Below are 115,343 nucleotides of genomic sequence, written 5' to 3'. Positions count from 1 at the left end.
GCCTGGTGGTGAGCTCTTCCAGCTGATGCTCAAGCTCAAGCCCGGTGAGCCCGCTGAGATGACCTCGGATGCGCTCACGAGGGCCGTCCGCGCTCGCCCGGGCACCCGCTCGGTGGAGATCGCGGAGGTCCGATGGTCGTCCGTGTGGCGGCCCAACGTCCGGCTGGCCCAGCGCTACCGCAGTGAGCGGGTCTTCCTGATCGGCGACGCCGCCCACGTCCATCCGCCCACCGGGGCTCAGGGCCTCAACACGGGGGTGCAGGACGCCTACAACCTCGGCTGGAAGCTCGCGCAGGTCATTGCCGGTGCGCCTGATGGTCTGCTCGACAGCTACGAGGCTGAGCGGCAGCCGGTGGCGGCCGGCGTGCTCGGGCTGGCCGTCAGGCTCTACGACGACACGCGCGCGCGCCCGGCGGCGGCATTGAAGCGAGGCGACGAGGAACGGCAGCTCTCCCTCACCTACCGTGGTGGACCGCTCGCGCTGGACGTGAGCACCGACAGCCCCGGCGTGCGACCGGGCGACCGAGCGCCGAATGTCAGCTGGGTCGATCCGAGCGACGGCCCCCAGCGTCTCATCGATCACCTGCGCGGTCCGCACTTCACCCTCCTCGCGCTCGGCGGGGCGGCGGTCGAGGCGGTCGGGCAAGTCGCCTGGCCGGACGCTGGCGCGCGACTGCACACCATCTCGCTCACTGGTGCTTCGGCTCAGCATGTGGCCACTGCCTACGGAGTCACCTTGCCGACCCAGGTGCTGATCAGGCCGGACGGCTACGTCGCACAGGTGGCCCACGAGAACTTTGCTGATGCAGTGAACCGATTCATCTCGCTGAGCGCGCCCCGATGATGCGCCCAGCGGCCCAGCAGCTGGGTAGGGGGCAGGCGGTGGCCGGCGCGGCACGTCGACGCAAGCCGAGTGCTCAGACGTAGCACCTCCGCCGCGTCAGATGCTTGAGGCATCGGGGCGGGGCGTCCTGACACACTGTGGTCCGTGAGTGAGGAAGCCCCTTCGCGCAAACGCGGGCACAAGCTTGAGGCGGCCATCCTCGAGGCGGCCTGGGCCGAGCTGTCCGAGTCGGGCTGGCGGGGGTTCACGATCGAGGGCGTCGCCAAGCGGGCGCGGACCGGCAAGGCCTCGATATATGCCCGCTGGCCGACCAAGGCCCTTCTGGTCCATGCGTCCGCGCAGATGGTCGGATCACGGCTGCCCCGCCCAATCCCTTCGACGGGACACCTCGCCGAGGATCTCGCGGCGACTCTGACAGCGGCTGCCGAATACCTGAGCGGCCCGTTCGCTGAAGCACTCCATGCCATCACCGAGGCCCTTCGGGTGGACCCCACGGCCCCCGCGATCGACGCGGCCACCGAGGAGATCCGCATCGTTGCCGACATCATCCGCGCTGCTCAGGCCGCTGGCGAGCTGGGTTCGGGCGCCGTCCCACGATCAGTGGCTCACTGCGGTTTCGCGCTGTTGAACTACCACCTGATGACTCGTCGAACCCCGCCGGACCCCGATGAGATCGAGTCGATCGCACGCGACGTCTGGGCTCCGGCGATCCGCGCCAGCCTGCCCTGTGCTGACTGACGGCGGCCTGGGTGGCCGGGCTGCTCTGGCTGCACCCCAATAGAGGTCGCCGCGTTCTCTATTGACGTCGTGTGACCCCCGTCATACAGTGCTGCCCACCCGCTGAAAGGTTTCAATATCTGGGGCGGGCCCGCGTGGACCGAGCCCTGTCCACGACTTCGCCTCCGGTCCATCGACCGCCGCTTGCCAGGGAGTCGCGTGATGCACTCATTCCCCCTCAGAACCAGACTTCGAGCCACGCTCGCTGCTGCAACCATGGCGTCCGTCGTCATGGGGCTGGCCCCGATCGCCCCGAGCCTCGCGACAGAGCCACAGGAGCAACCTGCCCGAGCAGCAGGTTCGACGGTGGACTGGCGCGAGTACGTCCTGGGGCCAGACCACAAGCTCGTTGCACCGGTAGCGGTCACCTTGCTCTCCGGTGATGTCACCAACCTCCCCGCACTGACCGGCGCGGGCGGAGCAGCCACCTTCACTGTCGAGGAGGGGGGCGAGCCGGCCTCGGTCCTCATCGACTACGGGAAGGAAATTGCCGGCACGCCTTTCCTTGATTTCGCTGAAGGTGACGACAGCGCCGCGCCGGACATCTACACGGCCTTCAGCGAGACCCGCGACAACTTCTACGGACAGGCGCTGAGCAAGACGTCGGCGCCGGCAAGTAGCGGCGATTCTGTGATCGAGGTGACTGGCCCGGCTCTCTTCCGCGTTGGCGACACCATCCACTTCTACCCTGCGGGTGGCCAGAACGTCGTCACGGCCATCGACGGGGACGTGCTGACCCTCGAGAATCCGCTGGCGGCCGATCTCGGCACCGGGGTCTACGTCGTGGCGCTGACGAGTCGCCTGTCCGGTGACAGCACCACGTCGGCCGGCTACCCCAGAGTGCTCAGAATGGCCGTCTCGAGCGGAGCTCGGGCATTCGGATCGTTCGAGGGTGGCCAGCGCTATCAGGTCATTGAGCTGCAGGACCCGGGCTCGGTGAGCATCACTGGTGTCGGGACCAGGTTCGAGGCCTATCGCGCCACGGCTGCCAAGTACGAGGGCTACTTCCTGTCGAGCTCTCGGAAGCTCAACAAGATCTGGTACAGCGGGGCCTACACCCTGCAGACCAGCATGCAGCCGGCCGGGAAGGGGGCCCACCCGGAAACCGTGCCGGTCGTGCTGGACGGAGCCAAGCGCGACCGCGCACTCTGGGCAGGTGACCTGGCGATCGAAGGTCCTGGCATCCTCGCCACCCTCGGTTCCAACGGCCAGGAGTATGTGCGACAGACACTCCTGAAATTTCTGCGCACGACCAGCGCAGGCGCGGGCATCAATGGCCAGAACGCCCGCTCCGGGGCGATGGAGCCGTACTCGAACAGCTACTCCCATTGGGCAGCCATCGCCGCGGTGGACTACGTCAAGAGGTCCGGGGACATGCGCTTCGCCCGTCGGTTCCTTCCGGTTCTTCAGGGTCAGCTCGCGTTCGACCAGACCCTCACCCGCAAGAATGGCCTCGTCGCCACGAGCGACGACTCGTGGGATGTGGCCGGCGGATACGACTGGAATCCCTACGACGGTGCGAAAAGTGGGGTGGTGACGTCCTTCAACCTGTTGTACTTCGAGGCATTGCGGCAGACCGCCTATCTGGAGCAGCGGCTTGGTGACGTTGCGGCGGCCGAAGCCCACCTGGCCACGGCCTCGAAGGTCAAGCGCTCGATCAACCGAAGCCTCTTCAACACGTCCACGGGCGTGTACGACAATTCCGCGAGCGATCGGGGCACCGTCGCTCAGGACGCCAACTCGCTCGCAGTCCTCTTCGGAGTCGTGCCTCCGACGAAGCTCGCAGGGGTGCTCGCCTCGCTGAAGGGATTGTGGGGTCCCTATGGATCTGCGCCCTACTCGGACGCCGCCCACAGCACGTTGATCAGCCCCTTCATCAGCGCCTTCACCTCTGCGGCCCTGTTCGAGCAGGGCGATGTCGCCGCGGCCAAGGACTTGGTGAAGCGCACCTGGGGGCCGATGACTGAGGCTCGCAATCCGAGCTACACCGGCACGTTCTGGGAGAACGTGGCGTCGGACGGCACGGTTGCCGACGCCTCGACAAGTCTGTCCCATGGGTGGTCGGCGGGTGCCACGGCAGTCCTGAGCGACTACGTGCTCGGGGTCAAGGCGATCGAGCCCGGCTACCGCACGTTCGAGGTCGATCCCGCGTTCGAGACCGTGCAGTGGGCGCGAGGCGCGGTGCCGACGCCGCGTGGTGCGATCACGGTTCGGTGGCAAGCCGTCGGGGCCGGCCACGAGCTCCGAGTCCGGGTGCCTGCGCACAGCACGGCAAGGGTCAGGACCGATGGCCGACGATGGGTCACCGTCAAGGGCGGACCCGCCGGCGTGAGCCGGGTGTTCGTCATCAACTGAGCGACGTCGTGCAAGACCTGTTCGGCCGGCCGACGAAAATGGACGGTCGGGACAGGGCACGCACGCTGCCGACAAGCAAGACAGACCCACCCAGGCAGAGTCGCAAACGATCCCGGGCTGGGACGCCGCACCGCGTCGAGTGCAGCGTCTCGGCCCGGGATCACCTGCGTCAGACGAGTCATGCGACAGGAAGATCCCAGCGTCTCGGCGCGTGCCGACGACGTTCGGGTCGAGGCCGATGCCTCCTCACGCCAGACTTCGGGTCAGACCGCGACGGGGCGCCGTGGGTGTGTCCATCGCACGGCCAGCAGCGCGGCGGCGCCGAGTGCGAGCAGGAGTGCGACGCGCTCGGGGCTGGCGAGCAGGACAGCGACGACGGGCTCGAGCGGATTCCCGGTCGTGAGGCCACGTTCGATGGCCCAGGACGCGGCGACGACACCGATGCACCCGGCGAGCACGGTCGTGGCCACGCGGGAGCGGGCCAGCACCAGGAGAGGTGCGAGCACGAGGACGAGGGCGAGGACCTGGGCGGCCTCGAGACCGAGGTTGAACCCGAGGAGCGGCAGGACGAGGTCGGAACCCCGCAGCGACAGCTCACCGAGCGCGCCGGCGAACCCGAGGCCGTGGACGAGGCCGAAGACGGCCGTGAGGCCGAGCTCCCAGCGCCACGACAGCCGCGGGCGAGCCGCGTGCACGGCGGTGACGAGGATGGTCAGCGCGATCGCTGTCTCGACCCACCGGCTCGGCAGGTCGACGAGACCGGTGGCGGCCAGGGCAAGGCTGATCGAGTGGCCGACGGTGAAGGTCGCCGTGAGCAGGACGAGGCGTCGGACGGTCGTTCGCCATCCTGCCTTCACGGCTCCGGTTCCTGCGTCCGAGGCCTGGACCGACAGCGACCGTCGGGCCACGCCCAGGGCCAGCAGGCACAGGAGGAGCAGGTGGTCGGCACCGGAGCGGAAGTGCTCGAACCCGATCGCGAGCATCTCGCGGACCGTGCTGAGCGACGAGGCGGTGGGCTCCGCGGCCCCGGACGGGAGAGTGACGGTGAGGGACGTGCTCGGCTCGGCCTGGGTGAGGGTGGCGACCAGGGAGGTCTCGCCGTCGGTGCCCACGGCGCCGACGTAGACCTGGTGCGTCACGATGACGTCGGTGACCAGGCCCCACGTCAGTGCGAGGTCCGTGAGCTCGGTGCCGGTCGCGGTGTTCGCGGGCACGGCGCGCAGGACGACGCGGGCAGCGTCCACGCCCTCGACGGAGCCGGCGGTGACCCGCTGCACCGAGAGGGTCCATGCGGTGCCATCGGCGGCGGTGAGGGAGACCTTGCTCAGCAGCAGGTCGGTGATGGAGTCGGCGTCGGCGGTGACCGCGGCGTCGACTCCGTCGTCGGCAGCGTCCTGGGCGAAGGAGGTGCCATAGGCAAGGTCGAGACGGTCGAGCGGGACGCGGGCCACGAGGGTGACGACGGGGGACTCCGCGGTGGCGTCGGCGCCGAGCCGGGTGACCACGAGCGTAGGGGAGGCGCCGTGCGCGCTCGCCGGGACGGCCAGACCGACCAGCGCGAGCGCGGCGGCCGCGAGGCCGGCGGCCATCAAGGCCACCGACCTCGCGCACCGCTCCAGAGCCCCGGTGTCGGGAATGGTCACGACGACGTGCCCGTCCCGTAGTCGAGCTCCTTGTCGCGGTAGATCGTGTGCAGGTGGATGCCGGACTCGCCGGGGTTGTCCACGTTGGCCCACTCGATCCAGACCCGGGGACCGTCGATGCGCAGGTAGGAGCCGGTGGTGTCCTGGTCGACCTGGCCCGACCACGACACGTAGGTGTCCTCCAGCTGGGACTCGTAGAGGTCCAGCAGCGGCTGCGCGAGATCCTCGTCGTAGTCGTCCACGTAGCCCTCGATGACCGACCAGACGAGCTCCTGCTCCTCCTCGGTCAGGTCGCCGTAGGCCACGCCCTCGGTGTCGGGGTAGTCGGTGTCCGACTGCGGGCCCATGACCAGCTGGTCGTAGGTGCCACTGAGCTCGGCGGCCGCCAGGGTGTCGTCGTCCATCGAGGTGAACAGGGCGAAGAAGTCGTCCGCGAGGTCGCCCATCGCCTCGACGCTCTCGCCGTCCTCGTTGGTGTACTCGATCGGCTGGACGCCCTTGAAGTACGGCGTCACCGAGAGGGCGCCGTCGCCGACAGTGACCATGATGCCGAGGTGGTGGCCGCCGAACTGGATGGCCCAGGCGTCGTCGGTGGACGGGTCGCCGTAGAAGGCGATGTGGTAATTGGCGGTGCCGTAGGTGGTGTCGTCCTCGCCGGAGGACAGCGTCTCCTCGGAGCCCTGCTGGGCGGTGAAGTACTCCAGGCCCTGGTCGGAGAGCACGGTCTCGAGGATCGCCATCACGGCTTCCTGCTGGGCGTCGGAGAGGTCGCCCATCCGCAGGCCCACGCGCCCGCTGAAGAGGCCGTCGGGGAAGTTGGACCAGCTGCACTCCTTGGTGGAGAGGTCGGCGAAGTCCTGGGTGACCTCGGTGACCTGGTCGTCGTCCAGCAGAGCGATCAGCGCGTTGGCGGCATCGACCGCCTCGGCGGTGACCTCGGTGGTGTCGGCGTCCGGGGTGGAGGCGGAGATGGTGTCGGTGTCGTCGGCCTCGCAGGTGGTGCTGCCACCCATGCCGCCGCCGTCACCGGGAGCCTCGCCGTCGCCCGGGCCGCCCGAGGGCATGCCATCAGCCGAGGCCGAGGTCGAGTCGCTCGCGGTGCTGTCGTCGTCCGACCCGCAAGCGGTGAGGCCGGCGAGGCCCAGGGTGGTGACGGTCGCGCCGACGGCGAGCCGCACGGCGAGGCTTGCACGCCGGGTGCGGCGCGCCGGCGCGATGAACGTGTTGGCCATGGAAGGGGTCTCCTGGTCAGAGTGGGTCGAGGCCCGGACGTGCCGGGTCGACGGCCCCGCGTTCTGGGGATGGCGCGACGGTGACGGACGTTCTTGTGCGAATCCTGTGGGCCCTCCGTGCGAGGCTCATGACGCCAGCTGGCCGCAGGCCTGCCACAGGCTGGTTCTCGCAGCGGGGCACGGTCGGGTCCCACGTCCGCCCGAGCGAGGCACGCGCCTCCGGCTCAGTGCCGTGGACGGCTGCCTCAGGTCCGGAGGAGTGCGGAGTGGAGCTGGTAGCGGCTGGCTGCGTAGAGGTGGTGGCCGACCTCGATGGCGCGTCCGCGGTCGTCGTAGGTGACCTGGTCGACCGTGAGCAGTGCGCTGCTGGGCTCCTGCAGGGTGTCGGCTTCCTCGGGTGTGGCTCGGCGTGCGCCGACGGTCTGGTTGGCGATGTGGGGGTTGACCGCCTTGGCGCGCAGGAGCCGGTAGAGGCTGGTCGTCTCGATCTCGGTGCTGGTGATCGGAGCCAGCTCTTCGGGTAGGTGGTTCGTCATCAGAGCGATGGGGACGTCGTCGGCGAGTCGGAGGCGGACGATGCGCAGGACGGGGCTTGCCGGGCGGACCTCGAGCAGGTCGGCCACCCGGTCGGTGGCGGGGGTCAGGCCGAGGTCGAGGACCTGTGTGGTCGGGTGGAGCCCGGCGCGCTCGAGGTCCTCGTGCAGGCTGGCGAGCTCGATGGAGCGGGACACGCGTGGGGGCAGGACCCGGGTGCCGATGCCTCGGCGTCGGACGACAAGCGCGGTGTCGACCAGCCGCTGCATGGCGCGTCGGATGGTCGGTCGGGAGACCCCGAGCATCTCTACCAGGGTCGGCTCGCTGGGCAGCAGGGTTCCTGGCGCGAGGTCACCGGAGGCGATGGCCTGCTGCAGGTGGGTGGCGAGCTGGTGGTGGATGGGGACGGGTGTGAGCCGATCGGGTACGAAGCCGGTGAGCACCGTCCGGGCTGGGCCGTCGGTCTCAGTGCTCGGTTCGGCCGGCCTGGCTCGGGGCATCTGTCTCGTCTTCGTCGCACTCGTGCAGCTTCGCCGCCTTGCCCCTGCATCAGCGGGTCGCTGGTGCTGAGGTTGTTCGATCGGGGCGAGGCTACGTCACTGCGCGCTGCCCGAGCCTGACGAACGAGCGCCCGACACCCGCTCTCGGTCGAGGCTCGGGGTGTGTGGACGCTCGATCGTTGTCTGCGACCAGGAGATCCGCTTGCGCGGTCGCGGTGGTCATCGGGTCGTCCTCACCTTCCGGCCGGCCGGGCCTCGAAAGGACCCCCTGCGTCGCGGGCTGCTCGAGACATCTTGGAGAGGAGCTCGATCAAGGTGGCTCGCTCGGTGGGGGAGAGGCAGTCCAGGAACGCGGCTGCGTGCAGGCCGTCACGCATCGCGGTCCACAGGTCCTGGCCTCTTTCGGTGAGGACGAGCACGCGCTTGCGGCCGTCGCTCGGGTGGAGCTCGCGCGCCACAAGCCCGGCTTCCTGGAGTCGGTCGGCCACCAGCGTGGCGGTCGACGGGTCTCGGTCGAGTCGTCGTGCCAGGTCTCGTGGCGTCACGGGGTCGGTCGACGTGGCCAGGAGTCGGATGGTCGGCCCTGCGGAGGCGGGGGCCCCGAACGCCTGAAGGGTCTCGGCCACCAGGGTGCCGCCCCGCTCGGCCAGGTCCGTCAGGAGTGCGAAGACCTGTGCCTTCTCGTGGGTCTCTAGTGGGGTCACGGTCGGGATGCTACGTTGTTCAAGTCAATGATACGACTCAATGAGATTGGTGAATGATGTGATGCAAGGAACGGACGGGCCGGTGTTGGTCACCGGTGGAACGGGCTACTTGGCCGGCTGGGTCATCGTTGAGCTGCTCGGACGAGGGTTCGCCGTCCGCGCGACAGTCCGCGACGTGCTCCGGGCGGAGCGCGCACGCGAGGCGTTGCTCGCCCACGGGCCCGCTGATGCGTCGCTGGAGCTCGTGGAGGCCGACCTGATGGCGGACGAGGGGTGGAGCGAGGCTCTCAGCGGCGTGAGCGCGGTCGTGCACACGGCTTCCCCGATGCCGTTCGACAGCAGTGTCGATCTTGTCGCGGCAGCGACGCAGGGCACCTCGCGCGTGCTGCGGCATGCGGCAGCGGCGGGAGTGACTCGGGTCGTGGTGACGTCGTCAGGGGTCGCGGCGTACCCGCCGGACGCGTCGCAGGTGATGAGCGAGCGCGAGTGGACGGCGCCGTCCGGCGACCCCCTCCAGGCCTATCCCGACTCCAAGATCCACGCGGAGAGGCTGGCGTGGGACCTGGCGGACGAGCTCGGGTTGGAGCTGACCACCGTCCTGCCGTCCTTCATGCTCGGTCCGCCGGCAGGTGATGCCGACCGCTCGGGCACCATCGGCGTGGTGCGTCGGCTGGTCTCGGGAGGGATGCCGGCTGTCCCCCGTCTGGGCTGGAACGTCGTCGACGTGCGGGACGAGGCGGTGCTGCACGTGCTGGCACTGCTCGACCCCGCCGCTGTCGGGCAGCGGTACCTGGGGGCCGGGGACTTCGTCTGGTACCGCGAGCTCGCCGCCACGCTGAGAGGAGGACTCCCGGACGTGCAAACTCGCATCCCCACCCGGCAGCTGCCCGACGTCCTGGTGCGCCTCATGGCGCGGCGCGACAGGCAGCTGCGGATGATCGTCGGAGAGCTCGGAGTGCAACGCCGTGCCGACTGCTCCAAGGCCGTCCGTGAGCTCGGCTGGCACCGAAGGCCGGTCGAGGTCACCATCCTCGACACCGGACACGCCGTGACCCAGGATGCGGGCCCCGCTGCGTGACCGGCAGGCGAGGTCGCCGGGGTGGGGGATGTCGCCACCGTCGCCGGCCGGTCATCGCCGCGAGAACGTCCCCACGTATTCCGCACAGACTCCCGCTACTCGCCGAGCTCAGCCGTTGCGAGCCGGACAGCGCGGATGGGGCCCGGGGTGGCGGAACCCGCAGGTCAGACCAGCTTTCACACCTCTGACCTGCGCAGACGTGGTTGCGGGCATCTGCGCCCGAGCTGGATAGAGCAGCCGCCTCCTAAGCGAAAGGTCGTAGGTTCGACTCCTACCTGGGGCACCCGGAGAAATTCCCTCTGTCCTGGGCGGATGGTGTGCGGGTGTGGCGCCTGCGACTCCGGTGACGTGGCTCGATCGGGTTTCTGGCCAAGACTTCCGCACGAACCGATCGTCGACGACGCCACGGCCGCTGGCTCACCAGCCCCCACACAGTCCGAGCGCGCTTGGGTTCCGCCACCCCGCGCACCGCGCCTGACTGGTTCGGCTGGCCGCTCTGGTGGTAGGTCCGTCTGATCGCGCCATCATATGCTTGACATCGGCAATCAATGCTGCCAACTTTGTCCTGACATTGTCTCGGGAAGGAGGTGGCTCGTGATGAACCCCCGCACATTGATCCCTGCGGTGATAGGTGCCGTTGCGTTCTTGATGCCGGCTGCTGCGATCGCTGGTGGAGGAAATGCGGGGAGCTTTGCGCATCCCTTCTACAACAGCGACTCGTCCGCCAAGCTCGCGCAGGGAACTTGGCGCTTCGACTGCTGGGCCGAGGCAAACTGTGACTCGCCCAAGATTCCCGGCTTCTACTACTACGGGAAGCTGAAGGACAGTGCCGCGGACGGTGACTGGGTCTACACAGACGGGAAGATCGACGGGTACGGGTGGGCCCACTCTGCGTCGGCTGAGAATCACAAAGGCAGCGACTCTCCTGCCATCTCGATCGCTCAGAAGGTCTCGTACTCGGACCCGCCCGGCAAGGGAAAGATTCAGGTCTGCCGGCACCGCACTGGCCTGATCCCGAACGTGTGCACGGCTTCCAACTGGAAGTACGCAGACTAACGCCGTGGTCGTGGCGCTCGACCTGGAAGACGTCTCGTTCTCCTTCGACGAGAAGGTGCACGTCGTCTCAGGTGTCAGCTTCAGGGTCGATAGTGGTGAGCGACGGGCCATCGTCGGGCACAGCGGCAGCGGCAAGAGCACGCTGCTGGCGTTGACGGCAGGAATACTCGCGCCCTCCTCCGGCGAGGTGATGTGGTTCGGACGTTCGCTGAGGGCGATGGATGACGATCAGCGGGCCGCCCTGAGGTTGGCCGAGATGGGGCTGGTCTTCCAGGGCGCGGAGCTGCTCCCCGAGCTGACCCTCCGACAGAACGTCGAGCTACCGCTTCGTCTGCTGGCGAGGCCGTGGCGTGGTGTCGCTCTGCCGCTGCTCGAGCGGCTGGGGCTGGACGAGGTGGCTGAACGCCTTCCGTCCCAGGTGTCAGGTGGTCAGCGGCAGCGTGCAGCCGTGGCGAGAGCAGTCGTCCACGGCCCGCGGATGGTGCTCGCAGACGAACCCACGGGGGCCCTGGACTCGGAGGCGGGGGCAACGGTGATGCGGTTGCTACGGGAGCTGACCAGTGAGCAAGGAACCACGCTGATGGTGGTCACCCACGACATGGCCATAGCCGGTGAGTGCGACGTCATCACGCGTCTGGCCGACGGGCGGGTCGCTTGAGCCCTCGCTTTCTTGCCCTCAGGCAGCGTTATGAGGGCATGGGCCTGGGATGGGCCTGGTTCTGTCGCCCGGACGCGAGTACCCGGTACCTGCGCCGCCAACGTGTTGTCGCCGCCGCCGTGGCTTCCTTCGTGGCGCTGCTGGCGGTGGCCATGTGGGTGGGCAGCCGAGACCGAGATGACCGGGGGCTTGCGCAGGAACCTCACCCAGCAGGTGCAGCGCAGACGACCTTCCACGTCGCGCAGACTGACGTTCCGTACGACGGCGACGTCTGGACGACCATCTACGTCGCTGCGAGCGGAGACCCGACGGCTCCACCTGGGCTCGATCACTTTCCACAACCTGGGGAGGTCTGGGTCTCGCCCGCCGTGCGTGATGCTCTCGACACGGACACGTCGTCGGCGTCTCGGGTCCCGGGGTCGATCACCGGAACGATATCGGCCGCCGGCCTCCAGTCGCCCGACCAGCTTCTTGTCTACGTCGCTCGGACATCAGCTGGACGAACCTGGTACAGCGCGGACGGGTGGGGGGAGAACGCGGACGTGGCCGGCAGGCCGACGGTCCCTTCGTTCGTGGTTCTGGCCTTGATCCTGGGACTGGCGGGCATGCCCGCGTTGCTCCTGCAACGTGCTGTGGCACGTGGTGCGGTCCTCGCTCGCGGTCTCTCCATGCGCAGGCTCTTTCGACTCGGCGTCTCCCGAAGGACGTTGAGCTGGGCGGCCGCGACTGATGCAGTGTGGTGCGGGTTGACGGGCTTTGTGGTGGCCCTGCCGGTGGCTGCCGCGGCGGTGTTGCTGTCACAGCCGGATGCAGTGCTGGGGCTCTCCTGGTTTCCGCCGCCCACCGTCTTGCCGCTGATTCCTAGTGCGGTGGTGGCGGCATGCCTTCTTGGTGGCGTGGCCATCGTTGCAGCGCGTGGGTCGGCTGAGCGCGTCGCCGCCATTGCCGGCGACGACCGCGGGCCCCTCCCGCTGAGGGCCTGGAGAAGGGTCCCCTTCGTGGCGGGCACAGCTTTGCTGCTCGGGATAGTGGTCCCTGGCGCCCTCACCGGACACGGGCACGCCTCGGGGGCCGTGTGGGCGCTGTACCTGGGAGCCCCGCTCGCCCTGGTGGGGGGCGTGCTGATCCTCCCAGAGGTCGTCGGCCGCCTGGGGGACACCCTGGGGTCGCGTGCTCGCGGCGTCGGCGCTCATCTGGCCCTGAAGCGAGTGGGCTGGGACCGGGATGCGTTGGCTGCCGCGGGCGCCGGCCTCCTCGTGGCAGTGACCTGTGCGTGGCTGGCAGCGGGCGTGGTCACGGATCTGGGAGCGACGTCCACTGCAGGACCGTTGGGGTATCAGTACTCGGTGACGTTCCCGGTGGCGGAGGACGACTCCGTTCGAGCCGTTGCCTCCATCCCGGCCGTCACCCGGGTGCTGCTCAACGGTCCGCCGCGGCATCGAACTGCCACTGGAACCTGCGAGGACCTGTCGCGCAGCCTGGGCGCTGTCGACGCGGGCGCGGGCGACGCGCTGGCCGCCGTGTGCGTGCCCAACTCCGTCTTCAAGGTCGTACCGCTCGGACGACCCGAGACCGCTGACCGGATCGCCATCGGTGGTAGCGACACGTGGAGGCTGGTGGGCACCCGCATCGTGGCTGCGGACCCGAGTACCGTCGAGGAGCCCCTGCGCGACCCGGAGCTGCTGGTCCATCCAGCGGACGATCTTGATGGGTACTTCTCAGCGGTCATGGGGCAGGCTCCGCTGGCCACCGTGGCAAACATCGAGGCGAGCACCTACCTGCCGATGATCGCGCCCACTCAGCGTCTACTGGTTGCCACGAGTGCCATGGGTGCAGCCGCCGGCCTGGTGCTGTGGTGGCTGTCCACTGCTGGTGAGGGTGACCGGTTCTCTCGCTATCACATGCGGCTCTCGGCCGTTGGCCACACGAGGGCGCCAGCCCTGCACTTCTGGGGCCAAGCGTTCGCGGGGGCGGTGACGCTCGTGTTCGCTACCTGGGTCGGTTGGCTCGTCGCGGAGGCCTACACAGTGATCGGTGGTCTCGGTCGAAGTCCGTGGCACTTGGGGCTGGTGGTGACCGCGACCGCCGCCTCGGCCCTGATGATGGCGCTGGCAGGCGGTCTCGTAGCGGCCAGACGGAGATCGCATGAGCCGCCGCGCTACCCCACCGCCGACTAGCCACGAACACGGCTCGCCGAGCACGCAGCACACGGATGCGCCGGACCTACGTCGGGCGCTGCGGGTCACGTCCAAGGCGCACGGCATCCTCACCCCCCCCGGCGCACGGGCCAGGAGGTCGAGAGGCGGTGAGGCGGAGAAGGGTGGTGGGCAGGTGATGCTCGCTCTCGTCCTGGCCATCGCGCAGGCTGGCATTGGTGCGGACCTGGGGTGAGGTCTCATCAGCGGTGGTGAGAGCGGTGGTGAGTGGTGAGGGCCCTGATGGAGGGGTTCACTACCCCATCCATCGGAGGCCCCGATGCCCCTCGCTCCGACGGCCCGCAAGGGCCACGCACTCTCCGCAGACGCCAGCAGCCGTCTGACCCACCTCCTCGCCTCGGTCGGCGAGCACGTCAACGCCGAGCTCGGCGACGGTATCCTGTGGCACCAGTGGCGGATGGCCGACGAGCGGCTGGCTTGTTTCGGTGGCCTGCACGGCGTCGTCATGGCCTGGCACAGCACCGACGTTCCGGTCCGGCCGGCGATTGCCGGGCTCACTGCCATCGGTTGTCAGCGAGGTGGAGACCAGCAGCCGGCCGCCCTGGCGGTGCTGACCTTGCTCGCCGGCGGGATCTGCCGGACGGCACACGACCTTGCGGAGGTGTGCCAACCCGAGGACGTGGTCTCGGCGATGTGGCAGGAGATCCGCGCGGCCGCGCCACAAATCGGCGATCGTGCCGCCCGTCACCTCGTCATGCGGACCCGTCGCGAGTCCATTCGCCAGGTGAGGACAGCCACGACTCGAACAGGGAACATCCGCGACAGATCCACAGACCCCGACTCCAGCAAAAACACCCGGATTCCCGAGCCGTGGGGCACAGATGAGGCACGAGAACGGTGTGCACGTCGACCGCCCCCAGGCGGCGCGCCAAGCCATGTCACCAATCCGTACAGCAGACCCGCTCGTCCATGAGCTGGTCATGGACGGCATGCCCGGCACGATGGTGCCGGGGTCCTCAGGATCGCGCGCCAGCCCTGCTGGCCGCCGGCTGGCCGACCCGGGTGACGTGACCCCATATTTCCTTGGAGAAAAAGTTTCAGTGTGCAAACATGTTGGGCATGAGCTATCACGAGCACACTGACCCGAAGTTCGCCGCGAAGATCCGCGCGGGGGCTCCTGCTGCCTTCGACGCGTGGATGAAGTTCAACCAGGCGTCGCTGCGCAATGAGGATGGCGTGCTGTCGCGCAAGACGGTGGAGCTGCTGGCGGTCGCGGTCGCACTCACCACGCAGTGCCCCTACTGCCTCGAGGACCACAGCAACGCTGCCCGGGAGGCAGGGGTGACTGAGGAGGAGCTGGCCGAGACCATCATGGTGGCCGCGACCCTGCGGGCTGGTGCCGGCCTCGCCCACGGGTTCGTGGCGGAGAAGTTCTCCCACGGTGCGGAGAAGGCTGCTGACTGACACGCGTCACCGGCGGGCGCCCCTGGGTCGCACTGGCCGCGTCCCGGGGGTGCCTGTTCTCGCGCTGGGCACCCTGTTGTCGCTGAGCGTGTGGTTCTCCGGCGCTGCGGTCGGATCGCAGCTGCGCAGCGAGTGGGGCCTGAGCGCCCTCCAGGTCTCGCTCCTCACTGTCGCCGTGCAGCTGGGCTTCGCGACCGGCGCGCTCGCACTCACGGCCACCGGCGTGGCCGACGGCGTGGACGCTCGCCTGCTCCTGGCCGGTGGGGCCGGACTGGCCGCGGTGGTCAACCTGGGTCTTCTGGTCGCTGACGGTCCTGCGTTCGCGGTCCTCACCCGGTTCGTGACCGGGATGGGCCTGGGTGCGGTCTACCCGACGGCCACGAAGCAGGTGACGACGTGGTCGCGCGAGCGACGCGGGCAGCTCCTGGCCTGGATGATCGCGGCGATGACGACGGGGTCGGCGCTGCCGTACCTCGTCGCGGGGCTCGGCGCTCCGGGTTGGCGGCAGGTGGTCGTGGGCACCTCGGCCCTCGCCGCGTCGGGGGCGGCCGTGCTCGCCCTCGGCGGTCGGCCGGGACCCTTCCCACACCCCCGCGGCGCCCGCGTGGTGGGCGCCGAGCTGCGGGCGGCCCTGTCGAACCGTCCCGTGGTCCTGGCGATCGCCGCGTACTCGGGTCACATGTGGGAGCTCTACGCCATGTGGGGCACTCTCCCCGTCTTCCTGGCCGGGGCTGCGGGCTCGAGGGGGTCGGCGCAGGTCTCCCTCGCCGTCTTCGCGGTCGTCGCGACCGGTGCCCTGGGCTGCCTGGCCGGAGGGGCGATCGGTGGTCGCCTGGGGCACCTGCGGGCGGCTCGACTCGCGCTGGTGTGCAGCGCGCCCGCGGCACTTGCGGCCGGCCTGCTGCACCAGGCGCCCGCCTGGGCCCTGCTGCCCGTGTGCCTGTGGTGGGGCTTCTGGGTGATCGCGGACTCGGCACAGCTGTCGGCCCTGCTGGTCGACAGGGCCGACCCGAGGCTGGTCGGTGCCGCTGCGGCCACGCAGCTCGCCGTCGGGTTCGTGACCACCGCCGTCGCCCTGCTGGTCGTCCCGCAGGTCGCGCGGGTCGCCGGCTGGGGGTGGGCGTACGGGCTGCTGGCGGTCGGTGCGCTTGCAGGCGTCCTGGCGCTGCAGTCGCTGGGCCGCCCGGCTGCGACCCCGTCAGGCGGCCCTGCAGGGGAGTGAGTGGGGGAGTGAGTGGAGGAGTGACGGGCGTCAAGTCTCAGGAAATTGCTTTCAGTCTGAAACCTTTCTACGCTGAAAATGATCTTTCCCCTCACGCTCATCAGGAGAACTCATGCCGCTCGGACTCGTCGCGCTGGCCGTGGCTGCGTTCGGTATCGGCCTCACGGAGTTCGCGATCATGGGGCTGCTCCCCGAGATCGCGACCGACCTGGCCATCAGCGAGACCACGGCGGGATGGCTGGTCACCGGCTACGCGCTCGGCGTGGTCATCGGTGCCCTCTTCCTCTCGTCCCTGCTCGAGCGCGTGCCGCCCAAGACGGCACTGCTGGGCTCCATGGCGCTCTACCTCGTCGGCAACGTGGTCTCGGCGACGTCGGACGACTTCAGCATCATGCTCGGCAGCCGGGTCGTCGCCGCACTCTGCCAGGGCGTCTTCTTCAGCATCGGCTCCGTGGTGGCGGCCAACATGGTCGACGCGAGCAGGCGGACCAAGGCCGTGGCCATCATGTTCCTCGGCATCACGGCGGCCAACGTCTTCGGCGTGCCCCTGGGCACCTTCGTGGGCCAGACGTGGGGCTGGCGCACTGCATTCTGGGTGATCGTGGTCGTCGGCGTCGTCGCCGCCCTGGGCATCATGGCCCTGGTGCGACCGACCGCCGTGTCCTCGCAGGTCGTCCCCCGTCGGCAGCAGCTCGCGATCTTCCGCCACCCCCAGGTCGTCTCGTCCCTGGCGATCAGCGTCCTCGGCTTCGGCGGGATGTTCGGCGGCTTCACCTACATCGCCTTCACGCTCACCGAGGTCACGGGCTACTCCAGCGGAGCGGTTCCGTGGTTGCTCGTCGTCTTCGGCCTCGGGCTCGTCGTCGGCAACACCGTGGCCAGCCGGTTCGGTGACCGTGACCTCGACGGCACCATCCTCGTGCTGCTGTCCGGCCTCGTGGTCACCCTCGTCGTCTTCGCGCTCACCGTGCAGAGCCAGGTGGCGAGCGCGATCTGCCTGTTCGCGATGGGCGGCTTCGCCTTCGGACTCATCCCGACGATGCAGGTGCGCATCGTGCGCTGGGCCCCGTCCGCGCCCACCCTGGCGTCGGGGGCGAACATCGCGGCCTTCAACTTCGGCAACGCGGTCGGTGCCTGGATCGCCGGCATCGCCATCGCCGTCGGGCTCGGCTACACCTCGACGCTCTGGGTCGGTGTCGTGCTCAGTGGAGCCGCGCTGCTGATCATGCTCACGCAGCGAGGACGGACGACCTCGCCCGACGATCGTGCTCGGGTCGAGGGCGACGAGGTGGTCAACGCCGCAGGCTGAGACCGGCGGTCGGCGACGGGAACAGGCCGACCAGTGCTGCACCGAGGTCCCGGAGGTCGGTGGTCGAGAAATCGGCCACCGACTTCTGCGTTGCTGCGGAGACGGCCACGTCCAGGTCCTCCAGGACCTGCTGGCCGGTCGGGGTCAGGCCTGTGAGCACGGCCCGCCGGTCGTCGTCGCAGACCTGCCTGCTGACCAGACCGCGCTCGGAGAGCCGGGAGACGAGCCGGGTGGCGCCGCTGTTGGAGAGGCGAGCGGCCTCGGCCACCGCGCTCATCCTCAGCTGCGAGCAGCCCCGGGCCGCCAGCAGGCGCATCACCGAGTACTCCTCCAGGGTCACCGGACCCGTGGCCGACAACGCGTCCGCCACGGCAGCGGAGACCGTGCAGTGCAGCGCATCGAGGGCTGCCCACGTCACGGCGTGGTCCTGCGGCTGCTCGGTCACGTGACCACCTCTCGGTTCCGTCCTTGTCCTGTCTCTCACGGTAACGCGCTCGGGCCGCTCGTGCTTCCCTCGCCGGCCCGGCCGCGGCGCAGTGTCGAACACTCTCCGGCTCTTGGTTCGCCGAGCGTGCCGGCGTCACCGCTGCCCTCTGGCGCAGACCCCTCGCAGGTCCGAGGCTCGTGACCGACAGTCTTGAATCGACCCACTCCAGGGCGTGCTGCACGAACAGGTGACAGCTTTGATCTGCCCCTACGGGTGGTTCCCGGATCGGGTGATGGCGGGCGTCAGTACCAGCGAGTCCGCCGAGCTCCGCGCAGCACGCGAGCGGATCAGGGGGCTCGAGACGAGTTCGCGATCGTCCGGCGCCCTGTCCGCGGCGCCGTCGAGACCGGCCGTGCCAGGTCGGTGGCCGTCAGGGTCCACGCGAGAACGAGGTCGGCGCTTCGCGTTGGAACTGGTACGGCTAGGTGTGCTGGAGGTCACAGTGAGGCACAATGGGCCGCGATTGTGAAACCTTTCAGTCGGCCTGGAGTCGTCTGTGCGGCAGCGGAGGTGTGCGACGTGGCCATAGTGGACCGCTGGACCTCGGTCCACCGGGGGACCGGCTGGATCGCCGACTCGCGCGACGCCCGCGCGTCACGGAGAAAGCGGTCGCCTCAGCAGACCGGTTTCGGTGTCGACTCTGCTGCCTGGACGTTCTTGGTCGCCGGTCTGGTGGCCTGGTCGACTCTGGTGGCGCCGTCGCCGGAGGACGAGGTCCTCGTGCGAGGGCCCGCCGGTCTCGAGGGTGCCGTACTCGTCATCGTGTTCCTCGGCCTGGTGCTCAGGCATCTGGACGCTCGAGCGGCGCTCCTCGTCTGTGCCTGTGCCGAGGGCGCCTCCGTGCTGTGGGAGCTGCCTGGCGGCGGCTACCACTACGCCACCCTCTACCTCGCCTTCGTCGTGACGGCGGAGCGTGGCCTGAGGAGGGCGGGGTCGTGGGTGGCGGCGGCCGTGCTCGGGGTCTACCTGGGTGAGGTCTGGGTGTCCGGCTGGCGCCCGTTCGCCTTCGCCCCTGTCTGGGTGCTGGTCTCCGGGCTCCTGGCGCTGGCGCTGGGTAACGGGAGGCACCTCCACGAGCGGCTGCGTCGGAGCCTTGAGAGACAAGTGAGCAGCAGCGCTGCCGCCGTGGCTGCGGTGGCCCAGGCCCGGGTGGCGGAGGACCGGCTCCGCATCGCCCGCGATCTGCACGACGCCGTCGGGCATCACCTCGCCGTCGTCCACCTGAGTGCGGCAGCGGCTCGTCGTGCTCTCCTCGAGGACGAGGGTGGGTCGCATCGGCGCGGCGCCCCCGGCCGGACGGAGCCCGCGGAGGTGCTGGCAGGCATCGACCAGGCGGCAGCTGCCGCACTGACCGAGATCGACTCCCTCTTGCGAAGGCTGCGCGACGAGGGCGGCGTCCAGGCACCTGTGGGCGCCGACGTCGCCGAGGTCGTGGCTGAGTTCAGGCGGTGCGGCCTCGATGTCCGCGCGGAGGGGATCGAGGAGCTGGGCAGCATCGGTGAGCACATGGCCCTGGCAGCGGGCCGATCGTTGCAGGAGCTGCTCACGAACGCGCTCAAGCATGGCAAGCCGGAGGTGCCCGTCCGAGTGATGGTGGCCCGCTCTCAGCAGGAGCTGCGCATGTGCGTCAGCAACGCCGCAGCCCCGACGGCCGGCCCGGGCACCGGCCACGGCTTGCAGGGCCTTCGCGAGCGGTTGACGGAAGAGGGCGGGCACTTGGAGATCTCGAGGGGCCGGAACTTCGAGGTGTCCGTCGTCCTGCCGGAGCGAGGGGAGGATTCATGAGCGAGCTCGCTCAGGTCGTGGTCCGGGTGCTGGTCGTGGACGACCATCACCTGATCCGCGCGGCGGTCCGGCAGATCGTGGACGCGGAGCCGGACCTGGAGGTGGTGGGGGAAGCCGGCGATGGTGAGGGCGCGGAGCGGCAGGCCATGGAGCTCCTCCCCGACGTCGTCCTGATGGACGTGAACATGCCCCGGGGTGACGGCATCCGTACGACGGCGAGACTCTCGGCCAACCCAGCCCTGGCTGAGATGAAGGTCCTGCTCCTCACCACGTTCGAGCAGGACGAGAACGTGCTGCGCGGGGTGCGCGCAGGTGCAGCGGGCTTCTTGGGCAAGAGCGCCTCCGCGGCCGAGATCGCCGCGTCGATCCGCGCGGTGCACGAGGGCGGCTCGGCGTTGTCGACTGCGGCTCAGAGCGCCCTCGTCCGCCACGTCGGAGGCCGAGGTGAGAATGCTCCGTTGCCGGGCGCGGTCGCCCGGCTGACCGAGCGCGAGCGCGAGGTGCTCGAGCTCGTGGGCCGAGGTGCTGACAACCAGACCGTCGCGGACGTGCTGGGTATGTCTCCCGCCACGGCACGCACGCACGTGAGTCGAATGCTGGCGAAGCTGCAGGTCGGGAGTCGGGCGGCCCTGGTGATCGTGGCCTACGAGAGCGGACTGGTGGTGCCGGGCGCTGGTCCGGTCGACGAAAGCAGCCCCCGCGGTCACGTACGTCGTCGGACGTAGCTCAACTGCCGCCCAGTGCAGGATGTGGCGTGCGCCACATCGACCCCAGGATGGTCCACGGCCGCCGTGTGAATCGATTCAGTCGCGGCCACCGACGAGAAGGGGCCACGATGACACGTACCGATCACCAGCCAGGGGCGCCGAGACGAAGGCGAGCACGCCGACTCTCCGGCCGCGCAGCAGCGGTGACGATCGCAGGGGGACTCGCGGCCACCGTGCTCCCGCTCACCACGCCGGTGGGTGCCGTCGCCGCGCCCCCGACCTCGAGCCGGGTGTCCACCGCGGAGACGACGGGCACGGGTGTGGTCGACGCCTTCCGCTCTCCGGACCTGGACAGTCGCCCGATGGCCCGGATGTGGTTCGGGGATGCGGGGGCCGGTACCTCCGAGGAAGGGCTCGCCCTGGTCGACAAGCAGGTGAGAGACATGGCTGCCGGTGGGTTCGGCGGGGTGGAGGTCGCCTTCATCGCTGACAACACCAGCTACAGCAACGACGAGGCGGAGACGGTCGGGTTCGCCAGCGAGGCCTGGCAGGCCGTGGTCCAGCAGCTGCTCGAGACCGCCAACAGCATCGATGGGGGGTTCAAGATCGACCTGACCATCACGTCGCACTGGCCGGCGATCACGAACAACATCGACCCCAACGACGAGCAGGCTTCCCAGGAAGCGTCCCAGGCGTGGTCGAAGATCACCGACGCAGATCTCGAGGCAGGGTCCAAGGCGGTTCCGCTGCCTGAGCAGCGTGTCGAGGACGAGCAGGGCGCCCCGTTCGTCTTCACCGACACGCTCGACGCCACCAGCATCGCGAAGGTCGTCGCCGTCGACGAGGAGGGGGAACCGACGCTCGCGTACGCGTCGCTGCGTGACGTCAGCCGTGCCACGTCCCCGATCACGGTCAGTGCGGCGGACGCTGCGGGCGGTACCCCCTTCATCACCCAGGACGGAGTCCGGTACGCCGGGACGCCGGCGGGGGTGCCGGACGAGGACTGGGCCGAGGCTCAGGGCGTCGACTACCAGGAGGTGCTGGACGCGTTCGGTCCCGAGCCCTCCGGAGAGGTGTCGGGCAAGCAGGACGCCGCCGGCAACCGCGTGCGCATGGCCGACTGGCAGTACACCGAGGTCACCGACCTGAGCGACGTCGCCGCGTTGCAGGACCTGGAGCCCAGTGCCGGCGACGACCTGGCTGTCGGCGACTACGTCCTCGTCGGGACCTACCACCGTGGCACCGGGCAGACGATGTCCGCCCAGGCGCAGTCGACGAACACGCAGCACAACCGCAGCTACGCGGTGAACTACTTCTCTGCCGGAGGCGCCCGCCGTGTGTTCAAGCTGTGGCGCGACGACATCCTGACCCCGCACATCAGGGCGCTCATGCGGGAGAACGGGACCTACGGGTCGAGCATCTTCGAGGACTCCATCGAGCTCTCGCACGAGACGCCGTTCTGGACCGCAGACCTCCTCAGCGAGTTCGAGGACGCGAACGACTACGACCCCACGAGGTTCGCGGCTGCACTGGCCTCGGAGGCCACCGAGCTGTTCGACGACACGGAGGCCGTCGAGCGACTTCGGGAGGACTACAACCTCACCCTGGGCAATCTCTACGAGGACGAGCACGCCCGGCTGATCCGCTCCTGGGCTCATTCCCTCGGCTACACGTACCGGGCCCAGGGCTATGCCCTCGAGGGACTCGACGTGGGACGCGCGGCCACGGCGCTCGACATCGCGGAGGGAGACAACGCGACCGCCGGCGACGGGCTGAGGCTGCTCTCCGCTGCTGCGAACCTCACGGGGCAGGACCTGCTGTCGATGGAGGCCGTGACGTTCTCCGCCAACGTCAACTCGCCGTGGAAGCAGGTGCTCCGCGAGCTGAACAGCGCTGCCGTCCAGGGCGTGAACCGCGCCATCCTGCACGGCAGCGCGTTCGCCACCACCTTCAACGACTACAACAGCGCCTGGCCGGGCTGGAACTTCGCCTGCTGCGGCACCACGCAGGGCTTCACCTCCATGAACGCGCGGCAGGTCTGGTGGGACGACGTGACTGACTTCAGTGACGAGGTCGCGCGTACACAGGCGGTCCTCCAGGCCGGCACCACGCGCGTCGACCTGGCCGTCCTGATCGGTACCGACGACGGATACGCCCTGCAGAGCGGCAACTCGCTGCAGGGGCTGCTCGACCGAGGCTGGTCCTACAACGTGCTCTCGGAGCCTCTGCTCATGGAGGACGAGGCCGTCGTCTCCGACGGAGTGCTCGCTGCCGACGGCCCCGCCTACCAGGCGCTCGTCGTGAAGAACGCGGACAGGCTCTCGGTCGACGCCGCGGAACGGCTGCTCGGCTATGCCGAGAAGGATCTCCCGGTCGTCGTCGTGGGAGACCTGCCCGAGAGGGTCTACGGCAGCGACAAGGCCGACCATGGTGACGAGGCACTCGCCGCTTCGTTGGAGCAGCTCGTCTCCATGCCGAGCGTGAGTCGTGTGGACACCGTGGCGGACGCGGAGAGCGCCCTGGCCACCGCCGGCCTCACGCCATCCGTCGCCTACGACGTCCCCGGTCTGGAGAACCTGCACGTCGAGGCCTCCGACGGTGACTTCTGGTACCTCTACAACGGCGGGACGACGCTGGCCGACGACGCTGGTGCCGGCGAGACCGTGATCACCGTGCAGGACGGATCGGGCCTGGAAGCCGGCATGACCATCGACGTGGGAGCCGGCGCCGACGCCGAGCAGCGCACGGTCGCTGCCGTCGAGGACAACACCATCACCCTCGCGGAGGCGCTCGAGCACGACCACCGTGGGACCGGGAGCGGGACGGGCCCGTTCTCGGGCCTGCTGGGCACGGGGGTCTCCTGGGTCGACGACAGCGACGTCACGCTCACCGGGCGCGGCCGGCCCTACGTGCTGGACCCGACGGACGGCTCCGTCACGCCCGTCGCCGAGTACCGCCGCAACGGCGCGCAGGTGACCTTCTCGATCGACATGGCCGCCGGTGACGGACAGGTCGTCGGCCTCGTCACCGACTCCTCCGGCCTGCCTGCCACGGGCCGCGTGCACGCCGAGCGCGTGTCCGGTGACGGGCGAGTGGTGGTGCAGGACGACAGGCTGATGCTCGTGGCGGACGAGGCGGGCACGTACCGCGTCCGTCTCTCCGACGGCACGCGCCGTCGGCTGGTGGTGAAGTCCGTTCCCCGGCACAAGCAGCTGGACGGCGACTGGCGGCTGCGGTTGACCAGCTTCGGCCCCGACGCCGAGGCCAACCAGACGGACCCGACCGTCTCGTCCCGCTCCACGGTGACGCTTGACGACGTGTCCCTGGGGGCATGGGCGGACCTCGCCGTCTCGGACGACCAGCTCGAGGAGCTGGGAGTCGCGGGCATGGACGAGGTCTCCGGGACCGGCACCTACCGACGCAGCTTCACCCTGCCTCGCGGGTGGAAGCAGAAGTTGCGTACCACGGAGCTGCGGCTCAGCCATGGCGCCGACATGGTGACGAAGGTGGTCGTCAACGGCGTGGTGATCGACCAGGTCGACCAGTTCACCGACACCGTCGATCTGGGCACGGCGCTGCGGCGGGGCAAGAACCGCATCGCCATCAGGGTCGACTCGACGCTCGCCAATCGTGCCAACGGTGCGGGCAGCCAGGAGTACGGGCTCTCGGGGGTCCAGCTGGCCTCCAGCGCCCTCCGGCGGGTCGGCGGCTGACCGGCGCCCCTCATGGGGGGCGTATCGCCCGCGGACCCCTCGGCCGCCTCGCGGTCGAGGGGTCCGTCACCTCCCCCTCAGACGGTGGGACAGCTCAGACCGTCACCGCTCGTGCTGCGGGCCCATGCACATGGCGCGTTCCTCGAATGCGACGCAATCATCGTGCCCAGCGCACGCGCCGACGGGACCAACGTGGTGATCATTGTCAACGAGCTCGCCGCCGACGCGGCGTTCGGGCGAGTCGAAGTGGAACAGATCTGCTGAGTCGAGGCGGGAGCGTGGGTACCGTGGCCGCCCGGCATCGCGCGAGAATTCCCCCACGTATTCCGCACAGACTCCCGCTACTGGCCGAGTCCAGCCGTTGTGAGCCGGACAGCGCGGACGGAGCCCGGGTGGCGAAACCCGCAGGTCAGAAATGCGTTCACGCCTCTGACCTGCGGAGACGTGGTTGTGGCATCTGCGCCCGGGCTGGATAGAGCAGCCGCCTCCTGAGCGAAAGGTCGTAGGTTCGACTCCTACCTGGGGCACCCGGAGAAATTCCCTCTGTCCTGGGCGGATGGTGTGCGGGTGTGGCGCCTGCGACTCCGGTGACGTGGCTCGATCGGGCTTCTGGCCAAGACTTCCGCACGAACCGATCGTCAACGACGCCACGGCCGCTGGCTCACCAGTCCCCACACGGTCCGAGCGCGCTTGGGTTCCGTCGCGGGCTACATGCCCGAGACGAACGTCCTGCTCGGGCTGGAGGACTTCAGCACCCAGAGCGACCAGCCGCTGATGAAGAACGTCCGCGTGCGGGTCTCTCGCCGTCGTCGACGGAGGGCGAGGGTCCGGGCTGACGTGCAGCCGCGACCGTCCCCGCCCGCCCCGGCTGTCGGCGCGAGCGCTGCCCTATGGTTGTCGGATGAGCGGTTCTTCTCCGGTGACCCGGCGGTTCCCGGGCCAGGACGCCGGTGAGGACGCCGCCGGCACGGGCGCCGACGACGCCGGTCGGCGAGGCCGGGGTTACTCCAAGGGCCGCGCAGCGCGATCGCGGATCCTGCGCGTGGCGACCGAGGTCTTCGCCGAACGGGGCTACCGCGGTGCCTCGCTGGCCGAGATCGCCCGGGCCTCGGAGCTCTCGATGCCCGGCCTGCTGCACCACTTCGCCAACAAGGACCAGCTCTTCGCCGCTGTCCACGAGCACCTCGAGATCGCGGACCAGCGTCTCTTCGACGGGTTCGCGGGCGAGGACCCCAGCGGCTTCGGCGTGCTCGACGCCTTCGTGAGCATGGCCAGGATGAACCTCGATCGGTGGGAGTACGTGCAGTTCACCCACCTCATCGCCGCTGAGTCGGCTCCGGGTGGACACCCGGGGGCCCACACGTCCCGGGAGCACTTCCGGGCCGCTCGCCAGCTCCTGGTCGAGGGGTTCACGCGGAGCCTGGCCCAGGGGGAGATCCGGACGGGCGTCGACCTCGACAGGCTCGCCGTGGAGGTCGTCGCCATGGTGGAGGGGCTCCAGAACCAGTGGTTGCAGGAGCCCGAGGCCATCGCCTACGCCGAGCACTTCGCCACCTGGGTGGAGGACCTGAAGGCCTCGCTGCGTCCGTGACGCCGGCCGCCGTCGGTCGGTGTCGCACGACCGGCGCTGATGTCGCGCGCGTTGCGTTCCTGTTACGAGTCCTGTCATCTCTTCAAAACCGACAGACCTATCGGTAGTTTTTGGCGCACCGCCTCTCCGGCGGCCCGATCTCTCCCGAAGTGAGCACCTATGCGTACCTCTCGCCTCCACCTGGCCGCGGCGGTCGTGACCGCCCTCGGCCTCGGCGCCTCGCTGACCGGTTGCTCGAACGGCTCGACGGCGTCGTCGAGCTCCTCGAGCACCCTCACCCTCGGCTCCCAGGTCGACGTGACCTCGTGGGACCCGGCCGCCATCGGCGCAGGCCACTACCTGCAGTACATGCAGCCGGTCTACGACTCGCTGCTGCAGCTGGACGAGAACGGCGACGTGGTCGCGGACCTCGCCACCGACTACAGCTGGGACAAGTCGCGTACCCATCTGACCCTCGAGCTGCGCGACGACGTGACGTTCACCGACGGCACCGCGTTCGACGCGGACGCCGTGGTGGCGAACATCGAGGCCATGAAGAACGGCTCGGGCGCCGCGTCCGGCTCGCTCGCGTCCGTCACCGATGCCACAGCCGACGACGCGGACACGGTGACGCTGAACCTCTCCGAGCCCGACCCCGGCCTCGTGCAGAGCCTCACTGACAACGGTGGGTACATGGCGAGCCCGGCCGCGATCAGCGACGGCTCCCTGGACACCGAGCCCGTCGGCACGGGCCCGTACATGTTCGACGCCGGCTCCTCGACCACCGGCAGCGAGTACCACTTCGTCCGCAACACGGACTACTGGGACTCCGACGCCTACCCCTACGACGAGGTCGTCATCCAGCCGCTGACCGACGACAGCGCCCGCCTCGCGGCCCTGCAGTCGGGCGCCGTCGACGCCGCGTCCGGCCTGGCCCAGTGGGTCGAGCAGGCGGAGGCGAGCGACCTGGTCGTCCAGCAGAACGTCGTCGACTGGAACGGCCTGTTCCTCGACGACCGCGACGGCACGATCAACCCCGCGCTCGGGGACGTCCGCGTGCGCCGTGCGATCAACTACGCCTTCGACCGCGAGGCCATCCTCGAGAAGTACCAGCTCGGCTACGGCAGCGTCAGCACCCAGGTGTTCAACCCGGGGTCGGAGGCCTACGACGAGTCGCTCAACGACTACTACGACTACGACCCGGAGAAGGCCCAGCAGCTCCTCGCCGAGGCCGGGTACCCGGACGGGTTCACCCTCACCCTGCCGTCCTCGGACTGGACGTCGTCGTTCGACGCGGTGGTGCAGCAGCAGCTCGGCGACATCGGCATCACAGTGGAGTACGAGAGCATGCCCACCACCAACGTGCTCTCGCGGCTGCCCGACTTCGCGGCGCACAAGTTCAGCTGGTCCATGTTCGCCGACCCGTGGGGCGTCGTGCGGGACCTGGTCCTGCCCGATGGTGCTGCGAACTACCAGCACAGCACCGACAAGACCGTCGAGTCCCTGGTGGCCGAGATCCGCACCGCCTCCGAAGACGAGCGGGCCGACCTCTACCAGCAGCTCAACAAGCACCTGGTGGAGCAGGCCTGGTTCGCGCCCTGGTACGCCACCGACGTCATCTACATCCACTCCGACGCGGTCGAGGTGACCCAGCTGCCCGGCAACATCGTGCCGCCGCTGAGCCTCTACGCCCCCGCCTCCTGACCCGTCACGGGGGAGGGCGTCCGGTCGGGCGCCCTCCCCCGGGAGGACCACCCATGCTCCTGTTCCTCACGCGCAAGGTCGGCGCGGCGCTCTCCCTGGTCGTCGTCGTCGCCTCGATCACCTTCTTCATGCTCTACGCCTCCGGCTCCGACCCGGTCGCCAACCTCCTCGGCCAGTCGGCCACCGCCGCGCAGATCGAGACGCGCCGCGCCGAGCTCGGCCTGGACCGGCCGGTGCTGACGCAGTTCCTCGAGTGGTGGGGCCACCTGCTCCGGGGCGACCTCGGCACCTCGTGGACGAACCGGCAGCCGGTCATGGCGACGCTGCTGACCCGCGTCCCGGTCACCCTGAGCCTGGCCGTGGCCGCCACCGTGGTGTCGGCCGTCGTCGGCACGGCCCTGGGCACGCTGGCCGCCCGCTTCCGCGGCGTCGTCGACGTCGTCCTGCAGCTCGTGGTCGTCGTCGGGTTCGCGCTGCCGGCCTTCTGGTTCGCCGTGCTGCTCTCCCAGACCTTCGCTATCCGGCTCGGCTGGTTCCCTGCGGTGGGGTACACGCCCCTGGTGGAGTCCCCGACCGCGTGGCTCTCGAGCATCACCCTGCCCGTCGTGGCGCTGGCCGCCGGCGTGACCGCCTCCATCGCCCAGCAGGTCCGCAACTCCGTCATCGAGGTGGAGCGGCGCGACTTCGTCCGAGCCCTCCGCAGCCGCGGGATCGGGCCCGGCCGCATCCTGGTGGCCCACACGCTGCGCAACGCGGCCCCGGCGGCTCTCACGGTGCTCTCGCTGCAGTTCATCGGCCTGCTCGGTGGGGCGATCATCATCGAGAACATCTACGCGCTGCCGGGCATCGGTGCCCTGGCCATCTCCGCCACCAACGTCGGCGACGTCCCGGTCGTCATGGGCATCGTGCTCGTGACCGTGGTCATCGTCGTCGTCGTCAACCTGGTCCTGGACCTGCTCCAGGGCCTCCTCAACCCGAAGGCGAGGACGCGATGACCGGATCGACTGCCGCCCCCGTCCGCACCCCCTCGGACCACGTCGTGCGGCGCGCCCTGCGCAACCCGACCGTCGTGGTCTCCGGCCTGGTGCTCCTCCTCGTCGTGGCGGCCGCGGTGCTCGCGCCGCTCCTGGCGCCCCACAGCCCCACCGAGGCGGTCCTGGACGACGTCCTGGCGCCGCCCAGTGCCGACCACCCGCTGGGCGGCGACAGTGCCGGCCGCGACGTGCTCTCCCGGCTGCTCTGGGGCGCCCGCACCAGCCTGCTCGCCGGCCTCATCGCCATCGTCACCGCTGTCGTCGTCGGTGTGCCCGCCGGGCTCGTCGCCGGGTACCGCTCAGGTCGCTTCGACGCGGTGGCCGGCTGGGTCGCGAGCGTCCTCCTGGCCGTCCCGGGCATCGTGGCGCTGCTCGTGGTCGTCTCCGCGTTCGGCACCGCGATGCCGCCCTCGATGATCGCTCTCGGCGTGCTGCTCTCGCCTTCGTTCTTCCGCTTGACGCGCTCGACCGTCGTCAACGTCCGGGCGGAGCTCTACGTGGACGCCGCCCGGGTGGCCGGCATCAGCCCGGTCAGCATCGTGTTCCGCCACATCCTGTCCGTGGTCGCGACCCCGATCATCATCCAGGCGTCCCTGAGCGCCGGCGTCGCGATCATCGTCCAGGCAGGTCTCGCCTTCCTCGGGATCGGTGACTCGCTCGCACCCAGCTGGGGCGCGATGGTCAACGACGCCTACCGCAGCAACATCGAGGCCCCGCTCCTCACCCTGTGGCCGGGCCTTGCCATCGGCATCACCGTGGCTGCCCTCGCCCTTCTCGGCAGCGGTCTCAGCGACGTGGTCAACCGCACCGACGCGGTCCAGAGCCCCCGTCGCTCCCGACGGCTCGCCGCCGAGGCCGCCGCCGAGGTCGCGGCTGCGCCGAAGGTCGAGGCTCGGACCTCCGAGGGGGCCACGCTCGTGGTCGAGGACCTGCACGTGCAGTACAGCCGCCAGGACGGGACCCGCGCCGAGGTGGTCAAGGGCGTCTCCTTCCACGTCGACCGCGGCGAGTGCCTCGGCATCGTGGGCGAGTCCGGCTCCGGGAAGTCCCAGACGGCGTTCTCCGTCCTGGGCCTGCTCCCGCCGGAGGCGATCCGGGTCGCCGGTGCGATCCGCCTCCGGGAGCTGGACCTGCTCTCGCTGGGCGAGCGCTCCCTCAACCGCATCCGCTCCTCCCGGCTGGCCTACGTGCCCCAGGACCCGATGAGCAACCTCGACCCCGCCTACACGGTCGGTGCGCAGATGGTGGAGACCATCCGCGCGCACGAGCGACTGAGCCGGCGTGCTGCCGCCGAGCGTGCGCGGGCGCTGCTCGAGCGCGTCCTCATCGTCGATCCCGACAAGGCCCTGGGCTCCTACCCGCACGAGATCTCCGGTGGCATGGCGCAGCGTGTCCTGATCGCCATGGCGATCTCCTGCTCGCCGGACGTCCTGATCGCCGACGAGCCGACGACCGCCCTGGACGTCACGGTGCAGCAGGAGGTGCTCGACCTCCTCCGCGAGCTGCAGCGCGACCTCGACCTCGCCCTGGTGATCGTCACGCACAACCTGGGTGTCGTCGCCGACATCTGCGACCGGGTCGCGGTGATGAAGGACGGGCGCCTCGTGGAGACCCGCGACGTGTTCGACCTGTTCGCCGCGCCGGAGCACCCCTACACCCGCGAGCTGCTGGGCTCCACGCTCAGCAACGTGGCACCCCGGACCCGCATCGGCCAGGGGTCGCCCTCGACCGCCACGACGGAGGCCTGACATGCCCGTGACCACGAAGGCACCCCTGCTCGAGGTGCACGAGCTGCGGGTCGAGTACCCGCGCGCAGGGTTCCGCCGAGGCTCGTTCGTCGCGATCGACTCGATGAGCGTGCGCGTGCCCGCCGGCACCACGCTGGGCGTGGTGGGGGAGTCGGGGTCGGGCAAGTCGACGCTCGGTCGCGCGATCCTCGGGCTGGCGCCGATCACGCACGGCGGCGTCATCTTCGACGGCCGGGAGATCACCCACGCCGACGCGCGCACCCGACGGGCGCTGAGCGCGGACCTCCAGGTCGTCTTCCAGGACCCGTACTCCTCGCTCAACCCCGCCATGACGATCGAGGCGATCCTCGCGGAGCCGCTCGTGGCAGCGGGGACGAGCCGGGCCGCCGCCCGGGCCCGGCTCACCGAGCTCCTGGACATCGTGGGCCTGCCGGCCGACAGCCTCGCCCGACTGCCCCGCGAGTTCTCCGGTGGCCAGCGCCAGCGCATCGCCATCGCCCGCGCGATGGCGCGCGAGCCGAAGCTGGTCGTCTGCGACGAGGCCGTGAGTGCCCTCGACCTCTCCACCCAGGCGCGGGTGCTCGACCTGCTGCTCGACATCCAGGCGCAGACCGGCGTCGCCTACCTGTTCATCACCCACGACCTGGACGTCGTCCGTCACGTCAGCGACGAGGTCGTGGTCGTCAATCGCGGCGCGATCGTCGAGCGCGGCCCGGCGGCCGACGTCGTCACGAACCCCACCGACCCCTACACCCGGCGCCTCGTGGAGGCGTCGCCGATCGCGGACCCGGTCGCGCAGCGTGCGCGCCGAGCAGCCCGCCACCCCGCCTGAAACGGAGCACCATGTACACCATCGCCATCCTCACCCAGCGCAAGGCCGGTCTCAGCCGCGAGGAGTTCCTCGAGCACTACCGCACCACCCACTTCGCGCTCAGCTCCTCGCTGCCCGGTCTCGTCTCCTACCAGCAGCACGCCGCCGCCCACGGCGCCGACGCCTGGACCGACCCGGAGAGCGACACCGAGTTCGACGCGCTGTCGGTCTACACCTTCGAGTCGGTCGAGGCCGGGCGGGCCGCCTTCGCCGGCCCCGAGGGGCAGGCCGTGGACGCCGACACCGGCACCTTCATCGACTGGGACTCCGTCCGGTTCTTCCCCGGCCAGCAGATCCAGCGGTTCGACCGATGAGCGCCCCGCAGCAGACCCTGCGCCTGCTGTGGCCCCAGTGGCAGGGCGCGTCCCTGCCGGTCGTGGCCGAGCTGCTGCCCGAGGTGCCGATCGAGGCTGCCCGCACCGGCTACGCCGTCGGGACCGCCGTCCTCCAGGCCGTCCTCCCCTCCCACCCGGGCACCACCGCCCGCGTGCCGGTGGAGCCCACGGTTACAGACGAGGTCACCGTCGTCGACGGCGTGGAGTCCAAGGACGTCGTCCTGCGGCAGCTCAGCGCCGGGCTGGCCACGATCGGCGAGCACGACCCCGCGCGCATCCTCACGCTCGGTGGCGACTGCTCCGTCAGCGTGGCGCCGTTCGCCTCCCTGGCCGCCCGCTACGGCGACGACCTCGCACTCGTCTGGATCGACGCCCATCCCGACGTCGGCCTGCCCGGCAGCGAGAACGCCGGCCATCACGCGATGGCCGTCTCCCTGCTCACCGGGCACGGAGACCCGGACCTCCTGGCCGCCCTGCCCGGTCGCCTCGACCCCTCCCGCGTCGCCCTGGCCGGGCTGCACTCGTGGGACGAGGGCGACATCGGCAACGTCTCCGCATGGGGCATCACCTCGTTCTCCCCGCAGGACCTGCGCGACGGCGCCGGGGAGCTCGTGGCCTGGCTGCGGAGCACCGGCTGCTCCCGGGTCGCCGTGCACCTCGACGTCGACGTCGTCGACAGCGACGAGGTGGTCCTCGGTCTCGGCATGGAGCCCGGCGGCATGCGCATCGACGAGGTGCGCGCGCTGCTGGCCGCCCTCGACGACGCGGCCGACGTCGTCGGTTTGACCGTCGCCGAGTTCATCCCCCGCCAGGTGCTGTTCCTGCAACGCCTGCTCGACGGCGCGCCGCTGACGCGCTGATGCCCTTCCAACCTGATCAAGGAACCAGAACCGTGTCTTTCCGACCCCTGCCCCAGCTCTCCACCCCGCCCGGCTTCCTCTGGGGCGCCGCCACGGCTGCCCACCAGGTCGAGGGCAACAACGTCGCCAGTGACTGGTGGGGCCTGGAGCACTCCGGCTCGCCTGTCATCACCGAGCCCAGCGGCGACGCCGCCGACCACTTCTCCCGTTGGCCCGAGGACCTCGACATCCTGGCCGGCCTGGGGCTGAACGCCTACCGGTTCAGCCTCGAGTGGTCGCGCATCGAGCCCGAGCCGGGAGCGATCTCGGCAGCGGCGCTGGACCACTACCGTCGCATGGTCGCCGGCTGCGTCGAGCGCGGGCTGAGCCCGGTCGTCACGCTCCAGCACGTCACCATGCCGGCCTGGTTCCGGCGTGCCGGTGGCTGGCAGTCGGACGGGGCGGCGGAGCGGTTCGCCGGCTTCGCCGAGACCGTGCTGCCGGTGCTCAACGAGGGCGCGGAGTGGGTGGCGACGATCAACGAGCCGAGCCTCCAGCCCCTCATGAGCGCGCTGCACCGCGGCGACCCCGCAGCCCTGAACGCCTGGCACGGCGGCCCCATGCCCCTGGCCACGCCGGAGGAGGTGGACGCGCTCGTCACCGCCCACCGCGCAGCCCGCGACGTCGTGCGGTCGGGCACGCAGGCCAAGGCCGGCTGGACCGTGGTGGTCCACGACATGCAGTACGGACCCGAGGGCGAGGTGCACGCCAAGGAGTGGTTCGAGGCGAACGAGGCCCCCTACCTGCGCGCCAGCGCCGAGGACGACTTCATCGGGGTCCAGAACTACACGCGCTCGCGCTTCGACGCCGACGGCGAGGTCCTCCCCGGGCCGGACGACCGGATGACGGGCATCTGGGAGTACTACCCCGAGGCCCTCGGCAACGCCGTCCGGTTCACCCGGTCCGTCGTGGGCGACGTGCCGATCCTCATCACCGAGAACGGGCTCCCGACCGACGACGACGCGGAGCGGGTCGAGTTCATCGACCGGGCGCTGCGCTCGCTGGACGGGGCCATCTCCGACGGCGCCGACGTGCGTGGCTACATCCACTGGTCGGCCATCGACAACTTCGAGTGGGCCCTGGGCTACGCGCCTCGCTTCGGGCTCATCAGCGTCGACCCCCGGACCTTCGAGCGGACGGTCAAGCCGAGCGCCCGGTGGTACGGCGAGCTCGCCCGCCGGCAGTCGTTCGCGGGAGTCTGAGACCCCACCCCGACGGGTTCCCGGCGACCGCGATCAGGCCGCTGGGAACCGCGGCGTCCGGGGAGACACCGAGCACCCGCCGGACACACAATGTCAGCCATGGAATCCGAGCGCTTCGCCGCCGCTGAGGAGTGGGAGGACTTCGTCAGCCGCAGTTTCTACGCGCTGGCCATGGAGTCCGCGGTCGACCGGTTCACCGCTGTCGCGCGCTTGGCGGCGCTGAGCCGTGGAGTCCGGCTCTCGGAGGTCGCCACGAGCGCTCCCACGAGCCTGCGCCGGACCGCCTCGCTGGTACGCAGCAACCCGTCCGAGGACCTGCTGTTCCTCATCCAGCTCGCGGGCCGGTCGCGGCTCGAGCAGGCCGGCACCCAGCTGGTGCTGGGCGCGGGGGAGGCGACGTTCTGTGATCCGAGCGTGCCTTACACGATCGAGACGAGCGGGCACCAGGTCGTGGCGATGGTGCCGCGGCGCGAGGTGCTGCCGGCGCGCGCGACCTCGGCGGCGGTGCGGTTGCGCCCGCTCAGCCTGGACCTGGCTCCGCTGCGCGTGTTCCGGCTGCTCGCGGAGGAGATGATCTCCACCCCGGGTGGTGAGCGAGACCTGGAGACGGGGTCGGTGGCCGGTGCCGCCACCGAGCTGCTGCGCAGCGCTGCACGCGCCGCCGTGGGAGACGACGCCGGCGCGCGCTCGCTGTCGCGCGAGCACCAGCTGAGCTCGGTCAAGGACTACCTCGTGACGCGCCTCATGGACCCTGGGCTCCGACTCGAGCAGGTCGCGGCGGACAACGCGATGTCGCTGCGTCAGCTGACGGCGGTCTTTGCGCCCGAGGACTCTCCGGCCGCCTACATCCGGCGCGAGCGGCTGCGACGGGCCCACCGAGACCTCACCGACCCCGGGTTCGCGGCCGTGCCCGTCGCGGCGGTCGCGGCGCGGTGGGGCTTCGCGGACGCCAGCACCTTCGGCAGGGCCTTCCGCCGTGAGTACGGGTGCTCCCCGCAGGCGGCGCGCGCGGAAGCGGGTTCGTCCCGCTGACGTCCCGCCCTCGACGTTCTCGGCGGTCGCGTCGACGTTTCCGGCACCAGCCGTGAACGTCTCGTTCCAACCATCCTCCTGGCGCTCGATGCCCTTCCTCGGTCGCCACGACCTGGGGTTGAGTGCGGCGACCGCACGAACCCAGCCCGGAGAGGTCCCCATGTCCAGCAGCCATCAGCACGGCGCCGTCGAGGCCCGTTCCTTCGACCACGTCCCCGAGTCCGAGCGTGGCGGTTCCGTCCGCGGGCAGGCGAAGTTCTGGTTCATGGTCAACGCCACCTTGATCACGGCCTACACCGGCGCTGTCGGTCCCCTGTTCGGCATGGGCCTGCCCGCGACCGTGCTCGCCATCGTCGTCGGCACGCTGTTCGGCACGCTCTTCCAGGCCTTCCACGGAGCCCAGGGCCCGCACATGGGGCTCCCGCAGATGATCCAGAGCCGGGTGCAGTTCGGCTCGCGCGGCGCGATCCTGCCGATCGCGGTCGCCGCCGTCGTCCCGATCGGGTTCGCCGTCTTCTACCTGCAGACCGGTGGCGGCGCCGCGGCCAGCGTGCTGCCCGGCACGTTCGAGGCATGGCAGCTGGGGCTCGGCATCCTCGCCGGGGTGCTGGCCATCGTGGGCTACCGGCTGATCCTGGCGGCCGAGGGCGTCATCGCCTACGTGATGCTGGCGAACCTCGTGGCCCTCACCGTCGCCGCGGTCTCGGTGCTGCCGCTGGGCGACCTGGTGGCCGACGGCTCGTGGAGCGCTGTGGGCTTCCTGGCTCAGCTCGGCGCCTCGGCCGGCTACCAGATCGCGATCGCACCGATCGTCTCGGACTACACGCGCTACCTGCCCTCGTCGACGCGGAGCGCGGCGGTCTCGGCGGCCGTCTTCGTCGGGACGGTCTGCTCGGCCCTGTGGATCGAGGTCCTCGGCGCGGCTGTCTCCTTGAGCTACCCCGACCTCGACGTCGTCGTCGCGATCGGGACCATGGGCGATGCGTGGGGGTTCGGCCTCGGCACGGTGACCATGGTGGTCGCCGCGATCGTCTGCCTCGTGACCGCCGCCGTGTCCGTCTACTCCGGCACCGTCTCGCTCCTCAGCGGGGCCGAGGCCTTCAAGGCCTTCGCCTCGACCCCCGCCCTTCGCGCCTGGACGATCAGCATCGCGACCGTGCTGGTCATCGCCGCGGCCCTCGCACTGCCCGGTGACGTGCTGCTGTCCTTCTCCACCTTCCTGCTGCTCCTGGGCTACCTGCTGATCCCGTGGACCGCAGTGAACCTGACCGACTACTACCTGGTGCGGCGAGGCGTCTACTCGGTCTCCGACATCCTGCGCACCGACGGCGGCATCTACGGCCGCTGGGGAGTGCGGGGCATGGCCAGCTACGGGCTCGGCGTGCTGTGCATGGTCCCGTTCGTCTCCACCACCCTCTACACGGGGCCGGTGGCGGCGAGCCTGGGCGGCGCCGACATCGCGTTCGCCGTCGGCCTGGTGGTCTCAGGCACTTGCTACGCGCTGCTCATGCGCTCGGTCGACCTGGCCTCCGAGCGGGCGCACGTGAGCGCGGCCGAGATCGCCACCGGGCGCCTGGGACGGACCTCTCGTCCTTCCGACAGCGCCGGCCTGGCCGAGGGGAGTCCCGCGTGAGCACCCAGCCTCCCTCCTCGCTCTCCCGGGACGAGGCGACGCTGCGCCTGGTCTGGCCCCAGTGGCAGGGCGGCGGCCTGGCCTCGGTCACCGCGTTCTTCCCCGAGCAGCCGGTGGACCGAGCCAGGCGTGGCTACGCAGTCGGGGCCGCCGTCCTCGAGGCCGTGCTCCCCGAGCACGCCGGACCGACCGCGCACGTCCCCGTCGACATGAGCGACGCAGGCCTGGAGCTCGTGGACGGGATCGAGGCGAAGGACGCCGTCGTGACGGGTCTGGGCTCGGCGCTGAGGACGCTCGCCCAGCACCCCGACGCGAGCAGGGTCCTGACGCTCGGTGGGGAGTGCTCGGTCAGCGTCGCCCCGTTCTCGGTGCTGGCGGACCGGTACGCGGACGACCTCGCCGTCGTGTGGATCGACTCCCACCCCGATGTCGGGACGCCCTCCAGCGAGTACCCCGGCTACCACGCGATGGCGGTGGCCGCGCTGACCGGTCACGGCGACCCGGACCTCGTCGGTCAGCTCCCAGCTGTCCTGCCAGGCTGCCGAGTGGCGCTGGCCGGCCTGCACTCGTGGACAGATGACGACATCGGCAACGCCGCTGAGTGGGGCATCAGCACCTTCGCGCCCGGCGACCTGCGCGCCTCTTCGGACCCGTTGCTGGCGTGGCTCGCCGGGACCGGGTGCAGCAAGGTCGCCATCCACCTCGACGTCGACGTGGTCGACAGCGAGGAAGCCGTGCTCGGCCTGGGCATCGAGCCCCACGGGCTCACCACCACCCAGGTCCAGCGGGTCGTCGCCGACATCGCCGCACGGCATGACGTGGTCGGGCTGACCATCGCCGAGTTCATCCCGCGGCAGGTCATGCAGCTGCAGGACCTGGTGGACGGCATGCCTCTCGTGTGAGTGCCTGGCGCCGGGGGCCTGTCCCCGCAGGCGTCCAACCTCTCAGAAGACGTGGTGTCGCGCGTCCCTGGGGAAGTGCAGCCCCGCGACGCCGCCGATGCCGGGCGCGTCGTCCGCCGTGGTCCCGCACCCCGCCACTCGCGGTAGCGGCCGACCCCCACGCACCGTCTCCGCGCCCGCCTGGCTGGACAGAGCACCGCCTCCTGAGCGAGAGGTCGTCAGTTCGACTCCTGCCTGGGGCGCCGTAGATCTCTGAGGAGGGACGAAGCCCGGGAACCGACAGGTTCGCCGGGTCTCGCTATGTCGTTGGTTGCTCCGTGGGTGCCGGTCCGGGCGGTCTGGCGACGGGTGGCTGGCGATGGGGCGGCTGGCGACGAGCAGGCCCGCTGGGGCGGAGGGCGCGAGTCTGTCGGCAGGGTGGAACTCTTCATCGGTCGGTTTCACAGGTGCGCCCTTGGCGGTCTCACAGGACGCTCCCGGGTCCCCTGCCGACGGTCGAGGCATGACGCACGACCACCCCGCCCACTCCACCCCCCACGAGACCGTCCGCGCCCTGCGCGAGGAGGTCGAGCAGGGGTCCGGCGAGCGCGACGCCTTCGGCCACCGCCTCCACACCCGCGGGTCGAAGATCCATCTCCAGCGCCGAGCCTTCATGAACCGCCTGTTCGCGACCACGGGTGCGGTGGCCTTCGCCGGGATGCTGGCCGCGTGCTCCGACGACGGCAGCACGACGTCGTCCGACTCCGCCTCGGGTGCCCCGAGCGGCGCCCCGACCGACGGGGGCGGCCCTGGCGGTGACGGTGGCGCTCCCGGCGGGATGAGCGACGGCATCACCGACGAGTTCGTCGGCCTCACCACTGACGGCACCGTGATCGAGGACCTCTACTCCATCGATTCCACCGGCGTCAGCACGGACGCCGTGGTGGCCGCCGCGTCCGCCTGGCTGGCGAGCCTGTCGAGCGACCAGCAGGACGAGGTCACGTTCGACATCGACCCCGACGACTACACCGAGGACGAGTTCCGCATGTGGAGCAACGTCGACGGCTACCAGCGCCAGGGCCTGAGCCTGGAGGACATGACGGACGAGCAGAAGTCGCTGGCCATGGCGATCCTCGAGGCGGGCATGAGTGCCGTCGGGCTGAGCAACTCCGACACGATCATCAAGCTCAACCAGTACGCCGGCGAGCTGATCGACAACACCGACCAGTTCAACGAGGGCCTGTACTGGTTCACGATCATGGGCACGCCGTCGTCCACCGACCCCTGGGGCTGGCAGATCGACGGCCACCACCTGGTGGTCAACTACTTCGTGCTCGGCGACCAGGTCGTCATGACCCCGACCTTCATGGGGTCCGAGCCGATGCAGGCCAACTTCGGCACCGACTCCGAGTACGAGGGCCTCTCCCTCTTCGACGCCGAGTTCACCGCCGCCATCGCGATGGTCAACGCCCTGGACTCCGACCAGCAGAAGGTCGCGATCATCTCCTCGGACAAGACCGGGGACGACATCAAGGCGGTCGCGTTCGCCGACAACTCCGAGGTGGCCTACGAGGGCCTGGTCGCCACCGCGCTCGACGACGACCAGCTCGAGAAGCTGTGGACGCTGACGAACCTGTTCGTCGGCAACGTCGACGACGGCCACGCCGAGATCAAGATGGAGCAGGTCAAGGACCACGTCGACGAGACGTACTTCTGCTGGATCGGCGGGACCGACGACGACTCGGTCTTCTACTTCCGCATCCAGAGTCCGGTCATCTACATCGAGTTCGACTGCGAGACCCCCGGTCCGGTCGGCCAGGGCTGGGGTGCCGACAACGAGGTGTCGCGCCAGCACGTCCACTCGATCACCCGCACGCCCAACGGCAACGACTACGGCAAGGCGCTGCTCGCGCTGCACCTGGCGCTCGACCACTGACGGGTGGTCCCGCGGGCGGTCGAGCACCGCACCCGGGGTCACACGTCCTCGGGCGCGTCGACCTGCAACGACCTCAGGTGACGCCGAGGGGCGTGCTGCGGCCGGAGAGCTCGCAGCACGCACCTCTGTCGTCAGCCGGCCGGTATCCCCCCGACCCCCGGGTTACGAGGGGCGGGCTGGTGAAACCTGCGCTTTACGGGCTCGGATCGACAACGTGTTCCAACAGAAACCATTCGGAAACAGTCCGCGCACAGGGTTGTAGCCATGACACGGCCCCTCTACGACGCCCACCGGCACATCGGTGAGCTGCCCGCCTTCGGGTTCTACGGCGGGCCGCCGATCAAGCCCGACACGACGGCGCGAGCCACCGTCGCGGACTTCATCGCCGGGCTGGACGCCGAGGGCATCGATCGCACGCTCGTCCTGCCGAACTACGGGGTCCCGATCCCCGACGCGACCTTCGACCTGAACCCGCTCGCGATCGAGGCGGCCCAGAAGGACGACCGCGTGCGCTGCGGCCTGTGGGTGAGTCCCAAGGCCTCCGACCGCGACCGGAACACCGGGTCGCTCGAGCTCGCCGGGGAGGACGGGGTCCGGGCGCTCAAGACCAGCTTCCTGCTCGGGGGCAGCCCCAGCGACCCCGACTGCGCCGATGAGCTGGACCGGATCTTCACCACCGCTGCCGAGCACGACCTCGTCGTCCACGTCCACACCAGCCCCGGTGCCGCCAGCGACGTCGACCAGGTCGGTCGGCTCGTCGAGCGCTACGGCGACGACACGAAGATCCACCTCGTCCACCTGGGCGGAGGGATGAGTGGCCACCTCAAGCTCATCGGCGGCCGGCTCTTCGACTGGATCGAGGCCGGCAAGCAGGTCTACACCGACACCTCCTGGTCCATCGGCTTCGCCCCGTCCTGGCTCGTCGCCGAGATCGAACGGCGCGGCGTCGGGCACGACCGCATCCTCTTCGCCACCGACATGCCCTGGGGCGACGTCGAGGGCGAGTACCACCGTCTCCACGCGGCCACGGGTGACGGCGCCCTCGCCGACGCCTTCTTCCACGAGAACTTCGCCGCGCTCTACGACTGAGCGCCGCGTCGAGCACCACCAGCACACCTCAGCAGCACCCGCACCGACATCTCGCCCACCTCACCCAGCACAGGAGCACAGCGATGCCGACGTTCGACGACGAGATCATGGCCAACATCCAGAAGTCGATCTCCGAGGTCCCCCACCCCTCGCAGGCCAAGGGGACCAACCTCTACGGCAGCACCAAGATCTTCCCCGACTACCAGGCCGAGGACGGCGAGTCCTACTTCACCCTCGTGCACGGCATCCCGCACGAGTCCTCGGTCAGCTTCGTGGCCGTCCTCCAGGCCACCCGCGCGCTGCGCAAGGGCTACGAGTCCGCCATCTACTTCTACGGTCCCGGCGCCCTGGCCTGCATGGACACCCGCGGGTTCCCCACGACCGGTGACGCGGCCTTCCCCGGCAACCAGAACCTCAACGATTCCATCAAGACGTTCATCGGCGAGGGCGGCACCGTCTTCTGCTGCCGCTTCGGCATGGCGCTGCACGGCTGCCGCGAGGAGGACCTGATCGAGGGCGTGATCCCCGCGCACCCCCTCGACGTCCAGGACGCCGTCATCCACTACGCCCGCAAGGGCGCCATCATCAACAGCACGTACAACCTCTGAGTCGGGCGACCAGGTAGCGCGATGACCGAGCCGACCCCCGCCAGCACGCCGACCACGACCCCCCGTGCAGCGTCCACCCGTGTGGACGTCGCGATCCAGGGGATCCGCCTCCTCGACGCCCCCGTCTCCCGCCGCGCGGGAGCCGGGCCCAGCGACGACGGGCACGTCCTGCTCGAGGGGGTCGGCGCGGCCGTCCCGCTGAACCCACGCAGTCCGTACTCGGTCCGCGGCGGGCGGCTCCTGCTCGACGGCGCCGACACCGGCATGGGCGTGGAGTCCGTGGCCCGACCCCGCTTCTACGACCTCGTCACCGAGGACGGGGTCCCGTACGAGAAGATCGCCCGGCTGCACTCCGACCGGGTCCTCGCCACCACGGTCGTGCAGACCTGCGTCCGCTACGACGAGTCGGAGCGTTGCCGCTTCTGCGCCATCGAGGAGTCACTGCGCAACGACAGCACCGTCGCGGTGAAGACCCCGGCGCAGCTGGCCGAGGTCGCGAGGGCCGCCGTCGAGCTCGACGGCGTCACCCAGATGGTGATGACGACGGGCACCAGCAACGGGCGTGACCGTGGAGCCACGCACCTGGCGCGCTGCGTCCGCGCCGTCCGCGAGGCCTGCCCCGACCTCCCCATCCAGGTCCAGTGCGAGCCTCCCGGCGACCTGCGCACCATCACCGACCTCTACGAGGCCGGCGCGCGCTCGATCGGGATCCACGTGGAGTCGCTGGACGACGACGTCCGACGCCGCGTCATGCCCGGCAAGGGCTCGGTGCCGATGAGCGAGTACCGCGACGCCTGGGCCGAGGCCGTCCGCGTCTTCGGCTGGAACCAGGTCTCCACGTACCTGATCGTCGGCCTCGGCGAGGACCCCGACGAGCTCGTCGCGGGGGCGGAGGAGCTCATCGCGATGGGCGTCTACCCGTTCGTCGTGCCGTTCCGTCCGATCGCGGGCACGCTCGCGGTCGAGGTGGACGGCACCACCCCGCCGCCGCACGAGGTCACCTACGACGTCACCCGCCGGGTCGCGGCCGCCCTGCACCGGGCCGGCATGTCCGGTGCCGACCAGGCCGCCGGCTGCGCCTCCTGCGGGGCCTGCTCGGCGCTCGGCTCGGCCCAGTCGGGCCTCGGCGCAGCGACCCAGCGCCCCTGCGGAGTCTCGGCATGAGCGAGCTGCTGGCGCACGAGGTCGTGCTCACCGGCGCGCCGCGGCACACGCGGCACGTCGACGCCGAGGCGTACGTGGTCGTCCCGGCCGAGACCCTCGCGGACCTCGAGGCGTACCGGCGGCTGCGACGGGACGCGTTCGTCCACGAGCAGGGGCTCTTCGTCGGCAGCGACGCCGACGAGGTGGACGAGGACCCCCGCACCCGCGTCCTGGTGGCCCGCACCGGCGAGGGCGAGGTCCTCGGAGGCGTGCGCCTGCACCCCTCGACCCACCCCGCCTGCGGAGGCCGCGACCTGGGGTGGTGGAGCGGCTCGCGCCTCGTGGTCGCCCCGGACGCCCGGCTGCACCTCGGCGTGGGCGCCGCCCTCGTGCGAGCCGCGTGCGCCACGGCCGAGGAGGCCGGCGCCCTGCGCTTCGACGCCGTCGTCCAGGCCCAGAACGCCGTGCTCTTCCGGCGGCTCGGCTGGACCGTGCTCGGCGAGACCGAGCTGCTCGGCCACCCCCACGTGCGGGTGGACTGGCCCATCGGCCGGGTCCAGCGGCTCGTCGAGGCCACCAAGACCAGCCTCGCCGACCTGCTGCAGGGGCTGGCGGGCGGCCCGGCCGGGCTCGGCGGTGCGGGCTTCGTCGGCGACGACGCCTCCCCGGTGCCCGGTGCCGACCTGGTCGCCGCGTGCGACGCGATCCTGCCCGCCATGGTCGAGCGGGACCCGGAGTGGGCCGGGTGGTGCGCCGTGCTCGTCAACGTCAACGACGTCGCCGCGATGGGCGCCCTGCCGGTCGGCCTCCTCGACGCCGTCGGGGCACGTGACGCCTCCTTCGCCCGCCGGGTGCTGCGGGGACTCACCGACGCCGCCTCGGCGTTCGGCGTCCCCGTCCTCGGCGGACACACCCAGCTCGGCGTGCCGGGTGCGCTGTCCGTGACGGCGCTGGGTCGCCCGCACCCCTCCCTGCCCGGACCCGTGCCGGGCGGGGGCGGCAGCCCGGGGCACCGCCTTCGTGTCACCGCCGACCTCTCGGGCGGGTGGCGGCCGGGCTACACCGGGCGCCAGTGGGACTCCTCCTCGCACCGCAGCGCCGCCGAGCTGCGCTCCCTCCTGGACGTCGTCCCGGCGTTGGCCCCCACTGCTGCCAAGGACGTCAGCATGGCCGGCCTCGTCGGGACGACCGGGATGCTCGCGGAGGCCAGCGGCTGCCGCGCCGTCCTGGACGTGGCGGACGTCCCGACCCCGGACGGGGCGTCCGTCGGCGACTGGCTCACCTGCTTCCCCGGCTTCGCCATGGTCACGGCCGAGGAGCCGGCCCGGGGTGAGCACACCGCGCACGGCGTCCTGCCGGACGTCGTCACCACCAGCACCTGCGGCGACCTCGTCGCCGGCGCGGGCGTCGGCCTGCGCTGGCCCGACGGGGTGATCACCGAGGCGGTCCACACCGCCGTCACCGGACTAGGAGCAGCATGAACAGCCCCACGCCGCCGTCGCGACCGACGGCCGTCGCCGCCGTCGCCGAGAGCTTCGGACGCGACGTCGACGCCAACATCGCCCGGATCGGCGAGCTCGTGGCTCAGGCTCGCGCCCGCGGCGTCCGGCTCCTCGCCCTGCCCGAGGCCGCCCTCGGCGGGTACCTCTCCGTGCTCGGTGCCGGCCGGGACGGGGCGCACGACGAGCGCCCCGACTCGATCCCGCCCGTGATGGACGTCGACGGCCCCGAGCTGCGGCGCGTCGCCGAGATCGCCCGCGAGATGACGGTCGTCGTCGGACTGTGCGAGGGCGACGCCGGCAAGCGGTACAACTCGGCCGCCGTCGTCTCCGGTGACGGCGTGCACGGCGTCTACCGCAAGATCCACCAGCCGCTGGGGGAGAACCTCTACTACGCCCCCGGGGACACCCTGCAGGCGCTGGACACGCCGGCCGGACGCCTCGGGGTCCTGATCTGCTACGACAAGGCCTTCCCGGAGGCGGCTCGTGCGCTGGCCGTGGACGGCGCCGAGACCATCGCCTGCATCTCCGCGTGGCCGGCCTCGCGCACGGCCACGGCCGGGGACCTCGACGAGGACCGGTGGAAGAAGCGCTTCGACATCTTCGACGCCGCCCGTGCCCTGGAGAACCAGGTCGTCTGGCTCGCCTCGAACCAGTCCGGGACCTTCGGCAAGCTGCGCTTCGTCGCCAGCGCCAAGGTCGTCGGCCCCGGTGGCGACACCCTGGCCGGCACGGGCACCGCCGCCGGGATGGCGGTCGCCGACCTGGACGTGGCCGCCGCGCTGGAGACGGCACGCCGGTCGATGTTCCACCTGCGCGACCGCCGTCCCGACCTGTATCCCCGCGAGGTCGTGGAATGCAGCTATGCCTGAGATGACGTTCTCGGTGCGGTGGCCGGACGGACGGGTCGAGGACTGCTACTCCCCGTCCCTGGTCATGCACGACCACCTGACGGCGGGCGCCACCTACACCGTCGGCGACCTCGTGGCCAGGTCGACCGAGGCGCTGGCCATCGCGAGCGACCGGGTGCGGGCGAAGTTCGGCTTCGCCTGCACCTCCGCCGCCGCCACCACCGAGCAGCTGCACCGCTCGGCCTCCGCCTTCCGCAGCGAGGACCTCGTCGAGGTCGTCCGCATGTGGCCCCCACTTCCGCAGGAGCACGCATGAGCACCTCACCCGACCCCGCACGGACCCGCCACGTCGACGTCGCCGTCGTCGGCGGTGGGCAGGCAGGCCTGGCGACGAGCTGGTTCCTCACCCGTGACGGCGTCGACCACGTCGTCCTCGAGGCCGAGACGTTCACGCACGAGTGGGCGGACACCCGCTGGGACGCCTTCACCCTGGTCACCCCGAACTGGCACTGCCGAATGCCCGGCTACCCGTACGCGGGCGACGACCCGGACGGGTTCATGACCCGGGACGAGGTCGTGGCCTGGCTCGCCGGGTACCCGGCGACCTTCGGCCCGCCCCTGGTCGAGCACACCCGGGTCACCTCCCTGACCCCGCGTGCCGGAGGCGGCTACTCGCTGGAGACCTCAGGCCCGGACGGCGCCCTCACCTGGCTCGTCGAGCAGGTCGTCGTCGCCACCGGTGGGTACCACCTGCCGGTCGTGCCCGCGTGGGCTCCGGCCCTCGACCCGACGGTGACCCAGCTGCACTCGGCCGAGTACAAGAACCCCGACCAGCTGCCCGAGGGAGGGGTGCTCGTGGTCGGGACCGGTCAGTCGGGCACGCAGATCGCCGAGGACCTGCACCTGGCGGGCCGCCAGGTCCACCTCGCCCTGGGGGACGCGCCCCGCGTGGCCCGCACCTACCGCGGCCGCGACTGCATGACGTGGCTGGCTGACATGGGCCTCTACGACACCGCGGTTGCCCAGTACCCCGGTGGTCTGGCCGCTCGGGAGAAGACCAACCACTACGTGACGGGCCGCGACGGCGGACGGGACATCGACCTGCGTGCCTTCGCCCGCGAGGGGATGCAGCTCTACGGCAAGCTCACCGGGCTCGCCGACGCCGGTGGGTCGAGCCTGCGCTTCGACCCGACGCTGCGGCGGGCGCTCGACCACGCGGACTCGGTCTACAACTCCATCTGCGGTGACATCGACCGGTGGATCGACACGCACGGCATCGACGCTGCGCCGGCCTCGCGCTACGAGCCCGTCTGGGAGCCGGCCGAGGAGCCGACGTCCCTGGACCTCGCTGCCGCGGGCGTGACCAGCGTGGTGTGGTCCATCGGCTACCGGCCCGACTACAGCTGGGTGCGGGTCGGCGTCTTCGACGGCACCGGGCGGCCCACGCACGCGCGCGGCGTCACCGCAGCGCCCGGCCTGTACTTCCTGGGCCTGCCGTGGCTGCACACGTGGGGCTCCGGGCGCTTCCTCGGCATCTCCACGGACGCCGAACACGTGGCCGCCGCAGTGACGGACTCCCTCGGCTCCGCTCGTACCAGCCCGGCCATGGACGTGGCGGTCGTCGGGTGACCTCGCGTTCCGGTGCACCGGACGACACCCGTCGCCGCTAGGTTGGGCGAGATGAGCACGCAGCGGATCGGCGCGGTCGCGGCCCACTTCGGGCGCGACCTCGACCGCGCGCTCGCGAAGCTCGAGGGCATCATCAACGACGCGCGGAGCCAGGGGGTCGGGCTCCTGGTCCTGCCGGACGCCACGCTCGGCGGCTACCTCTCCGACCTGCGTCGTCCCGACCCGATGGCGCTGCCGCCCGGGCTGGCCGAGGACTCCTTCGAGATCCGCCGGATCGCCGCCATGGCCGGTCCGATGGTGGTCTGCCTCGGGTACTCCGAGGAGGTCGTGGAGGACGGGCGCGCGCTGCTCCACAACTCGGCGGTCTGCGTCACCGGCGACGGAGTGCTGGGGAGGCACCGCAAGGTGCACCAGCCTGCCGGCGAGTCGCTGGTCTACACGGCCGGGGACTCCTTCGCCGCCTTCGACACCCCCGTGGGTCGGCTGGGGATGCTCATCGACTACGACAAGACCTTCCCCGAGGCCGCACGCGCCCTGGCGTTGGACGGCGCCACCACCCTGGCCTGCCTGTCGGCCTGGCCCGCCTCGGTGACGGACCGTGCGTCGCGCCTGCCCCAGGACCGTCAGTCGCGCCTGTTCGATCTCTACGACCAGGCCCGGGCGGCGGAGAACCAGGTCGTCTGGGTCTCCTCCAACCAGACCGGCGTCATGGGTGGTCTGCGGTTCCTCGGCCAGGCGAAGATCGTCGGGCCGGGCGGTGAGATCCTGGCGCGCACCACGTCCAAGGGCGGCCTCGCCGTCGCCGAGCTCGACGTCGAGGCGGAGGTCGCACGCTCGCGGCGGATACTGCACCACCTCACCGAGCTCCACCCGCCGGCGTACACCCGCTGATGCGCGTCGCACTGCTCACGTACTCCACGCGTCCGCGCGGGGGAGTGGTCCACACCCTGCACCTCGCCGAGTCCCTGGCCGAGGTCGGCGTCGACGTGCACGTGTGGACGTTGGGCAGGGGTGGTGACACGACGTTCTTCCGTCCCGTCGACCCCCGGGTCCAGGTGCACGCCGTTCCCTTCCCGGACCCCGACGAGGACGTGGGCGCACGCATCCTCCGCTCGATCGACGTGCTCGCGGAGGCTTTCGCAGCGGGGCCGGGCTACGACGTGGTCCATGCCCAGGACTGCATCTCGGCCAACGCTGCGCTCCGTGTGGGCCGGTGCCTGCGCACCGTGCACCACCTCGACTCCTTCACCACGCCCGCGCTGGTCGCCTGCCACGAGCGGGCGGTGCGTGAGCCCGACGGGCTGGTCTGCGTCTCGGCCGCGGTCGCCGCCGAGGTCGAGGCCGAGTACGGACGGACGCCTGCCGTGATCCCGAACGGCGTCGCGGCTGCTCGCTTCGAGTCCGGTGCGCGGGACGTCGCCGGGCGGGCGCGGTGGCAGGACGTCCTCGGTCGCTACGTGCTCGCCCTGGGCGGCATCGAGCCGCGCAAGGGCAGCCTCGACCTGCTGTCCGCCATGGCGACCCTGCGTGCGCGGCGCTCCGACCTCGCCGACGTCCGACTGGTCTACGCAGGTGGGGAGACGCTGTTCGACTACCGCGACTACCGCGCGCGCTTCGAGGCGCTCTCGGCGGAGGTCGGGGTGGTGCCGGAGATCCTCGGCCCGGTGGACGACGACGTGTTGCCGAGCCTGCTGGCCCAGGCCGAGGTACTGCCGTTCCTCTCCACCAAGGAGGGGTTCGGGCTCGCCGCGCTCGAGGCGCTCGCGGCGGGTACCGCCGTCGTCGCCCGGGACCTCCCGGTGCTGCGAGAGGTGCTGGGCGGCACCGTCACCTACGGGCACGACGTGGAGACGTTCGCCGACGCGCTCGAGAGGGCGCTGGACGCCCCACCGCCCGTCGGGCCGGGGCGGGACCTCGCACGGGGCTACTCCTGGCAGGCCGCGGCGACGGCGCACCTGGACGTGTACCGACGTCTGTCCGACCGGCCACGGTGACGGGGCCGACCTCCCAGTTCGCCACAGACCGGGTGGGTCAGGACGCCGTCACGAAGCTGCGCAGCAGCGGACGCTCGTCCCCCTCCCGCATGGCCCAGCCCAGCTCGCTGACGTGGCTGCTGCCCTCCAGCGGCAGCACCACGACGTCGTCCGGCGCCGTGGAGGCGGCGCTGAGCGGCGCGACGGTGACGCCCATGCCGGCGCCCACGAGGTGCAGCAGGGTGGTCCACGACGAGCCGACCTGGGCGATCTCGGGCACGTGGCCGTCCTCGACGACCGGCGCCAGGTTGCGCTGGGTGGCGAGGCGGCCGGCGTGGGCGGGGAAGAAGACGAACGGGTCGCGCGCCAGCTCGGTGGCCCGCACCGACGGTCGCGTCGCGAGGGGGTGCTCGCGCGGCACCGCTGCCACGAACGGCTCGCGGTGGAAGACGTGGACCACGATGCCGTCGCGCGGGTCGGGGTCGCGGACGACGGCGAGGTCGAGCGCGCCCCGCGCGAGCAGGGTCAGCAGGTGCGAGGTGTAGCCCTCGGTGAGCTCCACCCGGACCAGCGGGTGCGCTGCCCGGAACGCCTGCACGAGCCGGATCGGCCCCACCGGGAGCGCCGAGCTGACGAAGCCGACGTCGAGCCTGCCCTCCTCGCCGCGACCGATCCGCACCGCCTCGTCCAGGTCGCGCCGCACCTGCCCCAGCAGGGCCCGCGCTCGGTCGCGGAGCGCCGAGCCCGCCGGGGTGAGCGCCACGCTGCGCGAGGTCCGGGTCAGCAGCTGCACGCCCAGCTCCCGCTCGAGCCGGCGCACCTGCTGCGACAGCGCCGGCTGCGCCACGTGGAGCTCCTCGGCGGCGCGGCCGAAGTGCAGGGTGTCGGCGACGGCGAGGAAGGCGCGCAGGAGGCGCAGGTCGACGGGAGGCGCGGGATCCATGCATGGAGGTTATCGATCATGCAGAACAAGTCTTGGACCGATCTGAGTCCCGGTGCTCACAATCGACGGGTGAACAGTGCCGCCCGCCTGCAGTTCGAGGTCCAGCCCGACTCCCAGCCCGACACCCAGCCCCACTCCCAGTCCGACATCGTCCTCGACGACCTCCGCACCACCGCCGACGCCGAGGCCTTCCGGCGGCTCAACGAGGAGTGGATCACCCGGATCTTCGCGCTCGAGGACGAGGATCGGCGTCAGCTCGAGCACCCGGTGGAGACGCTGGTGCAGCCCGGCGGCGCCGTGCTCGTGGCCCGCGTGGGGGACGAGGTCGTCGGCTGCGTCGGCCTCGCGCCGGCCCGCCCGGGCGTGGTCGAGGTGGTGAAGATGGTCGTCTCGCCGCAGTGCCAGGGGCGAGGCCTCGGGCGGAGGCTGCTGGTGGCCGCGCTCGAGCGTGCCCGGGAGCTGGGTGCCCACCGTGTGGAGCTGGAGAGCAACCGCAGGCTGGCCCCCGCCGTCCACCTGTACCAGCAGCTGGGCTTCCGGCACCTGTCCGCGGACGAGCACGTGCCCGGGCCCTACGTCCGCGCCGACGTCGCGATGGCCCTGGACCTCTAGCCTCGACTGGCCGCGGCCCCCGTCTCAACGTGAGACGGGGGCCGGTCTCACATTGAGACACCGGGCCGGGTCGCGAGCCCCCACCGGACCCCTACGTTCGCCAGCGGAAAGTGTGACTGACGTCACTCCAGCGGCAGGTGGTCCCGCGGGCTCGGCCCCGGTCGGTCCGCGTCGCTGGGCAGCACGTCGCGACCAGAGGAGCAACACATGTCAAGCAGTGTCCGTACCGTCATCAGCCCCGGCCGCTACATCCAGGGCAAGGGGGCCATCCACCGGATCGGGGAGTACCTGGCCCGGCTGGGCAGCACGCCGCTGTTCGTCGCCGACGACCTCGTCTGGGGCCTCGTGGGGCACGACGTCGAGCTGTCCGTGAAGCAGGCGGACCTGCCGATGCGGCGCGAGGCGTTCGGGGGAGTGCCCAGTGCTGCCGAGGTGGACCGGCTCGTGGCCGTGATCCGGGAGGCCGGCGCGGACGTGGTGGTCGCCGTGGGCGGCGGCAGCGTCATCGATGCGGTCAAGGCCGCGGGCCACCTGGCCGACATCCGGTGGGCGAACGTGCCCACGGTGGCGTCCACGGACGCGCCCTGCAGCGCGCTCGCCGTGATCTACACCGAGAGCGGCGAGTTCGAGGAGTACCGGTTCTTCCCGCGCAACCCCGACCTCGTGCTGGTGGACTCCCAGGTCGTGGCCAACGCGCCCGCCCACCTCCTGGTGGCCGGCATCGGCGACGCGCTGGCGACCTGGCTCGAGGCGAGGGCCACCGCCCGCTCCCACTCCCAGACCATGGCGGGCGGGCTCCCGACGCTGGCCGGCACGGCGCTGGCCGAGCTCAGCTGGGAGGTGCTGTGGGAGAACGCGCTGCCCGCGATCGCGGCGGTGCAGGACCACCAGGTGACGCCGGCCGTGGAGAAGGTGATCGAGGCGAACACCCTCCTCTCGGGGCTGGGGTTCGAGTCCGGTGGCCTCGCCGCCGCCCACGCCATCCACAACGGGCTGACCGCGGTCGGCGCCACCCACGGCCTGGCCCACGGCCAGAAGGTCAACATCGGCTCGCTGACCCAGCTCGTGCTCGAGGGCGCGCCGACCAGCGACGTCCGCGACTTCATCGAGTTCACCACCCGGGTCGGGCTGCCGAACACGCTCACGGAGGTGGGGCTGCGCAGCGACGACCTCGACTCCCTGCGCGTCGTGGCGGACGCCGCCACCGTGCCGGGCGAGACCATCCACGCCATGCCCTTCGAGGTGGCCGGTGCGGACGTGGTCAGCGCGCTGGCCTCGATCGAGCGGTTCGCCGTGCGGGTCCGCGAGGAGGCCGGTCTGCCGGCCCCCGTCCCCTACGTCGCGGGGCACTGAGCCGTGGCACCGGGCGGCATCTTCCTCAGTGAGCTCATGGGGTCCACGCTGCTGCTGCTCCTCGGCTGCGGCGTCGTCGCCAACGTCGTCCTGGCCGGGACGAAGGGCAACAGCGGCGGCTTCATGCTGATCAACCTGGGCTGGGGGATGGCGGTCTTCGCCGGGGTGTTCGTCGCCTTCCGGTCCGGTGCCCACCTCAACCCGGCGGTGACGGTGGGGCTCCTGGCCTCCGGGGCCGACCTCGGTGGTCCGCTGAGCGTGCTGGCCTACCTGCTCGGGCAGCTCTCCGGCGCCTTCCTGGGGGCGGTGCTCGCGTGGCTCGTCTACCGGGACCACTTCAACGACGCCGCCAACGAGCCCGGGGCCATGCTGGCGGTGTTCGCGACCGGTCCCGAGATCCGGCGCGCGTCCACGAACCTGGTCACCGAGCTGCTGGGCACCTTCGTGCTGGTCTTCGTAGTGCTGTCCTTCGGCTCGACGCCCTCGGGCCTCGGTCCGCTGGGGGTGGCGCTGCTCGTGGTGGGCATCGGCGCCTCGCTCGGCGGGCCGACCGGGTACGCGATCAACCCCGCCCGCGACCTCGCGCCGCGGATCGCCCACGCGCTGCTGCCGATCCGGAACAAGGGCGGCAGTGACTGGGGCTACGCCTGGGTGCCGATCGTGGGCCCCCTGCTCGGCGGAGCGGCGGCCGGCGTCCTCGCCGCGGCGGTCGGCCTCGTCTGACGGCAGGCACGAACGGACCCCAGGAGGCACGTGCCTCCCGGGGTCCGCTCGGTCCCGCGGGGGCTTGCTACAGGAGTAGCAACGCGCCTGCGTCGGTTCCCGCAGTTGTCTGTGTCCTGCGCCACATCGAGTTCCTAGGGTGACGCGTGTCATAGTCGCTCCCGCCTCGCCGCGGTGGCCGAACGCCGACCTCCTCCGGGCGGACCTCGCAGGTCATCGCCCCCTCGGGGCGCGCGTCGACCCCGGACGCGTGACGACCGAGCACGCCCGACTCACGCAGAGGTCATCCGATGGACTCACTCTTCCGCACTCTCGCCAAGGTTCCCGGCGCCCTCCTGATCGTGCCCCTCTTCCTGGCGGCGCTGATCAACACCGTGGCGCCGCAGGTGCTCGAGATCGGTAGCTTCACCACCGCGCTGTTCAAGGACGGGGCCGTCCCGCTCATCGCGATGTTCTTCTTCGTGATGGGCTCGCAGATCCGTCTCGGCTCGGTCTCCTCGTCGCTGGAGAAGGGCGTGGTGATGCTGGTCGGCAAGTACGTCGCCGCCATCGTCGTCGGTCTCTCCGTGGCCTGGCTGACGCCCGACGGCTCGCTCTTCGGCCTCGTCCCGCTCGCCATCATCGCGGCGATGGGCAACTCCAACGGCGCCATGTACATCGCGCTGACGGGCCAGTTCGGCAACCGGTCGGACAAGGGCGCGGTGGCGGTGCTCTCGATCAACGACGGCCCGCTGCTGACCCTCATCGCGCTCGGCGCCGCAGGGCTGGCGGACTTCTCGGCGATGGCCCTGCTGGCCGTGTTCCTGCCGATCCTGCTGGGCTTCACGCTGGGCAACACCAGCGACATCGCCCGTGAGTTCCTCGCCCCGGGCGAGAAGATCATCCTGCCGTTCGCGCTGTTCGCGATCGGCGCGGGCATCGACCTCACCGTCTTCGCCACGGCCGGCGCCGTGGGGTTCCTGCTCGGCATCATGACCATCGTGCTCTCCGGCGGGCTGGCGATGCTCGCGCTGCAGGTCTGGCACGTGGCGCGCCGTCACCCGAAGCCGACGCGCAACGTCATCGGCGGTGCCTGCGAGGCGACCACCGCCGGCAACGCGATCGCCACGCCGGCAGCGGTCGCGCTGGCCGACCCCAGCTACCAGGCCGTCCAGGGCGTCGCCACGACCCAGGTGGCCTCCGCCGTGGTCGTGACCGCGGTGCTCATCCCGTTCGTCGTGGTGGCGGTGAGCAAGTGGCAGGCGCGGCGAGGGGTCAGCCCCGAGGCGGAGGAGGCGCTGTACGAGGAGCGGCGTGCCGGCCGCTCACCGTCGACCGAGCCCGACTCCGAGCCCGAGCCCGGCTCCGCCTCGTCCACCCCTGCGGCCACCTGAGCGGACCCGCCGGCCCACCCGGAGCGTGACCACGCCCCGTCCCCGACACCTCCGGGGGCGGGGCGTCGTCGTGCTGGTGCCGGGCGGGTCTCAGCGCCCGCGGCGCAGGACGCGGCGCACCAGCAGGCCCAGGTGCAGCTCGAGGCGCACGTCGCCGTCGTCGAGGTCCAGCCCGGAGACCTCACGGATGCGGTCCAGGCGGTAGTAGAGCGTGGTGCGGTGCACGTGCAGCCGGGTCGCGGCGGCCGAGCCCGAGCCCCCGCACTCGAGGAAGGCCTCCAGGGTCTCTAGCAGCTGTCCGTGCGGGTCCTCGGCGAGCCGGTCCAGCACCGGCGGCACCGCCGTCTCGTCCAGCTCCTCCCGCGGGACGCGCACGAGCACGCGCAGGGGCCCCATGGCGTTCCAGTCGACGACCGGCTCACCCAGCAGGTCGGCGGCGCGGCAGGCCAGCTCCGCCTCGCGGTGGGAGAGCCAGGCGTCCTCGACCTCGGTCCGCTCCGCGCCGATCCCGACCCGCGCGTGGAACCGGCCGTCGGCGAACGCCTCGACGTCGGCGATGAGCGCGGCGGCACGCGCGGCGGTGACCTCGTCGTCCAGGGGCACGGGGGAGGCCAGCAGCAGCACGCCGCGGCCCTCGCGCACGGCCAGCAGGACGTGGCCGCGCGGCGTGCGCGCCGTGGACTCCAGTGCCCGGCGCAGCGCGAGGTCGACCTGCGCGGAGTCGACCCCGCGAGGGGTCTCGATCTCCACCGCGAGCGCCCGCAGGTGCCGGGGCAGCGGGAGGGGGCCGGTCTCGGCGAGCTGGCGCTGCGCGCTCGCGCGGGCCCCCGCGTCGCGGGAGAGCCAGTCGAGGAGCCGCGCCTCCTGCGCCAGGGCGCCGCGGTCCTGCGCGTGCCGCTCGGCCACGATCAGCCCGGCCGTCTCCTGAGCCAGGGACTCGATCTCGGTCACCTCGTCGTCGGTGAGGCTCGCGTCGGCGTCGATCACCACGACGAAGCCGAGCAGCTCCCCGTGCAGGCGCACCGGCGCGACCAGGCGGCCGAGCAGCTCGTGCTCGGCGGACGGCGGCACCCGGCCGGCCCGGGTCCACGTGCTGATGCCGTGGCTGAGCAGATAGCCGATCGGCGCGCTGCCGGCGTTGCGGTGCAGCATGGCGCGCACCCGCACCGGGTCCTCGTCACCGAAGTGCTCGCTGGCCAGCACCAGCCGGATCTCGGGGTCGTTGAGCACCACCGAGCGGCCGAGCCGTCGCCCGAGCTCGTCGAACCTCTGCTGGACCTCGGACGTCACCACGGCAGGGTAGGGCCCGCTCCGCTCACGCGGGGACGCCCTGCAGGTCCGCGCCCGCGTCGGCCGTGCGCCCGGGCTCCTGCGAGTCGGCGAGCGAGGGAAGGAGGAGCACCTTGCCGGCGTCCCCGCGCATGAGCGCGAGCGCGGCCGGGAGGTCGCTGAGGGGGAGCCGGTGGGTGACGAGCCCGTCGAGGTCGACGTGGCCGGCGCCGACGAGGGCGGAGAGCTGCTCCCAGGTGCTCCAGATCGCCCGACCCCAGCTGCCGCGGACGGTGAGCCCCCGGGTGATGAAGGTGCGGGTCACCGGCACGGGCAGGTCGCCGCCCGCGAGACCGACGACCATGACGGTGCCCTCGTTGCGCACCCGGTCCAGCAGGGCCTCCAGGGCGGGCAGGACCCCGGAGCACTCGAAGGCGACGTCGAAGCCGCGTCGCTCGCGGGTGCGCCGGTCGGCCTCGCCCACGGGGTCGGAGTCGAGGTCCAGCGCGAGGGCGCCCCTCGCGGTGGCGAGTCGGCGTCGCGCCGCGTTGGGCTCGACGACCACGACGCTGCGGGCGCCCAGCGCGAGCGCGATCTCCACCAGCACCAGGCCCACCGGGCCGGCGCCGGAGACCAGCACGGAGGCGCCGCCCATCGGGACGCCGCAGCGCTGCACGGCGTGCATCGCGCTGCCGGCGGGCTCGAGCAGGGCGGCGGTCTCCAGCGACATCTCCTCGGGCACCTCGAAGCAGCTGGCGGCCGGGACGACGACCCGCTCGGCGAAGGCGCCGTCGACGTCGACGCCCAGCAGCGCGAGGTCCGCACAGTTGTGCCCCGACCCCTCGCGGCAGGCCCAGCAGCGACCGCAGGCCAGGTGGGTCTCCACGCCGACGCGGGTGCCCAGCGCCGGCCCGGCGGTGTGCGGCCCCACCTCGATGACGGTGCCGGCCACCTCGTGGCCCATGGTGATGGGCAGTCGCAGGCCCAGGGCACGGGCGGCGGGACCGTGCGCGTGGATGCTCGCGTCGGTGCCGCACACCGAGGTGGCGGCCACGGCGAGGCGCACCTGGCCGGGCAGGAGGTCGGGCTCGGGGCGGTCGTGGACGAACGAGCAGCCGGGTCCTGCGACGGCCTTGATGACGGCGCGCATCCGTGGGGTCTCCCTGCGTGTGTAGGAACGCCGTCGGCCGCGGGGCCGGCGCCGTGTGGGCGTCGCCACACTCTGACCGGCCGCAGAGGCGCTCGGAACCGACGTGCGACGAGATCGTGGCCTGGGCGTTCCTCCGTTTGTCGCAACGCGGCGCAGCGCCGGGAGCGGCCTCGACATCTGTAGCAAGGGAGACGGGCGTCACTCGGCAGCCGTCTGTTGTGACCCGGCCCACGGCGGCGGAGGGTGTGCACGCCCCACTCCCCGGGGCCGTCCCCCGCTCAGGAAGGTCAGGCATGTCCCAGGCATCCATCATCGGCTGGAGCCACAGCCGCTTCGGACGTCTCGAGGCGCCCGACACGACGAGCCTCATGAGCGAGGTCGTCCCCGACGCCCTCGCCCACGCCGGCCTCGGCGCGCAGGACGTGGACGGCCTCTACGTGGGCGTCTACAACAACGGCTTCTCCACCCAGGACTTCCAGGCGGCGCTCGTCGGCGTCGGCGTCCCGGAGCTCGCGGCCACCCCCGCCACCCGGCTGGAGAACGCCTGTTCCACCGGGTCCGCAGCGCTCTACGCGGCCTGCGACTTCATCGAGTCCGGCCGCGGCCGCGTCGCCCTCGTGGTGGGCGCCGAGAAGATGACCGGCGTGCCCACGCCGCGGGCCGGGGAGATCCTGCTCTCCGGCTGCTACGGGCCCGAGGAGGCGGACGTGGACGGCGGTTTCGCCGGCGTGTTCGCCGGCATCGCCCGCGCCTACGCCGACCGGTACGGCGACCCGTCCGACGCCATGGCGCGCATCGCCGCGAAGAACCACCGCAACGGGGTCACGAACCCGTACGCGCAGCTGCGCAAGGACCTCGGGTACGAGATGTGCTCGACGGTCTCGGAGAAGAACCCGCTGGTCGCGCCGCCGCTGCGGCGCACGGACTGCTCCCTGATCAGCGACGGTGCCGTCGCCCTCGTCCTCGCCTCCGACGACGTGGCACGCGCCGCCCACCGCCGCGTCCGCTTCCGCGCCCGGGCGCACGCCAACGACGTGCTGCCGCTCTCGCGCCGCGACCCCCTCGAGTTCGCCGGCGTCCGGCGCGCGTGGGCCTCGGCGCTGGACCAGGCCGCCGTCGGCACGCTCGACCTGGACCTGGTCGAGACCCACGACTGCTTCACCATCGCCGAGCTGCTCCAGTACGAGGCCTTCGGCCTCGCCGAGCGGGGCCAGGGCCACCGCGTCCTCGACGAGGGCCTCACCCAGGCCGACGGCAAGCTGCCCGTCAACCGCTCGGGGGGCCTGAAGTCCAAGGGCCACCCGATCGGCGCCACCGGTGTCTCGATGCACGCCATCGCGGCCATGCAGGTCACCGGCTCCGCCGGCGAGATGCAGCTCCCGGACGCCGGCCTCGCCGGCGTCTTCAACATGGGCGGCACCGCCGTCTCCAACTACGCAAGCATCCTGGAGGCCTGGTGAGCACCGTGACCACCGCACCCGAGACGACGGAACCCGTGACCAGCACGCCCGAGGCCCCCGAGGCAGCGGCGCCCGCCCCCGGCGACCTGCGCGTCCAGCGCCGCCGGCTGCCCTCGCTGCCGCAGCGCACGTCGAACCTGTCCTCGCTGCTGCGTCAGACCGCTGCCCGGCTGCCCGCCGGCACCGCCCTGGTGCGGGGGGCCGTCCGGTGGTCCTGGCGCGAGCTGGACGCGCGGGCCGACGCCCTGGCCGCGGCCCTCGGCGAGGCGGGCATCGGCCCGGGCGACGTCGTCATGCTCCACGCCGGCAACTGCCGCGACTACCTGACCGTCATGGTCGCCACCTGGCGGGTCGGCGCGGTGATCACCCCCACGAACTCGAAGCTGACCCCCGCCGACGTCGCCCGGCTGGCCGAGGTCGTCCGCCCCGACCTGCTCGTCGTGGAGGAGGGGGCCGAGGCGCACGCCGCAGCACTGGCCCCCGTCCCGTGCTGGACGTTGTCCGACGGCCCCGGCTCCGAGGCGCACCCGCACGTCGGGGCGCTGGTCGAGCGCCACCGCGGCGCACGGGTCCCGGACGCCCAGGTCGCGGTGGGGGAGCCCGCCTGGTTCTTCTTCACCTCGGGCAGCTCGGGCCGCCCCAAGGCCGCCGTCCTGACCCACGACCAGATGGCCTTCGTGGTCAACAACCACATCGCCGACCTGATGCCGGGCCTCGACGCCGACGACGCCACCCTGGTCCTGGCCCCGCTCTCGCACGGCGCGGGCGTCCACGTGCTCACCCACGTCGCGCGCGGCGCCGCGGTGGTGCTGCTGCCCGGGGAGTCGCTCGACGTCGCCCAGGCGTGGGACCTCATCGCCGAGCACCGCGTCTCGACGCTGTTCACCGTGCCCACGATCCTCAACCGGCTCGTCCAGGGCGTCCGGCCCGACACCGACCTGACCTCGCTGGCGCACGTCGTCTACGCCGGCGCCCCGATCACGCGGCAGGACCAGGCCCGGGCACGGCAGGTGCTGGGTCCGGTGGTGGAGCAGTACTACGGGCTGTGCGAGGTCACCGGTGCCATCACCGTCCTGCCGCCCTCCCTGCACGAGGACGTGCCGACCGTCGACGGCATCGTCACCGCGGGCCACGCCCGCACGGGCATGACCCTCTCGATCCAGGACCCCGACGGCCGCCACCTGCCCGCCGGCGAGCGCGGGGAGATCTGCGTCGTCGGCCCGGCCGTCTTCTGCGGCTACCTGGGCAACGACGCGGCCAACGCGTCGTCGTTCCGCGAGGGCTGGTTCCGCACCGGGGACCTGGGCCTCCTCGACGAGCACGGCTTGCTCTACATCACCGGCCGCGCCTCGGACATGTACATCTCCGGGGGCTCGAACATCGACCCGCGCGAGGTGGAGGAGAAGATCCTCGCTCACCCCGCGGTCCGCGCCGTCGGCGTCGTCGGAGCCCCGGACCCGGACTGGGGCGAGGTGGGCTACGCCGTCGCGGTGGTCGAGGACGGGCTCGGTGCCGACGAGCTGCTGGCCTGGTGCCGCGAGCACATGGCGCGCTACAAGGCGCCCAAGCGCGTGCACCTCGTCGATCAGCTGCCCACGACCGCCTACGGCAAGGTCACGACCGCGGTGCTGCGCGAGCTGCTCCAGAGCGCCGGCGCCTGGCCCGCGGGGTCGGTCCGATGAGCGTCACCGCCACGCGCGACCGGCTGGTGCCCGCGGACGGGGCGCCGCTGCTGCGCCACCCCGGGCCGGTGGCCGCCGAGCGGGTCGTGGTCGTCCCGGCGCGGCTGCGCCCGCACACCGAGGTGCTGCCCGCCGGCGTGCCGCTGCTGGAGGCGCTGGCCGGGCTGCTGGCCCGCACCGGCGCGAGCGCGGCCTCGGGCGAGCTGGTCGGTGGCGAGCTGGCGTCGTTCTCCTACTTCGTGCCGGACGTCGGTGCCCCCGGTGGGCCGGTGGCGAACTTCAGCGCCCCCCGGGCCGGGTCCGCGCCCGCCCGGCTGGTGCACGGCGGGCTGACGCTGGGGCATCGCGACGGCGAGGTCTTCAGTCACAGCCACGCCCTCTTCGTGGGCGCCGACGGGGAGCGGCGCGCGGGGCACCTGATCCCCGACTCGGTGGTGCTCGGCGAGGGCGTCACGGCGCGCGTGTGGACGTCGGTCGACGTCGACCTGCGCGTCGAGCACGACCCGGAGACCACGATGTCCCTGTTCGTGCCCCAGCGGGTGCGCGCGGCCGGCACGCACGACGAGCGGGACGTGGACGCGCTGCTGTGCCGCGTCCGCCCCAACGTCGACCTCGTCGGCGTGGTCGAGCACCTCGTCGCCGAGGCCGGCTGGGCCGCCGCGGCGGTGCGCGGGCAGATCGGCTCCCTGGTGGGTGCGAGGCTGGGCGGCGAGGGCGGCACGATCGCCGTCGACGGCCCGGCGACCGAGGTGATGCACGTCGGCGGCACGGTGGTCCGCGAGGACGACGGGGTGCGTGCCCGGCTCACGGCCGACCTGGTCGACCGGCACGGCGCGGTGCACTCCGGCGCGCTGCTCCCCGGCCTGAACCCGGTGGCCATGACCTACGAGCTGGTGCTCACGCGCCTCGACGCGGCGGCCGCCGGCGGGGGAGCATCTGCCTGATGAGGACCCTGCGTGACCGGCTGGCCGCCCACGGCGTCCGGCCGGAGACCGTCCACGAGCGCGTGCTCGACCGCGTGACCGCGGCCGCCGACGCCTCCCACTACCTGCTCCAGCCCCAGGCGCTGGTCACCACCTCGGCCGAGGCCGACGTGGTGCGGCTGCTGGCGGCCTGCACCGCGGAGCGGCTCCCGCTGACCTTCCGCTCCGGCGGCACGAGCCTGTCGGGCCAGGCCGGCACGCACGGCGTGCTGGCCGACGTCCGCCGGGGCTTCCGCGGCGTCGAGGTCCTCGACGGCGGCGCCCGCGTGCGCGTCGCACCGGGCACCACGGTGCGCGCGGTCAACGCCGCGCTCGCGCCGCACGGCCGCCGGCTCGGCCCCGACCCGGCCAGCGACGGCGCCTGCACGATCGGCGGGGTGGTCGCCGACAACTCCAGCGGCATGAGCTGCGGGGTGGAGGGCACCAGCTACCACACGCTCGACTCGCTGCGCGTGGTCCTGCCCAGCGGCACCGTGGTCGACACGGCGCTCCCGGACGCCGACGCGCGCCTGGCACACGACGAGCCCGCCCTCCACGCCGGCCTGGCCCGGCTGCGCGACGCGCTGCGGGCCTCGCCCGGGCTGGTCGCCGAGGTGCGGCGGCAGTTCTCGGTGAAGAACACGATGGGCTACGGCCTGAACTCCCTGCTCGACCACGACGAGCCGGCGCAGGTGCTGGCCCACCTCGTGGTCGGCTCCGAGGGCACGCTCGCGTTCGTCTCCTCGGCCACCTTCCGCACCCTGCCGGTGCGTCCCTTCGCCGCCACCGGGCTGCTGGTGGTCGACGAGCTGTCCCGCGCGACCGACGCCCTCCCGGCCCTCGTCGGGTCCGGGGCCGTCGCCCTGGAGCTGCTCGACACCCGCTCGCTGCACGTCGCCGCCGGCGACGCGCGGGCGACGCCGGGGCTGCGTGCGCTGAGGCTGGAGCGCCAGGCGGCACTGCTGGTGGAGTACCAGGCCGAGTCGGCCGACGAGCTCGCCGCGCTGGTGGAGCAGGGCGCGCCCGTGCTCGCCACGGGCGTCGGTGGCGACCCGCTGACCAGCGACCCGGCCGCCCGCGCCGACCTCTGGCACCTGCGCAAGGGGCTCTACGCCGCCGTCGCCGGGGCGCGGCGGCGCGGCACCACCGCCCTGCTGGAGGACGTGGCGGTGCCGGTCGCCGACCTCACCGCCACCTGTGCCGCCCTCGACGACGTCTTCGCCGCCCACGGCTACGACGACGCCGTGGTCTTCGGGCACGCCAAGGACGGCAACATCCACTTCATGATCAGCGAGGACCTCGGCGAGGCCGCGGGCCAGGAGCGCTACGCCCGGTTCACCGACGACATGGTGGACGTCGTCCTCGCGCGCGGCGGCACGCTCAAGGCCGAGCACGGCACGGGCCGCGTCATGGCCCCCTTCGTCCGCCGCCAGTACGGCGACGACCTCTACGCGGTGATGCTCGAGGTCAAGGCGTTCTGCGACCCGTCCGGGGTGCTCAACCCCGGGGTGCTGCTCAGCGACGACCCGCAGGCGCACCTGCGCGACCTCAAGTCGGTGCCGGAGGTGGAGGAGGAGGTGGACGCCTGCGTGGAGTGCGGCTTCTGCGAGCCCGTCTGCCCCAGCCGCGACCTCACCCTCACCCCGCGGCAGCGCATCATCGCCCGGCGGGCCGAGGCGGGTCTGCGGGCCGCAGCCGCCGCGGGCGACGACGAGGCGGCCGCCCGGGCCGACGAGCTGGCCGCCGACTACGACTACGCCGGCGTGCAGACCTGCGCGGTCGACTCGATGTGCCAGACCGCCTGCCCCGTCAGCATCGACACCGGGCAGCTCGTGCGACGCCTCCGCGCCCAGGAGCAGGGCCGTCTGGCCCAGGCCGTCGGCCGGACGGCGGCGCGGCACTGGGCGGGTGCGACCCGTGCGGCCGGGGCGGCGCTCGACGTGGCTCGCAGGGCGCCGGGACTGACCGAGGCGGCGTCGCGTGGCGGACGCCGGGTGCTCGGCGAGGACCGGGTGCCGCTCTACGCCGGGCCGATGCCCGGCGGCGGGTCGCGCCGGGCACCGAGCGCCGGAGCGCCGACCCCGGCCGCGCGGACGGACGCGGCCCCGCCTGCCGTGGTGCTGCTGCCCAGCTGCACCGGCGCCATGTTCGGCTCGCCCACGGACGGCGGCGCCCACGCCGCCTTCCTCGCCCTGTGCGAGCGGGCCGGCGTCGAGGTGCGGGTGCCGGCCGACGCCGACACGCTGTGCTGCGGCATGCCCTGGAGCTCGAAGGGGCTCACGGCCGGCGCCGCGGAGATGAGCCGCCGGCTGGTCGCCTCCCTCGCCGACCTCACCGAGCGTGGCCGGGTGCCGGTGCTCACCGACTCCGCCTCCTGCAGCGAGGGCCTCGCCAAGTCGCTGCGCGGCGAGGGCCTCGGTGTGGAGGACGCGGTCTCCTTCGCCGCCCGGGAGCTGCTGCCGCGCCTGGCCGCCACACCGGTCGCGCGACGCCTGGCGCTCCACCCGACCTGCGCGTCGACCCGTGCCGGGCACGACGCCGACCTGCGGGCGCTGGCCGCCGCCGTCGCCGAGGAGGTGTTCGTGCCGCCGTCCTGGGGGTGCTGCGCGTTCGCGGGGGACCGGGGCCTGCTGCACCCGGAGCTCACGGAGGCGGCCACCGCCGCCCAGGCCGCGGAGGTGCGGGCCGCCGGCGCCGACGCGCACGCGTCCTGCAACCGCACCTGCGAGCTCGGGATGACCCGGGCCACGGGGGAGACCTACGAGAACGTGCTCGTGCTGCTGGAGCGTGCCACCCGGGTGGACGGGGCCGGTGCGTGATCGCCCCGACGCTCGACCCGAGCGCGTGGGTGGCGCCCGGTGCGGTGGTCGTAGGCGACGTGCGCCTAGGCGCTTGCTCCTCGGTCTGGTACACCGCCGTGCTCCGCGCCGACGGGGACACGATCGCCGTCGGCACCGACAGCAACGTGCAGGACGGGAGCGTCCTGCACACCGACCCGGGCTTCCCGCTGACGCTCGGCGACCGGGTCTCGGTCGGGCACCGCGCGGTGCTGCACGGCTGCACCGTGGAGGACGACGTGCTCGTCGGCATGGGGGCGATCGTGATGAACGGGGCGGTGGTCGGCGCCGGGTCGATCATCGGGGCGGGAGCGGTGCTCGCCGAGGGGGCCTGTGTGCCGCCCGGCTCGCTCGTGCTGGGGCTGCCCGGCCGGGTGCGGCGCGAGGTCACGGACGCCGAGCGGGTCACCATCACCCGCAACGCCGAGCAGTACGTGCGGCTCGCGGGGCTGCACGCCGAGGGCCGACCGTGACGGCCGGCCCGACGCTCAGCGCGGGCTGAGCCGCAGGACGGGGATGGTGCGGGCGGTGCGGGCCTCGTACTCGGCGAAGCCGGGGCTGGCCTGCTTGAACCGCTCCCAGGCGGCGTCGCGCTCGGCGCCCTCGAGGTCGGTGGCGTGCACGTCGGTGCGAGTGATCGTGGTGCCGTCGCCGGTCTCGATCACGAGGTCGGGATGGGCCAGGAGGTTGTGGTACCAGGCCGGGTTGTCGGGCGCCCCGGCCTTGGACGCCGCCACGAGCCAGCCGTCCCCGTCCTCGATCCCCATGACGGGGCTGACCCGCGGGGCGCCGGACCTCGCCCCCACCGTGTGGAGCACCACGAGCGAGTCGCCGAACGGCGCCGCCTCGGTGACCACGCCGTGCCGCTCGTGGAACTCGGCCAGGACCCGCGCGTTGAAGTCGGACATGGCTCGATCCTGCCTCGGGACGGCACGTCCCGCCACCAGCCCCTCGGGGGACGACCCCGGCCCAGACCAGTGACGAGACTTTGTCATGACATGGGTCAGCCGCCCGCCGTCCACGCCGATGAAGGAGGCATGAAGAACGTGCTGCTGGTGGAGGACGACGGCGACATCGCCGTGCTCCTCGGGTTCGCCCTCCGGGGTTCCGGGGTGCGCCTCGAGGTCGTCGCGACCGTGGACGCGGCCCTGGACGTCCTCGCCCGTCGCGAGACCGACCTGCTCGTCACCGACGTGCGGCTCGGCACCCGGGAGACCGGGCTCGACCTCGTGCTGCACGCCCGTGCGCTCGGGCTGGAGCCGCTGGACGGGGTGGTGGTGATCTCGGCCAGCGTCATGGCCGAGGACCTCGCCGCCGCCCAGGACGCCGGCGTCACCGAGTTCGTGGCCAAGCCGTTCGACGTGCGCGCCCTGGCCCGCCGGGTGGCCGCGGTCACCGGCTCGCCACAGGCCGCCTGAGCCCAGGGGAGCGCTCCCGGCCGCTCCGCTCGGCCGGCCGCCTCGGGTCGCTCAGCGCCGCCCGCGCAGCAGGTAGCAGACCGGCAGGACGCCGGCGGAGCTGACCGTGCTCAGCGCCAGCGCCCACAGTCGCCGCGAGCCGCGGACCTGCGCCGCGTCCCTCGCCCTGAGGTCGCGCAGGGCGACCAGGCGCAGGACGGCGTCGGCCACGCCGACGCCGATGACGACCCCGCGGGCACGGGGGCTGAGCTGCTCGAGACGTGACACGGGTCCTCCTCGTCGACGGAGCCCCATCCTGCCCGACGGGTCCGACGTCACGTCCCCGGCGGGACCGGCGGCGTCCACGTCGCCCGGACGCGCGGCGGGTGCGGTTAGGTGGGGCCAGCAGACGCGGCCGCGGCGCCGCCCGTCCCCGGAGGAGAACGCATGACCAGTCCCGCCTACCAGGTCCTCGACCCGAGCACCGGTGAGGTCGCCGAGACCTTCCCCCACGCCACGGACGCCGAGGTCGAGGGCGCGCTCGCCGCCGCCCAGACCGCCTACACGTCGTGGAAGGCCGTCCCGATGGCCGAGCGCGCCGTCGTCGTGAAGCGCATCGCCGCGCTGTTCGAGGAGCGCAAGGACGAGCTGGCCGCCATCGCCACGCAGGAGATGGGCAAGCCGCTGTCGGAGGGCGTCGAGGAGGCCGAGTTCTGCCAGGCGATCTTCGACTACTTCGCCACCGAGGGCCCGACCCTCGCGGCCGACCAGCCGATCAAGACCTTCTCCGGCGGCAGCGCGGTCATCCAGCGGCTGCCGATCGGCGTCCTGCTCGGGATCATGCCGTGGAACTTCCCCTTCTACCAGATCGCCCGGTTCGCGGCGCCGAACCTGATGCTGGGCAACACCATCGTGCTCAAGCACGCCGAGTCGGTGCCGCGCTCGGCGCTCGCGGTGGAGCAGATCATGAAGGACGCCGGCCTCCCCGAGGGCGCCTACGTCAACGTCTTCGCCAGCTACGACCAGGTCGAGACCATCATCGCCGACCCCCGCGTGCAGGGCGTCTCGCTCACCGGCTCCGAGCGGGCCGGCGCGGTCGTCGCCGCCCTGGCCGGCAAGAACCTGAAGAAGTGCGTCCTCGAGCTGGGCGGCTCGGACCCGATGGTCGTCCTCGACGCCGACGACCTGGACTCCGTGGTCAGCGACGCTTGGGACTTCCGCACCTACAACACCGGCCAGGCCTGCAACTCCAACAAGCGGATGATCGTGCGCTCGGAGGTCTACGCCGACTTCGTGGAGAAGATCGTCGCGAAGGCGAAGGCCGTGGAGGAGTTCTCCCCGCTGTCGTCGCGACGTGCCGCCGAGGCCCTGGACGCCCAGGTGCAGGATGCCGTCGCCAAGGGCGCCACGCTGCACGCCGGCGGCGTGCTGGGCGAGGCCCCCGCGGCCTACTACTCCCCGGCGGTGCTCACGGGCGTCACCCCCGAGATGCGCGCGTTCCGCGAGGAGCTCTTCGGCCCCGTCGCCGTCGTCTACGAGGTGGCCAGCGACGAGGAGGCCCTCGCCCTGGCCAACGACACCACCTACGGGCTCGGCGGCTCCGTGATCAGCAAGGACGAGGCACGCGCCCGCGCCCTCGCCGAGCAGCTGGAGGTAGGCATGGCCAACGTGAACTCCACCGCCGGCGAGGGCGCGGAGATCCCGTTCGGCGGCGTCAAGCGCTCCGGCTTCGGCCGCGAGCTGGGCCCGCTGGGCATGGACGAGTTCGTCAACAAGCGGATGTTCTACGTGGCCGACTGAGCCATGGCTGACTGACCGTGGCCGACCGACTGCCCGGGCCGGTCGCCCGCCCTACCAGGGGCGCGGCGGGCGGCCCGGCAACGGTCCGGCGTCGCGGGTGAGCGCCAGCAGCTCCTCGCGCAGCGCGTCGACCTCGCCGGCGTCGACGTCCCCGTCGAACAGCGACGCGGCCGAGACCCCGTCCGCGGCCCGCACGATCACGTGCGTGCGCCCGGCGTCCAGGCCGTCCGCGGCCAGCCGCTCGCGCCAGCGGTGCCAGGCGTCCCGCGCGTCCTGCGTGGCCTCGGGCACCGCGCTGATCAGCGCCAGCAGCGTGATCTCCTCGCGCACCTGCGTCGCGTCCAGCTGGTCCAGCGAGGCCCGGACGTAGGCCCGCAGCAGCCGCCCCGGGGCGTCGTCCTCCGGGTCGAGCTGCGCCTCGACGTGCTCCTCGAACTGCGCCTCCAGGTGCGCGCCCAGCGCGACCAGCAACGCGTCCTTGCTGGGGAAGTGGTGCAGCAGGCCGCCCTTGGAGACCTCGGCCACCCGGGCGATCACCTCGAGGCTCGCCCCGGCGCCGTGGGTCAGCAGCGCCCGCCCGGCCGCGTCGAGGATGCGTGCCCGCGTCTGCACCGGGTCCCGGGTCCGTCTGCCCTCGCTCACGCGGCCAAGCCTAGGTGGAGCCGGCCGCGTGGCAGTCGTCGGGAGTTGGTTACCGACCGTCTGGACGGTACGTTATTGCCATGACCAGCACCCTGCCCACGACTCCGGTCGCCCGCCCCACGTCCTCGCCCGTGCCCGCCGGCATCGCGCGACGACCCTGGGCCGCGCTGGTGGTGCTGGTGCTCGCGGTCGTCCTGCTCTCGGTCGACGGCACCGTGGTGGCGCTCGCCGTGCCCGCGCTCTCCGCCGACCTCGCGCCCACCTCCACGCAGCTGCTCTGGATCGGCGACGTGTACTCCTTCGCCATCGCGGGCTTCCTGGTCACGATGGGCGGCGTCGCCGACCGGTTCGGCCGCCGCCGCGTCCTCCTCGTCGGGACGACGGCCTTCGGGCTGACCTCCCTGGCCGCCGGCCTCGCCCCCACCCCGGAGACCCTCATCGCCGCCCGCGCGCTCCAGGGCGTCGCTGCGGCCACCCTCATGCCCTCCACACTGGCGCTGATCCGCGCGCTCTTCCCGGACGCCGCGCGGCGCACCCGCGCCGTGGCGATCTGGGCCGCCGGCGCCTACGCGGGCGCCGCCGCCGGCCCCGCGGTGGGCGGCCTGCTGCTCGAGCACTTCTGGTGGGGCTCGGTCTTCCTGGTCAACGTGCCGGTCGTCGTGCTGCTGCTCGTCGGCACCGTGGCGCTGGTCCCCGAGTCGCGCGACCCGCACCCGGGCCGGCTCGACCTGGTCAGCGCCGGTCTCTCCCTGCTGGCCGTGGTGCCCGTCGTCCTGGCCGTGAAGGAGGCGGCCGTGCACGGCGTGACCCCGCTGGCCGCCGCCGCCCTGGTGGTCGGCGTCCTGGCGGGCGTCACCTTCGTCCGCCGGCAGCGGGCGCTGAGCCGCGCCGGCCGCGCCCCGCTGCTGGACCTCGCGCTGTTCCGCGACCCGACGGTCCGGGGCGCCGTCGGCTCCACGCTCGTGGCGGTGCTGGCCTTCAGCGGGCTGCTCTACTTCTTCTCCCAGTACCTCCAGCTCGTGCGCGGCCTCGGCCCGCTGCAGGCCGGTCTGTGGGAGCTGCCGCTGACCGCGGCCGCCGTGGCCGTCATCCCCTTCGCCGGGCGGGCCGCCGCACGGTTCGGCCAGGGCCGCGTCATCGGTGCCGGGCTGGCCGTCTCCGCCGCCGGGATGGCGCTGCTGGCCGTCGGCGAGAGCGCCGCCGGGTACGTCGTCCTCGCGGCCGCGCTCGTGCTGGCCGGGCTGGGGGAGGGGTTCGCCTTCACCCTCAGCACCGACGCCGTGCTCAGCGCGGTGCCCGCCGACCGGGCCGGTGCCGCCTCCGCCGTCAGCGAGACCGCCTACGAGCTGGGCGTGGCCCTCGGCATCGGCGTCCTCGGCTCCGGCCTGACGCTGCTGTACCGCTCCGGCCTCGACGGCCAGCCCGAGGAGGTCCGCGACTCGCTCGCCGGGGCCCTCGCGCACGGCTCGGACGAGGCGGTGCTGCTCGCGCAGCACGCGTTCGTCGACGCCATGCAGGCGGTCTCGCTGGCCGCCGCCCTGCTGCTGTCGGTGGCCGCGGTCGTGGCCTGGCGGCTCATCGGTCGGCGTCGTGACGAGGACGTGCTCGACTCGTGACGGCCCGCACGTGGCGCCACGTCGGCGCCGGGGAGCAAGATGTCGGAGTCCCGCAGTCGGCGGGAGCACGCACCACGGAGGTCGCCCCACCCATGTCCACGCCGCCGTCCACGCCGTCGTCCACGCCGCTCACGACCCACGACGCGCTCCAGGTGGGCGCGCGCGACCACCTGGTGCAGCACTTCGCCAAGCAGCAGGGCAGCGACCTGCTCGTGCTCGAGCGCGGCGAGGGGCCCTACGTCTACGACACGCGGGGCACGCAGTACATCGACGCGCTCTCCAGCCTGTTCTGCTCCCAGCTGGGGTACTCCTACGGCGAGGAGTTCGCCGAGGCCGCCACCCGGCAGCTCACCACGCTGGCGTTCAACACCAACTGGAACACCGCGCACCCGGCGTCCATCGAGCTGGCCGAGATGATCAGCGACCGGGCCCCGGCCGACGACTACAAGGTCATGTTCACCGGCGGCGGCTCGGAGTCGGTGGAGTCGGCCTGGAAGATGGTCCGCGAGCACTTCGACGCGCTCGGCCAGCCGCAGCGGGTCAAGGCGATCGCCCGCCGCACCGCCTACCACGGCGTGACCCTCGGGGCGCTCTCCTTCACCGGCGTCCCCGGCTTCAAGTCGGGCTTCGGCACCGCGCCCATCGAGGTCAGCCACGTGTCGTCGACCAACGCCTTCCGGGCGCCCGACGGCGACGACCCGGCCGCCTTCTGCGCCCGGCTGCTGGCCGAGGTCGAGGACGCGATCGTCGCCGCCGGCGCCGACGAGGTGGCGCTGATCATCGCCGAGCCGGTGCAGAACGCGGGCGGCTGCTTCGTGCCGCCGCCGGGCTACTGGCAGGGGCTGCGGGCGCTGGCCGACAAGTACGGCACCCTGCTCATGGCCGACGAGGTCATCACCGGCTTCGGCCGCATCGGCGAGTGGTTCGCCGTCGCCCGGGAGGGCGTCGCCCCCGACCTGATCTCGGTGGCCAAGGGCATCACCTCGGCGTACGCGCCCATGGGTGCGGTCCTGGTCCGCTCGCACGTGCTCGAGCCGCTGGTCGACCAGGGCAAGGTCTACCGCCACGGCATCACCTTCGGCGGGCACCCGGTCTCGGCGGCGATCGCGCGCAGGAACATCGAGATCTTCGAGCGCGACGGGGTGCTGGAGAACGTCCGCACGCTGGCCGGGCCGCTCGGCGAGAAGGTCGCCACGCTGCTGGACCTCCCGATCGTCGGCGACGTGCGCGGCGCGGGCTTCTTCTGGGCGATGGAGCTGGTCAAGGACGACGAGGCCACCCGGTTCGAGAAGGAGAAGCGCGACGAGCTGCTCCGGGCGTTCCTCCCGCGCCGGCTGCGCGAGGCGGGCCTCATCGCGCGCTGCGACGACCGCGGCGACGCGGTGCTCCAGATCGCCCCGCCGCTGATCAGCGACGAGGCGCTGCTCGAGGAGATCGTCTCCCGCCTGCGCGACGTGCTCGCCGACGCCGGCGAGCACATGAAGCTCTGAGCGCGGTCCCGGTGGCGGCCTCGCCCCCGGGGCGCGAGGACGAGCGCGGCCACCGCCCCCTAGGGTGAGGCTGTGCAGGGTGAACCCGTGACCGGTCCCGAGGCCGCGGCCGACGAGCCGTCCCCTCCTGCCCGCACGGCGGGTGGCAAGCCGCCGACGATGGCCGAGATCGCCGCCCACCTGGGGGTCTCGCGCCAGCTCGTCTCCGCCGCCATGCGCGGTGCGCCGGGCGCGAGCAAGGAGAACCGCGAGCGGGTGCGGCAGGCCGCCCTCGAGCTGGGCTTCGTGCCGAACCTCGCCGCCCGCGAGCTGCGCGCCTCGAAGGGGCGTCAGGTCGGCGTCGTGTTCAACCCCGCGCACTCCACCGAGGCCGACATCATCGAGGGCGTCTACGCCGAGGCGCGCGAGCGCGGGCTGGGCGTGGTGCTCAGCGCCGTGACCGAGCACCGCAGCCCCCGTGACGCCTTCCGCGAGCTCATCGCCCACCGCTGCGTGGCCGTGGCCGTCATCGGCTCCGACCTGCCCCGCGCCGACCTCGCCGAGCTCGCCGGGCAGGTGCCCGTGCCGGTCGTCGGCGTCGGGTACGGGCGCCGGGACGCGGCGTTCTCCGTCGTCCGCTCCGCCGGCGACACCGGCATCGCGCTGACCGTCGAGCACCTCGTGGGCCTCGGGCACACCGAGATCGCCTACCTGGACGCGGCCGGCCCCGCTCCGGCGGCGATCCGCCTCGCCGGCTACCGACGCGCGGTGAAGAAGCACGGCCTGGTCGAGGACGTCCTGGGCGACCTCACCCACCTCGGCCTGCCGACCTACCCCGAGGAGGTGGGCTCCTCCGTCGCGCGCCAGCTGCTCGCGCGGCCCAGCCTGCCGACCGCCGTGGTGGGCAGCAACGACCACGCCGCGGCCGCCCTCGTCTGGGCGCTGTCGCGGCGGGGGGTGCGGGTGCCCGAGGACGTCTCGGTCACCGGCTACGACGACTCCCCGCTCGCCCGCGTGAGCGCCAACGACCTGACGACGGTCAACCAGCGTCCGCAGGACATGGGCCGCGCCGTCGTCCGCTCCTCGCTCGCGGCGATCGAGAGCCCCACCGCCCCGCCGGAGCCGGTCGTGGTCGACGTCGAGCTGGTCGTGCGCTCCTCCACCGCGGCGCCGCGCGCCTGAGCCCAGCCTCGGGACGTCATACGCACCGGAGACACGGGTCTCCGGGGCGTATGACGTCCCGGCGGCGGCTCAGCCCTCGCGGGCGGCGAGCTCGAGGTGGCGCGACCAGCCGCTGGCGCTGACCAGCGTGCAGGCCAGGCAGACCAGCGCGACGACGCCCAGCATCGCGGGCACCGAGAACCACGCGCTGAGCGCGGCGAGCAGCGCCGGCAGCAGGAACCCGACGTAGGCCAGCGCGTAGTAGACGCCGGTGAGGCCGGCCAGGTCGTCGGGGCGGGCGATGCGCTGCACCTCCAGCAGGCCCGAGACCACGGCGATCCCGTAGGCGGCGCCCAGCACCAGGGCCACCGGCACGGCGAGCACCGGGCTGCCGACGAGGGCCGTGAGCGCGGCCAGCGCCATGCCGAGCGACATCAGCACCATGGAGACGACGATCGCCCTCGCCGAGAGGGTGTCGTCCAGGCGGCGCGCGATGGGCTGCACCAGCACGCCGGTGACCAGGGTGGCCACGGTCAGGGCCGCGGTGAACAGCAGCTCGGCCGAGCCCAGCGAGCCCTCGACCGCCTGGGGCACGATCGCGTAGGCGACGCCCGCGGAGCCGAAGATCCACGGGGCCATCGGCAGCACCACGTGCAGGAACCGTCGGTGCCCCGCGGCGGGCACCCGCAGCCGGTCGAGGAACCGCAGGTCGCCGCGCTCGCGCCGCGTCTCGGGGGCCGAGCGGGCGACCAGCGCGAGCACCGGCAGCGTGAGCGCCACGTGCACCACGTACGGCCACAGCAGCGCCGGGTGGCTCCACTGGGCGAGCAGGGCCGCCGCGGCCGGGCCCGCGGCGAAGCCGAGCGTGAGCAGGATCGAGGAGCGCCGGGCGCCGGCACCGGGGCGGGCGGTGGCGTCCCAGGTGGGGCGCGAGAGCTCGCTGACCCAGGCGGTGCCCACCGACATGGCGACACCGACGGCCACCCCGACGAGGGCGCGGCCGGCGAAGATGGCGGCGTACCCGGCGACGTCGCCGACGGCCAGCGCGATGCTGCCGAGCACGGAGGCGACCAGGCCGGCCAGCATGACCGGTCGCCGGCCCACGTGGTCGGAGAGCGCCGAGGCCACCAGCAGCCCGGGCACGAGCCCCAGCACGTAGGCGCCTAGGAAGACGTTCACGTCGACCTGGGAGAACCCCATCTCGGCGCGGTAGACGCTGAGCAGCGGCGTGAACTGGTTGCCGCCCCAGCCGATGACGAACATCGCCGCGGCCGGCACGCGCCAGGCGCGGGCGGCCCTCGCGGCCCCCGGGCCGGTGGCCGGCGCGGTGGTGGTGAGGACGGCGGCCTCGACCTGCGTGCTCACCAGGCACCGCCCAGCAGCACCGCGTGGGTGCGGCTCAGGTGGCCGCGCAGGCTCGCCTCGAAGGCGTCCGGGTCGCAGGCGGCCACCTCCGCGGCCATGCTCCGGTGCTCCGCGGCCAGGACGACGAGGTGCTCGGTGTGCGCCCCGATGGAGCCGATGGCCATGCGGCGCTGCCGGTCGCCCAGGCTCGCGTAGAACCCGGCCGCGACGGCGTTGCCCGACGCCTCGACGATCGTGGCGTGGAACTCGGTGTCGGCCCGGGCGAACCCGGCCACGTCGCCGGCCGCGGCCAGCCGCTCCTGCTCGGCGAGCAGGGCGACGACCGCCGTGGCGAGACGGTCGCGGGCCGCGTCCTGGCCGGGGGAGACGAGCCGACGGACCGCCGCGCTCTCCAGGGCACGGCGCACCTCGAGCACGTCGCGGGCCTCGCCGGGGGCGACCGGCACCACCACGGCGCCGCGGCGCGGCAGCAGCTCGAGCAGGCCCTCGGCCTGGAGCCGGAGGAATGCCTCGTGGACGGGGGTGCGCGAGATGCCCAGCGGGGCGCCGACCTCGACCTCGCTCAGCAGGGAGCCGCCGCGCACGGCGCCGGTGAGGATGTCCTCCTTCACCGCGCGGTAGGCGCGCTCGGCGGCGGGGGCAGCGGGGTCGTCGATCGGTGGCACCTCAGGAACGTACAACCTTGCATGCAAGGAGTGCCAGCGACTGTGAGCGCCGTGACGGGCGGTGGGCCGGCAGCCGCATGAGCGCGCCACGCGGTTGCAGGGTCACCGCCCGTGCGGCGGTCTCAGCTGAAGACGACCGTCTTGGTGCCGTTGAGGAGCACCCGGTGCTCGGCGTGCGCGGTGACCGCGCGGGAGAGGGCGAGCGCCTCGAGGTCGCGGCCCATGGCCGTGAGGTCCTGGGGCGACTTGGTGTGGTCGACGCGGGTGAAGTCCTGCTCGATGATCGGGCCCTCGTCGAGGTCGGCCGTCACGTAGTGCGCGGTCGCGCCGATGACCTTCACCCCGCGCGCGTGCGCCTGGAAGTACGGACGGGCGCCCTTGAACGCGGGCAGCAGGGAGTGGTGGATGTTGATGGCGCGGCCCGACAGGTCGCGGCACAGGCCGTCGGAGAGGATCTGCATGTAGCGCGCGAGCACCACCGAGTCGGCCTGGTGCACCTCGACCAGCCGGCGCAGCTCGTCCTCCGCGTCCGCCTTGGTGTCCTTGGTGACCGGCACGTGGTGGAACTCGATGCCGTGCCACTCGACGAGCTCGCGGAAGTCGGTGTGGTTGGAGACGACCGCGACGATCTCGGCCGGCATCGACCCGGTGCGGGTGCGGTGCAGCAGGTCGTTGAGCACGTGCCCCTGCTGGCTCACCATCACCAGCATCCGGTGCTTGCGGGTGGGGTCGTGGAAGGCCCACTCGGCGCCCAGGTCGTCGGCCACCTCGGTGGCGAACGCGGCGGCCAGCGCGTCGGTGTCGGCCTCGACGGCCGCACCCTCGACCGGCTCCAGCGCCGCCCGCATCCGCAGGAAGAACAGGCCCGTCTCCTCGTCACCGAACTGCTGGCTGTCGCGGATCGAGTACCCGTGCGAGGCCAGGAAGCCTGCCACCGAGGCCACGATGCCGTGGCGGTCCTGGCAGGAGAGGGTGAGGACGAGCTCGGACATGGTGACCTTTCGAGTGCGGGCCTGCGGGTGCGCAGCGCGTAGACGGTAGCCGCCGCCCTCTCCTCCCGCGTAACGACCGCCGAGTCGGCAGTACCTTGCTGCCGACTCGGCGGTGAGTCGGCAGCAGCTTTCACCGGACGCGGACGAGGACCTCGCCGTGGACGATGTTGAACCAGCCGTCCTCCTCGGCGGCCCACGCCTGCCAGGCCTGCGAGACCTCGACGAGGTCCTCGGGGTCGGCCAGCTTCTCGTCGACCAGCTGGGTGGCGATCGAGGACTGCAGGATGCGGTCGGCCCACGACCCGCCCCACAGCTGCCGGGCCTCGGGGTCGGCGTAGCACCAGGTGGACGAGGTCGCGACCACGTCCGTCGCGCCGGCGGCCCGGGCCCAGGCCAGCAGCCGCCGGCCGGCGTCCGGCTCGCCGCCGTTGGCGCGCGCCGCGGCCTGGTAGTAGCCGGCCCACTTCTCGAGCCCGGGGTTCTCGGGGTACCAGGCGAAGGAGGCGTAGTCGGCGTCGCGCACGGCCACGACGCCGCCAGGACGGGTCACGCGGATCATCTCGCGCAGAGCCGCCACCGGGTCGGCGACGTGCTGGAGCACCTGGTGGGCGTGCACCACGTCGAAGGAGTCGTCGGGCAGGTCCAGCGCGTGCACGTCACCGAGCAGCAGCTCGGCCCGGTGCGCCAGGTCGGAGCCGGCGCGGGTGAGCCCGGCGCGCGTCTGGTCCAGCGCCTCGGGCGCCAGCTCGAGGGCGACCAGGCGGCCGGGAGCGGTGCGTGCGGCCAGGCCGGCCGTGATCGTGCCCGGCCCGCTGCCGACGTCCAGCAGGTCCTGGCCGGGGCGCAGGTGGGGGAGGAGGTAGGCGGCCGAGTTCTCCGCGGTGCGTGCCAGGTAGGAGCGCTGGACGCTCTCGCCGTAGCCGTGCGTGTACGTGGACCCCGGGGTGCTGCTCATGCCGTGACAGTACGCCTGGAATCCCACATGGCAAGACGCAGGTCTCAAATATTAGGACGCGGACGTGGGGTCGGCGGCAGCGGGGGCTGTGGTCCGGGGCACACGGGACCCCACGCCCCCCACGGTGATGGCACGATCCATCCCGTGACCGTCCAGGAAGCCCCCAGCACCCCTGGCCGCGCAGGACGCGAGGCCGCGGAGCGCGACGAGCCCCGTGCTGCCCGCACCCGCGACGCCCTGCTCGCGGTGCTGCGTCGCCACCTGCGCACCGGCGGGGGCCCGCTCTCGGTCGCCGAGGTGTGTCGTCGTGCCGGCATCCACCGGGTCACCTTCTACGGCCACTGGCCCGACCTGGACGCCGCCCTGGACGACGCCGCGACCACCGAGGTGGACGCCCTCGGCGTGACCCCGGAGGCCGTGCTGAGCGCCGCCACGACGCCCGTCGAGCTGGCCCGGACCTACCGGGCCCAGCTGCGGGCGCAGCTGGAGGAGGTCCGGGCGCACCGCGAGGTCTACCGGGGGCTCTTCCGCGCCGGGGGGCTCGAGCTGCGGCTCCAGACGTCGATGCGCACGCGCGCCGAGGACGCGATCGCCCAGCTGCGCCGCCTCGGCGTCGACACCGGCGACTCCCTCGACGTCGCGGCCGGCTACCTGGCCGCCGGCGCCGCCGCGTCCTACCGCGACTGGGCGTTCAGCGACGAGCAGGACGTCGACCTGGCCGCCGCCCGGATCACCGCCCAGCTGCCCGCGTGGTGGCCGCAGGCCTGACGGGCACCCCCGGAGGGCTCAGCCCAGCCAGACCTTGCGCAGGGTCTCGGTCACGACCCACGTCGTCCGCTCGCCCTCGCTCAGCCGCACCACGACGCCCGGCGCCAGCGCGACCACCTCGCCGTCGGCGAAGGTGAGCGTGCCGTTCCCCGCGAGCACGACGAAGACCTCGTCGGCCTCGACGTCGGTGGCGGTGCCCGGCGTCATCTCCCACACGCCGACCTCGGTGCCGCCGAGCGACGTCAGCGTGCGCAGGCCGGCCCCGGGCGAGCCCACGACCACGTCGTCGGCGGGCAGCGGCTCGATCGCGAGCGGGGAGGTGGTGTCGAGGACGCGGGTCATGGCGGCCAGCCTGCCGCACCCGGGCGGGTGCCGGTGCGGCAGGCTGGGTGACGTGGCGAACAACGCGCTGGGCGACTTCCAGACCCCGCCCGCGCTCGCCGCGGCGTGCCTGGCGCTGGTGGACCTGCCCGCTTACGCCCGCGTGCTGGAGCCGACCTGCGGCACCGGCGCCTTCCTCGCCGCCGCCGGGGAGCGGTGGCCCGACGCCGAGCGGCTGGGGGTCGAGGTGCAGCCCGGTCACGCCGGGATCGCGCGGGCGCACGCCCGGGTGCTCGAGGACGACGTCCTCACCCTGCGCCTCGACACCGACCTGCCCTGGCGGACCGCGGGCCCGCTGGCCGTCGTGGGCAACCCGCCGTGGGTGACCAGCGCCGACCTCACCCGCCTCGGAGTCACCACGGCGCCCCGCCGCCGCGACCTCAAGCCGCTGCCCGGCCTCGACGCCCTGCTCGGCGCCTCCAACTTCGACGTCGCCGAGACGCTGCTGCTCACCGTGCTCGAGCACCTGGCCGACCAGCCCCTGACCGTCGCGGTGCTGGTGAAGACGCAGGTGGCGCGCGCGGTGCTCATCGAGGTCGCCCGGGCCGGGCTGCCGCTGGTGGCCGCCGAGGTCTTCGGCGTGGACGCCCGCCGCTGGTTCGGGGCCTCGGTCGACGCGTGCTGGCTGCACCTGCGGCTCGACCCGTCGGCCGGCCGGCCCCCGGCTGCCGCCGACGGGTACGTGGCCGACGTCCACGCCGGGCTGCACCGCGGCACCCCGGAGCGGCGGGTGGGCGTGGTCGACGGCCGCTGGGTCGAGGACGTCGACGCCCACGCCCGGGTCCGGGCCGCCGACGGCGCCAGCCCGTGGCGCTGGCGCTCGGGGGTCAAGCACGACGCCGCGTCCGCCCTCGAGCTGGTGGTGGACGAGGCGGGCGTGGCGAGGACGGCGGCGGGCCAACCGGTCGCCGTGGAGCCGGAGCACCTGCACCCGCTGCTCAAGGGCGGCGACCTGCACCACGGGCGCCCGGCCTCGCGCCTGCTGGTGCTGCCCCAGCGCAGGCTGGGGGAGGAGACCGCCGGCCTGGCCGACGCTGCGCCCGGCCTGTGGGGCCACCTCGAGGCGCACGCCGCGGTGCTGGACGGCCGTCGCTCGCGGATCTACGCCGGACGACCGCGGTTCAGCGTCTTCGGCCTCGGCGACTACACGTTCGCGCCGTGGAAGGTCGCGGTCTCGGGGCTGCACCGCGACGCCCGGTTCCGGCTGGTCGGCCCGGCGGCCGTCGGGGGCCGGGCGCCCCGCCCCGTCCTGCTCGACGACACCGCGTACCAGGCGGCCTTCTCGGGGCCGGAGGCGGCGGCCGAGGCCGCCGTGGCCTGGGCGGTGCTGGGCTCGCCCGCCGCGTCCGACCTGCTGGCGGCGCTGCTGCCGCGCGGGGCGAAGCGTCCGGTGACCGCGCGCCTGCTCGCGCGCCTGGACCTGGCCCGGCTGCCGGTCGACGACGCGGAGGTCGTGGCGCGCGCCCGTGCGGGGCTGGCGCGGCAGGGCGCCGAGGAGGCCTGCGGGGGCGTGCCGACCGCCCTGGCCCGGCTGCGTGCCGGTACCACGGACGCGGCGGTCTGACCCCGCCCGATCGGTGGGCCCGACTTGGCGGTACTTGCGCGGGTACGCACAATCGTGGCGGACCACCATCTGACCGCGCGGCCCCGGCCGCACGTCCCCCAGGAGACACGTGAGCGACGAGCCGACCACCGGTGGTCCCGCCGAGCCCGCAGCCGCTGACGAGGCACGCCCCGCTCCCCGCGCCGGACGGCGACGGGCCAGGCCGCGCCGCGGGCGCGCCGTGCTGCGGGCGATCGTCAGCACGCTCGTGGTGCTCGCGATGGTCTCCGGTCTGGGGGCGGTCTGGTTCTACCGGCACCTGAACTCGAACCTGACGGTCGCCGACGTGACCGCCCAGCTCTCCGACCGGCCCACGCAGGTCGAGGTGGAGGGCCCGCAGGAGCCGCTCAACATCCTGGTGATGGGCATCGACGACCGGTCCTGCGACGGCTGCGGCATCGACAAGGAGTCCGGCGCCGACGGCTCCGACAACACGCTCCTCATCCACCTCTCGGCGGACCGCTCGCGCGCCTACGGCGTCTCGATCCCGCGTGACTCGATGGTCGACCGGCCCGAGTGCACCGACGACGACGGAGGCTCGCTGCCCGCCGAGGACTACGCGATGTGGAACGCCGCCTTCTCCGTCGGCGGTGCGGCCTGCACGATCCAGCAGTTCGAGTCGCTCACCGACATCCGCCTCGACCACTACGTGGTGGTCGACTTCGGCTCCTTCAAGGACATGGTGGACGCGGTCGGCGGCGTCGAGATGTGCATCCCCTACGACATCGACGACTCCGCCCACAACATCTACCTCGAGGCCGGCACCCGGACCCTCGAGGGCGACGAGGCGCTGGCCTACGTGCGCGAGCGCTACGCCGTCTCGGGCGGCTCCGACCTCGGCCGGATGAAGCGCCAGCAGGCGTTCCTCGCCTCCATGGCGCACACGGTGGTCTCGGCCAACACGCTGGCCAACCCGCTGCGGCTGACCCGCTTCCTCGACGCCGCGACCTCGTCGCTGACGGTCGACTCCGGGCTCGGCAGCATCTCCAAGCTGGCCGACCTGGGCTACCAGTTCCGCAACATCAGCCTCGACGGCATCCAGTTCATCACCATCCCGAACACCGTCGACCCCAACAACCCGAACCGGCTGGTGTGGACCGAGGACGCGGCGAAGGTCTGGCGCAAGCTGCGCAACGACAAGCCGCTGACCTCCTCGATCGCCACCGACGCCATCTCGGCCGGGTCGCTGCCGGGCTCGGACTCCACGTCTGACTCCGCCTCCGCCAGTAGCTCGCCGAGCGCCTCGTCGAGCACCGGGACGAAGAAGAACAAGAAGAAGGGCTCCGGCGGCGCCGCGCTGGCCGACGAGGACGCCCTCGCTGCCGCGGGTCTGTGCACGTGAGCGAGACCGACGGCGCCGAGGAGGCGCGCGAGCCCGGCACCCAGGAGCCGGCAGGTGCGCAGCCGGCGGAGGCACCGCGCGGGGAGACGTCGCCGGCCGAGCCCGACTGGCAGCGCAAGCGTCGGCTGGCCGAGGTCTTCGGCGAGGTGCTGCCCGGCACCACCAGCGACGAGCGCGGCCCGGACGGCGGGCGAGGCGGCCGCTCGGGGGACGACTGGCTGCGGGAGCAGGTGCCGCCGCACCACGGCGGCTGACCCCTCCCGCCCCGCCCCGCAGGACGCAGGACGCAGCACGGCCCCACCGCACGCGTGCGGTGGGGCCGTGCCGGCTGTCGCCCGGTGGTGCCGGGCGGCTCCGGGTGGCGACGCGTCGTGCGTGGGGTGACCCGGGTCAGGCCTTGTGCTCCCCGCCCTCGGCGGGGGCGTTCTCCGCGGCGGCCTGCGACTGGAGCAGGTCGCGGATCTCGCGCAGCAGCACCGTGTCCTCCGGAGTGCCGGGAGGGGCGCTGGGGAACCACTTCTCCTTGGCCTTCGTGTACGGCAGCACCACGAAGAAGTAGACGACCGCGGCCATCACCAGGAACGCGATGAGCGCGTTGAGGAAGTACCCGACCGAACCCTCCTCGGCGCCGACGAAGACCTCGTCCGCGTCGGGGATCTGCGCGAGCAGCAGGGCGGTGAACGCCGTGACCACGGTCGCGAACGCGGTACCGATGATCACCGCGACCGCCAGGTCGACGAGGTTCCCGCGCAGCAGGAAGTTCTTGAATCCGCTCAGCATCGTTGGCCTTCCCGAAAGTCTCCAGGCCCGGCCGGGCGGCACGGGTCCGGGAGCAACCTAGCCAGACCAGGCGTAGCTGAGGAAGGCTCTCGCGGCCGCGTCCACCACGTGGGTGACCTGGGTCTCAGGCACGCCGAGCACCACGACCCGTCCACCGGTGGCCCCTGCGGGCCCGGAGGCCGACATGCCCGTGGCCCCGTCGCCGGTGGGCAGCGCCAGGACGGTGACGTCGGCCGCCACCACGGTCGAGAGCGCGGACGCATCGGCCGTGGCAGTCCCGCCGCCGACCCCGCCCGAGGCGGAGGCGAGCAGGTCGATCCGGTCGCCGACGTCGAGCAGCGCCGCCGTGCCGGCGTCGGGCAGCCGCACCGGCACTGCCGTCGTCCCGGCCTCGGAGGCCAGGCCCGCGCCGACGAGGCGGGCGGACGTGATGGCCTCGCCCGCGCCCACCGGGCCCGCGAGCACCTCGCCCTCGGGCGCGGCCAGCGCCCCCGGCGGGGCGGTACCGGGCACCTGCTCGACGGTCGTGAGGTCGTCGGGCGTGAGCGTGGCGCCGGCGGGCAGGTCGTGCGCCGCCACCGTCACCGTCTCGGACGCCGGGGGCGGCGCCGAGACCGCCCGCAGGCCCAGCCCCACCGCCGCGGCGGCCAGCAGGGCCGCCAGCAGTCGGCGTCGCGCCAGGACGGCCGAGCGGACGCGGCGGCGGGCCGCGGCCAGCCGCTCGCGCGGGGTGAGGGGGAGGTCCGAGAAGGTCACGCCTCGACGGTAGGCGTCAGCGGCTCGCGGCGTCGGCCGTCATCCACAGGCCCGCGGAGGAGGCGTGCCGCGCCGCAGCGGCGGCGATCAGGAGGCGCTGGAGCCCGAGGCGCTGCTGGACGACGAGGACCCCGAGGAGGACTTCTCCGACGACGACGACGAAGACGACGACGAAGACGACGACGAAGACGACGACGAGGACGACGACGAGGAGCCGGAGCCCGCGTCCGAGGAGGACGACCCCGAGCCGGACTTCTCGGAGGAGGAGGACTTCTCCGAGGAGGACGAGCCCGACCCGCGCGAGTCGGTCTTGTAGAACCCGGAGCCCTTGAAGACGACGCCGACGGCGTTGTAGACCTTCCGCAGTCGGCCCTGGCACTCGGGGCACTGCGTCAGCGAGGAGTCCGAGAACTTCTGGACGATCTCGAAGCCGTGTCCGCACTCGGTGCAGGCGTACTGGTAGGTGGGCATCCGATTCCTCCCGGGGCACGTGCGCGAGGCGCGCGGTGGGCCGCGCGCCTCGCTGGTGGTCGTCGGGTCGGCAGCCGGCCCCGGTCACCCAGGTCCTGGCACTCCGGCCCGTCGAGTGCCAATGCTACGTCAGAGCCGGTCGCACGTGAGAACGTGCGCCCATGAGCGACACCCGTGCCGCCCGCCGCACCGACGAGGGCCCGAGCCTCCGCGACCGCTGGGCCCGGCTCCCGTGGCCGGCCCGGGCCGGGGCGGGCGTGGCGATCGGCCTGGTGCTCGTGCTGGTGCTGGCCGGGATCGCCGCCGTCGTCCAGGTGCGTCGGGCGCTGCCCGAGACGTCAGGCGAGATCGACCTGCCCGGGCTCGCCGCACCCGTCGAGGTGGTGCGCGACGAGAACGGCATCCCGCAGCTGTACGGGGAGTCGGTGGCCGACCTGGCGATGGCCCAGGGCTACGTGCACGCCCAGGAGCGGTTCTTCGAGATGGACGTGCGGCGCCACGTCACCGCCGGTCGCCTCTCCGAGCTGGTGGGGGAGAGCGGCGTGGAGACCGACGCCTACATCCGGACGATGGGCTGGCGCCGCGTCGCCGAGGCCGAGCTCGGCCGGCTCGAGCCCGACACCCGCGAGCTGCTCCAGGCCTACGCCGACGGCGTCAACGCCTACCTCGACGGCCGGCCCACCGCCGACATCGCCGTCGAGTACACCGTGCTCGGCCTCGGCGGCCTCGACTACCGCCCCGCGGACTGGACCCCCGTGGACTCCCTGGCCTGGCTCAAGGCGATGGCGTGGGACCTGCGCGGCAACATGCGCGACGAGGTCGACCGCGTGCTCAGCGCCGCGGCCGTGGGCGCCGACCGCGCGGCCACGCTCTTCCCGTCCGCCGAGGACGCCACCCCGATCGTCACCCAGGGCACGGTGGTCGACGGCGTCTACGAGGCGGACGCCACCACGGGCGGCACCCGCAACCCCAAGCGCGTCGGGTTCACCGCCGACCAGCAGCAGGCGCTGGCGGACGTCGTCGACGGCACCGAGACCATCCCGGCCCTGCTCGGCGTCGGCGACGGCCTGGGCTCGAACTCGATGGTCGTCTCCGGCGACCTCTCCGCCACCGGCGCCCCGCTCCTGGCCGACGACCCGCACCTCGGCGTCTCGGTGCCGGGGGTGTGGATGCAGATGGGGCTGCACTGCACGGCCGCGTCCCAGACCTCGGGGGAGTGCCCCCTCGACGTCGCCGGCTTCACCTTCTCCGGCTTCCCCGGCGTGATCATCGGCCACAACGCCGACGTGGCCTGGGGGTTCACCAACCTCGGCCCCGACGTCACCGACCTGTACGTCGAGAAGGTGCGCGACGGCCAGTGGCGCTACGCCGGACGCTGGCGCGACCTGCGCACCCGCACCGAGACCATCCAGGTCGCCGACGGGGACGACGTCGAGCTCACCGTGCGCTCCACGAAGCACGGCCCGCTGCTCTCCGACGTCTCCACCCAGCTCGCCGAGGCCGGCGTCGACGTGCTCTCCGGCACCCGCACCGGCCCCGAGGAGATCGCCGCGGGCACCGAGGCCGCGGTCGCGCTGCGCTGGACGGCGCTGGACCCCCGGCCCACCGCCGACGCGGTGCTCCAGATGAACCTCGCCACCGACTGGGACTCCTTCCGCGCCGCCGCCGCCTCCTTCGCGGTGCCCGCGCAGAACCTGGTCTACGCGGACACCGAGGGCCACATCGGCTACCAGGCCCCCGGCGTGGTGCCGATCCGCAAGTCCGGCAACGACGGGCGGACGCCGGCGCGGGGCTGGCTCCCGCAGGACGACTGGACCGACCAGACCGTGCCCTTCGCCGGTCTGCCCAGCGTGCTCGACCCCGACGAGGGGTTCGTGGTGACCGCGAACCAGCGGGTCGTCGACGACTCCTACCCCTACTTCCTCACCGACGACTGGGACCAGGGTTACCGCTCCGAGCGCATCCGCGCGCTGCTCGAGGCCGAGACCGCCGACGGCGGCGACGTCTCCCTCGACGAGCTGGCCGCCATCCAGCTCGACACCCGCAACCCGGTGGCCGCCGCCCTGGTGCCGCGCCTGCTCGACGTCTCCCTCGACGAGGGCTACGCGGACGACGGCCAGGCGCTGCTCGCCGACTGGGACCTCTCCCAGCCCGCCGAGGGCGAGGGCTCGGCCGCCGCGGCCTACCTCAACGCCGTGTGGGCGCGGCTGCTGGCCGACACCTTCCACGACGACCTGCCCGAGGACCTGTGGCCCGACGGCGGCGACCGCTGGGTCGCGGTCGTCACCCGGCTGCTGGACCGCCCCGGCAGCCAGTGGTGGGACGACGCCGACACCGAGGACGTGCGCGAGCGCCGCGACGACGTGCTGGAGCAGGCGATGCTCGAGGCCCGCGACGACCTGACCCGCCGCCAGGCCCGCGACGCCACGGAGTGGACCTGGGGCCACCAGCACACGCTCGACCTCGTCTCCACCCCGCTCGGGCTCTCCGGCATCGGCGCCGTCGAGGCGCTGGTCAACCGCGGCGGCTGGGAGGTCGGTGGCGGCGGCGCGGCCGTCGACGCCTCCTCGTGGGACGCCGCGTCCGGCGAGTTCACGGTGACCACCGCCCCGTCCATGCGGATGCTGGTCTCGCTGGCCGACCTCGACGACTCCCGGTGGATCAACCTCACCGGCGTCTCGGGCCACCCCACCTCGGCGCACTACACCGACCAGACGGACCTGTGGGCCCGCGGCGAGACGCTGCCCTTCCTCTTCAGCGAGGACGCGGTGCGCGAGGCCGGCGACGACGTGCTGACGCTGACCCCACCCGACTGAGCCCTCCCGATTGAGCCGACACCGGGATCAGCGGGGGAGCCGGACCACCCCGTCGCCGGTGGCCGCCCCGGTGACGGGCCGGTCGTGCGGCTCGGTGGGCACGGCCACGCCCACCTCCTCGGGGTGCAGCAGCACCCACACCGGGGTGCCCACCGGGACGCGGCCCAGCGCACGGTCGTAGGAGCCGCCACCGCGGCCGAGCCGCGCGCCGTCGTCCGCCACCGCCAGGCCGGGCACGAGGACGAGGTCCGCGGTCGCGACGGCGTCGGGGCCGAGCCCGGGGCCGACCGGCTGGAGCAGCCCGTAGCGGGCGGGGGCGAGGTCGTCGGGGCCGGTGTGCACCGCCCAGTCGAGGTCGTCGTCGGGCAGCAGCACCGGCAGCAGCACGCGGCGGCCGGCGTCGGCGAGCGCGGCCAGCAGGGGGCCGGTGCCCGGCTCGCCCGCGGAGGAGACGTAGCAGGCCACCGTCGCGGCCCGAGCGACCTCGGGCGTGGCCAGCAGCGCGGCGGCCAGGTCGTGGGCGTGGGCGACCTGCGCGGCGAGCGGACGCCGGCGGCGCTCGGTGAGCAGGCGGTCACGCACCGCCGTCTTCGCGGCAGCACCGCCTCCAGGGCCGTCGACCGAGGTGTTCACAGGCGCCTCCGAGGCTGGTGCGGGAGGCCTTCATCCGTGCGGGCGAAACCGGAGGGGGTTTGCGGACCGGCCACGAGACGACCCTACGATGCTGCGCATGACTGCTGCTGGGCTGGACGCCGCACGCGCGAAGATGCAGGCCGAGGGTGTGGACGAGAACGCGATCCGCACCTTCGCCCACTACTACGGGCTGCTGGAGAACGGCGAGACCGGGATGATCCCCGAGTCCACCATCGAGCCGGTCGGCATGGAGTCCCTCGGCGACGTCGAGGTCGAGGACGAGGCCGCCTCGGCCGCGCTGCGCACCACCGCGGTCATCAAGCTCAACGGCGGCCTGGGCACGTCCATGGGCATGGACCGCGCCAAGTCGCTGCTCTGCGTGCGTCGCGGCCTGTCGTTCCTCGACGTCATCGCCCGTCAGGTGCTGCACCTGCGCGAGCAGCACGGCGCCCCGCTGCCGCTGATCCTGATGAACTCGTTCCGCACCTCCGCGGACACGATGGCCGCGCTGGCCCGCTACGAGGACCTGCCGGTGGCCGGCCTGCCCCTGGAGTTCCTGCAGAACAAGGAGCCGAAGCTCCTGGTCGACGACCTCACGCCCGTCGAGTGGCCCGCCGACCCGACCCTGGAGTGGTGCCCGCCCGGCCACGGCGACATCTACACCGCCATGCGCGGCACCGGCCTGCTCGACCAGCTGCTCGCGGCCGGCTACGAGCGGGTCTTCATCTCCAACTCCGACAACCTGGGCGCCACCCCCGACCCGAAGGTCGCGGGCTGGTTCGCCGGCACCGGCGCCCCCTTCGCCATCGAGGCCGTGCGCCGCACGCCCAGCGACCGCAAGGGCGGCCACTTCGCCCGCCGCAAGGCCGACGACCGGCTGGTGCTGCGCGAGACCGCCCAGACCCTCGACGAGGACAAGGCGGCGCTGGCCGACCTCGAGCGGCACCGCTACTGCTCCACCAACAACATCTGGGTCGACCTGCGGGCGCTCAAGACCGTGCTGGACGAGCGCGACGGAGTCCTCGGCCTGCCGATGATCCGCAACGAGAAGAACGTCGATCCCGCCGACAAGTCGACCCCCAAGGTCGTGCAGGTCGAGTCCGCCATGGGCGCGGCGATCGAGGTCTTCGAGGGCGCGACCCTCATCGAGGTCGGCCGGGACCGCTTCGTCCCCGTCAAGACCACCAACGACCTGCTGGTCCTGCGCTCCGACGTCTACGCCGTGGGCGAGGACTTCGTGCTCGACCAGGTCAGCGACGACCTGCCGTTCATCGACCTCGACGACGACTTCTACAAGCTCGTCGAGGACTTCGACTCCCGCTTCCCCGAGGGCGCCCCCTCGCTCGTGCAGGCCACGGCGCTGCGCGTGCAGGGCGACGTCACGTTCGGCAAGGGCGTCGAGGTCGTCGGGGACGTCACCGTGGCCGGCGAGGCCGGGCAGCGGATCGAGCCCGGCACGGTGCTGAAGGACGCGGATGCCTGAGCCCGTCTCCGTCGAGGAGCACCTCGCCCGCATCCTCGACGACGTCGAGCCGCTGGCGCCCTACCAGCAGCCGCTGATGGACGCGCTCGGCCTGGCCGCGGCCGAGCCGGTGGTCTCCACGGTCTCCCTGCCACCCTTCGACAACTCTGCGATGGACGGCTACGCGGTGCGCTACGCCGACGTGGCCGCCGCCTCGGAGGAGCACCACGTGCACCTGCCGGTGGTCGGCGAGATCAGCGCCGGCGACGCCCGGCTGCTGGCGCTGCCGCCCGGCACCGCCGCCAAGATCATGACCGGCGCCCCGGTGCCCAGCGGCGCCGACACCGTGGTGCCCTACGAGTGGACCGACCGCGGCGTCGCCACCGTGGTCATCTCCCGCGCCCCGCGCGAGCGCCAGCACGTGCGCTACGCCGGCGAGGACGTGGAGACCGGCGACCTCCTGATCGAGGAGGGCACCGTGCTCGGCCCGCGCCACCTGGGGCTGCTCGCGGCCGCGGGTCGCCCGACGATCGCCGCCCGGCCTCGTCCGCGCGTGGTGATCCTCTCCACCGGCACCGAGCTGCGCGACCCGGGCACCGGCCTGGGCCACGACTCGATCTACGACGGCAACTCCTACCTGCTGGCCGCGGCCGCGCGCCGGGCCGGGGCCATCGCCTACCGCGTCGGCATCGTGCCCGACCAGCCGCGGGCCTTCCTGGAGGCGCTGGACGACCAGCTCGTGCGCGCCGACCTGGTGGTCACCTCCGGCGGCATCTCCATGGGCGACCACGACGTGGTCAAGGAGGCGCTCTCGCCGCTAGGCTCGATGTGGTTCGGCTCCGTGCGCATGCAGCCGGGCAAGCCGCAGGGCTACGGCCGCGTCGGCGAGGACGACACCCCGATCTTCACGCTGCCCGGCAACCCGGTGAGCTCCTACATCTCCTTCGAGCTGTTCGTGCTGCCGGCGCTGCGCACGATGATGGGCCTGCTGCCGGCCTCGCGCCCGCACGTGCGTGCCCGGCTCACCCACGCCCTCACCTCCCCGCCCGGACGCCGGCAGTACATGCGCGGCGACCTCGACCGCGCCGCCGGCAGCGTCTCGCCCGTCGGCGGGCCCGCCTCGCACCTGGTCGGCGACCTCGCCGTGGCCGACGCCCTGATCGTGGTGCCCGAGGACGTCACCGAGCTGCCCGCGGGCGCCGAGGTCGAGGTGCTGCCCCTGGAGGGCGGCCTGGAGGGCGGGCTGTGAGCACGCCTCCCGCCGGTGAGCCGGGCCCCCGGCTGACCCACGTCGACGAGTCCGGCGCGGCCCGGATGGTCGACGTCTCGGCCAAGGCCGTCACCCAGCGCACCGCCACCGCCACCGGCCGCGTGCTCGTCTCGCGCCAGGTGGTGGCGCTGCTGCGCGGCGAGGGCGTGCCCAAGGGCGACGCGCTCGGCGTGGCCCGGGTCGCCGGGATCATGGCCGCCAAGCGCACCCCCGACCTCGTGCCGCTGTGCCACCCCCTGGGCATCTCGGGGGTGGAGGTCGACCTCGAGGTGCTCGACGACGCCGTCGCGATCACCGCCACGGTGCGCACCGCCGACCGCACCGGCGTCGAGATGGAGGCGCTGACCGCGGTCTCGGTCGCCGGCCTCACCGTCGTCGACATGGTCAAGGCCGTCGACAAGCGCGCCGTCATCACCGACATCCGCATCGAGGCCAAGTCCGGCGGCAAGTCCGGCGACTGGACCCGCTGACCCCGCCCAGTCGGCAGTGACGTGCTGCCGACTCACCGCCGGCCCTCGCCGAGTCGGCAGCAGCCTTCATGGGTGTCCGCGCACGGCGGGTGGACGTAGGCGGCTCGGACGACGGCGGGCAGACTGTCCACCGTGACGCAGACCCCGACGCCCCCGCCGGCCCCCGAGCGCGCCGTGCCCGGCCTGCCGGCCGCGGTGGTGGTCGCGTCCAACCGCGCCGCGGCCGGTGTCTACGAGGACACGACCGGCCCGCTGATCGTCGACGCGCTGGCCGGTCTGGGCTTCGAGGTCGGGCCTGCTGCCGTCGTCCCGGACGGGGAGCCGGTGGGGGAGGCGATCGCGGCCGCCGTGGCCGCCGGCGCCCGGGCGGTGCTCACCACCGGCGGCACGGGCCTGACCCCCACCGACCGCACCCCCGAGGTGACGCGCCCGCTGCTGGACCGTGAGGTCCCCGGCATCGCCGAGGCGATCCGCGCCGCCGGCGTGGCCAAGGGCGTGCCGACGGCGGTGCTCTCGCGGGGCCTGGCCGGCGTCGCGGGGGAGTGCCTGGTGGTGAACCTGCCGGGCAGCCGCGGCGGGGTGAAGGACGCGCTGGCGGTGCTGGAGCAGGTGCTGCCCCACGCGGTGGCCCAGGTGCGCGGGAGCGACCATTGAGCCACCTGCTCGGAGCGGGCCTGGGGCGTCCGCAGGGGGTGCGCCCCGGCGGGTGGCCGGTGCGGCTCCAGCACGACGACGTGCTCTGCCGTCCGCTCCAGCGGCAGGACGCGCGGGCCTGGCGGGTCGCACGGGAGCGCAACGCCGCGTGGCTGGCGCCGTGGGACGCGACCGTGCCGCCCGGTGGTGACACCCGTCCGACCACCTTCGACGCGCTCGTGCGCAGCCTGCGGCGCCAGGCGCGGCAGGGCACGACCTACCCGTTCGTGATCGAGGTGGGCGGGGAGTTCGCCGGCCAGGTGACGATCAACAACGTCGTCCGTGGCTCGGCGATGTTCGGCTCGGTGGGCTACTGGCTCGACCGGCGCTTCGCCGGCCGCGGCGTGATGCCGCGCGCCGTGGCGATGGTGCTCGACCACGGCTTCGCGCGGCTCGGGCTGCACCGGGTGGAGATCGCGATCCGGCCCGAGAACTCCAACTCGCTGCGGGTGGTGGAGAAGCTCGGGCTGCCCGAGATCGGCTACGCGCCGGGCTACCTGCACATCGACGGCGACTGGCGCGACCACCGGCTGTACGCGATCACCCGCGAGCAGGTGCCCACCACCGGGCTGCTGGTGCGGGTGCTCACCGAGCGGCTGTGAACCACATCCGTCACACCAGCAATTTCCGACACACCTGTTGACATGCGGGTACGTGTGCGCCGTCGACCCTAGAGTCCGTGGCGTGGACCTGAGCGCATTCATCTTCGTGGCCCTGGCGGTGGCCTGGGCCGCCTACCTGGTGCCCAAGGCGCTCAAGCACCACGAGGACGTCGTCAGGACGCGCTCCGCGGAGCGGTTCAGCCAGACGATGCGTGTGCTTGCGCGCCGGGACCACGCCGCTGCCCCCGCCGGGCACGCCGGCTACCTCGACGACGACACGGTGGAGCACGCCGTCGTCCTCGACGAGACGACCGACCCGGACTCCCCGCTCCATGGTGCTGACCCGGCCGAGAGCGACGAGGCCCGCGAGGCCGCCGGCGACCGCGGTGTCGTCATGGCCCGCGCCCGCGCCGCCGGTGCCGCGATGGGTGCTGCGACCGTGGCCGCCACGGGCCGCGCGACCATGGCCACCGCCCGCGCGGCCGCCGGCTCGCGGGCCGCGGCCGTGGAGCAGCGTGCCGCCCGGGCCGAGGCCCGTGCCGAGCGCCGAGCACAGCGCGCCCACGACCGCCTCGTGGCCGCCGAGCTGCTCGTCGCCCGCCGCGACGCGATGACCGCCGGTCAGCGCCGGGACGCGGCCAACCGTGCCGCGCGCCGGCGCCGCCGCGTCCTGATCGCCCTGGTGGCTGTCCTCGCGCTCGTCGGCGTGCTCGCCGCGACGCCGGCGCTGCACTGGGGCTGGGTGGCCGCACCCGTCGTCCTGCTCGTCGCGTGGCTGGTCGCCTGCCGCGTGATGGTGCGCCGCGAGACCGGTATCTCCGGGCCGCTGGCGCGCATCCCCGTCGTCACCACCACCGAGGCCGAGCAGGCCGCGGAGGAGGACGAGGAGGTCGTCGCACGCACCACCGTCGACCCCGAGACCGGCGAGGTCGCCGTCGTCCGCGTGCAGGGCGACCAGGTCGTCGTGGACGTCGAGCCCGGCTCGATCAACCCCGACGGCACCTGGAACCCCGTGCGCGAACACGTGCCCGGCTACGTCGGCCAGCCCGTCGCCCAGCGCTCCGTCTCCGAGCTCGACCTGGAGTCCACCGGCGTGTGGACCTCCGGTCGCACCGAGACCGACGCCGCCATCGCCCGCGAGGCCGAGGAGGCCGAGCGTGCGCGCCGCCAGGGGTACGAGGGCCAGGGCGGGCACGGCCGTGCCCTCGGCTCCTGATTCGCGCTTCCCCACCTTCCCTCGCCACGGGCGCCCTCCTCACCAGGAGGGCGCCGGTGCCGTTCCCCGGGCCGTCCGACCGCCGAGTCGGGAGTAGCTTGCTGCCGACTCGGCGGTGAGTCGGCAGCACCTTTCAGCGGCAGGGCATCGCGAGGCATCGCGGGGGAGCGCGCGGCTGGTGGCAGGGGTGCCGATTCGGGGCCCGGCCTGGCCTGGTGCTAACGTCTGTGACCGCGCCGCAAGGCGCGATGGGGCTGTGGCGCAGTTGGTAGCGCGTCTCGTTCGCAATGAGAAGGTCAGGGGTTCGAATCCCCTCAGCTCCACCGACAGAAGGGCCGCTCACCTGGGGAAACAGGTGAGCGGCCCTTCGCCGTTTCTCGTCCGTTTGGGGCCCACTCGACGGAAACTCGACGAAATCACCCTCAGACCTGCCCCGGAGCACTGTCAGGGAGGCGTCGAAGGCCCCCTGCACAGCATCGGTGCGGGGCCCTTTCTGTCACGCCTGGCGGCCGCACGTTCGCTGAGGCGGGTCTTGAGGGCCGCCTCAGCTTTGGCCCCGGACTCGCCGGCTGCGGTGACCACTCGGGTCACGCTCCAGCCGCCTACACAAACCATCTGACACGCCCTCGACGCACCAGTCAGTCGCTCCCCGGAGAAATGGCCGGTCCAGTACGGTCCCTGCTTCCTCCACAATCCCGCAGAGCGACGTTTCAAGTCGGCCCTGACGGAAAGTGTGGGGGGTACATCTCGGGAAGGAAAAGCGTGCCTCACATCACCACGCCCTCCGCGTCCGTCAAACGCAGCAGTTCGGCCGTGTGCCGCCGAATCACGGCAGCTGCCCTTGGCGGTGCCCTAGCCCTCACAGCCCTGACCGGGGCTGGTTCCGCAGCCGCGGCGGACACCACCTCGACCGCCGCCGAGGGCACCACCTACCCAGAAGCCGCGCTGCGCGGCTGCGCCGACAACAAGATCACCGTCAAGGGCGTCGCCCGCCGCCGCGACGGGGCCAAGCTCAAACGGCACCGCGTCCTGATGATGCTGCACAAGGACGGTACTGTTCTCGGTGGGTTCCGCTCGAACAAGAGGGGCTTCTACTCCGGCAGCTTCTGCCGCACCAAGACGCTCAAGCAGTACGCCGCGAACCACAACGGTCACCTCAACATCGACATCCTCGCCCGCAAGGGTGACGGGACCACCTACGTCCGCACCATCACCACACGGGTCGCGCGGGAAACGACCAAGGTGGGTGGGAAGTTCGTGCCCTCGCGTACGTACTCCAGCGCCAGCCGCACCGCCGGGCGCGGCGTCGCCACCGGCGACCCCATCGGACACTCGTCCATCGTCAACCCCAGCGTCATGTTCGTTCAGGCCATCCCGCATGTGACCGCGCAGTACTACTACGGCGCCAAGTCGAAGGCGACCATCGCAGCCTCAGTCGGCGTCGACGGAGGAAAGGGCGCCATCGCCGGCGAGGTCTCCCTCAGCGGCGAGACAGGATTCGGGAGTCTCCAAGAGCTGAACTCAACCGCGAAGAAGCCGAACCGTGCGGTCACCGTCCACCCGCAGATTCAAGTCACCAACAGCTACACCTGCCCGTCGTACAACCCCTACGCCGGCGGATTCAACATGGACTGCGTCGCGGAGTCCTCCGGGCAGTGGACAGGCAAGGTGACCTCCAAGGCGGCCCAGTTCCGAGGCTGCTTTGTCGACAGCGACGGAGGGTGGTTCTTCCGCACCCGCAGCAAGAAGGAGTACATCACCACCGACGGCGTCGAGTACACGAACGGCGTCTCCGGTGGCGTCGGCGGAAGCAGCCTGAAGGTCTCGGTCACCTACGGAGCAGACACCTACGTCAAGCTCATCCTCGAGGAGACCAAGAGGCGGCACCGGTACTGCATCGGCGGGAACGAGGACCTGGTCACGGAAAGCGCTGCCCTCTACATGAACTTGCGCGACAAGACCGGCAGTGGGGGATGTCGCACAGACGGAGACACCGACGTCGTCAGCTGCCGAGAGGACTGAACGTGCCCCACGACGCTTCGACCAGCCCGGTCGGCCGTCAATCCCCAGAGCCACGAGGCGCCCGGTCGGTGCGCCGGGCCGCGGTGAGGAGAGCCTCCGCCCTCTTCACCGCGGTACTCGCCGCCGGGACGCTCGTCGCCTGTGACAGCGGCAGCTCGGAGCCGACGCCCACAACGAGTCCGGCGACGAGTCAGGCGCTGAGCGCATGGGAGCAGAGGTTCGAGGGGACCAGTTGCGCCGAGTTCACCGAACCTGCCGGCGACGAGCAGCAGGGAGGGCCGCTCCAGGACGCGAACAGCCGCGTCTTCGGCCTCGGTATGCAGCGCGAGCCGGGAGCCCCGCTGGAGCAGATGAAGCGCCCAAGGTTCTCTGCCGCTCCTATGCGGGTTGCGGCTCTCGGTTGAGGGCCGCGTAGTGGGCGTTCTCGAACTCCACCGGGGTCATCATCCCCAGCGACCCGTGGAGTCGTCGCTGGTTGTACCAGTCGACCCATCCGGCGGTGGCGAACTCGACGTCCGCGACGGTCTTGTAGGGGCCGTCGTGGAAGACCGTGGTGCGGATGCACTCGGCCTTGTAGAGCCCGTTAAGGGTCTCCATCAGGGCGTTGTCGTAGGCGTCCCCCACCGTTCCGATCGAGGGCTGAATGCCCTCGATGTCGAGGTGCTCGGTGAACTTGATCGAGGTGTACTGGGACCCGGCGTCTGAGTGATGGATCAGCTCCTCGCCGACGACTGGGCGCCCGTCGTGGTCACGCTGCCAGATCGCCATCCGCAGCGGTGTCATGACCAGTTCGACGTCCTTGGCCGTGGCGGCGTGCCAGGCCACGATCCGTTGGGCGAAGACGTCCACGATGAAAGCGACATAGACCCACCCGGCCCACGTCCTCACGTAGGTGAAGTCGGTGACCCAGACCTTGTCCGGCGCGGCCGCGGTGAAGTCGCGATCGAGAAGGTCACCGGCACGTTTGCCGTCCTTGGCCGGGATCGTGGTCCGCAGCTTCTTGTCGCGTCGGACCCCGGACAGCCCGAGCAGTCGCATCGCCCGGTCCACGCTGCCGGCCGAGGCCTCCGGGAGCCGGCGCCGACGCACCAGCGCGGTCATCTTGCGCCGCCCGTAGAGCCCTTCGGGGGTCAGCTTGCGGGACCCGGCGCGCTCGTCGTTGGTCCAGGCCAGGTCCCGGACCGCGTCGACCACCATGGCATCGGTGATTGTGCGGCCCGCGACCTGGCGGGAGGCCTGTCGCCAGGACCGGTAGGTGCGCGCGGCGATCGCCAGTCCTCGCTCACGCAGGACCCGGCAGATCGACTCGACCGCGTGCCCTTGGGCGCGTTGGTCGTCGATGAAGGCGACGATCAGCGGTTGCGGGGGTCGAGTTCCCCCACGAAGAAAGTTGTGGCTGCCTTCAAGATGGCCACGTCCTCGCGCAGCCGGCGGTTCTCTGCGCGCAGCCGCTTGATCTCGTCGTTCTCCTCGGTGGTCACGCCCGGGGCGTCGCCGCCGTCGATCTCGGCCTGCGTCACCCAGCGCCGCAGCGATTCCTTGCCCACCCCGGTCTGCTTGGCCACGGCCAGCACCGCGGCCGTCTTGGTCGGGTACTCCGCGCGGTGCTCGAGCACCAGGCGCACGGCCCTGGCCTTCAACTCAGGGTCCAACTTCTTCGGCATGTACTGCATCCTTCCAACTCAAAAGGATGCGGCATCAAACCTGGGGCGCTTCAGGATGGCGATCATCCCGGTCACCAACCACGCAGCCGAGCCGGTAGCGGTCCTCTCCGTCGAGTTCATCACCGAGAAGGGCGCCTCCCCGCTGACCGTGGCCGGCGTCCGCCTGGCCCCGGGAGACATCCGAAAGGCCATCACCCGTCCCAGGCCGCGGTTCGACACTTGGCCCGACGCGTCCGACTACTGCCTGCCGGGCACGGACGGAGGCACGGGCACTGACCCCACGCCGACCTCCGACCCGGCCCGCGTCGTCCTGGCGTTCCAGATCGGGCCAACCCCCGAGGACGAGGTCGACGGGGAGAAAGAGAGCAAGAACAACGCCATCAACATCCACTACGCCACGGGTGACGGGGCGCGGTACGTCGCGGTTTATCCGTACCAGTTCTACTGGGACAACTAGTCAGGCAGCACTGCTGCTTGGGCAGTCTGGATTTGGCTATGCCGGTTTAGGTCCCTCGCGCTCCTGGCGCGCTCGTCGAAGTCTCATTGGGCCTGGTCGCCACTGTTTCGCGCTCGGCGCGCCGGTGTGCGCGCATGGACATGAAACGAGATCCCGGGCGCGGGGTGGAGGGACCCCCCTGGTTTCGGGTTGCCCGCATCGGGAGACGGCCGCGTCCCGGTGCTGACGCTTGTGGGCAACGTCGTGAGCGTGAAGGACCCTGGCAAGCGACTCTCCGGCGGGTACGCAACCAGATAAGGGCACACAGGCACGAACCAGGCACTTCCCCATCCAAGGTTCCGGGTTCGTGTCTGTTGAGTGCGTCAGTCCACAGGCCCAAGAACTCGCACGCGCCTCCCGGAGGAATCACGCACGTTGAGGACCTCGAACCTGCCGACGCGTTCCAGGTTCGCGAGGTCACCAACTGGTCACAGATGGCACCCAGGATCCGCCGAAACCGCAGGTCAGTAGGCATAGAATGGGTTCCAGTGGTCACTCGTTGCGCTACCGAACCGCTGAGAGAAGGTCAGGGGTTCGAATCCCCTCAGCTCCACCGACACCGAAGGCCCGCAGCGTCTGCTGCGGGCCTTCGTCGTTCCCGCGGGTGGGCGGTGCGGGATCGGCCTCAGCGGGCCCGCCACTCGCGAGCGAGCAGCGCGTAGGTGTAGCCGTCGACCCAGCCCAGGTCGGCGTGCCACGAGTCCTCGACGCCGTGCTGCTCGCGCCGCATCCCGCTCTTCTCCAGGACGCGGGCCGAGGCGTGGTTGTCGGCGTTGCAGCCGGCGGTGACGCGGCGCAGGCCGAGGTGGTCGAACGCGGCCGTCAGCAGCCCGCCGACGAGGGCGGAGGCGACGCCGCGGCCCCAGTGGCCCGGCGAGACGAGGTAGCCGATGCTCCCCTGGGTGCCCCGCGGCATGCCCGGTTGGCCCATGCCGTCCTCGACCTCGAGGAAGCCGATGGCGACGACGCGTCCGTCGAGCGCGGCCACGCAGGAGTGGTCGCCGTCGCCGGGGGAGAGCCACTCCCGTCGGAACGTCTCCGGCTCGACGTGGGTGCGCATCATGAAGCGGTTGCAGGCGGGGTCGTTGCGCAGCGCGAGCAGGTCGTCGAGCTCCGACGGCTGCGGCCGGCGCAGGACCAGGTCGCCCGCCCGAGAGGGCCACGGGGTTCTCACGCCTCCGATCCTCCCGCAGCAGGACGAGGCGGACCCACCGGGTTTCCCCGGTGGGCCCGCCCGTCGAACGGTGAGGCCTGGGGTGCCCAGGCCCCGACACCTCGCGTCAGCGCTCCTCGCGGAACTCCACGTGCTGGCGGATGCGCGGGTCGTACTTGCGCAGGACGATCCGGTCGGGGTCGTTCCTGCGGTTCTTCGTGCTCACGTACGTGTAGCCGGTGCCGGCGGTGGAGCGGAGCTTGATCTTCGGACGGACGTCGCCGCTGCGTGCCATGGGTGCCTCCTGTGGTCGGTCCTGCAGCGACACAGCACCACAGGAATGAGAATCATTCCCGACAGTGTGGCAGGGTGAGGTCAGGCGTCCCACCCGGGGTGCCGGAACCGAAGGAGCAGCCCCATGAACCGCAAGGACCTCGTCGACGCCGTCGCCCGTGACGCCTCGCTCAACCAGACCCAGGCGGACGCCGCCGTCGCCGCCCTGTTCGGGGCCGTGGTCGCCGCGGTCTCGTCCGGCGAGAAGGTCTCCCTGCCTGGGTTCGGCACCTTCGAGCCGCGCACCCGCGCCGCGCGCACCGGCCGCAACCCGCAGACCGGCGAGGCGATGGAGATCGCCGCCTCCGTGGCGCCCGCGTTCAAGCCGGCGGCGCCGTTTAAGCAGGCCGTCGCCCAGCAGGGGCGCTGACGTGGGCGGCGGCGCCGAGCAGACCCCCGGGAGCAGGACGCGGCACGCGACCGAGCAGCCGCTGGCCGCCGTCCTGGTGTGTGCCGACGAGGCCTGCGGGGGCTGCGGCGCCGCCGCGCTCGAGGCCCTGCGCCCGCTCGTGGCGCACACGCCCCGCGCCGTCCTGGTGCGCTCGGGCTGCGTGCACCCTCGTGGCGGCTGCCGCGACCGGGGCCCGGACGCACCGTCCGTGCGTCTCCAGCGGTGCACGGGCGACCCGCGCACCGGGCTGCGGCCGCACGGTCCGTCCCACGCGGTCGACGGCGCCTCCACGGCGGAGGCCTACCGCCAGGTGGAGCGGTGGCTGGACGAGGGCTGAGTCCCGGCCCGGTTGGAGCACCGGGCATCCTGGAGGGGTGACCCGCCTGAACCGGTGGCTGAGCAGCCACGACGTGCTGCCGACGTCCACCGGCATCGAGATGGCGAAGGCCCTCCTCTGGTGCGAGCTGGCGCTGGTGCTGCTGGTCTCGCTGGGCCGCTCGGCGGTCTACTCCGTGGTCAGCCTGGTGGCGGCACTGACCGCGCCCGGGAGCCTCTCCTCGCAGGCGGCGACGCTCAACTCCTCGATCGCGCCGGACCGGCCCTGGCTCGACCTCACCTACCAGCTGCTGCGGATCGTGTTCGCGCTGATCCCGGTGCTGCTGGCCGGCTACCTGCTCGTGCGCTCGGGCGACCGGCTGCGCGAGGTGTGGTTCCGGGGCGCCGGCTGGCTCAGGGACCTCGGCTGGGGCGCCGCCCTGGCCGCGGCCGTCGGCACCGTCGGGCTGATCTTCTACCTGGCCACCTACGCCCTCGGCACGAACCTCACGGTCGTCGCCCAGGGCCTCGGCGAGACCTGGTGGCGGGTGCCCGTGCTGATCCTGGCGGCCGCCGAGAACGCCGTGCTCGAGGAGTTCCTCGTGCTCGGCTTCGTGCAGGTGCGACTGCGTCAGCTCGGCTTCGGCACCGGTGCGGCCATCGGCCTCGCCGCCCTCCTGCGCGGCAGCTACCACCTCTACCAGGGGCTCGGCGGCTTCGTCGGCAACCTGGTGATGGGCCTGCTCTTCGGCACCCTCTACAGCCGGTGGGGCCGCGTCACGCCACTGGTGGTCACCCACACACTGCTCGACGTCGGCGCCTTCGTGGGCTACGCCGTGCTCGCCGGCCGCGTCGACTGGATACCCACGCTGTAGCGGAGGTTGCTGGTCGGGTGCACGGATCTCGAGGCTCGGCCGTGGACGGCCTCGCACCTCGATCACCGCGGGCCGGTGGTCGAGGTGCGACGAGCGCCTGCGAGGAGCCTCGAGACCTCCGCACCGAGGAGACCGCCTGCGCCTCGATCGCCGGCTGAGGGTCAGCCGGCCCCGCTCGCCGCGCGCCACAGGGGCGCGGCGACGAGGTCGACGATGCGGTCGCGGCGCGGCCGCGGCAGCGCGCCGTGGAGCAGGATGTCGTGCCGGGCGAGGTCCAGCGGGACGGCCAGCAGCTCGCTGCCGAGCGGGGTGGGCCCGAGCTCGCCACGCGCGACCGCGGCCTCGACCACCGGCTGGAGGATGCGGCTGACGGCGTCGGCCATGAGCACCGGCAGGGCGGTGGCCTCCTCGACGGTGAGGTCGGAGAGCAGGCCGAGCAGGCTGGCGCGGCTGAGCACCAACGGCATCCGGTCGCCCATCTCGTCCAGGACGCCGTGCAGGTCGCCGGCCAGCGACCCGGTGCTCGGGGCCGGGATGCTCGTCGCCACCTGCCGCACCGCGGCGAACGCCAGGGCCGAGCGCGACGGCCAGCGCCGGTACAGCACCGGCTTGCTGGTGCCCGCCCTCGCGGCGACCCCGTCGAAGGTGAGCGCCCCGTAGCCGTGCTCGGCGAGCTCCTCCAGCGTCGCCTCCAGGATGGCGGTCTCCAGCTCCGCGCCGCGTCGTCGCACCGTGCCCACGTCGTCCCCCTCGTCACACCACAAGAAACTTGCAGTTTCTTGTGAAGGCACCTTACCGTCTGCTCAATAAGAAACTACTCGTATCTTGTGGAGGTTGGCATGGCAGAGAAGGACGCGGCTCCCGCCGCCGTCGTGGAGCAGGCACCGACGAAGGGGCGCCCCGGCCCGCGCCGGCTCGTCGTCGCCGTCGTCGGGCTGACGTTGGCCCTGGTCGTGCTGCTCCTGTGCTTCGCGCTCCCCGCGTCGAACACCGGTGCGCACGGCATCCCGGTCGGCGTCGTCGGCCCCGAGCCGGTGGCGACCGCGATCGAGGCCCAGCTGGACGGGGTCGAGGCCGACGGCTTCGAGGTGACCCGCTTCGACGACGAGGACGCCGCACGCGACGCGATCCTCGACCGCGAGGTCTACGGGGCGCTCGAGCCGGGCGCGGACGGGTCGGTGACCGTCCTGGTCGCCAGTGCCGCCAGCACCCAGGTGAGCGCGCTGCTCCAGCAGGTCGGCACCTCGATGGCCGTCGCCCAGGGTGGGGTGGCGGACGTCGTCGAGCTGCGGGCCTTCCCCGAGGACGACCCCCGCGGAGCCGGGCTCGCCGCCGGCGCGCTCCCGCTGGCGCTGGGCGGGTGGATCGCCGCCGTGGTGATCATGGCGCTCACCCACTCCCACCGCTCGCGGATGCTGACCGCCGCCGGGTTCTCCGTGGTCGGCGCGTTCGGCCTCACCGCGGCGCTCGAGTACGTCGTCGGCACCCTGGACGGCGACTACCTGCTCACCTCGCTCGCGGTGATGCTCGGGCTGGCGGCCACGGCCTTCGCGGTGATCGGCCTGCGCAGCGCGTTCGGCGGGGCGGGTCTCGGCGTGGCGGCGGTGGCGCTCGTGCTCCTGGGCAACCCGCTCTCGGGGCTCACCAGCGCCCCCGAGATGCTCCCCAGCCCGTGGGGCGCGCTCGGCCAGCTGCTCCCGCCGGGCGCCACCGGCACCCTCCTGCGCGACGTGGCCTTCTTCGACGGGGCCGGGGCCACGCACTCGGTCGTCGTCCTGCTCTGCTGGCTCGTCGGCGGACTCGCCCTGGCGCTGCTCGCCTGGGCGCGGGACGCGCGCCGCGCGGGTGGGTCCGCGCACGACGCCGACCCCGACCACGGGGTCGAGCGGCGGCTCGAGGCCGCGGTGGAGGGCCACGGGGCCTGAGCCCTGACTCGACCGGCTCCCTGGCCCCACCGGCTCCCTGGGGGCCGCGGGCCTGTGCCAGTCTGGCCGGATGAGTCTCGGGGGAGCGGACCTGTCGCGCTACGACACCTGGCTGGCCTGGCTGACCGACCGGCTGAGCGGGGACGCCGACGTGCGCTGCGCGTGGGTCGGTGGCTCCGCGGTCACCGGCGGGTGGGACGACTTCTCCGACCTGGACGTCGAGGTGCTCACCCGCGCCGGCCGGGCCGCCGCCGTCCACGACGACCTGGTGGCCGCCGCCGAGCGGGAGGTGGGTCTCGACCACGTGTGGCGCCTCCCCGAGGCCACCTACCCCGACGGGCGGCAGTCGTTCTGGCACCCGCAGCCGCACGCCGGGGCGCTGGGCGAGCCGGTGGTGCTGCTCGACGTGCACGTCTCGGACCTCTCCGACGAGCACCGGGTCCTCGACCCGCGCCGGCACGGCCGCCCCCGCGTCCTGCACGACCCCGACGGGCTGGTCGAGGTGCGCGAGCTGCCGGTGCCGCGGGACGTGGTGGACGAGGCGCTCGACCAGCTCGCCCAACGCCGCGGGACCGCCGAGTGGCTGGTCAACCGGGCCATCGTCCGCGAGGAGTGGGCCGAGGCGGTGGAGCTGCACCTGCGGTTCGGGCTGCACCCCCTCGTCCGCCTGCTGCGCCTGGAGCACTGCCCCGAGCGGCACGACTACGGCCTGCGGTACCTGCGCCGCGACCTGCCGCCCGCCGTCGCCGACGCGGTGGAGGGGATGCTGCCCGGCCGCGGGTCCTCCGGCGACCTCCTCGACCTCGAGCTCACGGCCCGCCTCTTCGCCTGGACCGACGTCCAGCTCGCCCGGGTGCGTGCCCTGCGGCGATAGTCCGTGACGTTCTGCAGGCGACACGCCGTGATCGGCCTGCAGAACGTCACGGACTATCCGGTCACCACGCCCCGCCCCAGGGCGGCGGCCGCCTCGCGCAGCCAGCGGGCGGGCTCGCCCAGGGAGGCGGTCGAGGAGCCGGCGAGGTCGCTGAGGGAGAGGGACGTGGCGGGCGTCTGCCCGGCGACGCGGCCGGCCACGACGACGCAGGGCCGCCCCTCGCGCCGTGCCGCGTCGACGACCTGCCCCACGATCTTGCCCGCCAGTGACTGGGCGTCGAAGCTGCCCTCGCCGGTGAGCACGACGTCGCAGTCGGCCAGGGCTCGGGCGAACCCGGCCGCCTCGAGCACGTGCGCGGCACCCGGGCTGCTGGTAGCGCCCCAGATGGCGCGGAGCCCGTAGCCGGTGCCTCCCGCGGCGCCGTCGCCGGCGGTGTCGGGCTCGCCCACGACCTCCCTCAGCCGACGCAGCCCGCGCTCGAGGAGCGCGACGTCGGTGGGGCCGGCGCCCTTCTGCGGGCCGAAGACGTGCGCGGCGCCGTCGGGCCCGACCAGGGGGCTGTCGACGTCGGTCAGGAGGTGCACGCCGTCCGGCGGCGGGGGGCGCAGGTCGGTGACGTCGAGGCCGGAGAGGTCGGGCAGGCTCCCGCCACCGCGCGGCAGGACGTGGCCCCGGGGCCCGGTCAGTCGTGCGCCGAGGGCGCGCAGCGCTCCGGTGCCGCCGTCGGTGGAGGCGCTCCCGCCCAGCCCCACGAGGACGCGGCGGGCTCCGGCGTCCAGGACGTGGGCCAGGAGCTCTCCGAGGGGCTGGGTGTCGGCCCCCAGGGGGTCCAGCGTGCGCATCAGGCCCAGTCCGCAGGCCGCGGCGAGCTCGACCACGGCGGTGCCGTCCTCCAGCAGCAGCCATGGGACCTCGACGACGGAGCCGTGCGGACCCGAGACCCGGGCGAGGCACGGCTCGGTGCCCGAGGCCAGGGCGAGCGCCTCCACGGTGCCCTCGCCGCCGTCCGCGACCGGGAGGGTCGTCACCGCGTCCCCGGGCCTGGCCGTGCGCCAGCCGTCGGCCAGGGCGCGCGCCGCGTCGGCGGCGGACAGGGAGGTCTTGAACGAGTCCGGGCAGGCGAGCACGCGCAGCGGGCGCCCTTGCCTGCCGGGCAGGTGCAGGGTCGGGACGGACGCCGGGGCGTGACCGGTGCTCGCGGTGGGCATGCTGCCTCCTGGGTGGGATCACAGGGACGACCTCGGGGCTCCGCGACGTCGCGTCGAAGGGGTCGGCACGTGCACCCTAGTCGGGAATGCGCTTTCCCACAGCACCTCAGTTTTCCGTCGGCAAGCGAGGAAACCATTTTCCGAGATCCTTGACCGGCGTGACGCAGGACACGTACTGTCCGATCTCGGGTCGCCGCTGTGACGGCTGACCAGCCCGAGAAGAACGGTCCTCAGGAGGACACATGAGCAACACGCGACGGGTCCGGTTCGGCCGGGTCGCCGCAGCGGCGGTGGCGCTGATGAGCGTGGCCGGCACGATGGCCGCCTGCGGTTCCGACAGCAGCAGCGCCGACGGCGTCACCACCATCCGGTTCGCCTGGTGGGGCAACGACGACCGCGCCGCCGCCACCGAGAAGGCGGTCGAGCTGTTCGAGGCGGCCAACCCCGACATCAAGGTCGAGACGGAGTTCGGCGACTACGGCTCCTACGTCCAGAAGCTCACGACCCAGGTCGCGGCCCAGGCCGCGCCGGACGTGATCCAGCTCGACCGTCCGACCTTCGGCGAGTACGCCCAGCGCAACGTGCTGGTCAACCTCGACGACTACGTCGACGACGGCACGCTCGACCTCAGCATGATCCCGGACGAGCTCCTGGCGGGCGAGCAGTACGAGGGCGTGCAGTACGCGCTCCCGGCCGGCCAGACCACGCAGATGATGGTCTACGACGTGAAGGCGTTCGAGAAGATCGGCGTCGACCCGTCGCAGGGCTGGACCTGGAGCGAGTTCACCGACGCGATGCAGCAGCTCGCCGACTCCACCGGCACCGCCGGCTTCACCGACATCGGCTGGGCCATCGACTGGTTCGACACCTGGCTCCACCAGCGCGGCAAGAGCGTCTACACGCCCGAGGGTGCCCTCGGCTTCGAGGTGGCCGACCTGGCCGAGTTCTGGACGTGGACCAACCAGATGCGCGAGGACGGCCTGGCCACCCCCGCGGAGATGACCACCCAGCAGGACGGTTCCACGACGAACTCCGGCCTCATCGCCGACGCCTCCTCGATCGAGGAGAACTACGACTCCAACCTCACCGGCTACGTCGGCGCCACGACCGAGAAGCTCGCCGCGGCCCCGCTGCCCACCGACACCCCCGGTGCCGACACCTCCGGCATGGCCGCCCTCCCGCCCGTGTACTACGGCGTGCCGCGCAGCTCGCAGAACGCCGAGGCCGCCGTGAAGCTGCTGGACTTCCTCATGAACGACCCCGAGGCCGGCGCGGCGCTGGGTGCCTCGCGCGGCATCCCGCCGAACACCGACATCCGCGCCGACGTCTGCGACGCCGCGGACGAGGTGAGCAAGATGGTCTGCACCTACGAGGACTCCGTCGCCGACCAGGTCGGCGACTCCTCCACCTGGGGCTGGCCGACCGGCTCGTCCTCGGTGAAGGCGGACTTCCAGCAGATCTACGACACGGTGATCTTCGGCCAGGCGACCCCCGAGGCGGCCGCCGAGCAGCTGGTCTCCAACGCGAACGACGCCATCGGAGGCTGACGCACCGTGCCCACGCTGCACCCCGCACACCCCGTCCTCCGCGGCTCCGCCCCGGCGCTCGCGCTGGACGCGGAGCTCGCCGAGGCCGCGCTCGCCCTGGTCCCCAGCGACCTGCGCGACGTCGCGGGGGCCCGCGCCGCCAACGCAGCGCGGCACGCCGCGGCGGCCCCCGTGCGCGTCCGGGACGGGGTGCGCAGCGCGGACACGACGCTCCCCGGCCCCGCCGGCCCCGTGCCGGTCCGGGTCCTGCACCCCGTTCCCGCCGGCGACCAGGAGCCGGACGAGGACTCCTGGCGCGCCGGGAGCGGGGCCGGGGTGCGCGGGGCGGTGCTGTACCTGCACGGCGGCGCGTTCGCACTGGGTGACCTCGACGCCTGCGACACGCAGTGCGCCGAGTACGCCCGGGATGCGGACGTGGTCGTCGTCGCGGTCGACTACCGGCTGGCGCCCGAGCACCCGGCCCCGGCCGGGCTCGAGGACGGCGTGGCGGCACTGCGCTGGCTGCACGCGCACGCCGAGGAGCTGGGCGTGGACCCGGCTCGCGTGGCCGTGGCCGGGGCCAGCGCCGGTGGTGCGCTGGCCGCCGGCACCGCGCTGCGGGCCCGTGACGAGGGAGGACTCCCCGTGGCGCACCTGCTGCTCGTGCAGCCGGTGCTCGACGACCGACGCACGACGGCGTCCGCCCGCGGGCTCCGGGGTGTCCCGGTGTTCGACGCGGACGCCAACGCGGTGATGTGGGAGACCTACCTCGCCGGCGCCGAGGCGGACGGCTACGTCGCCCCCGCCCGGGCCGACCTGCGGGGGCTGCCGCCCACCACCGTCCACCTCGCCGAGCACGACCCGCTGCACGACGAGGGCCGCGACTTCGCGGCCGCCCTGGCCGCCGAGGGGGTCCGTGTCGCCACACGGACCTATCCCGGCACGTTCCACGGCTTCGACTCGGTCGTGCCCGGTGCGGGGGTCTCCCGCCGGGCACGCGCCGACCAGGCCGCCGTCCTGCGGGACGAGGTCGGGCAGCCCGACCGCGCCGCCGCACACACACCTGAGGGAGAGGCTGACCTGTGAGCACGACGACCACGCTCCGACCCGCGGCCGGTGAGGCGGAGCAGCCCCCGACCGCCGGCCCCACGGCCACCCCGCCACGGCCCCGACGCCGACCGCAGCGCTCGGCGTACCTGTTCCTGCTGCCGTGGATCCTGGGTGCGGTGCTGCTGACCATCGGTCCGATGGTCACCTCGCTGTACCTGTCCTTCACCGACTACGACCTGTTCAGCAGCCCGTCCTGGGTCGGGTTCGACAACTACCAGCGGCTCTTCACCGAGGACCCGCGGTTCTGGGCGTCGGTGCGGGTGACGCTGACCTACGTCCTGGTCTCCGTCCCGCTCCAGCTCGCGATCGCGCTCGGCGTTGCGCTGCTGCTGAACCGCCCGCGCCGCGGCATCGGGTTCTACCGATCGGCGCTCTACGCCCCGTCCCTGCTCGGCGCGAGCATCAGCCTGGCGCTGGCCTGGAAGGCGCTGTTCAGCACCGGTGGCACCGTGCCGAACCTGCTCGCCTCGATCGGCCTCGACACCGGCGGCTGGACCGACGACCCCGACCTCGCGATCTACGCCGTCGTCGCGCTCACGCTGTGGCAGTTCGGCGCCCCGATGGTGATCTTCCTGGCCGGCCTCAAGCAGATCCCGCGCGACCTCTACGAGGCCGCCGCGCTGGACGGGGCGGGCAAGGTGCGCCAGTTCTTCTCGGTGACCCTGCCGATGCTGACGCCGGTCCTGCTGTTCAACCTGGTGCTCGGCATCATCCACGCCTTCCAGTCCTTCACCGGGCCCTACGTGATCTCCAACGGTCGCGGCGGCCCGGGCGACTCCACCCTCGTCTACACCCTGTACCTCTACCAGCGCGGGTTCACCGACTTCCGCATGGGCACCGCCTCGGCCATGGCCTGGCTGCTCCTGCTGGCCATCGCCGTCGTGACCGCGCTGTTGTTCGCGACCTCGCGCCGCTGGGTCTTCTACGCCGGTGAGGAGAACTGACGTGGCCGCCTCCACCACGCTGCCCCCGACCACCCCGTCCGCGCCCGACCCGTCCCCGGCGTCGGCGCCGCCCACGGCCGCCGGCCGCCCCGGCGCCCGCAGCCGCGGCGTGCTCTGGCACGTCGTGGTGATCGCCCTCGTCCTGGTCGTGCTGTACCCCGTGTTCTGGCTGGTCAGCGCCTCGTTCAAGCCCGCGCAGGAGGTGCTCACCGACACCGGCCTGTGGCCCGCGAACCCGACGGGGGAGAACTACGCCACCGCCATGGACGGCGTCGCCGGGTACTCCGTGTGGCGCTACCTCGGCAACTCGCTCGTGCTCTCCCTGGGCGCCGTGATCGGCAACGTCTTCTCCTGCACGCTGGCCGGCTACGCCTTCGGTCGGCTGCGCTTCCGCGGCCGCGGCGTGCTGTTCGCGTTCATGCTCATCACGATCATGCTGCCGATCCACGTCGTGCTGATCCCGCAGTACATCGTCTTCCAGCAGCTCGGCCTGGTGAACACGTTCTGGCCGATCCTGCTGCCCAAGCTGCTGGCCACCGACGCGTTCTTCATCTTCCTGGTGGTGCAGTTCGTCCGCAGCCTCCCGCGGGAGCTGGACGAGGCGGCGCTGATCGACGGCGCCGGGCCCTTCCGCACGTTCTGGTACGTCATCGCCCCGCTGCTGCGACCGGCGATGTTCACCACCGCGATCTTCAGCTTCATCTGGACCTGGAACGACTTCTTCACCCAGCTGATCTACCTGAACAGCCCGGAGAACTACACGCTGTCCCTGGCCCTGAAGATCTACGTCGACCAGACGTCGTCCTCCTCCTACGGGCCGATGTTCGCGATGTCGATCCTGGCGCTGGTGCCCGTGGGGCTGTTCTTCATGGCCTTCCAGCGGCTGCTGGTGGAGGGCGTGGCGACGCAGGGTCTCAAGGGGTGAGTGACGGCGTGACGACCATGATGGGTCCCGTGACCGACGAGGAGCCGACGAGCACACCGCCGCCGTCCTGGCCGCGCCGGCTCTCCGCCGTCGCCGAGGTCGCCGTGCTCGTCACGCTCGCCTCGCTGCCCGTCGTGACCGCGCTCGCCGCGGGCGCGGCGGGCGCGTCGTTGCTGCGCGAGCAGCTGACGGAGGACCGCGACCCCACCGTCGGGCGGTTCCTGCACCTGACCGGCAGCGCCCTGCGCGACCCGGTCGGCGTGCTGGCCGTGGCCGGTCTGCTGGTGCTGGGGGCGATCGACCTCCTGGCCGTGCTGGGCGGCCTGCCCGGGGCGGTCGTGCTGGGCCCGGTGCTCGCGGTGCTCGCCGCAGCCGCTCTCGTCAGCGGGCTGCGCGCCACGGCGCTGTGGCGTCCCGGAGCCCGCTGGGCACCCACGCTCGAGTCGGCCGCACGGGGTGCGGTCGCCGACGTCACCGGCTCCCTCCTGCTGCTGGCCGCCGTGGCCGCCGTCGTGCTCGTCGTCCGCCTCGGGCCGGCGTTCGTCCTGCTCGTCCCCGGGCTGCTGGTGCTCGCGGCGGTGGCCGTCACCGAGCGCGTGCGCGGGCCGCGATGAGCGGCAGCGGGGCGCCGCGCGTCCTGCTCGTGGGCGCGGCGGGCTACGGCAGCACCTACGTCGACGAGATCGCCCGGCTGGAGGCCGCCGGCGAGGTGGAGCTCGCCGGGATCTGCGACCGCAGCAGCCCGGTCGGCGCGGCGGCCGACCTCCTGGGCGACCGCCCCTGGGCCGACGACCTCGGGCAGCTGCTCGTGAAGACCTCCCCGGACGTGGTCGTGGTGGCGACCCCCATCCCGCTGCACCTGCCCATGGCCCGCCAGGTCCTGGACGCCGGCGCCCGGCTGCTCCTGGAGAAGCCGCCGACCGCGACGCTGGCCGACTGGCGCGCCCTGTGTGCCCACCCGGGCCCGGCCGCACGTCAGGTGGGGTTCCAGAGCCTGGGCTCGAGCGCCGTCCCGCGGCTGCGCGCGCTGGTGGAGAGCGGCGCCCTGGGGCAGGTCCGGCACGTCGGCGTGCGGGGCGCCTGGCAGCGCACCGACTCCTACTACGCCCGGGCCGCCTGGGCCGGGCGTCGCACGCTGGAGGGGGTCCCGGTGGCCGACGGCGTGTGGACCAACCCGTTCGCCCACGGCCTCGCGACCGGGCTCGCCGTGCTGGGCAGCACCAGCGCCGAGGACGTGACGGACGTGCGCACCCAGCTGTGGCGCACCCGCGACATCGAGTGCGACGACACCGCCTGGGTGCGGGTCGAGACCACCGCCGGCGTCCCCGTGGTCGGCGCGGCCACGCTGTGCGCCGACGAGGACGAGGAGCCCGCGGTCGTCGTGGCGGGCACCGGGGGCACCGCCGTCCTGCACTACACCGCCGACGTGCTGGAGGTCGACGGCGCCGTCGAGACGCACACCCGGACCTCCCCGCTCCAGGACCTGCTGCGGCACGGCGACGAGCCGCAGCGGCTCCAGTCCTCCCTGGCCGACTGCGGTGCCTTCATGCAGGTCCTCGAGGCGCTGAGGCTCGCACCGCCGGTCCCACGGGTGCCGGAGGAGGCGGTGCGCGACGTGGGCGTGGGCGGCACCGACCGCCTGCGCACGCTGCCCGGCATCACCGCGGTGGTGCGGCGGGTCGCGCGGGAGGGCCTGACCCTGGAGGCGGCGGGCCGGCCGTGGTGAACCTGCTCGGCGCTGTGCCTCCCGAGCCTCCCGGGCGCGCCGAGGCCGTCCTGGACTGGTCGCCCGCGGGGGAGGGGCTCGTGCCGCGCCCGGTGGTGCACCCGCTGCGCACGCCGTCAGGCCACCTGCTCACCGGCGCCCGGCCCGCCGACCACCCCTGGCACCACGGCCTGGGCCTGGGACTGCCCGACGTCGACGGCGTGAACCTCTGGGGCGGCCCCAGCTACGTCCACCCCGAGGGCTACCTCGAGGCCCGGACGCGGCGGGGCAGCGTGCGTGCGGCCGACACCGGAACGGCTGCGCACGAGGACCTGACCTGGTGCGACGACACGGGCGCCCCGCTGCTGCACGAGCGGCGCACCGTCGCGTGCACGGCGAGCGGGTCGGGGCTCTCGCTGCGCTGGCGCTCGGTGCTCACGGCCGCGCGCGACCTGCGGCTGGCCTCGCCCGAGGCCAACGGCCGTGCGGGTGCCGGGTACGGCGGGTTGTTCTGGCGCCTGCCGGTGGGCCTCGGCGCCGACGACCTGGAGGTGCGCTGCCCCCACGGGGTCGGCGAGAACCTCGCGAACGGCTGCACGGGCGCGTGGCTGGAGGTCGAGCACCGAGGGCGCTGGCAGGCGCGGCTGGAGCCCGACGGCGACGGCACCGGCCCGTGGTTCGTCCGAGTCTCCGACTACGCCGGCGTCGGGGTCTCGCTGGCCGCGCCGCGTGCGCGGCGGCTGGCGGCAGGGGAGTCCGTGGAGTGCGTGCTCGCCCTGGAGGTCAGCGAGGTCTGAGCGGGCTCTGCCCGACCGCGGGCGTGCTGCCACCGAGCACGACCTCGCACTTGACCCGGCGGGTGCGCGGCTTGTCCGGCACCGGGCCCAGCGTGAGGTCCAGCGCCTCGCGCCCCAGGCGAGCCAGGTCCACGCGCACGGTGGTCAGCCGCGGGGAGACGTCGCGCAGCGTGGCGATGTCGTCGAACCCGGCCAGGGCCACGTCGCGGCCCGGCTCCAGGCCGGCGTCCCGCACCGCCGACATCGCCCCCACGGCCATCACGTCGTTGACCGCGAAGACGCACAGCGGGCCCTCGCCGGGCAGGGCCCCGCTGCGGCGGCGCCCCAGGAGCGTGGTCATCGCGCGGTACCCGCCGTCGCGGGTGAACTCCTCGACGCCGACGTTCTCCTGCGGCAGCGTCGCGGCGCCGGCGAGGCCGCTGCGGAAGCCGGTGATCCGGTCGGTGGAGGTGAGCAGGGAGTCGGGGCCCGCGAGGGCGGCGAACCGGCGGTAGCCGAGCCCGACGAGGGCCTCGGCGAGGGAGCGCGCCCCGGCGCGGTTCTCGATCGCGACCGTGTCGAACGGGAGCCGACGCTGGCTCACCAGCGCCACGCGGCCGCCGCGGTCGACGAGCTCCTGGAGCTCGGTCTGCAGGCGTGCCTGGTGCTCGGTGTCGGTGGTGCGGCTGCCGACCACGACCAGGGCGCGGGCGCGGTGCCGGCGCAGGGCGGCGACGTACTCGACCTCGCGGTCGGCCTGGCGCCCGGTGCTGGTCAGGGCGACCATCAGCCCGTTCTCCTCGGCGCGTGCCATGAGCGAGGCCGCGATCGCGGAGAAGTACGGGTCCTCGATGTCGGGGACGACCAGCCCCACCACGTCCAGGTGGCCGCGGACGATGGCCTGGGCGGCGGGGTTGGCCTCGTAGCGCAGCGCGGTGGCGGAGGCCAGGACCTTCTCGCGCAACGACTCACCGACGACGCGGGTGCTCCCGTTGACCACGCGCGAGGCGGTCGCGAGCGACACGCCGGCGTGGCGCGCGACGTCGGCGAGGGTCACGGGCTGGGCCACGGGGGACCTCCGGGTCTGGGTGGTGGCTGCGGGTCGGCGGCTGATGGGTGCGGGCTGGTCGGTGCGGGGCTGCTCCGGCGGGGCTCGTTCGGGGCGACAGGAGCGGCGACGACCGGACGATATCGCGCGCTCGCCTGTGATCCAGGTCTCGGATAGCGCTTGCCGGGCGTCGGATGTTGCGCTTACTGTACTGGAAACCGCTTTCCCAAGGAGGCACCATGAGCGACGTCCTGGGCATCGTGATGAACGGCATCACGGGCCGGATGGGGTACCGCCAGCACCTGGTCCGATCGGTCCTGGCGATCCGCGAGCAGGGGGGTGTCGAGCTCTCGGACGGCACCCGCGTCCAGCTCGAGCCCGTGCTCGTCGGCCGCAGCGAGCGCAAGGTCCGCGAGATCGCGGAGCGCCACGGCATCGAGCGCTGGACCACCGACCTCGACCAGGCGCTGGCCGACCCGGACCTCCCGGTCTACTTCGACGCCCAGCTCACCAACGTGCGCGGTGGCGCGGTCAAGGCCGCCATCGCCGCCGGCAAGCACGTCTACGCCGAGAAGCCGGTCACCGAGACCATCGAGGAGACCCTGGACCTGGCGCGGGCAGCGCAGGAGGCCGGGGTGAAGACCGGCGTCGTGCACGACAAGCTGTTCCTCCCCGGGCTGCGCAAGCTCGACCGCCTCGTGAAGGGCGACTTCTTCGGTCGCGTGCTCTCGGTGCGCGGCGAGTTCGGCTACTGGGTCTTCGAGGGGGACTGGCAGGACGCGCAGCGGCCGAGCTGGAACTACCGGGCGCAGGACGGCGGCGGCATCACCGTCGACATGTTCTGCCACTGGAGCTATGTCCTGGAGAACCTCTTCGGCCGGGTCGAGGCCGTCACCTCCCGCGCGGTGACGCACATTCCTCGGCGCTGGGACGAGAACGGCGAGCCCTACGAGGCCACGGCCGACGACGCCGCCTACGCGATCTTCGAGCTCGAGGGCGGGATCATCGCCCAGATGAACTCCTCCTGGTGCGTCCGGGTGGCCCGCGACGAGCTGGTGGAGTTCCAGGTCGACGGCACCGAGGGCTCCGCGGTCGCGGGTCTCAACGGCTGCCGCGTCCAGCACCGCTCGGCCACGCCGAAGCCGGTGTGGAACCCCGACCTCCCCGTCACCGACCCGTTCCGCTCGCAGTGGCAGGACGTGCCGGACAACGAGGTCCTCGACAACGGCTTCAAGGCGCAGTGGGAGCAGTTCGTGCGCCACGTCGTCGAGGACGGCCCGCACCCCTACGACTTCGTCGCCGGCGCCCGCGGCATCGCGCTGGCCGAGGCCGGCCTGCGCTCCTCGGCCGAGGGTCGTCGCATCGAGCTGCCGGAGATCGTGCTGTGAGCACCGTCCGGCTGCCCGACGGTCGCCTGCACACCCCCGGCGCGGCCGGCACGTGGTCGGTCTCGGCCACCCCGGCCACCAGCCGACGGGCGTTCGCGGCCGCCCACGTCGTCCCGCAGGTCGACTCCGAGACCGTGCCCGGCGCCCCCGCCGTCCTGGACTGGGAGGCGACCCTCGCCTTCCGGCGCCACCTCTGGTCGCACGGCCTCGGCGTCGCGGAGGCGATGGACACCGCGCAGCGCGGGATGGGCCTGGACTGGCCGGCCGTGCAGGAGCTGGTGCGCCGCAGCGCCGCCGAGGCGGCCGCCGTCGGTGGCGCGATCTGCGCCGGCGTCGGCACCGACCAGCTCGAGCGTCCGACCTCGCTGGAGGAGGTGCTGGCCGGCTACGAGGAGCAGCTCGCCGTGGTCGAGGACGCCGGCGCGCAGCCGGTGCTCATGGCCAGCCGCCACCTCGCGGCGCTGGCCGAGGGACCCGAGGACTACGCCAAGGTCTACGGCCGGCTGCTGGGCCAGGTCTCGCGGCCCGTCGTCCTGCACTGGTTGGGGTCCATGTTCGACCCGGCCCTCGAGGGCTACTGGGGCAGCCGCGGCCGGGCCGCCGCCACCGACACCTTCGTCGAGCTCGTCACCGAGCACGCCGACAAGGTCGACGGGGTGAAGGTGTCGCTGCTGGACCGTGCGCACGAGGAGGAGCTGCGTCGCCGGCTGCCGGCGCAGGTGCGCGTCTACACCGGCGACGACTTCCACTACGACCAGCTGGTGCTGGGCGACGGTGCGCACCACTCCGACGCGCTGCTGGGCGCCTTCGCCGCCGTCACCGGGCCCGCCGCGGCGGCCCTGCGCTGCCTCGACACGGGTGACGTGGACGGCTACCGAGCCCTGATGGAGCCGACGGTCGGCCTCTCGCGGCACCTCTTCGCCACCCCCACGTGGTTCTACAAGGCGGGGGTCTCGTTCCTGGCCTGGCTCGGGGGGCACCAGCCCGGCTACACGATGATCGGCGGCCTGCACTCCGGCCGCAGCGCCGTGCACCTGGCCACCGCCTACCGGATGGCCGACGACCTGGGCCTCTTCGCCGACCCGGAGCTGGCGGCGGGCCGGATGCGGTCCTACCTCGAGGTCGCGGGAGTGGCGCAGTGACGGCCGAGGCCGTGGCTCCGGCGGCGTCCCGTCCGCTGGTGAGCCGGCTCAGCCTCAACCAGCAGACGACGAAGTCGTGGACCCTCGCCGAGGCGCTGGACGGCTGCCGACGGCACGGCCTGGAGTCGGTCGGCGTGTGGCGCGAGCCCGTCGCCGAGGTCGGCCTGGACGAGGCGGCGCGGCTGGTCCGCGAGAGCGGGCTGCGCGTCTCCTCGCTGTGCCGCGGCGGGTTCGTCACCGCTGCCGCCGGCCCGGAGCGAGCGCGCGCGCTGGCGGACAACCGCGCCGCGATCGACGAGGCGGCGGCCCTCGGGGCGGCCTCGCTGGTGCTCGTGGTCGGCGGCCTGCCGGCCGACGCGCCGCGCGACCTCGTCGGCGCGCGACAGCGCGTGGCCGACGCGCTCGGCGAGCTGGCGCCCTACGCCCGCGAGCGCGGTGTGCTGCTCGCCCTGGAGCCGCTGCACCCGATGTTCGCGGCCGACCGTGCGGTCCTCTCCACCCTGGGCCAGGCCCTCGACCTGGCCGAGCAGCACCCGGCCGAGGCCGTGGGGGTCGTGGTGGACACCTACCACGTCTGGTGGGACCCGCAGGTGCTGGAGCAGGTCGCCCGGGCTGCCGGGCGGATCGCCTCCTTCCAGCTCTGCGACTGGCTGACCCCGATCCCCGCCGAGGCCCTCATGGGGCGCGGCATGCCGGGGGACGGGCACATCGACTTCGCCCCCCTCGTCGACGCCGTGCTGGCCGCCGGCTACGCCGGGGACGTGGAGGTCGAGCTTTTCAACCGCGAGATCTGGGCCGCCGACCCCGACGAGGTCGTCGCCACGATGGTCGAGCGCTGGCACGCGTTGCTGAGCGGCCGCTGACGCGCTGACCACCGCTCCCAGCCCCGGCACCGACGGTGTCGGGGCTGGGGTGCGTGCGGAGGTGTTCGCGCAGGTCAAGGCGCATCATGGTGCCTCGCTCGGGGTTGCGGGAAAGGGCTTTCCGTCCTAGCGTCCGATGAGACCCCGGTCACAACGGACGTGACCGGCCGACCCTCTCGGGAGTGCACGTGAACCATCCCCTCCAGCCCTCGCGCCGTGCCGTCCTCGGCGGCTTCGTCGCGGCGGCGGCCACCGCGGCCGTGGCCGGCCCGTTGCGGCCGACGGCCGCCTCCGCCGCCGGCGTCCTGCCGCTCGCCGGGGTCGGCCCCGACGGGCAGGTGCCGCTCCGCTGGCTCGACGGCGTCCCCACCACCCACGCCGGCAGCACCTTCGGGCTGCCCTGGCCCCGGGGTGCTCGCTCCGCCGACGCCCCGCTGAGCCTGCGCAGCGGCGACGGCGAGGTGCCGCTGCAGTCCTGGACCCTGGCCACCTGGCCCGACGGCTCGGTGAAGTGGAGCGGGCACGCGGTGGCCGCCGGTGCCGCGCTCGCCGACGACCTCGAGGTCGTGGACGGGCAGCCCGTGGCGCCGGCGCGGCCGGCCACGGTGCGCCGCTCGGGCGACCGTGTGGTGCTCGGCTCGGGCGTGGCCACGGTGACGCTGGCCGGCTCCGGCACGACGCCCCTGCGCGAGGTCACCCGCTCCGGTCGGGCCTGCGCCCGGGAGGGCCGGCTCGTGCTCACCATCGACGACGCCCCCGCCGGGTCCCCTGCCTCGACCCAGGACTGGGTCGGTGTGGTCACCGACCTGGTCGTGGAGCAGGAGGGGCCCGTGCGCGCCGTCGCGCGGCTGAGCGGGCACCACGAGCCCGTGCGCGGCGCGTCGGCCGGCAGCGGTGGCGCCGGCCGCCCCCGGCTGCTGCCCTGGACGATGCGGGTCGCGGTCACGGCCGGCTCCGACGTCGTCGAGGTCGAGCACTCCTTCGTCCACGACGCCGACCCGGCGACGCAGCTGGTCAGCGGTCTGGGCCTGCAGGTCGTCGTCCCCCTCGACGACGCCCCGCACGACACCCACCTGCGCTTCGCCGGCGAGGACCGTGGCGTCTGGGGCGAGCCCGTGCGCGTGCTCACCGGTCTGCGGCGCGAGCCGGGTGCGGCCGTCGACGAGGCGCAGTTCGCCGGCACCGCGACGCCGCCGGTCTCGCAGTGGGCGGCGCAGGTGGCCGCCGGCTACGAGGACCTGCCGCTGTGGGAGGAGTTCTCCCTGCGCCAGCACTCCGCGGACTCCTTCACCGTGCGCAAGCGCACCGGCGCCGACTACCGCTGGCTGGAGAACGCCGGCTGGGGACGCCGCGCCGCCGGGCTGGGGTACGTGGGCGGGCCCTCGGGCGGGCTGGGCTTCGGTGTGCAGGACTTCTGGCAGGCGTTCCCCCGCGCGCTCGACGTGACGGGGGCGGCCGGCGACGCCGCGACCGTGACCCTGTGGGCCTGGTCGCCGCACGGCGAGGCGATGGACATGCGGGGCTACGCCGCCGCCGGGCACGGGCTCGGCCTGGCCTACGAGGACCCGCGTGAGGGCTTCGGCGACCCCGTGGGGATCGCGCGCTCCACGAGGTTCGAGCTGCACGCCCTGGACGCCACCCCGTCGCGTCCCGACTTCGCCGACCGGGCCGAGGCCCTCCAGGCGCGCGCGCAGCTGGTCAGCACCCCGGCCGTCTACCACCGTGCCGGCGTCTTCGGTCACTGGAGCCTGCCGGACCGCAGCACCGCCCGGCGCACCGCGCTCGAGGACGCGATGGTCGACACCGTCGACTTCTACGCGGGCCAGGTCGAGGAGCGGCACTGGTACGGCTTCTGGGACCACGGCGACGTGATGCACACCTACGACGCCGACCGGCACGAGTGGCGCTACGACGTCGGCGGCTTCGCCTGGGACAACGGGGAGCTCGGCACGGACGGCTCGCTCTGGTACCAGTTCCTGCGCACCGGCGACGCGGGCACGTTCCGCCTGGCCGAGCGGATGACCCGGCACATCTCGGAGTCCGACAGCTACCACTCCGGGCCGTTCGCCGGGCTCGGCTCCCGGCACAACGTGCTGCACTACGGCGACGGCGCCAAGGAGGCGCGCGTCAACGAGTCGTACACGAAGCGGTTCTGGCACTACGTGACGGCCTCGGCGCTGGCCGGGGACTACCTCGAGGCCACGCTCCAGGTGGACGAGACCGTGCTGGTGAACCCGCCGCTGCGCGACTACTACGAGCCGCCCGCCGGCGTCCCCACGGCCCTGCGGCTCGGGCCGGACTGGTACGCCCTGGTGAGCAACTGGCTGGCGGCGTGGGAGCGGACCGGCGAGGACCGGTGGCGCCGCAAGATCGTCACCGGCATGCGCGACGTGGCGGCGCTGCCCGCCGGTCTGTTCACCGGTCAGCTCGGCGGCGCGGTGGGCTTCGACCCGGAGACGGGCCACATCACGAAGCTGGACACCGCGGACTTCACGGGCGGCTACAACCTGGCGATGGCCTTCCTCGGCGACCAGGTGATGTTCGAGCTGGTCGACCTGGTCGACGTCCCGGAGTTCCGGCGCACGCTGCTGGAGTTCGCCACCTACGTGCAGTCCAGCAGCGCGGAGAAGACCGCGCACTTCGGTCGGGACTTCAACCCGCAGGTCTTCAAGACGATCTACTCCCGCGTCACCGCCTGGGCCGGCGTCGAGAGCGACGACGCGGAGCTGCGCCGGCGTGGCTGGGAGACATACCTGGCCGACCCGGCGGGGGAGCCGTGGGCGGCCACCGCCCAGGTCTCCGGCCCCGACAGCCTGGGCGAGGTGACCGAGGTGCCGGGCGTCGACATCGCCACCAACGACGCCTCCCAGCGCGCCCTGGCCGTCATCGCGCTCCTCGCCCTGGCCCCGGACGAGGCCCCCTGACGCTCCGCTGGGTCACCCACGGGGATAGTCCGTGACGTTCTGCAGGCGACACGCCGGGTGGATTCAGCCTGTCGTCGCAACAGGTGGTGGATCTGACTCGCCCGACAGTAGTGCGTCGAGTTCCTCCGCGGGGGTGCGCCACTTCAGTGTCTTGCGAGGACGGGCGTTGAGCTCGGCGGCGATCTG

General features: G+C 72.7%; 104 protein-coding genes, 1 tRNA gene and 1 pseudogene (1 of these 106 running past the window's edge). 80 read left to right on the top strand and 26 right to left on the bottom strand.

The window, feature by feature from the left end; translation table 11 throughout:
* From M8316_RS16080 to M8316_RS16070, 3 genes are all read left to right on the top strand, one after another.
* Positions 1-844 carry the 3' portion of an FAD-dependent monooxygenase gene (locus M8316_RS16080; protein WP_250056218.1) on the top strand. 662 nt of this gene lie to the left of the window's left edge, so 844 of the gene's 1,506 nt are visible here — the last part of the coding sequence; its start codon lies off the left edge, out of view; the stop codon is at positions 842-844.
* Between the two features lie 144 nt (positions 845-988).
* Positions 989-1,582, top strand: a complete 594-nt coding sequence (locus M8316_RS16075; protein ID WP_250056216.1) for a TetR/AcrR family transcriptional regulator — start codon at positions 989-991, stop codon at positions 1,580-1,582.
* Between the two features lie 345 nt (positions 1,583-1,927).
* Positions 1,928-3,976 (top strand): alpha-L-rhamnosidase C-terminal domain-containing protein, encoded by a 2,049-nt coding sequence (locus M8316_RS16070; RefSeq protein ID WP_250056214.1) that lies wholly within the window; start codon positions 1,928-1,930, stop codon positions 3,974-3,976.
* Between the two features lie 263 nt (positions 3,977-4,239).
* Here the strand turns inward: M8316_RS16070 and M8316_RS16065 are convergent, their stop codons facing one another.
* From M8316_RS16065 to M8316_RS16050, 4 genes are all read right to left on the bottom strand, one after another.
* Positions 4,240-5,565, bottom strand: a complete 1,326-nt coding sequence (locus M8316_RS16065) for a HupE/UreJ family protein (RefSeq protein WP_250056212.1) — start codon at positions 5,563-5,565, stop codon at positions 4,240-4,242.
* Positions 5,566-5,615: 50 nt separating this feature from the next.
* Positions 5,616-6,851, bottom strand: a complete 1,236-nt coding sequence (locus tag M8316_RS16060; protein ID WP_250056209.1) for a DUF3500 domain-containing protein — start codon at positions 6,849-6,851, stop codon at positions 5,616-5,618.
* Positions 6,852-7,096: 245 nt separating this feature from the next.
* Entirely contained in the window at positions 7,097-7,885 is a 789-nt protein-coding gene (locus M8316_RS16055) for a GntR family transcriptional regulator (protein ID WP_250056207.1), read from the bottom strand.
* A 233-nt stretch (positions 7,886-8,118) separates the two neighbouring features.
* On the bottom strand, positions 8,119-8,589 hold the full coding sequence (locus tag M8316_RS16050; protein WP_250056205.1) for a MarR family winged helix-turn-helix transcriptional regulator: 471 nt from the start codon (positions 8,587-8,589) through the stop codon (positions 8,119-8,121).
* An 82-nt stretch (positions 8,590-8,671) separates the two neighbouring features.
* On the opposite strand from M8316_RS16050, the gene M8316_RS16045 reads away from it, so the two are divergent.
* The 8 genes from M8316_RS16045 to M8316_RS16010 all read left to right on the top strand — a co-directional run bounded on the left by M8316_RS16045 (position 8,672) and on the right by M8316_RS16010 (position 17,532).
* Complete coding sequence (locus M8316_RS16045; protein ID WP_250056203.1) at positions 8,672-9,667, top strand: NAD-dependent epimerase/dehydratase family protein; 996 nt, start codon at positions 8,672-8,674, stop codon at positions 9,665-9,667.
* Positions 9,668-10,261: 594 nt separating this feature from the next.
* Positions 10,262-10,723, top strand: a complete 462-nt coding sequence (locus M8316_RS16040) for a hypothetical protein (RefSeq protein WP_250056201.1) — start codon at positions 10,262-10,264, stop codon at positions 10,721-10,723.
* A gap of 4 nt (positions 10,724-10,727) precedes the next feature.
* Complete coding sequence (locus M8316_RS16035) at positions 10,728-11,381, top strand: ABC transporter ATP-binding protein (RefSeq protein ID WP_250056199.1); 654 nt, start codon at positions 10,728-10,730, stop codon at positions 11,379-11,381.
* Between the two features lie 131 nt (positions 11,382-11,512).
* Positions 11,513-13,558, top strand: coding sequence for a hypothetical protein (locus M8316_RS16030; protein WP_250056198.1), 2,046 nt, complete (start codon positions 11,513-11,515; stop codon positions 13,556-13,558).
* A gap of 298 nt (positions 13,559-13,856) precedes the next feature.
* Complete coding sequence (locus tag M8316_RS16025; RefSeq protein WP_250056196.1) at positions 13,857-14,510, top strand: hypothetical protein; 654 nt, start codon at positions 13,857-13,859, stop codon at positions 14,508-14,510.
* 137 nt (positions 14,511-14,647) lie between these two features.
* Complete coding sequence (locus M8316_RS16020) at positions 14,648-15,001, top strand: carboxymuconolactone decarboxylase family protein (protein ID WP_250056194.1); 354 nt, start codon at positions 14,648-14,650, stop codon at positions 14,999-15,001.
* A 49-nt stretch (positions 15,002-15,050) separates the two neighbouring features.
* Positions 15,051-16,223 (top strand): MFS transporter, encoded by a 1,173-nt coding sequence (locus M8316_RS16015; RefSeq protein WP_250056192.1) that lies wholly within the window; start codon positions 15,051-15,053, stop codon positions 16,221-16,223.
* Between the two features lie 112 nt (positions 16,224-16,335).
* Positions 16,336-17,532: an MFS transporter gene (locus tag M8316_RS16010; RefSeq protein WP_250056190.1), complete on the top strand. Its 1,197-nt coding sequence runs from the start codon at positions 16,336-16,338 to the stop codon at positions 17,530-17,532.
* Here the strand turns inward: M8316_RS16010 and M8316_RS16005 are convergent.
* Entirely contained in the window at positions 17,516-17,977 is a 462-nt protein-coding gene (locus M8316_RS16005; protein WP_250056188.1) for a MarR family winged helix-turn-helix transcriptional regulator, read from the bottom strand. The two genes, M8316_RS16010 and M8316_RS16005, sit on opposite strands and share 17 nt — an antisense overlap.
* 570 nt (positions 17,978-18,547) lie before the next feature.
* Between M8316_RS16005 and M8316_RS16000 the strand changes: the two genes are divergently transcribed.
* The 25 genes from M8316_RS16000 to M8316_RS15880 all read left to right on the top strand — a co-directional run bounded on the left by M8316_RS16000 (position 18,548) and on the right by M8316_RS15880 (position 47,882).
* Positions 18,548-19,804: a sensor histidine kinase gene (locus tag M8316_RS16000; protein WP_250056186.1), complete on the top strand. Its 1,257-nt coding sequence runs from the start codon at positions 18,548-18,550 to the stop codon at positions 19,802-19,804.
* Positions 19,801-20,529, top strand: coding sequence for a response regulator transcription factor (locus M8316_RS15995; RefSeq protein ID WP_250056185.1), 729 nt, complete (start codon positions 19,801-19,803; stop codon positions 20,527-20,529). The genes M8316_RS16000 and M8316_RS15995 overlap by 4 nt, the downstream gene beginning before the upstream one ends.
* Positions 20,530-20,954: 425 nt before the next feature.
* Positions 20,955-24,224 carry a glycosyl hydrolase gene (locus M8316_RS15990; RefSeq protein ID WP_250056184.1) on the top strand — a complete coding sequence of 1,090 codons (3,270 nt, stop codon included), beginning with the start codon at positions 20,955-20,957 and terminating at the stop codon, positions 24,222-24,224.
* Positions 24,225-24,335: 111 nt separating this feature from the next.
* Complete coding sequence (locus tag M8316_RS15985; RefSeq protein WP_250056183.1) at positions 24,336-24,488, top strand: hypothetical protein; 153 nt, start codon at positions 24,336-24,338, stop codon at positions 24,486-24,488.
* A 637-nt stretch (positions 24,489-25,125) separates the two neighbouring features.
* On the top strand, positions 25,126-25,815 hold the full coding sequence (locus tag M8316_RS15980) for a TetR/AcrR family transcriptional regulator (protein WP_250056182.1): 690 nt from the start codon (positions 25,126-25,128) through the stop codon (positions 25,813-25,815).
* 159 nt (positions 25,816-25,974) lie between these two features.
* Positions 25,975-27,498, top strand: a complete 1,524-nt coding sequence (locus M8316_RS15975; protein ID WP_250056181.1) for an ABC transporter substrate-binding protein — start codon at positions 25,975-25,977, stop codon at positions 27,496-27,498.
* A gap of 53 nt (positions 27,499-27,551) precedes the next feature.
* Positions 27,552-28,493 (top strand): ABC transporter permease, encoded by a 942-nt coding sequence (locus M8316_RS15970; RefSeq protein WP_250056180.1) that lies wholly within the window; start codon positions 27,552-27,554, stop codon positions 28,491-28,493.
* Positions 28,490-30,280, top strand: a complete 1,791-nt coding sequence (locus M8316_RS15965) for a dipeptide/oligopeptide/nickel ABC transporter permease/ATP-binding protein (protein ID WP_250056179.1) — start codon at positions 28,490-28,492, stop codon at positions 30,278-30,280. Before M8316_RS15970 ends, M8316_RS15965 begins: the two co-directional genes overlap by 4 nt.
* A 1-nt stretch (position 30,281) precedes the next feature.
* On the top strand, positions 30,282-31,112 hold the full coding sequence (locus M8316_RS15960) for an ATP-binding cassette domain-containing protein (protein ID WP_250056176.1): 831 nt from the start codon (positions 30,282-30,284) through the stop codon (positions 31,110-31,112).
* 11 nt (positions 31,113-31,123) lie between these two features.
* Positions 31,124-31,465, top strand: a complete 342-nt coding sequence (locus M8316_RS15955; RefSeq protein WP_250056175.1) for an EthD family reductase — start codon at positions 31,124-31,126, stop codon at positions 31,463-31,465.
* A complete protein-coding gene (locus M8316_RS15950) occupies positions 31,462-32,346 on the top strand; it encodes an arginase family protein (RefSeq protein WP_250056173.1) in 885 nt (294 codons plus the stop codon). The genes M8316_RS15955 and M8316_RS15950 overlap by 4 nt, the downstream gene beginning before the upstream one ends.
* A gap of 32 nt (positions 32,347-32,378) precedes the next feature.
* Positions 32,379-33,587: a glycoside hydrolase family 1 protein gene (locus M8316_RS15945; protein WP_250056170.1), complete on the top strand. Its 1,209-nt coding sequence runs from the start codon at positions 32,379-32,381 to the stop codon at positions 33,585-33,587.
* A 99-nt stretch (positions 33,588-33,686) separates the two neighbouring features.
* Positions 33,687-34,619, top strand: a complete 933-nt coding sequence (locus tag M8316_RS15940; RefSeq protein WP_250056168.1) for an AraC-like ligand-binding domain-containing protein — start codon at positions 33,687-33,689, stop codon at positions 34,617-34,619.
* 160 nt (positions 34,620-34,779) lie between these two features.
* Positions 34,780-36,252: a purine-cytosine permease family protein gene (locus M8316_RS15935; RefSeq protein WP_250056166.1), complete on the top strand. Its 1,473-nt coding sequence runs from the start codon at positions 34,780-34,782 to the stop codon at positions 36,250-36,252.
* On the top strand, positions 36,249-37,154 hold the full coding sequence (locus M8316_RS15930) for an arginase family protein (RefSeq protein WP_250056164.1): 906 nt from the start codon (positions 36,249-36,251) through the stop codon (positions 37,152-37,154). Before M8316_RS15935 ends, M8316_RS15930 begins: the two co-directional genes overlap by 4 nt.
* A 502-nt stretch (positions 37,155-37,656) precedes the next feature.
* Positions 37,657-39,069: a DUF3500 domain-containing protein gene (locus M8316_RS15925; protein WP_250056162.1), complete on the top strand. Its 1,413-nt coding sequence runs from the start codon at positions 37,657-37,659 to the stop codon at positions 39,067-39,069.
* A gap of 264 nt (positions 39,070-39,333) precedes the next feature.
* A complete protein-coding gene (locus M8316_RS15920) occupies positions 39,334-40,158 on the top strand; it encodes an amidohydrolase family protein (protein ID WP_250056160.1) in 825 nt (274 codons plus the stop codon).
* A gap of 83 nt (positions 40,159-40,241) precedes the next feature.
* Positions 40,242-40,766: an MSMEG_0572/Sll0783 family nitrogen starvation response protein gene (locus tag M8316_RS15915; protein WP_250056158.1), complete on the top strand. Its 525-nt coding sequence runs from the start codon at positions 40,242-40,244 to the stop codon at positions 40,764-40,766.
* Positions 40,767-40,787: 21 nt separating this feature from the next.
* Positions 40,788-41,930, top strand: a complete 1,143-nt coding sequence (locus M8316_RS15910; protein ID WP_250056156.1) for an MSMEG_0568 family radical SAM protein — start codon at positions 40,788-40,790, stop codon at positions 41,928-41,930.
* Positions 41,927-43,390 (top strand): MSMEG_0567/sll0787 family protein, encoded by a 1,464-nt coding sequence (locus M8316_RS15905; protein ID WP_250056154.1) that lies wholly within the window; start codon positions 41,927-41,929, stop codon positions 43,388-43,390. The genes M8316_RS15910 and M8316_RS15905 overlap by 4 nt, the downstream gene beginning before the upstream one ends.
* Positions 43,387-44,280: a carbon-nitrogen hydrolase family protein gene (locus M8316_RS15900; RefSeq protein WP_250056153.1), complete on the top strand. Its 894-nt coding sequence runs from the start codon at positions 43,387-43,389 to the stop codon at positions 44,278-44,280. Before M8316_RS15905 ends, M8316_RS15900 begins: the two co-directional genes overlap by 4 nt.
* Complete coding sequence (locus M8316_RS15895; RefSeq protein ID WP_250056151.1) at positions 44,273-44,575, top strand: MSMEG_0570 family nitrogen starvation response protein; 303 nt, start codon at positions 44,273-44,275, stop codon at positions 44,573-44,575. The genes M8316_RS15900 and M8316_RS15895 overlap by 8 nt, the downstream gene beginning before the upstream one ends.
* The gene (locus tag M8316_RS15890) at positions 44,572-45,888 is read left to right on the top strand and encodes an MSMEG_0569 family flavin-dependent oxidoreductase (protein ID WP_250056149.1); all 1,317 of its coding nucleotides are present in this window, start codon (positions 44,572-44,574) and stop codon (positions 45,886-45,888) included. The genes M8316_RS15895 and M8316_RS15890 overlap by 4 nt, the downstream gene beginning before the upstream one ends.
* 51 nt (positions 45,889-45,939) lie before the next feature.
* On the top strand, positions 45,940-46,779 hold the full coding sequence (locus M8316_RS15885) for a carbon-nitrogen hydrolase family protein (RefSeq protein WP_250056147.1): 840 nt from the start codon (positions 45,940-45,942) through the stop codon (positions 46,777-46,779).
* Positions 46,779-47,882, top strand: coding sequence for an MSMEG_0565 family glycosyltransferase (locus tag M8316_RS15880; protein WP_250056145.1), 1,104 nt, complete (start codon positions 46,779-46,781; stop codon positions 47,880-47,882). The genes M8316_RS15885 and M8316_RS15880 overlap by 1 nt, the downstream gene beginning before the upstream one ends.
* 37 nt (positions 47,883-47,919) lie before the next feature.
* Here M8316_RS15880 and M8316_RS15875 read toward each other — a convergent pair whose 3' ends face one another.
* The gene (locus M8316_RS15875; RefSeq protein WP_250056143.1) at positions 47,920-48,804 is read right to left on the bottom strand and encodes a LysR family transcriptional regulator; all 885 of its coding nucleotides are present in this window, start codon (positions 48,802-48,804) and stop codon (positions 47,920-47,922) included.
* Between the two features lie 69 nt (positions 48,805-48,873).
* Between M8316_RS15875 and M8316_RS15870 the strand changes: the two genes are divergently transcribed.
* The 4 genes from M8316_RS15870 (at position 48,874) to M8316_RS15855 (ending at position 52,865) form a co-directional block, all read left to right on the top strand.
* Positions 48,874-49,416: a GNAT family N-acetyltransferase gene (locus M8316_RS15870; RefSeq protein ID WP_250056141.1), complete on the top strand. Its 543-nt coding sequence runs from the start codon at positions 48,874-48,876 to the stop codon at positions 49,414-49,416.
* 207 nt (positions 49,417-49,623) lie between these two features.
* Entirely contained in the window at positions 49,624-50,769 is a 1,146-nt protein-coding gene (locus M8316_RS15865; RefSeq protein WP_250056139.1) for a glycerol dehydrogenase, read from the top strand.
* A 3-nt stretch (positions 50,770-50,772) separates the two neighbouring features.
* Positions 50,773-51,492 (top strand): MIP/aquaporin family protein, encoded by a 720-nt coding sequence (locus tag M8316_RS15860; RefSeq protein WP_308196041.1) that lies wholly within the window; start codon positions 50,773-50,775, stop codon positions 51,490-51,492.
* 290 nt (positions 51,493-51,782) lie between these two features.
* Positions 51,783-52,865, top strand: coding sequence for a 2-keto-3-deoxygluconate permease (locus M8316_RS15855; RefSeq protein WP_250056135.1), 1,083 nt, complete (start codon positions 51,783-51,785; stop codon positions 52,863-52,865).
* Between the two features lie 90 nt (positions 52,866-52,955).
* Here M8316_RS15855 and M8316_RS15850 read toward each other — a convergent pair whose 3' ends face one another.
* Positions 52,956-54,155, bottom strand: coding sequence for a PucR family transcriptional regulator (locus M8316_RS15850; protein ID WP_250056133.1), 1,200 nt, complete (start codon positions 54,153-54,155; stop codon positions 52,956-52,958).
* Positions 54,156-54,180: 25 nt separating this feature from the next.
* The gene (locus M8316_RS15845; protein ID WP_250056131.1) at positions 54,181-55,284 is read right to left on the bottom strand and encodes a zinc-dependent alcohol dehydrogenase; all 1,104 of its coding nucleotides are present in this window, start codon (positions 55,282-55,284) and stop codon (positions 54,181-54,183) included.
* A gap of 293 nt (positions 55,285-55,577) precedes the next feature.
* Here M8316_RS15845 and M8316_RS15840 point away from each other — a divergent pair, with 293 nt between their 5' ends.
* From M8316_RS15840 to M8316_RS21195, 5 genes are read left to right on the top strand one after another with little or no spacing between them, the layout of a single operon-like run.
* Positions 55,578-56,744 (top strand): acetyl-CoA acetyltransferase, encoded by a 1,167-nt coding sequence (locus tag M8316_RS15840; protein WP_250056130.1) that lies wholly within the window; start codon positions 55,578-55,580, stop codon positions 56,742-56,744.
* A gap of 35 nt (positions 56,745-56,779) precedes the next feature.
* Positions 56,780-58,426 carry an AMP-binding protein gene (locus M8316_RS15835; protein WP_250056128.1) on the top strand — a complete coding sequence of 549 codons (1,647 nt, stop codon included), beginning with the start codon at positions 56,780-56,782 and terminating at the stop codon, positions 58,424-58,426.
* Positions 58,423-59,370, top strand: a complete 948-nt coding sequence (locus M8316_RS15830; RefSeq protein ID WP_250056126.1) for a PCC domain-containing protein — start codon at positions 58,423-58,425, stop codon at positions 59,368-59,370. The genes M8316_RS15835 and M8316_RS15830 overlap by 4 nt, the downstream gene beginning before the upstream one ends.
* Positions 59,370-62,207, top strand: coding sequence for an FAD-binding and (Fe-S)-binding domain-containing protein (locus M8316_RS15825; protein WP_250056124.1), 2,838 nt, complete (start codon positions 59,370-59,372; stop codon positions 62,205-62,207). The genes M8316_RS15830 and M8316_RS15825 overlap by 1 nt, the downstream gene beginning before the upstream one ends.
* Positions 62,204-62,698 (top strand): gamma carbonic anhydrase family protein, encoded by a 495-nt coding sequence (locus M8316_RS21195; RefSeq protein WP_250056122.1) that lies wholly within the window; start codon positions 62,204-62,206, stop codon positions 62,696-62,698. Before M8316_RS15825 ends, M8316_RS21195 begins: the two co-directional genes overlap by 4 nt.
* A 15-nt stretch (positions 62,699-62,713) precedes the next feature.
* Here M8316_RS21195 and M8316_RS15815 read toward each other — a convergent pair whose 3' ends face one another.
* Positions 62,714-63,133 (bottom strand): nitroreductase/quinone reductase family protein, encoded by a 420-nt coding sequence (locus M8316_RS15815; protein WP_250056120.1) that lies wholly within the window; start codon positions 63,131-63,133, stop codon positions 62,714-62,716.
* Positions 63,134-63,262: 129 nt separating this feature from the next.
* Between M8316_RS15815 and M8316_RS15810 the strand changes: the two genes are divergently transcribed.
* Complete coding sequence (locus tag M8316_RS15810; RefSeq protein ID WP_250056118.1) at positions 63,263-63,643, top strand: response regulator; 381 nt, start codon at positions 63,263-63,265, stop codon at positions 63,641-63,643.
* A 51-nt stretch (positions 63,644-63,694) separates the two neighbouring features.
* Here the strand turns inward: M8316_RS15810 and M8316_RS15805 are convergent, their stop codons facing one another.
* A complete protein-coding gene (locus tag M8316_RS15805; protein ID WP_250056117.1) occupies positions 63,695-63,910 on the bottom strand; it encodes a hypothetical protein in 216 nt (71 codons plus the stop codon).
* A gap of 159 nt (positions 63,911-64,069) precedes the next feature.
* On the opposite strand from M8316_RS15805, the gene M8316_RS15800 reads away from it, so the two are divergent.
* Positions 64,070-65,422, top strand: coding sequence for an NAD-dependent succinate-semialdehyde dehydrogenase (locus tag M8316_RS15800; RefSeq protein ID WP_250056115.1), 1,353 nt, complete (start codon positions 64,070-64,072; stop codon positions 65,420-65,422).
* Between the two features lie 51 nt (positions 65,423-65,473).
* Here the strand turns inward: M8316_RS15800 and M8316_RS15795 are convergent, their stop codons facing one another.
* On the bottom strand, positions 65,474-66,064 hold the full coding sequence (locus tag M8316_RS15795) for a TetR/AcrR family transcriptional regulator (protein ID WP_250056113.1): 591 nt from the start codon (positions 66,062-66,064) through the stop codon (positions 65,474-65,476).
* An 80-nt stretch (positions 66,065-66,144) separates the two neighbouring features.
* On the opposite strand from M8316_RS15795, the gene M8316_RS15790 reads away from it, so the two are divergent.
* From M8316_RS15790 to M8316_RS15780, 3 genes are all read left to right on the top strand, one after another.
* Positions 66,145-67,680: an MFS transporter gene (locus tag M8316_RS15790; RefSeq protein WP_250056112.1), complete on the top strand. Its 1,536-nt coding sequence runs from the start codon at positions 66,145-66,147 to the stop codon at positions 67,678-67,680.
* A gap of 92 nt (positions 67,681-67,772) precedes the next feature.
* A complete protein-coding gene (locus M8316_RS15785) occupies positions 67,773-69,170 on the top strand; it encodes an aminotransferase class III-fold pyridoxal phosphate-dependent enzyme (protein ID WP_250056110.1) in 1,398 nt (465 codons plus the stop codon).
* Positions 69,171-69,257: 87 nt separating this feature from the next.
* The gene (locus M8316_RS15780) at positions 69,258-70,331 is read left to right on the top strand and encodes a LacI family DNA-binding transcriptional regulator (protein ID WP_250056107.1); all 1,074 of its coding nucleotides are present in this window, start codon (positions 69,258-69,260) and stop codon (positions 70,329-70,331) included.
* Between the two features lie 69 nt (positions 70,332-70,400).
* On the opposite strand, the gene M8316_RS15775 is transcribed toward M8316_RS15780, so the two are convergent.
* The 4 genes from M8316_RS15775 to M8316_RS15760 all read right to left on the bottom strand — a co-directional run bounded on the left by M8316_RS15775 (position 70,401) and on the right by M8316_RS15760 (position 74,287).
* Positions 70,401-71,675, bottom strand: coding sequence for an MFS transporter (locus M8316_RS15775; RefSeq protein WP_250056105.1), 1,275 nt, complete (start codon positions 71,673-71,675; stop codon positions 70,401-70,403).
* On the bottom strand, positions 71,672-72,340 hold the full coding sequence (locus M8316_RS15770; RefSeq protein WP_250056104.1) for a GntR family transcriptional regulator: 669 nt from the start codon (positions 72,338-72,340) through the stop codon (positions 71,672-71,674). Before M8316_RS15770 ends, M8316_RS15775 begins: the two co-directional genes overlap by 4 nt.
* A 122-nt stretch (positions 72,341-72,462) precedes the next feature.
* Positions 72,463-73,332 carry a formyltetrahydrofolate deformylase gene (gene purU / locus M8316_RS15765; RefSeq protein WP_250056103.1) on the bottom strand — a complete coding sequence of 290 codons (870 nt, stop codon included), beginning with the start codon at positions 73,330-73,332 and terminating at the stop codon, positions 72,463-72,465.
* A gap of 130 nt (positions 73,333-73,462) precedes the next feature.
* On the bottom strand, positions 73,463-74,287 hold the full coding sequence (locus M8316_RS15760) for a class I SAM-dependent methyltransferase (protein WP_250056102.1): 825 nt from the start codon (positions 74,285-74,287) through the stop codon (positions 73,463-73,465).
* Between the two features lie 144 nt (positions 74,288-74,431).
* Between M8316_RS15760 and M8316_RS15755 the strand changes: the two genes are divergently transcribed.
* On the top strand, positions 74,432-75,055 hold the full coding sequence (locus tag M8316_RS15755; RefSeq protein WP_250056101.1) for a TetR/AcrR family transcriptional regulator: 624 nt from the start codon (positions 74,432-74,434) through the stop codon (positions 75,053-75,055).
* 18 nt (positions 75,056-75,073) lie between these two features.
* Here the strand turns inward: M8316_RS15755 and M8316_RS15750 are convergent, their stop codons facing one another.
* Positions 75,074-75,397, bottom strand: coding sequence for a cupin domain-containing protein (locus M8316_RS15750; RefSeq protein ID WP_250056100.1), 324 nt, complete (start codon positions 75,395-75,397; stop codon positions 75,074-75,076).
* Between M8316_RS15750 and M8316_RS15745 the strand changes: the two genes are divergently transcribed.
* The 3 genes from M8316_RS15745 to M8316_RS15735 all read left to right on the top strand — a co-directional run bounded on the left by M8316_RS15745 (position 75,396) and on the right by M8316_RS15735 (position 78,635).
* Complete coding sequence (locus M8316_RS15745) at positions 75,396-77,000, top strand: hypothetical protein (RefSeq protein ID WP_250056099.1); 1,605 nt, start codon at positions 75,396-75,398, stop codon at positions 76,998-77,000. The genes M8316_RS15750 and M8316_RS15745 overlap by 2 nt on opposite strands.
* A 109-nt stretch (positions 77,001-77,109) precedes the next feature.
* Positions 77,110-78,381, top strand: a complete 1,272-nt coding sequence (locus M8316_RS15740) for an LCP family protein (RefSeq protein WP_250056098.1) — start codon at positions 77,110-77,112, stop codon at positions 78,379-78,381.
* Complete coding sequence (locus M8316_RS15735) at positions 78,378-78,635, top strand: hypothetical protein (RefSeq protein ID WP_250056097.1); 258 nt, start codon at positions 78,378-78,380, stop codon at positions 78,633-78,635. The genes M8316_RS15740 and M8316_RS15735 overlap by 4 nt, the downstream gene beginning before the upstream one ends.
* Before the next feature lie 136 nt (positions 78,636-78,771).
* On the opposite strand, the gene M8316_RS15730 is transcribed toward M8316_RS15735, so the two are convergent.
* From M8316_RS15730 to M8316_RS20790, 3 genes are all read right to left on the bottom strand, one after another.
* Entirely contained in the window at positions 78,772-79,161 is a 390-nt protein-coding gene (locus M8316_RS15730; RefSeq protein WP_250056095.1) for a large conductance mechanosensitive channel protein MscL, read from the bottom strand.
* A 57-nt stretch (positions 79,162-79,218) separates the two neighbouring features.
* A complete protein-coding gene (locus tag M8316_RS15725) occupies positions 79,219-79,917 on the bottom strand; it encodes an SAF domain-containing protein (protein WP_250056093.1) in 699 nt (232 codons plus the stop codon).
* 87 nt (positions 79,918-80,004) lie between these two features.
* Positions 80,005-80,388: an FmdB family zinc ribbon protein gene (locus M8316_RS20790; protein WP_272495362.1), complete on the bottom strand. Its 384-nt coding sequence runs from the start codon at positions 80,386-80,388 to the stop codon at positions 80,005-80,007.
* A 161-nt stretch (positions 80,389-80,549) separates the two neighbouring features.
* Between M8316_RS20790 and M8316_RS15710 the strand changes: the two genes are divergently transcribed.
* Entirely contained in the window at positions 80,550-83,204 is a 2,655-nt protein-coding gene (locus M8316_RS15710) for a penicillin acylase family protein (protein WP_250056091.1), read from the top strand.
* A gap of 27 nt (positions 83,205-83,231) precedes the next feature.
* On the opposite strand, the gene M8316_RS15705 is transcribed toward M8316_RS15710, so the two are convergent.
* Positions 83,232-83,837 (bottom strand): 5-formyltetrahydrofolate cyclo-ligase, encoded by a 606-nt coding sequence (locus M8316_RS15705; protein ID WP_250056089.1) that lies wholly within the window; start codon positions 83,835-83,837, stop codon positions 83,232-83,234.
* A gap of 97 nt (positions 83,838-83,934) precedes the next feature.
* Between M8316_RS15705 and M8316_RS15700 the strand changes: the two genes are divergently transcribed.
* The 8 genes from M8316_RS15700 to M8316_RS15665 all read left to right on the top strand — a co-directional run bounded on the left by M8316_RS15700 (position 83,935) and on the right by M8316_RS15665 (position 91,572).
* Positions 83,935-85,320: a UTP--glucose-1-phosphate uridylyltransferase gene (locus tag M8316_RS15700; protein ID WP_250056088.1), complete on the top strand. Its 1,386-nt coding sequence runs from the start codon at positions 83,935-83,937 to the stop codon at positions 85,318-85,320.
* Complete coding sequence (gene glp, locus M8316_RS15695) at positions 85,313-86,548, top strand: molybdotransferase-like divisome protein Glp (protein WP_250056087.1); 1,236 nt, start codon at positions 85,313-85,315, stop codon at positions 86,546-86,548. Before M8316_RS15700 ends, glp begins: the two co-directional genes overlap by 8 nt.
* Positions 86,545-87,039 carry a cyclic pyranopterin monophosphate synthase MoaC gene (gene moaC, locus M8316_RS15690; RefSeq protein ID WP_308196039.1) on the top strand — a complete coding sequence of 165 codons (495 nt, stop codon included), beginning with the start codon at positions 86,545-86,547 and terminating at the stop codon, positions 87,037-87,039. The genes glp and moaC overlap by 4 nt, the downstream gene beginning before the upstream one ends.
* A 183-nt stretch (positions 87,040-87,222) precedes the next feature.
* A complete protein-coding gene (locus tag M8316_RS15685; protein WP_250056336.1) occupies positions 87,223-87,693 on the top strand; it encodes a MogA/MoaB family molybdenum cofactor biosynthesis protein in 471 nt (156 codons plus the stop codon).
* Positions 87,690-88,334, top strand: coding sequence for a GNAT family N-acetyltransferase (locus M8316_RS15680; protein WP_250056086.1), 645 nt, complete (start codon positions 87,690-87,692; stop codon positions 88,332-88,334). Before M8316_RS15685 ends, M8316_RS15680 begins: the two co-directional genes overlap by 4 nt.
* Before the next feature lie 82 nt (positions 88,335-88,416).
* On the top strand, positions 88,417-89,550 hold the full coding sequence (locus tag M8316_RS15675; protein WP_250056085.1) for a SepX/GlpR family protein: 1,134 nt from the start codon (positions 88,417-88,419) through the stop codon (positions 89,548-89,550).
* 250 nt (positions 89,551-89,800) lie between these two features.
* Positions 89,801-89,873: transfer RNA gene (locus M8316_RS15670), tRNA-Ala, on the top strand.
* A 439-nt stretch (positions 89,874-90,312) separates the two neighbouring features.
* A complete protein-coding gene (locus tag M8316_RS15665) occupies positions 90,313-91,572 on the top strand; it encodes a hypothetical protein (protein WP_250056084.1) in 1,260 nt (419 codons plus the stop codon).
* A 378-nt stretch (positions 91,573-91,950) separates the two neighbouring features.
* On the opposite strand, the gene M8316_RS15660 is transcribed toward M8316_RS15665, so the two are convergent.
* A protein-coding gene (locus M8316_RS15660; protein ID WP_250056083.1) for an IS3 family transposase occupies positions 91,951-93,236 on the bottom strand; the annotation gives its coding sequence in 2 pieces (ribosomal slippage) (positions 91,951-92,963 and positions 92,963-93,236; 1,287 coding nt in all).
* A 55-nt stretch (positions 93,237-93,291) separates the two neighbouring features.
* On the opposite strand from M8316_RS15660, the gene M8316_RS15655 reads away from it, so the two are divergent.
* Positions 93,292-93,693 (top strand): hypothetical protein, encoded by a 402-nt coding sequence (locus M8316_RS15655; RefSeq protein ID WP_250056082.1) that lies wholly within the window; start codon positions 93,292-93,294, stop codon positions 93,691-93,693.
* A 664-nt stretch (positions 93,694-94,357) separates the two neighbouring features.
* Here M8316_RS15655 and M8316_RS15650 read toward each other — a convergent pair.
* Positions 94,358-94,906 carry a GNAT family N-acetyltransferase gene (locus M8316_RS15650; protein ID WP_250056080.1) on the bottom strand — a complete coding sequence of 183 codons (549 nt, stop codon included), beginning with the start codon at positions 94,904-94,906 and terminating at the stop codon, positions 94,358-94,360.
* A gap of 106 nt (positions 94,907-95,012) precedes the next feature.
* On the bottom strand, positions 95,013-95,180 hold the full coding sequence (rpmG, locus tag M8316_RS15645; RefSeq protein ID WP_250056078.1) for a 50S ribosomal protein L33: 168 nt from the start codon (positions 95,178-95,180) through the stop codon (positions 95,013-95,015).
* 120 nt (positions 95,181-95,300) lie between these two features.
* On the opposite strand from rpmG, the pseudogene M8316_RS15640 reads away from it, so the two are divergent.
* The 3 genes and pseudogenes from M8316_RS15640 to M8316_RS15630 all read left to right on the top strand — a co-directional run.
* Positions 95,301-95,588, top strand: a pseudogene (locus M8316_RS15640) (HU family DNA-binding protein); the annotation flags it as partial.
* Position 95,589: 1 nt separating this feature from the next.
* The gene (locus M8316_RS15635; RefSeq protein WP_250056073.1) at positions 95,590-95,946 is read left to right on the top strand and encodes a hypothetical protein; all 357 of its coding nucleotides are present in this window, start codon (positions 95,590-95,592) and stop codon (positions 95,944-95,946) included.
* A 37-nt stretch (positions 95,947-95,983) separates the two neighbouring features.
* Positions 95,984-96,799 (top strand): CPBP family intramembrane glutamic endopeptidase, encoded by an 816-nt coding sequence (locus M8316_RS15630; protein ID WP_250056072.1) that lies wholly within the window; start codon positions 95,984-95,986, stop codon positions 96,797-96,799.
* Positions 96,800-96,960: 161 nt separating this feature from the next.
* On the opposite strand, the gene M8316_RS15625 is transcribed toward M8316_RS15630, so the two are convergent.
* Positions 96,961-97,539 (bottom strand): TetR/AcrR family transcriptional regulator, encoded by a 579-nt coding sequence (locus M8316_RS15625; protein ID WP_250056071.1) that lies wholly within the window; start codon positions 97,537-97,539, stop codon positions 96,961-96,963.
* A 99-nt stretch (positions 97,540-97,638) separates the two neighbouring features.
* Between M8316_RS15625 and M8316_RS15620 the strand changes: the two genes are divergently transcribed.
* On the top strand, positions 97,639-98,724 hold the full coding sequence (locus M8316_RS15620; RefSeq protein WP_250056070.1) for an ABC transporter permease: 1,086 nt from the start codon (positions 97,639-97,641) through the stop codon (positions 98,722-98,724).
* 70 nt (positions 98,725-98,794) lie between these two features.
* Positions 98,795-99,598: a nucleotidyltransferase domain-containing protein gene (locus M8316_RS15615; RefSeq protein ID WP_250056069.1), complete on the top strand. Its 804-nt coding sequence runs from the start codon at positions 98,795-98,797 to the stop codon at positions 99,596-99,598.
* 53 nt (positions 99,599-99,651) lie between these two features.
* On the opposite strand, the gene M8316_RS15610 is transcribed toward M8316_RS15615, so the two are convergent.
* A complete protein-coding gene (locus M8316_RS15610) occupies positions 99,652-100,806 on the bottom strand; it encodes a glycerate kinase (protein WP_250056068.1) in 1,155 nt (384 codons plus the stop codon).
* A gap of 242 nt (positions 100,807-101,048) precedes the next feature.
* Between M8316_RS15610 and M8316_RS15605 the strand changes: the two genes are divergently transcribed.
* The 7 genes from M8316_RS15605 to M8316_RS15575 are packed head-to-tail and all read left to right on the top strand — an operon-like array spanning position 101,049 to position 107,813.
* Positions 101,049-102,353 (top strand): ABC transporter substrate-binding protein, encoded by a 1,305-nt coding sequence (locus M8316_RS15605; protein WP_250056067.1) that lies wholly within the window; start codon positions 101,049-101,051, stop codon positions 102,351-102,353.
* A 6-nt stretch (positions 102,354-102,359) separates the two neighbouring features.
* Positions 102,360-103,418 carry an alpha/beta hydrolase gene (locus M8316_RS15600; protein WP_250056065.1) on the top strand — a complete coding sequence of 353 codons (1,059 nt, stop codon included), beginning with the start codon at positions 102,360-102,362 and terminating at the stop codon, positions 103,416-103,418.
* Positions 103,415-104,386, top strand: coding sequence for a carbohydrate ABC transporter permease (locus M8316_RS15595; RefSeq protein WP_250056063.1), 972 nt, complete (start codon positions 103,415-103,417; stop codon positions 104,384-104,386). Before M8316_RS15600 ends, M8316_RS15595 begins: the two co-directional genes overlap by 4 nt.
* Before the next feature lies 1 nt (position 104,387).
* Entirely contained in the window at positions 104,388-105,311 is a 924-nt protein-coding gene (locus tag M8316_RS15590) for a carbohydrate ABC transporter permease (RefSeq protein WP_250056061.1), read from the top strand.
* Between the two features lie 29 nt (positions 105,312-105,340).
* Complete coding sequence (locus M8316_RS15585) at positions 105,341-105,925, top strand: hypothetical protein (protein ID WP_250056059.1); 585 nt, start codon at positions 105,341-105,343, stop codon at positions 105,923-105,925.
* Entirely contained in the window at positions 105,922-107,037 is a 1,116-nt protein-coding gene (locus tag M8316_RS15580; RefSeq protein WP_250056057.1) for a Gfo/Idh/MocA family protein, read from the top strand. Before M8316_RS15585 ends, M8316_RS15580 begins: the two co-directional genes overlap by 4 nt.
* Positions 107,038-107,051: 14 nt before the next feature.
* Positions 107,052-107,813 (top strand): DUF6807 family protein, encoded by a 762-nt coding sequence (locus tag M8316_RS15575; protein WP_250056055.1) that lies wholly within the window; start codon positions 107,052-107,054, stop codon positions 107,811-107,813.
* On the opposite strand, the gene M8316_RS15570 is transcribed toward M8316_RS15575, so the two are convergent.
* The gene (locus M8316_RS15570; protein ID WP_250056053.1) at positions 107,800-108,861 is read right to left on the bottom strand and encodes a LacI family DNA-binding transcriptional regulator; all 1,062 of its coding nucleotides are present in this window, start codon (positions 108,859-108,861) and stop codon (positions 107,800-107,802) included. The genes M8316_RS15575 and M8316_RS15570 overlap by 14 nt on opposite strands.
* A 218-nt stretch (positions 108,862-109,079) precedes the next feature.
* Here M8316_RS15570 and M8316_RS15565 point away from each other — a divergent pair, with 218 nt between their 5' ends.
* The 4 genes from M8316_RS15565 (at position 109,080) to M8316_RS15550 (ending at position 115,157) form a co-directional block, all read left to right on the top strand.
* The gene (locus tag M8316_RS15565; protein WP_250056051.1) at positions 109,080-110,228 is read left to right on the top strand and encodes a Gfo/Idh/MocA family protein; all 1,149 of its coding nucleotides are present in this window, start codon (positions 109,080-109,082) and stop codon (positions 110,226-110,228) included.
* Positions 110,225-111,370 (top strand): dihydrodipicolinate synthase family protein, encoded by a 1,146-nt coding sequence (locus M8316_RS15560; protein WP_250056049.1) that lies wholly within the window; start codon positions 110,225-110,227, stop codon positions 111,368-111,370. The genes M8316_RS15565 and M8316_RS15560 overlap by 4 nt, the downstream gene beginning before the upstream one ends.
* A 38-nt stretch (positions 111,371-111,408) precedes the next feature.
* Positions 111,409-112,233, top strand: a complete 825-nt coding sequence (locus M8316_RS15555) for a sugar phosphate isomerase/epimerase family protein (RefSeq protein ID WP_250056047.1) — start codon at positions 111,409-111,411, stop codon at positions 112,231-112,233.
* A 188-nt stretch (positions 112,234-112,421) separates the two neighbouring features.
* Complete coding sequence (locus M8316_RS15550; protein WP_250056045.1) at positions 112,422-115,157, top strand: exo-rhamnogalacturonan lyase family protein; 2,736 nt, start codon at positions 112,422-112,424, stop codon at positions 115,155-115,157.
* Positions 115,158-115,343 lie beyond the last annotated feature (186 nt).

Origin of the sequence: Nocardioides bruguierae, assembly GCF_023554635.1 — a bacterium.
In the GTDB taxonomy this organism is placed as follows: domain Bacteria; phylum Actinomycetota; class Actinomycetes; order Propionibacteriales; family Nocardioidaceae; genus Nocardioides; species Nocardioides bruguierae.
Note: the sequence above shows the minus strand (reverse complement) of the source record. Positions and strands in the feature narration are given on the sequence as shown.

What these genes read in the sequence shown, in the direction of transcription:
- M8316_RS16065 (WP_250056212.1), bottom strand. Translation starts at nt 5,565, where the DNA reads ATGGCCGCCGGCCTCGCGGCCGCCGCGCTCGCGCTGGTCGGTCTGGCC.
- M8316_RS16060 (WP_250056209.1), bottom strand. Translation starts at nt 6,851, where the DNA reads ATGGCCAACACGTTCATCGCGCCGGCGCGCCGCACCCGGCGTGCAAGC.
- M8316_RS16055 (WP_250056207.1), bottom strand. Translation starts at nt 7,885, where the DNA reads ATGCCCCGAGCCAGGCCGGCCGAACCGAGCACTGAGACCGACGGCCCA.
- M8316_RS16025 (WP_250056196.1), top strand. Translation starts at nt 13,857, where the DNA reads ATGCCCCTCGCTCCGACGGCCCGCAAGGGCCACGCACTCTCCGCAGAC.
- M8316_RS16020 (WP_250056194.1), top strand. Translation starts at nt 14,648, where the DNA reads ATGTTGGGCATGAGCTATCACGAGCACACTGACCCGAAGTTCGCCGCG.
- M8316_RS16010 (WP_250056190.1), top strand. Translation starts at nt 16,336, where the DNA reads ATGCCGCTCGGACTCGTCGCGCTGGCCGTGGCTGCGTTCGGTATCGGC.
- M8316_RS15995 (WP_250056185.1), top strand. Translation starts at nt 19,801, where the DNA reads ATGAGCGAGCTCGCTCAGGTCGTGGTCCGGGTGCTGGTCGTGGACGAC.
- M8316_RS15990 (WP_250056184.1), top strand. Translation starts at nt 20,955, where the DNA reads ATGGCTGCCGGTGGGTTCGGCGGGGTGGAGGTCGCCTTCATCGCTGAC.
- M8316_RS15980 (WP_250056182.1), top strand. Translation starts at nt 25,126, where the DNA reads ATGAGCGGTTCTTCTCCGGTGACCCGGCGGTTCCCGGGCCAGGACGCC.
- M8316_RS15975 (WP_250056181.1), top strand. Translation starts at nt 25,975, where the DNA reads ATGCGTACCTCTCGCCTCCACCTGGCCGCGGCGGTCGTGACCGCCCTC.
- M8316_RS15970 (WP_250056180.1), top strand. Translation starts at nt 27,552, where the DNA reads ATGCTCCTGTTCCTCACGCGCAAGGTCGGCGCGGCGCTCTCCCTGGTC.
- M8316_RS15965 (WP_250056179.1), top strand. Translation starts at nt 28,490, where the DNA reads ATGACCGGATCGACTGCCGCCCCCGTCCGCACCCCCTCGGACCACGTC.
- M8316_RS15960 (WP_250056176.1), top strand. Translation starts at nt 30,282, where the DNA reads ATGCCCGTGACCACGAAGGCACCCCTGCTCGAGGTGCACGAGCTGCGG.
- M8316_RS15955 (WP_250056175.1), top strand. Translation starts at nt 31,124, where the DNA reads ATGTACACCATCGCCATCCTCACCCAGCGCAAGGCCGGTCTCAGCCGC.
- M8316_RS15950 (WP_250056173.1), top strand. Translation starts at nt 31,462, where the DNA reads ATGAGCGCCCCGCAGCAGACCCTGCGCCTGCTGTGGCCCCAGTGGCAG.
- M8316_RS15940 (WP_250056168.1), top strand. Translation starts at nt 33,687, where the DNA reads ATGGAATCCGAGCGCTTCGCCGCCGCTGAGGAGTGGGAGGACTTCGTC.
- M8316_RS15935 (WP_250056166.1), top strand. Translation starts at nt 34,780, where the DNA reads ATGTCCAGCAGCCATCAGCACGGCGCCGTCGAGGCCCGTTCCTTCGAC.
- M8316_RS15925 (WP_250056162.1), top strand. Translation starts at nt 37,657, where the DNA reads ATGACGCACGACCACCCCGCCCACTCCACCCCCCACGAGACCGTCCGC.
- M8316_RS15920 (WP_250056160.1), top strand. Translation starts at nt 39,334, where the DNA reads ATGACACGGCCCCTCTACGACGCCCACCGGCACATCGGTGAGCTGCCC.
- M8316_RS15915 (WP_250056158.1), top strand. Translation starts at nt 40,242, where the DNA reads ATGCCGACGTTCGACGACGAGATCATGGCCAACATCCAGAAGTCGATC.
- M8316_RS15910 (WP_250056156.1), top strand. Translation starts at nt 40,788, where the DNA reads ATGACCGAGCCGACCCCCGCCAGCACGCCGACCACGACCCCCCGTGCA.
- M8316_RS15905 (WP_250056154.1), top strand. Translation starts at nt 41,927, where the DNA reads ATGAGCGAGCTGCTGGCGCACGAGGTCGTGCTCACCGGCGCGCCGCGG.
- M8316_RS15900 (WP_250056153.1), top strand. Translation starts at nt 43,387, where the DNA reads ATGAACAGCCCCACGCCGCCGTCGCGACCGACGGCCGTCGCCGCCGTC.
- M8316_RS15895 (WP_250056151.1), top strand. Translation starts at nt 44,273, where the DNA reads ATGCCTGAGATGACGTTCTCGGTGCGGTGGCCGGACGGACGGGTCGAG.
- M8316_RS15890 (WP_250056149.1), top strand. Translation starts at nt 44,572, where the DNA reads ATGAGCACCTCACCCGACCCCGCACGGACCCGCCACGTCGACGTCGCC.
- M8316_RS15885 (WP_250056147.1), top strand. Translation starts at nt 45,940, where the DNA reads ATGAGCACGCAGCGGATCGGCGCGGTCGCGGCCCACTTCGGGCGCGAC.
- M8316_RS15880 (WP_250056145.1), top strand. Translation starts at nt 46,779, where the DNA reads ATGCGCGTCGCACTGCTCACGTACTCCACGCGTCCGCGCGGGGGAGTG.
- M8316_RS15875 (WP_250056143.1), bottom strand. Translation starts at nt 48,804, where the DNA reads ATGGATCCCGCGCCTCCCGTCGACCTGCGCCTCCTGCGCGCCTTCCTC.
- M8316_RS15865 (WP_250056139.1), top strand. Translation starts at nt 49,624, where the DNA reads ATGTCAAGCAGTGTCCGTACCGTCATCAGCCCCGGCCGCTACATCCAG.
- M8316_RS15855 (WP_250056135.1), top strand. Translation starts at nt 51,783, where the DNA reads ATGGACTCACTCTTCCGCACTCTCGCCAAGGTTCCCGGCGCCCTCCTG.
- M8316_RS15845 (WP_250056131.1), bottom strand. Translation starts at nt 55,284, where the DNA reads ATGCGCGCCGTCATCAAGGCCGTCGCAGGACCCGGCTGCTCGTTCGTC.
- M8316_RS15840 (WP_250056130.1), top strand. Translation starts at nt 55,578, where the DNA reads ATGTCCCAGGCATCCATCATCGGCTGGAGCCACAGCCGCTTCGGACGT.
- M8316_RS15830 (WP_250056126.1), top strand. Translation starts at nt 58,423, where the DNA reads ATGAGCGTCACCGCCACGCGCGACCGGCTGGTGCCCGCGGACGGGGCG.
- M8316_RS15825 (WP_250056124.1), top strand. Translation starts at nt 59,370, where the DNA reads ATGAGGACCCTGCGTGACCGGCTGGCCGCCCACGGCGTCCGGCCGGAG.
- M8316_RS15815 (WP_250056120.1), bottom strand. Translation starts at nt 63,133, where the DNA reads ATGTCCGACTTCAACGCGCGGGTCCTGGCCGAGTTCCACGAGCGGCAC.
- M8316_RS15810 (WP_250056118.1), top strand. Translation starts at nt 63,263, where the DNA reads ATGAAGAACGTGCTGCTGGTGGAGGACGACGGCGACATCGCCGTGCTC.
- M8316_RS15800 (WP_250056115.1), top strand. Translation starts at nt 64,070, where the DNA reads ATGACCAGTCCCGCCTACCAGGTCCTCGACCCGAGCACCGGTGAGGTC.
- M8316_RS15790 (WP_250056112.1), top strand. Translation starts at nt 66,145, where the DNA reads ATGACCAGCACCCTGCCCACGACTCCGGTCGCCCGCCCCACGTCCTCG.
- M8316_RS15785 (WP_250056110.1), top strand. Translation starts at nt 67,773, where the DNA reads ATGTCCACGCCGCCGTCCACGCCGTCGTCCACGCCGCTCACGACCCAC.
- purU (WP_250056103.1), bottom strand. Translation starts at nt 73,332, where the DNA reads ATGTCCGAGCTCGTCCTCACCCTCTCCTGCCAGGACCGCCACGGCATC.
- M8316_RS15760 (WP_250056102.1), bottom strand. Translation starts at nt 74,287, where the DNA reads ATGAGCAGCACCCCGGGGTCCACGTACACGCACGGCTACGGCGAGAGC.
- M8316_RS15745 (WP_250056099.1), top strand. Translation starts at nt 75,396, where the DNA reads ATGGCGGCCAGCCTGCCGCACCCGGGCGGGTGCCGGTGCGGCAGGCTG.
- M8316_RS15750 (WP_250056100.1), bottom strand. Translation starts at nt 75,397, where the DNA reads ATGACCCGCGTCCTCGACACCACCTCCCCGCTCGCGATCGAGCCGCTG.
- M8316_RS15730 (WP_250056095.1), bottom strand. Translation starts at nt 79,161, where the DNA reads ATGCTGAGCGGATTCAAGAACTTCCTGCTGCGCGGGAACCTCGTCGAC.
- M8316_RS20790 (WP_272495362.1), bottom strand. Translation starts at nt 80,388, where the DNA reads ATGCCCACCTACCAGTACGCCTGCACCGAGTGCGGACACGGCTTCGAG.
- M8316_RS15710 (WP_250056091.1), top strand. Translation starts at nt 80,550, where the DNA reads ATGAGCGACACCCGTGCCGCCCGCCGCACCGACGAGGGCCCGAGCCTC.
- M8316_RS15700 (WP_250056088.1), top strand. Translation starts at nt 83,935, where the DNA reads ATGACTGCTGCTGGGCTGGACGCCGCACGCGCGAAGATGCAGGCCGAG.
- glp (WP_250056087.1), top strand. Translation starts at nt 85,313, where the DNA reads ATGCCTGAGCCCGTCTCCGTCGAGGAGCACCTCGCCCGCATCCTCGAC.
- M8316_RS15655 (WP_250056082.1), top strand. Translation starts at nt 93,292, where the DNA reads ATGGCGATCATCCCGGTCACCAACCACGCAGCCGAGCCGGTAGCGGTC.
- rpmG (WP_250056078.1), bottom strand. Translation starts at nt 95,180, where the DNA reads ATGGCACGCAGCGGCGACGTCCGTCCGAAGATCAAGCTCCGCTCCACC.
- M8316_RS15620 (WP_250056070.1), top strand. Translation starts at nt 97,639, where the DNA reads ATGGCAGAGAAGGACGCGGCTCCCGCCGCCGTCGTGGAGCAGGCACCG.
- M8316_RS15615 (WP_250056069.1), top strand. Translation starts at nt 98,795, where the DNA reads ATGAGTCTCGGGGGAGCGGACCTGTCGCGCTACGACACCTGGCTGGCC.
- M8316_RS15610 (WP_250056068.1), bottom strand. Translation starts at nt 100,806, where the DNA reads ATGCCCACCGCGAGCACCGGTCACGCCCCGGCGTCCGTCCCGACCCTG.
- M8316_RS15605 (WP_250056067.1), top strand. Translation starts at nt 101,049, where the DNA reads ATGAGCAACACGCGACGGGTCCGGTTCGGCCGGGTCGCCGCAGCGGCG.
- M8316_RS15580 (WP_250056057.1), top strand. Translation starts at nt 105,922, where the DNA reads ATGAGCGGCAGCGGGGCGCCGCGCGTCCTGCTCGTGGGCGCGGCGGGC.
- M8316_RS15565 (WP_250056051.1), top strand. Translation starts at nt 109,080, where the DNA reads ATGAGCGACGTCCTGGGCATCGTGATGAACGGCATCACGGGCCGGATG.